Origin of the sequence: Rhizobium sp. TAL182 (assembly GCF_002117725.1) — a bacterium.
Taxonomy (GTDB): domain Bacteria; phylum Pseudomonadota; class Alphaproteobacteria; order Rhizobiales; family Rhizobiaceae; genus Rhizobium; species Rhizobium esperanzae.
Window position 1 is genome coordinate 3430111 of the sequence record NZ_CP021024.1, and the last position, 115343, is coordinate 3545453.

At 59.0% G+C, this 115343-nt stretch carries 106 protein-coding genes, 1 tRNA gene and 3 pseudogenes (2 of these 110 only partly in view); 65 read left to right on the forward strand and 45 right to left on the reverse strand.

Annotation, left to right across the window (positions count from 1 at the left end):
- The 3 genes from Tal182_RS17330 to Tal182_RS17340 all read left to right on the forward strand — a co-directional run.
- A protein-coding gene (locus Tal182_RS17330) for a LysR family transcriptional regulator (RefSeq protein ID WP_064804301.1) crosses the window boundary here: on the forward strand, positions 1–741 show its 3' portion. 267 nt of this gene lie to the left of the window's left edge; only the last 741 of its 1008 coding nucleotides appear in the window; its start codon lies off the left edge, out of view; its stop codon occupies positions 739–741.
- Between the two features lie 97 nt (positions 742–838).
- The gene (locus Tal182_RS17335; protein ID WP_064804303.1) at positions 839–1300 is read left to right on the forward strand and encodes a hypothetical protein; all 462 of its coding nucleotides are present in this window, start codon (positions 839–841) and stop codon (positions 1298–1300) included.
- A gap of 304 nt (positions 1301–1604) precedes the next feature.
- Complete coding sequence (locus tag Tal182_RS17340) at positions 1605–2474, forward strand: Hint domain-containing protein (RefSeq protein ID WP_085860219.1); 870 nt, start codon at positions 1605–1607, stop codon at positions 2472–2474.
- A 187-nt stretch (positions 2475–2661) separates the two neighbouring features.
- Here the strand turns inward: Tal182_RS17340 and Tal182_RS17345 are convergent, their stop codons facing one another.
- Positions 2662–2937, reverse strand: a complete 276-nt coding sequence (locus Tal182_RS17345; RefSeq protein ID WP_085860220.1) for a hypothetical protein — start codon at positions 2935–2937, stop codon at positions 2662–2664.
- Between the two features lie 157 nt (positions 2938–3094).
- On the opposite strand from Tal182_RS17345, the gene iolG reads away from it, so the two are divergent.
- The gene (gene iolG, locus Tal182_RS17350; protein ID WP_064811052.1) at positions 3095–4087 is read left to right on the forward strand and encodes an inositol 2-dehydrogenase; all 993 of its coding nucleotides are present in this window, start codon (positions 3095–3097) and stop codon (positions 4085–4087) included.
- A 326-nt stretch (positions 4088–4413) separates the two neighbouring features.
- Here iolG and Tal182_RS17355 read toward each other — a convergent pair whose 3' ends face one another.
- Positions 4414–5637, reverse strand: a complete 1224-nt coding sequence (locus Tal182_RS17355) for an ROK family protein (protein WP_085860221.1) — start codon at positions 5635–5637, stop codon at positions 4414–4416.
- Between the two features lie 271 nt (positions 5638–5908).
- On the opposite strand from Tal182_RS17355, the gene xylF reads away from it, so the two are divergent.
- From xylF to Tal182_RS17405, 10 genes are all read left to right on the forward strand, one after another.
- Positions 5909–6949 carry a D-xylose ABC transporter substrate-binding protein gene (gene xylF / locus Tal182_RS17360; protein ID WP_085860222.1) on the forward strand — a complete coding sequence of 347 codons (1041 nt, stop codon included), beginning with the start codon at positions 5909–5911 and terminating at the stop codon, positions 6947–6949.
- A gap of 260 nt (positions 6950–7209) precedes the next feature.
- Entirely contained in the window at positions 7210–8523 is a 1314-nt protein-coding gene (locus tag Tal182_RS17365; RefSeq protein ID WP_085860223.1) for a sugar ABC transporter permease, read from the forward strand.
- A 14-nt stretch (positions 8524–8537) separates the two neighbouring features.
- The gene (locus tag Tal182_RS17370) at positions 8538–9320 is read left to right on the forward strand and encodes an ATP-binding cassette domain-containing protein (RefSeq protein ID WP_064804315.1); all 783 of its coding nucleotides are present in this window, start codon (positions 8538–8540) and stop codon (positions 9318–9320) included.
- A 201-nt stretch (positions 9321–9521) separates the two neighbouring features.
- Positions 9522–9598, forward strand: a tRNA-Arg gene (locus Tal182_RS17375).
- A 227-nt stretch (positions 9599–9825) separates the two neighbouring features.
- Positions 9826–10086 carry a thermonuclease family protein gene (locus Tal182_RS17380; RefSeq protein ID WP_245344788.1) on the forward strand — a complete coding sequence of 87 codons (261 nt, stop codon included), beginning with the start codon at positions 9826–9828 and terminating at the stop codon, positions 10084–10086.
- 570 nt (positions 10087–10656) lie between these two features.
- A complete protein-coding gene (locus Tal182_RS17385; RefSeq protein WP_085860224.1) occupies positions 10657–11724 on the forward strand; it encodes a cyclic nucleotide-binding domain-containing protein in 1068 nt (355 codons plus the stop codon).
- Positions 11725–12921: 1197 nt separating this feature from the next.
- Positions 12922–14904, forward strand: a complete 1983-nt coding sequence (locus Tal182_RS17390) for an acyltransferase family protein (protein WP_085860225.1) — start codon at positions 12922–12924, stop codon at positions 14902–14904.
- 303 nt (positions 14905–15207) lie between these two features.
- On the forward strand, positions 15208–17061 hold the full coding sequence (locus Tal182_RS17395; protein WP_085860226.1) for an adenylate/guanylate cyclase domain-containing protein: 1854 nt from the start codon (positions 15208–15210) through the stop codon (positions 17059–17061).
- A gap of 134 nt (positions 17062–17195) precedes the next feature.
- The gene (locus Tal182_RS17400) at positions 17196–18713 is read left to right on the forward strand and encodes an FAD-dependent oxidoreductase (protein ID WP_085860975.1); all 1518 of its coding nucleotides are present in this window, start codon (positions 17196–17198) and stop codon (positions 18711–18713) included.
- Positions 18714–19051: 338 nt separating this feature from the next.
- Entirely contained in the window at positions 19052–20413 is a 1362-nt protein-coding gene (locus Tal182_RS17405) for a DUF882 domain-containing protein (protein ID WP_085860976.1), read from the forward strand.
- 620 nt (positions 20414–21033) lie between these two features.
- Here Tal182_RS17405 and Tal182_RS17410 read toward each other — a convergent pair.
- Positions 21034–21315: a DUF982 domain-containing protein gene (locus Tal182_RS17410; protein WP_085860227.1), complete on the reverse strand. Its 282-nt coding sequence runs from the start codon at positions 21313–21315 to the stop codon at positions 21034–21036.
- 280 nt (positions 21316–21595) lie between these two features.
- On the opposite strand from Tal182_RS17410, the gene Tal182_RS17415 reads away from it, so the two are divergent.
- A complete protein-coding gene (locus tag Tal182_RS17415) occupies positions 21596–21865 on the forward strand; it encodes a BON domain-containing protein (RefSeq protein WP_085860228.1) in 270 nt (89 codons plus the stop codon).
- A gap of 60 nt (positions 21866–21925) precedes the next feature.
- Here the strand turns inward: Tal182_RS17415 and Tal182_RS17420 are convergent, their stop codons facing one another.
- Positions 21926–22468: a GNAT family N-acetyltransferase gene (locus Tal182_RS17420; RefSeq protein ID WP_085860229.1), complete on the reverse strand. Its 543-nt coding sequence runs from the start codon at positions 22466–22468 to the stop codon at positions 21926–21928.
- Positions 22469–22740: 272 nt separating this feature from the next.
- Between Tal182_RS17420 and Tal182_RS17425 the strand changes: the two genes are divergently transcribed.
- Positions 22741–23067: a GYD domain-containing protein gene (locus tag Tal182_RS17425; RefSeq protein ID WP_064811104.1), complete on the forward strand. Its 327-nt coding sequence runs from the start codon at positions 22741–22743 to the stop codon at positions 23065–23067.
- Here the strand turns inward: Tal182_RS17425 and Tal182_RS17430 are convergent.
- From Tal182_RS17430 to Tal182_RS17440, 3 genes are all read right to left on the reverse strand, one after another.
- Complete coding sequence (locus Tal182_RS17430) at positions 22976–24160, reverse strand: adenylate/guanylate cyclase domain-containing protein (protein ID WP_085860230.1); 1185 nt, start codon at positions 24158–24160, stop codon at positions 22976–22978. The two genes, Tal182_RS17425 and Tal182_RS17430, sit on opposite strands and share 92 nt — an antisense overlap.
- A gap of 63 nt (positions 24161–24223) precedes the next feature.
- Positions 24224–25222 carry an ABC transporter permease gene (locus Tal182_RS17435; protein ID WP_064811107.1) on the reverse strand — a complete coding sequence of 333 codons (999 nt, stop codon included), beginning with the start codon at positions 25220–25222 and terminating at the stop codon, positions 24224–24226.
- 33 nt (positions 25223–25255) lie between these two features.
- Complete coding sequence (locus Tal182_RS17440; RefSeq protein WP_170965850.1) at positions 25256–26050, reverse strand: ATP-binding cassette domain-containing protein; 795 nt, start codon at positions 26048–26050, stop codon at positions 25256–25258.
- A gap of 187 nt (positions 26051–26237) precedes the next feature.
- Between Tal182_RS17440 and Tal182_RS17445 the strand changes: the two genes are divergently transcribed.
- Positions 26238–27218 (forward strand): NAD(P)-dependent oxidoreductase, encoded by a 981-nt coding sequence (locus Tal182_RS17445; protein WP_085860232.1) that lies wholly within the window; start codon positions 26238–26240, stop codon positions 27216–27218.
- A 47-nt stretch (positions 27219–27265) separates the two neighbouring features.
- Positions 27266–28258, forward strand: a complete 993-nt coding sequence (locus Tal182_RS17450; RefSeq protein WP_064804344.1) for a sugar-binding protein — start codon at positions 27266–27268, stop codon at positions 28256–28258.
- 42 nt (positions 28259–28300) lie between these two features.
- On the opposite strand, the gene Tal182_RS17455 is transcribed toward Tal182_RS17450, so the two are convergent.
- Entirely contained in the window at positions 28301–29176 is an 876-nt protein-coding gene (locus tag Tal182_RS17455) for a LysR family transcriptional regulator (RefSeq protein ID WP_064804346.1), read from the reverse strand.
- 123 nt (positions 29177–29299) lie between these two features.
- Between Tal182_RS17455 and ampC the strand changes: the two genes are divergently transcribed.
- The 8 genes from ampC to Tal182_RS17495 all read left to right on the forward strand — a co-directional run bounded on the left by ampC (position 29300) and on the right by Tal182_RS17495 (position 41467).
- Positions 29300–30454, forward strand: coding sequence for a class C beta-lactamase (gene ampC / locus Tal182_RS17460; protein ID WP_085860233.1), 1155 nt, complete (start codon positions 29300–29302; stop codon positions 30452–30454).
- 374 nt (positions 30455–30828) lie between these two features.
- Positions 30829–31809, forward strand: a complete 981-nt coding sequence (locus tag Tal182_RS17465; protein ID WP_064804350.1) for an NAD-dependent epimerase/dehydratase family protein — start codon at positions 30829–30831, stop codon at positions 31807–31809.
- Between the two features lie 139 nt (positions 31810–31948).
- Complete coding sequence (locus Tal182_RS17470) at positions 31949–33127, forward strand: glycosyltransferase (protein ID WP_085860234.1); 1179 nt, start codon at positions 31949–31951, stop codon at positions 33125–33127.
- Positions 33121–36123 (forward strand): glycosyltransferase, encoded by a 3003-nt coding sequence (locus Tal182_RS17475; RefSeq protein WP_085860235.1) that lies wholly within the window; start codon positions 33121–33123, stop codon positions 36121–36123. The genes Tal182_RS17470 and Tal182_RS17475 overlap by 7 nt, the downstream gene beginning before the upstream one ends.
- A gap of 4 nt (positions 36124–36127) precedes the next feature.
- Complete coding sequence (locus Tal182_RS17480) at positions 36128–37204, forward strand: glycosyltransferase family 2 protein (RefSeq protein WP_085860236.1); 1077 nt, start codon at positions 36128–36130, stop codon at positions 37202–37204.
- Positions 37204–38964 carry an ABC transporter ATP-binding protein gene (locus Tal182_RS17485; protein ID WP_094299112.1) on the forward strand — a complete coding sequence of 587 codons (1761 nt, stop codon included), beginning with the start codon at positions 37204–37206 and terminating at the stop codon, positions 38962–38964. Before Tal182_RS17480 ends, Tal182_RS17485 begins: the two co-directional genes overlap by 1 nt.
- The gene (locus Tal182_RS17490; RefSeq protein WP_085860238.1) at positions 38954–40063 is read left to right on the forward strand and encodes a glycosyltransferase family A protein; all 1110 of its coding nucleotides are present in this window, start codon (positions 38954–38956) and stop codon (positions 40061–40063) included. Before Tal182_RS17485 ends, Tal182_RS17490 begins: the two co-directional genes overlap by 11 nt.
- 1197 nt (positions 40064–41260) lie before the next feature.
- Positions 41261–41467 (forward strand): hypothetical protein, encoded by a 207-nt coding sequence (locus Tal182_RS17495; RefSeq protein ID WP_004676311.1) that lies wholly within the window; start codon positions 41261–41263, stop codon positions 41465–41467.
- Positions 41468–41928: 461 nt separating this feature from the next.
- Here Tal182_RS17495 and Tal182_RS17500 read toward each other — a convergent pair whose 3' ends face one another.
- The 7 genes from Tal182_RS17500 to Tal182_RS17530 all read right to left on the reverse strand — a co-directional run bounded on the left by Tal182_RS17500 (position 41929) and on the right by Tal182_RS17530 (position 47523).
- Complete coding sequence (locus Tal182_RS17500; RefSeq protein ID WP_064804362.1) at positions 41929–42177, reverse strand: hypothetical protein; 249 nt, start codon at positions 42175–42177, stop codon at positions 41929–41931.
- A 102-nt stretch (positions 42178–42279) separates the two neighbouring features.
- Positions 42280–42987 (reverse strand): TfuA-like protein, encoded by a 708-nt coding sequence (locus Tal182_RS17505; RefSeq protein ID WP_085860239.1) that lies wholly within the window; start codon positions 42985–42987, stop codon positions 42280–42282.
- Complete coding sequence (locus Tal182_RS17510) at positions 42984–44171, reverse strand: YcaO-like family protein (protein WP_085860240.1); 1188 nt, start codon at positions 44169–44171, stop codon at positions 42984–42986. Before Tal182_RS17510 ends, Tal182_RS17505 begins: the two co-directional genes overlap by 4 nt.
- A gap of 42 nt (positions 44172–44213) precedes the next feature.
- Positions 44214–44426 (reverse strand): hypothetical protein, encoded by a 213-nt coding sequence (locus tag Tal182_RS17515; protein WP_064804367.1) that lies wholly within the window; start codon positions 44424–44426, stop codon positions 44214–44216.
- Positions 44427–44446: 20 nt separating this feature from the next.
- Positions 44447–46291 (reverse strand): hypothetical protein, encoded by a 1845-nt coding sequence (locus Tal182_RS17520; protein ID WP_064804370.1) that lies wholly within the window; start codon positions 46289–46291, stop codon positions 44447–44449.
- Between the two features lie 9 nt (positions 46292–46300).
- Positions 46301–46726, reverse strand: a complete 426-nt coding sequence (locus tag Tal182_RS17525) for a helix-turn-helix transcriptional regulator (RefSeq protein ID WP_085860241.1) — start codon at positions 46724–46726, stop codon at positions 46301–46303.
- Between the two features lie 164 nt (positions 46727–46890).
- Positions 46891–47523 carry a class I SAM-dependent methyltransferase gene (locus Tal182_RS17530; RefSeq protein ID WP_064804374.1) on the reverse strand — a complete coding sequence of 211 codons (633 nt, stop codon included), beginning with the start codon at positions 47521–47523 and terminating at the stop codon, positions 46891–46893.
- Between the two features lie 539 nt (positions 47524–48062).
- Here Tal182_RS17530 and Tal182_RS17535 point away from each other — a divergent pair.
- Complete coding sequence (locus Tal182_RS17535) at positions 48063–48920, forward strand: DUF6030 family protein (protein ID WP_085860242.1); 858 nt, start codon at positions 48063–48065, stop codon at positions 48918–48920.
- Between the two features lie 48 nt (positions 48921–48968).
- Here the strand turns inward: Tal182_RS17535 and Tal182_RS17540 are convergent, their stop codons facing one another.
- The gene (locus Tal182_RS17540; RefSeq protein WP_245344789.1) at positions 48969–49265 is read right to left on the reverse strand and encodes a hypothetical protein; all 297 of its coding nucleotides are present in this window, start codon (positions 49263–49265) and stop codon (positions 48969–48971) included.
- A 235-nt stretch (positions 49266–49500) separates the two neighbouring features.
- On the opposite strand from Tal182_RS17540, the gene Tal182_RS17545 reads away from it, so the two are divergent.
- The 11 genes from Tal182_RS17545 (at position 49501) to Tal182_RS17595 (ending at position 60981) form a co-directional block, all read left to right on the forward strand.
- A complete protein-coding gene (locus Tal182_RS17545; protein ID WP_085860243.1) occupies positions 49501–50574 on the forward strand; it encodes an endo-1,4-beta-xylanase in 1074 nt (357 codons plus the stop codon).
- 31 nt (positions 50575–50605) lie between these two features.
- Entirely contained in the window at positions 50606–51757 is a 1152-nt protein-coding gene (locus Tal182_RS17550) for a glycosyltransferase (RefSeq protein ID WP_064804380.1), read from the forward strand.
- Complete coding sequence (locus tag Tal182_RS17555; RefSeq protein WP_085860244.1) at positions 51757–52263, forward strand: acyltransferase; 507 nt, start codon at positions 51757–51759, stop codon at positions 52261–52263. Before Tal182_RS17550 ends, Tal182_RS17555 begins: the two co-directional genes overlap by 1 nt.
- Positions 52260–53162 carry an exopolysaccharide glucosyl ketal-pyruvate-transferase gene (pssM, locus tag Tal182_RS17560; RefSeq protein ID WP_064804384.1) on the forward strand — a complete coding sequence of 301 codons (903 nt, stop codon included), beginning with the start codon at positions 52260–52262 and terminating at the stop codon, positions 53160–53162. Before Tal182_RS17555 ends, pssM begins: the two co-directional genes overlap by 4 nt.
- A gap of 147 nt (positions 53163–53309) precedes the next feature.
- On the forward strand, positions 53310–54812 hold the full coding sequence (locus Tal182_RS17565; RefSeq protein WP_064806277.1) for a lipopolysaccharide biosynthesis protein: 1503 nt from the start codon (positions 53310–53312) through the stop codon (positions 54810–54812).
- Between the two features lie 30 nt (positions 54813–54842).
- Entirely contained in the window at positions 54843–55874 is a 1032-nt protein-coding gene (locus tag Tal182_RS17570) for a polysaccharide pyruvyl transferase family protein (RefSeq protein WP_064804386.1), read from the forward strand.
- Positions 55875–55885: 11 nt separating this feature from the next.
- Complete coding sequence (locus Tal182_RS17575) at positions 55886–56707, forward strand: galactosyl transferase (protein WP_085860245.1); 822 nt, start codon at positions 55886–55888, stop codon at positions 56705–56707.
- Positions 56708–56788: 81 nt separating this feature from the next.
- A complete protein-coding gene (locus Tal182_RS17580; protein WP_064811122.1) occupies positions 56789–57727 on the forward strand; it encodes a glycosyltransferase family A protein in 939 nt (312 codons plus the stop codon).
- A 24-nt stretch (positions 57728–57751) separates the two neighbouring features.
- On the forward strand, positions 57752–58636 hold the full coding sequence (locus Tal182_RS17585; protein WP_064811123.1) for a glycosyltransferase family 2 protein: 885 nt from the start codon (positions 57752–57754) through the stop codon (positions 58634–58636).
- Positions 58633–59616 (forward strand): glycosyltransferase, encoded by a 984-nt coding sequence (locus tag Tal182_RS17590; protein ID WP_085860246.1) that lies wholly within the window; start codon positions 58633–58635, stop codon positions 59614–59616. The genes Tal182_RS17585 and Tal182_RS17590 overlap by 4 nt, the downstream gene beginning before the upstream one ends.
- A 24-nt stretch (positions 59617–59640) precedes the next feature.
- Complete coding sequence (locus Tal182_RS17595; RefSeq protein WP_085860247.1) at positions 59641–60981, forward strand: O-antigen ligase family protein; 1341 nt, start codon at positions 59641–59643, stop codon at positions 60979–60981.
- Between the two features lie 342 nt (positions 60982–61323).
- Here Tal182_RS17595 and Tal182_RS17600 read toward each other — a convergent pair whose 3' ends face one another.
- Complete coding sequence (locus Tal182_RS17600; protein WP_164517805.1) at positions 61324–63420, reverse strand: acyltransferase family protein; 2097 nt, start codon at positions 63418–63420, stop codon at positions 61324–61326.
- 224 nt (positions 63421–63644) lie between these two features.
- Between Tal182_RS17600 and Tal182_RS17605 the strand changes: the two genes are divergently transcribed.
- Together Tal182_RS17605 and Tal182_RS17610 are read left to right on the forward strand one after the other, a co-directional pair.
- Positions 63645–64106 carry a glucuronosyltransferase gene (locus Tal182_RS17605; RefSeq protein WP_064804398.1) on the forward strand — a complete coding sequence of 154 codons (462 nt, stop codon included), beginning with the start codon at positions 63645–63647 and terminating at the stop codon, positions 64104–64106.
- Positions 64103–64579: a glycosyltransferase gene (locus tag Tal182_RS17610; protein ID WP_085860249.1), complete on the forward strand. Its 477-nt coding sequence runs from the start codon at positions 64103–64105 to the stop codon at positions 64577–64579. The genes Tal182_RS17605 and Tal182_RS17610 overlap by 4 nt, the downstream gene beginning before the upstream one ends.
- A 39-nt stretch (positions 64580–64618) precedes the next feature.
- Here the strand turns inward: Tal182_RS17610 and Tal182_RS17615 are convergent, their stop codons facing one another.
- From Tal182_RS17615 to Tal182_RS17630, 4 genes are all read right to left on the reverse strand, one after another.
- Positions 64619–65314, reverse strand: a complete 696-nt coding sequence (locus Tal182_RS17615; protein WP_085860250.1) for an SGNH/GDSL hydrolase family protein — start codon at positions 65312–65314, stop codon at positions 64619–64621.
- A 211-nt stretch (positions 65315–65525) separates the two neighbouring features.
- Positions 65526–66833 (reverse strand): HlyD family type I secretion periplasmic adaptor subunit, encoded by a 1308-nt coding sequence (locus Tal182_RS17620; protein ID WP_064804409.1) that lies wholly within the window; start codon positions 66831–66833, stop codon positions 65526–65528.
- Positions 66834–66848: 15 nt separating this feature from the next.
- On the reverse strand, positions 66849–68612 hold the full coding sequence (locus Tal182_RS17625; protein ID WP_064806281.1) for a type I secretion system permease/ATPase: 1764 nt from the start codon (positions 68610–68612) through the stop codon (positions 66849–66851).
- 480 nt (positions 68613–69092) lie between these two features.
- On the reverse strand, positions 69093–70664 hold the full coding sequence (locus Tal182_RS17630) for a right-handed parallel beta-helix repeat-containing protein (RefSeq protein WP_085860251.1): 1572 nt from the start codon (positions 70662–70664) through the stop codon (positions 69093–69095).
- Between the two features lie 690 nt (positions 70665–71354).
- Between Tal182_RS17630 and Tal182_RS17635 the strand changes: the two genes are divergently transcribed.
- A complete protein-coding gene (locus Tal182_RS17635) occupies positions 71355–72062 on the forward strand; it encodes an Ig-like domain-containing protein (RefSeq protein ID WP_085860252.1) in 708 nt (235 codons plus the stop codon).
- A 324-nt stretch (positions 72063–72386) separates the two neighbouring features.
- On the opposite strand, the gene Tal182_RS17640 is transcribed toward Tal182_RS17635, so the two are convergent.
- The 5 genes from Tal182_RS17640 to Tal182_RS17660 form a co-directional block, all read right to left on the reverse strand.
- Positions 72387–73091, reverse strand: a complete 705-nt coding sequence (locus tag Tal182_RS17640; protein WP_085860253.1) for a hypothetical protein — start codon at positions 73089–73091, stop codon at positions 72387–72389.
- On the reverse strand, positions 73091–75367 hold the full coding sequence (locus Tal182_RS17645) for a polysaccharide biosynthesis tyrosine autokinase (protein ID WP_064804415.1): 2277 nt from the start codon (positions 75365–75367) through the stop codon (positions 73091–73093). Before Tal182_RS17645 ends, Tal182_RS17640 begins: the two co-directional genes overlap by 1 nt.
- Before the next feature lie 51 nt (positions 75368–75418).
- On the reverse strand, positions 75419–76138 hold the full coding sequence (locus tag Tal182_RS17650; protein ID WP_085860254.1) for a sugar transporter: 720 nt from the start codon (positions 76136–76138) through the stop codon (positions 75419–75421).
- A gap of 82 nt (positions 76139–76220) precedes the next feature.
- Positions 76221–77432 carry a polysaccharide biosynthesis/export family protein gene (locus tag Tal182_RS17655; RefSeq protein ID WP_064804417.1) on the reverse strand — a complete coding sequence of 404 codons (1212 nt, stop codon included), beginning with the start codon at positions 77430–77432 and terminating at the stop codon, positions 76221–76223.
- A gap of 302 nt (positions 77433–77734) precedes the next feature.
- A complete protein-coding gene (locus Tal182_RS17660) occupies positions 77735–79144 on the reverse strand; it encodes an O-antigen ligase family protein (RefSeq protein WP_085860255.1) in 1410 nt (469 codons plus the stop codon).
- Positions 79145–79446: 302 nt separating this feature from the next.
- Here Tal182_RS17660 and Tal182_RS17665 point away from each other — a divergent pair, with 302 nt between their 5' ends.
- Positions 79447–80046: a transglutaminase-like cysteine peptidase gene (locus tag Tal182_RS17665; protein WP_085860256.1), complete on the forward strand. Its 600-nt coding sequence runs from the start codon at positions 79447–79449 to the stop codon at positions 80044–80046.
- 268 nt (positions 80047–80314) lie between these two features.
- A complete protein-coding gene (locus tag Tal182_RS17670; protein ID WP_064804423.1) occupies positions 80315–81634 on the forward strand; it encodes a UDP-glucose/GDP-mannose dehydrogenase family protein in 1320 nt (439 codons plus the stop codon).
- Positions 81635–81813: 179 nt separating this feature from the next.
- On the opposite strand, the gene Tal182_RS17675 is transcribed toward Tal182_RS17670, so the two are convergent.
- Entirely contained in the window at positions 81814–82605 is a 792-nt protein-coding gene (locus tag Tal182_RS17675) for a metallophosphoesterase family protein (protein ID WP_085860257.1), read from the reverse strand.
- Between the two features lie 106 nt (positions 82606–82711).
- A pseudogene (locus Tal182_RS32780) lies at positions 82712–82912 on the reverse strand (hypothetical protein); the annotation flags it as partial.
- Positions 82913–83264: 352 nt separating this feature from the next.
- Here Tal182_RS32780 and Tal182_RS17690 point away from each other — a divergent pair.
- Positions 83265–83507: a KTSC domain-containing protein gene (locus Tal182_RS17690; RefSeq protein WP_064804427.1), complete on the forward strand. Its 243-nt coding sequence runs from the start codon at positions 83265–83267 to the stop codon at positions 83505–83507.
- A gap of 161 nt (positions 83508–83668) precedes the next feature.
- Here the strand turns inward: Tal182_RS17690 and Tal182_RS17695 are convergent, their stop codons facing one another.
- The 3 genes from Tal182_RS17695 to ung form a co-directional block, all read right to left on the reverse strand.
- Entirely contained in the window at positions 83669–84274 is a 606-nt protein-coding gene (locus tag Tal182_RS17695; RefSeq protein ID WP_085860259.1) for an alpha/beta hydrolase, read from the reverse strand.
- A 9-nt stretch (positions 84275–84283) separates the two neighbouring features.
- Positions 84284–85216: a VOC family protein gene (locus Tal182_RS17700; RefSeq protein ID WP_085860260.1), complete on the reverse strand. Its 933-nt coding sequence runs from the start codon at positions 85214–85216 to the stop codon at positions 84284–84286.
- 137 nt (positions 85217–85353) lie between these two features.
- A complete protein-coding gene (gene ung, locus Tal182_RS17705; protein WP_085860977.1) occupies positions 85354–86055 on the reverse strand; it encodes a uracil-DNA glycosylase in 702 nt (233 codons plus the stop codon).
- Positions 86056–86286: 231 nt separating this feature from the next.
- Here ung and Tal182_RS17710 point away from each other — a divergent pair, with 231 nt between their 5' ends.
- The 3 genes from Tal182_RS17710 to Tal182_RS17720 all read left to right on the forward strand — a co-directional run bounded on the left by Tal182_RS17710 (position 86287) and on the right by Tal182_RS17720 (position 89614).
- Entirely contained in the window at positions 86287–87711 is a 1425-nt protein-coding gene (locus Tal182_RS17710; RefSeq protein WP_085860261.1) for a phosphomannomutase, read from the forward strand.
- A 40-nt stretch (positions 87712–87751) separates the two neighbouring features.
- Complete coding sequence (locus Tal182_RS17715; RefSeq protein ID WP_085860262.1) at positions 87752–89179, forward strand: mannose-1-phosphate guanylyltransferase/mannose-6-phosphate isomerase; 1428 nt, start codon at positions 87752–87754, stop codon at positions 89177–89179.
- Between the two features lie 129 nt (positions 89180–89308).
- Positions 89309–89614: a hypothetical protein gene (locus Tal182_RS17720; RefSeq protein ID WP_085860263.1), complete on the forward strand. Its 306-nt coding sequence runs from the start codon at positions 89309–89311 to the stop codon at positions 89612–89614.
- Between the two features lie 25 nt (positions 89615–89639).
- Here the strand turns inward: Tal182_RS17720 and Tal182_RS17725 are convergent, their stop codons facing one another.
- The gene (locus tag Tal182_RS17725; RefSeq protein WP_085860264.1) at positions 89640–90596 is read right to left on the reverse strand and encodes an endonuclease/exonuclease/phosphatase family protein; all 957 of its coding nucleotides are present in this window, start codon (positions 90594–90596) and stop codon (positions 89640–89642) included.
- 262 nt (positions 90597–90858) lie between these two features.
- Here Tal182_RS17725 and Tal182_RS17730 point away from each other — a divergent pair, with 262 nt between their 5' ends.
- Positions 90859–91875, forward strand: coding sequence for an NAD-dependent epimerase/dehydratase family protein (locus tag Tal182_RS17730; RefSeq protein ID WP_064811135.1), 1017 nt, complete (start codon positions 90859–90861; stop codon positions 91873–91875).
- Between the two features lie 11 nt (positions 91876–91886).
- Here the strand turns inward: Tal182_RS17730 and Tal182_RS17735 are convergent, their stop codons facing one another.
- Entirely contained in the window at positions 91887–92201 is a 315-nt protein-coding gene (locus tag Tal182_RS17735; RefSeq protein ID WP_064804439.1) for a hypothetical protein, read from the reverse strand.
- Between the two features lie 255 nt (positions 92202–92456).
- Positions 92457–92609, reverse strand: coding sequence for a hypothetical protein (locus Tal182_RS32325; protein WP_009988813.1), 153 nt, complete (start codon positions 92607–92609; stop codon positions 92457–92459).
- Between the two features lie 234 nt (positions 92610–92843).
- On the opposite strand from Tal182_RS32325, the gene Tal182_RS17740 reads away from it, so the two are divergent.
- The 6 genes from Tal182_RS17740 (at position 92844) to Tal182_RS17765 (ending at position 99065) form a co-directional block, all read left to right on the forward strand.
- Entirely contained in the window at positions 92844–93548 is a 705-nt protein-coding gene (locus Tal182_RS17740) for a CerR family C-terminal domain-containing protein (protein ID WP_085860265.1), read from the forward strand.
- Positions 93545–94558 carry a secretion protein HlyD gene (gene hlyD, locus Tal182_RS17745; protein WP_085860266.1) on the forward strand — a complete coding sequence of 338 codons (1014 nt, stop codon included), beginning with the start codon at positions 93545–93547 and terminating at the stop codon, positions 94556–94558. Before Tal182_RS17740 ends, hlyD begins: the two co-directional genes overlap by 4 nt.
- A complete protein-coding gene (locus tag Tal182_RS17750; RefSeq protein WP_085860267.1) occupies positions 94555–96300 on the forward strand; it encodes an ATP-binding cassette domain-containing protein in 1746 nt (581 codons plus the stop codon). The genes hlyD and Tal182_RS17750 overlap by 4 nt, the downstream gene beginning before the upstream one ends.
- Positions 96297–97424 (forward strand): ABC transporter permease, encoded by a 1128-nt coding sequence (locus Tal182_RS17755; protein ID WP_085860268.1) that lies wholly within the window; start codon positions 96297–96299, stop codon positions 97422–97424. Before Tal182_RS17750 ends, Tal182_RS17755 begins: the two co-directional genes overlap by 4 nt.
- 1 nt (position 97425) lies before the next feature.
- On the forward strand, positions 97426–98538 hold the full coding sequence (locus Tal182_RS17760) for an ABC transporter permease (protein WP_064804448.1): 1113 nt from the start codon (positions 97426–97428) through the stop codon (positions 98536–98538).
- A gap of 131 nt (positions 98539–98669) precedes the next feature.
- Positions 98670–99065, forward strand: a complete 396-nt coding sequence (locus tag Tal182_RS17765; protein ID WP_085860269.1) for a DUF1236 domain-containing protein — start codon at positions 98670–98672, stop codon at positions 99063–99065.
- Positions 99066–99206: 141 nt separating this feature from the next.
- On the opposite strand, the gene Tal182_RS17770 is transcribed toward Tal182_RS17765, so the two are convergent.
- From Tal182_RS17770 to Tal182_RS17785, 4 genes are all read right to left on the reverse strand, one after another.
- Complete coding sequence (locus Tal182_RS17770; RefSeq protein ID WP_085860270.1) at positions 99207–100250, reverse strand: Gfo/Idh/MocA family oxidoreductase; 1044 nt, start codon at positions 100248–100250, stop codon at positions 99207–99209.
- Positions 100251–100259: 9 nt separating this feature from the next.
- Positions 100260–101045: a ThuA domain-containing protein gene (locus tag Tal182_RS17775; RefSeq protein WP_064811139.1), complete on the reverse strand. Its 786-nt coding sequence runs from the start codon at positions 101043–101045 to the stop codon at positions 100260–100262.
- A 191-nt stretch (positions 101046–101236) separates the two neighbouring features.
- Positions 101237–101578, reverse strand: coding sequence for an SMR family transporter (locus Tal182_RS17780; RefSeq protein WP_085860271.1), 342 nt, complete (start codon positions 101576–101578; stop codon positions 101237–101239).
- An 18-nt stretch (positions 101579–101596) separates the two neighbouring features.
- Positions 101597–102160 carry a TetR/AcrR family transcriptional regulator gene (locus Tal182_RS17785; RefSeq protein ID WP_085860272.1) on the reverse strand — a complete coding sequence of 188 codons (564 nt, stop codon included), beginning with the start codon at positions 102158–102160 and terminating at the stop codon, positions 101597–101599.
- Between the two features lie 166 nt (positions 102161–102326).
- Here Tal182_RS17785 and Tal182_RS17790 point away from each other — a divergent pair, with 166 nt between their 5' ends.
- Both Tal182_RS17790 and Tal182_RS17795 read left to right on the forward strand, forming a co-directional pair.
- Positions 102327–102722, forward strand: a complete 396-nt coding sequence (locus Tal182_RS17790) for a group II truncated hemoglobin (protein ID WP_064811142.1) — start codon at positions 102327–102329, stop codon at positions 102720–102722.
- Positions 102719–103090 (forward strand): DUF423 domain-containing protein, encoded by a 372-nt coding sequence (locus Tal182_RS17795; protein WP_085860273.1) that lies wholly within the window; start codon positions 102719–102721, stop codon positions 103088–103090. Before Tal182_RS17790 ends, Tal182_RS17795 begins: the two co-directional genes overlap by 4 nt.
- A 78-nt stretch (positions 103091–103168) precedes the next feature.
- Here the strand turns inward: Tal182_RS17795 and Tal182_RS17800 are convergent, their stop codons facing one another.
- The 5 genes from Tal182_RS17800 to Tal182_RS17820 form a co-directional block, all read right to left on the reverse strand.
- Entirely contained in the window at positions 103169–103483 is a 315-nt protein-coding gene (locus tag Tal182_RS17800; protein WP_085860274.1) for an antibiotic biosynthesis monooxygenase, read from the reverse strand.
- 9 nt (positions 103484–103492) lie between these two features.
- Positions 103493–103765, reverse strand: coding sequence for a hypothetical protein (locus tag Tal182_RS17805; RefSeq protein ID WP_064804459.1), 273 nt, complete (start codon positions 103763–103765; stop codon positions 103493–103495).
- The gene (locus Tal182_RS17810) at positions 103762–104169 is read right to left on the reverse strand and encodes a DUF2325 domain-containing protein (RefSeq protein WP_085860275.1); all 408 of its coding nucleotides are present in this window, start codon (positions 104167–104169) and stop codon (positions 103762–103764) included. The genes Tal182_RS17805 and Tal182_RS17810 overlap by 4 nt, the downstream gene beginning before the upstream one ends.
- 107 nt (positions 104170–104276) lie before the next feature.
- Positions 104277–105602 carry an energy transducer TonB gene (locus Tal182_RS17815; RefSeq protein WP_085860276.1) on the reverse strand — a complete coding sequence of 442 codons (1326 nt, stop codon included), beginning with the start codon at positions 105600–105602 and terminating at the stop codon, positions 104277–104279.
- A 57-nt stretch (positions 105603–105659) separates the two neighbouring features.
- Positions 105660–106082 (reverse strand): hypothetical protein, encoded by a 423-nt coding sequence (locus Tal182_RS17820; RefSeq protein WP_085860277.1) that lies wholly within the window; start codon positions 106080–106082, stop codon positions 105660–105662.
- A gap of 177 nt (positions 106083–106259) precedes the next feature.
- On the opposite strand from Tal182_RS17820, the pseudogene Tal182_RS17825 reads away from it, so the two are divergent.
- From Tal182_RS17825 to Tal182_RS17840, 4 genes and pseudogenes are all read left to right on the forward strand, one after another.
- A pseudogene (locus Tal182_RS17825) lies at positions 106260–106441 on the forward strand (hemin uptake protein HemP).
- An 8-nt stretch (positions 106442–106449) separates the two neighbouring features.
- A pseudogene (locus tag Tal182_RS31785) lies at positions 106450–106572 on the forward strand (hemin-degrading factor); the annotation flags it as partial.
- Positions 106573–106780: 208 nt separating this feature from the next.
- Positions 106781–107125, forward strand: coding sequence for a DUF883 family protein (locus tag Tal182_RS17835; protein ID WP_085860279.1), 345 nt, complete (start codon positions 106781–106783; stop codon positions 107123–107125).
- Between the two features lie 9 nt (positions 107126–107134).
- Complete coding sequence (locus tag Tal182_RS17840; protein WP_064811149.1) at positions 107135–107533, forward strand: hypothetical protein; 399 nt, start codon at positions 107135–107137, stop codon at positions 107531–107533.
- A 193-nt stretch (positions 107534–107726) separates the two neighbouring features.
- On the opposite strand, the gene Tal182_RS17845 is transcribed toward Tal182_RS17840, so the two are convergent.
- Positions 107727–108284, reverse strand: a complete 558-nt coding sequence (locus tag Tal182_RS17845) for an RNA polymerase sigma factor (protein WP_011426507.1) — start codon at positions 108282–108284, stop codon at positions 107727–107729.
- 9 nt (positions 108285–108293) lie between these two features.
- Complete coding sequence (locus tag Tal182_RS17850; protein WP_064804471.1) at positions 108294–108500, reverse strand: NepR family anti-sigma factor; 207 nt, start codon at positions 108498–108500, stop codon at positions 108294–108296.
- 249 nt (positions 108501–108749) lie between these two features.
- On the opposite strand from Tal182_RS17850, the gene Tal182_RS17855 reads away from it, so the two are divergent.
- The 5 genes from Tal182_RS17855 to treZ form a co-directional block, all read left to right on the forward strand.
- Positions 108750–109544: a response regulator gene (locus Tal182_RS17855; protein ID WP_064804473.1), complete on the forward strand. Its 795-nt coding sequence runs from the start codon at positions 108750–108752 to the stop codon at positions 109542–109544.
- 193 nt (positions 109545–109737) lie between these two features.
- Positions 109738–110733: a sensor histidine kinase gene (locus Tal182_RS17860; RefSeq protein ID WP_170965849.1), complete on the forward strand. Its 996-nt coding sequence runs from the start codon at positions 109738–109740 to the stop codon at positions 110731–110733.
- Between the two features lie 396 nt (positions 110734–111129).
- Positions 111130–112491: an NAD(P)-dependent oxidoreductase gene (locus Tal182_RS17865; protein WP_085860280.1), complete on the forward strand. Its 1362-nt coding sequence runs from the start codon at positions 111130–111132 to the stop codon at positions 112489–112491.
- A gap of 15 nt (positions 112492–112506) precedes the next feature.
- A complete protein-coding gene (gene preA, locus Tal182_RS17870; RefSeq protein ID WP_085860281.1) occupies positions 112507–113820 on the forward strand; it encodes an NAD-dependent dihydropyrimidine dehydrogenase subunit PreA in 1314 nt (437 codons plus the stop codon).
- A 159-nt stretch (positions 113821–113979) separates the two neighbouring features.
- A protein-coding gene (gene treZ / locus Tal182_RS17875) for a malto-oligosyltrehalose trehalohydrolase (RefSeq protein WP_085860282.1) crosses the window boundary here: on the forward strand, positions 113980–115343 show its 5' portion. It continues 622 nt past the right edge of the window; 1364 of the gene's 1986 nt are visible here — the first part of the coding sequence; it begins with the start codon at positions 113980–113982; its stop codon lies beyond the right edge, outside the window.

Sequence of the window (115343 nt, forward strand, 5' to 3'; positions counted from 1 at the left end):
GGCGCGGCGCTCGCCAGACGTGCCCGCAAGATCCTGTTGGAGCTGCGCGAGGCGAGCCGCGAGATCGGCGAATTGAAGAGCGGCAAGGGCGGCTCGGTGTTCATCGGCGCGGTGACGGCGCCGGCCATGAGCCTCGTCGTGCCGGCGATTAACAGGGTGCGCAAGGCCTATCCCGGCATCGAGATCAACATCCAGGTGGAGACGAGCAACGTGCTCGCCCGCGAGCTGCTTGCCGCCCGCCATGACTTCATCATCGGCCGCATTCCCGACGACCTGAACCCGCGCCTGTTCGAGGTGAAAGAGATCGGCATCGAACGGGCCTGCCTGATCGTGCGCAACCGCCATCCGCTCCTCAAAAGAAAGAAGACGAGCAGTCTTTCCGACGTCAGGGATTACGACTGGGTGTTCCAGCCGCCGGGCACGCTGCTGCGCCGCACGATCGAAGACATCTTCCTGTCGCGCGGCGTGGCGCTGCCGGAGAACATCGTCAACACCTCCTCGCTGCTGCTCACCTGCGCCATCGTCTGCGAAACCGATGCGATCGCCCCCGTCGCCGTCGACGTCGCCCATTTCCTCGCAAGCCAAGGTGCCAAGGCGTCCGACGTGCGCATGCTGCCGATCGATTTCGACATCAACGTCAAGCCCTACAGCCTGATCACGGCGAGAGAACGGGCGCTGCCGCCGAGCGCCAAGCTGCTCTACGACATCATCCTCGAGGAGAGCCGCAAGCAGGGCGGATAGAGCGCGACGCGGTTTTCGGGCGAGATCATGCTCCATCGATTTAACCGCAAGCTCTGCGCCATCTTGCCCAGATCTTATGTCGTCGAGAGGAAGGCGCATGCTGTTCGGACAATCGGTATTTCAATCAGTGCTCGAGCGGCTGAAGGCGGAGGAAGAACCGGCCGAACAGACGCACGCGCCGGCTGCCCACCGCGTATCCGGCCTTGCCACCGGCCTCGCATTCGATGTCATGGAAGGCATCTCGGTCGCCTCGCAGCGGATCGGCGACGCTTATTTCGACAATCTCGGCAGCGAGCCTGCGGCCGAGGAGGCTCTTCCGCCGGAGCCGGAACCCGTCATGCCGGACCATCTCGCCCGCATTGCTCCGGAAGAGATCGCCGTCGAACTGGCGATCGCCGCCGCCGATACCCAACAGACGCTGAACGAGAAGCGGCGCACCTTTGCCAAAGCCAATCATCCTGACGGCGTCGCAGAGCCTTTCCGCGACAATGCCAACAGGCGCATGATGATCGCCAATCTGCTGATCGACGAGGCGATGCGCCGCCTGCCACATAGCTGAAGCTATCTCGAGCGCGGGTAAACACTCCGAAGCCATGGAGGAGCCGCCATCCGGCTCGGTACGCGCACGCTATATGTGCTGTTTTCCTGCGATTCAACCGGCCACGACAGTACTCAGTTCGATTCTTTCGCGCTTTGGTAGCATATAAACCTCCCGCTTTTTGGTATCTGACATAGCGTATTTCGCGACCTCATAACTCCTGCCTACGCCCTTTTCAGTAGGGCACAGCGCTAACTGGCGAAATTGAATGCGATACAACACGTTGTAGCATCGAGCGGTTTAATGTTTTCAGGAGACCGCCCGCATGTCATCTACGGAAGATCCGAAGCAGCCGCGCAACACTGCGCGCAGACATTTTCTAGGCGTAGCGGCAGCCGCCGGCGCTCGTCTCGCCGGCGTGGCGGCCATGGCCACGGCAATTTCCACCTCTCCGGCCAAAGCGATGGGTCGGCGTTGGGGACGGGGCGGCTCCGGTGGACACGGAGGTTCCGGCGGGAGCGGTGGCCCAGGCGGAAGAGGTGGCCATGGCGGCAGCGGCGCAAATTGCTTCCTGCGGGGAACGGCGATCCTGACGGATGGCGGTGAGAAGCCCGTCGAGGATCTCAGCGTCGGCGATCGCGTTGCCCTTCCGGACGGCAGCAGCCGTGCGGTCAAGTGGGTCGGCCGCCAAAGCTTCAAGAAGAGCGGCGCACGCTGGCAAAAAGACGTCGTGCCGATCCGGGTTTGCCGCCACGCACTGGACGGGCGCACCCCACATTCGGATCTCTATCTGTCGCCTGGCCATGCGCTATACCTGAACGGCATTCTGATCCAGGTGAAGGAGCTCGTGAACGGCACGACGATCGCACCGGTCGCTCCCGCCGCCGACGGCTCAATCGACTACTATGCCGTCATGCTCGATACGCACGAAGTTATCCTAGCCGAAGGTGCTGCGGCCGAGTCCTTCCATCTGAAGAACAGCAATCACGAAAACTTCTGCAATTTTGCAGAGTACCAGCGTCTCTATGAAGAGGAACGCAGCGTGATGACACCCTTTGCGCCGTTGCTCGGAGGTGGCTGGTCGCATTTGAAAGCGCTTCTCCTTCTCGGCGTCTCGCCGCTCGTATCGATACGCGATCCCTTCGGCAATGCCTGCGAAAAGATCGACGCGCAAGCTAGGGAATTGTCACTCTGACAGGACGGGAATGCGCGGAGACCGGGCTCGCTGCACGCGGAACGTGCGCCAGTCTTGCGATAATATCGAACAAAGATGTCAAGCGCGGCGCGCATCGGAACGAGCGCGGCGCGCTTCGATTATTGGGCTGAGACCAAGCGGATGATGCTAGCCGATCGCCTACGCGCTGCGGCGAATTGCCCGCTGATTATTCCGCCTGCCCGCCTTTCGAAGGCCTTTCCGCGGATGTCTCGGGCTCTTCCTCTCCCTCGGCATCAGGCAGCACAACCGGCTCGGCCGCCTGCGACTTGAAGGTCCAGAACAGCATATAGAAGGCATAGGCGCCGGCCGCCGCGGAGATCACCGCCCAGAAGGGATCGCCGCCGATAATCTCGACCGCGGCCCAGCCGAAGCAGACGGCAACGATGCCGACACGCACCCAGAGGCGCTGGTATGCCGGATGGTTCGGATCGATCAGTTGCATGTCTGTCCCCGCGGTCGCATTTTGTCGCACTGTCCTTTAGTTTGAATCTTGCAAATGTGAAAGAGTCGCGGGCTTGACGCGACGCAAAGATGATGGAATGAAAATTTCAGATTTTTGGCAATTCGGTTTATTTGTTCCGAATTCAAGGGAGATTGGAATGACTGTAAGATTTGGTCTTCTCGGCGCCGGCCGCATCGGCAAGGTTCACGCCAAGGCCGTCAGCGGCGACGCCAATGCGACTCTGGTCGCCGTCGCGGACGCCTTTCCGCAGGCGGCTGAGGCGATCGCTTCGGCCTATGGCTGCGATGTCCGCACCATCGAGGCAATCGAAGCCGCCAAAGACATCGACGCCGTCGTTATCTGCACGCCGACGGACACCCATGCCGACCTGATCGAGCGCTTCGCCCGCGCCGGCAAGGCGATCTTCTGCGAAAAGCCGATCGATCTCGACGTCGCCCGTGTCAAGGCCTGCATCAAGGTGGTGGAAGAGACCGGCGCCAAGCTGATGGTCGGCTTCAACCGCCGCTTCGACCCGCATTTCATGGCCGTGCGCAAGGTGATCGACGACGGCAAGATCGGCGATGTCGAAATGGTGACGATCACCTCGCGCGACCCAGGCGCCCCGCCGGTCGATTACATCAAGCGCTCGGGCGGCATCTTCCGCGACATGACGATCCACGATTTCGACATGGCTCGCTTCCTGCTCGGCGAAGAGCCGGTCTCCGTGCTGGCGACCGCTGCCGTGCTGGTTGATAAGGCGATCGGCGAAGCCGGCGACTATGACAGCGTCTCGGTGATCCTGCAGACCAAATCCGGCAAGCAGGCCGTCATCTCCAACTCCCGCCGCGCCACCTATGGCTACGACCAGCGCATCGAAGTGCACGGTTCCAAGGGCATGGCGGCAGCCGAAAACCAGCGCCCGGTCTCGATCGAAGTGGCGAACGGCGACGGCTACACCCGCCCGCCGCTGCATGATTTCTTCATGACCCGCTACACCGAAGCCTATGCCAACGAGATCGCCGCCTTCATCGCCGCGATCGAAAAGGGCACGAAGATCTCGCCATCGGGCGCCGACGGTCTGGCAGCGCTGGCGCTCGCCGACGCCGCCGTCCAGTCGGTCAAGGAAGGCAAGCTCATCAAGATCGGCTGACGGTCCTCTCCCGACCGGAAGTCGTGCATGAGATGGCCGGGCTCTGCCCGGCCGTTTTGCGTTTGTGGGATAGGCTCAAAAAGGCACCTCCTCACAGCGAAAAGGGAGAGTTCGACGGAGCCTGGCCCCTTCGCCCCAGCGGGGAGAAGGTGGCCCGAAGGGTCGGATCAGGGGGCCGCGGACGCAAGGCCGGCCGGTCCAAGCTACCAGCTGCTCCAAGGCCTAAAACAGTATTGACGGAGACTTAAAGAAATCTCTGTCGGCGGTTGTGGCCCCCTCATCCGCCCTTCGGGCACCTTCTCCCCGCTGGGGCGAAGGGGGAACCACTACTCCCCGCCCGGAATACCCGAGACCACAATATCCTGGTCGATCACCGAGAGCGCCCGGTTGAGATGACCTTCGAAGACGAGGATGGGTTCTTCAGGGACGATGCGGATCTCAGGCATGCCTTCCATGCGCACGATATGCGACTGGCCGAGGCCCTCTTCGATGCCCTGGCGCAGCAGGTCGTAGTAGCGGGTGCCAGGGCCGGTGATGGCGATGGGCATGCGTTCGGTGAGGCTCAGCATGCGCGACACGCCGTTGCCGAGCGCCAGCCCCGCCTGGCGGAAAGCGAAGGTGGAGGTGCGGTGGCCCTGGCGGGCGCGGGCGGCGATCTTGTCGAGCTCGGCGACGGGGACGAATTTCGCCGGGATCGTATCGAGCGGCACTTCGAAGGCGCTGCGCAGGATGGCGTAGAAGCCGGCATACGCCTCGATGCAGCCGCGGGTGCCGCAGCGACAGAGACCGCCACCCGCCATGTGCAGCATATGGCCGAAATTAGGAGCCGAGATCTCCTGGCCGGTCTGGCCGCCGCGCCGGACGATTCCGAGCCCGATGCTGTGGCCGAGCGAAAGTGCGGCGAGCGAACGGAAATCGGCGCCCTTGGCGATCTCCTCGCGGGCACCGAGCGCGGCGGCAACGAGCAGCGTCTCGTTGTCGAGAATGACCTTGGCCTGCCAGTCCGGCCGCAGCGCCGATTCGAAATCGATCTGGTCGCTGCCGAAGATCGGCGACCACAGAAGGACCGGCTCGGCGGAATGGACGAGGCCCTTGGAACTGATCGAGATCAGCAGCACCTTGTCCTGGGAGATCCGGGAACGATCGAGAATGCGCGAAAGCCCGGCCTGCACCGCGGCGACGAAGCGGGTGGCACCCGCCGGATCATGCGAGCGCTCCTCGCTGAAACGGTCGATCAGCTTGCCGGCATAATCCACAAGCGAATATTGCACCGCATCCGAAGAGATGATGACGACGATTAGATAGCCGCAATCGCGCCGCTGGCGCAAAAGCACGCGCGGCCGGCCGCGGCCGCTTGCCGCCTGCTGCTCGGATTTTTCGATGATGTGGGCGCGTTCCAGATCGGCGGTGATCGCCGAAATGGTGGCCGAGGACAGGCCGGTGAAATCGGATATTTCGGTATGGGCGAGCGCGCCGTGGCGCCGCAGCACGGACAGCACGAGCACGCTGTTTCTCTGCCGGACCAGCTCCGTGCTCGACTTGGTCAGCATGGATGCCGCCCTCTCCTCCTGCTTTGTGAGACCATGATGCCGCCCGAAAACCGTTCACGGTTTTCGGCATCATGCTCTTCATCGCCCTCACCTTCCCCTGCATCTCCGGTCGCTTTTGCGCAAGCCAATTAAGCCGGCGATGCAGAGTTGACAGTTGAAAAAATCTCTGACAGTTAATTTCTCGACTGTCGAGAAAAAAATCTCGGCAGCTTTCGCGGTGGCCGGAGGAAGCGTGGGCTGGGCCGGTCGCAACTCACTCGGGAGGACAATTATGAAGTCTATTATGAAACTGATGGCAGGGGCTGCCATTCTCGTTTCCGTGCATACTGCCGCCATGGCTGCCGATCTCGTCGTCGGCGTTTCCTGGTCGAATTTCCAGGAAGAGCGCTGGAAGACGGACGAAGCCGCCATCAAGAAGGCTCTCGAAGCCAAGGGCGCCAAATATATTTCCGCTGACGCGCAGTCCTCGGCCGCTAAGCAGCTGACCGACGTCGAATCGCTGATCTCGCAGGGCGCCAACGCGCTGATCATCCTTGCCCAGGATTCCGACGCCATCGGCCCGGCGATCGAAAAGGCCGCTGCCGAAGGCATTCCGGTCGTCGGCTACGACCGTCTGATCGAAAACCCGGCCGCCTTCTACATCACCTTCGACAACAAGGAAGTCGGCCGCCTGCAGGCCGAGGGCGTCTTCAAAGCCAAGCCGGAAGGCAACTACGTCTTCATCAAGGGCTCGTCTTCCGACCCGAACGCCGATTTCCTGTTCTCCGGCCAACAGGAAGTGCTGAAGGCTGCGATCGACGCCGGCAAGATCAAGAATGTCGGCGAAGCCTATACCGACGGCTGGCTGCCGGAGAACGCCCAGCGCAACATGGAGCAGTTCCTGACCGCCAACAACAACAAGGTTGACGCCGTCGTCGCCTCCAACGACGGCACGGCCGGCGGCGCAATCGCAGCGCTCGACGCCCAGGGCCTCGCCGGCTCCGTTCCGGTTTCCGGCCAGGACGGCGACAAGGCGGCGCTGAACCGCATCGCTCTCGGCACGCAGACAGTTTCCGTCTGGAAGGACAGCCGCGAACTCGGCAAGCGCGCTGCTGAAATCGCTCTCGACCTCGCCGGCGGCAAGGACATGAGCAAGATCGATGGCGCACAGGCCTTCAAGGGCGGCCCGAAGGGCGTGGAAATGCAGTCGGTCTTCCTGAAGCCGCTGGCGATCACCAAGGACAATCTGAACGTCGTCATCGACGCCGGCTGGATTTCCAAGGCTGAAGCCTGCCAGGGTGTGAAGGCCGGCACGGTTGCTGCCTGCAAATAAGCGAGCTTTGAACTAGAATAGCCGGCGCCGCAGCGGAAACCGCTGCGGCGCCGGATGCGGACGGGAATTCCAACGACGAAGTTTTCTCCGCCTCGCCGCACCATCGCGGATTTGCATTCCCTGCCGGAAGGATGTCGCGTCGCCACGCCACGGTTTCCGGAAGCATCGCGATGGTCAGTTGAAGAACAGACGATGACGCCGCCCACAATTTCAGGCACGCCGGCGCAGCCGTCCAAACACAATGGGGGAACGGCAAACCCATGGCCGAAATGGTAAAATCAACGACATCAAGCGGGCCGCGAACGGCGGAAGCCAATCCGGTGACCCGCTTCTTCCGCGCGACCGAGATCGACACGCGCCTGCTCGGCATGATCGGCGCGCTCATCATCATCTGGATCGGTTTCCACATCATCACCGGCGGCCTGTTCCTGACCCCGCGCAATCTCTGGAACCTCTCGGTCCAAACGACCGACATCGCAATCATGACGACGGGCATGGTGCTGATCATCGTCACCCGCAACATCGACCTGTCGGTCGGTTCCGTGCTCGGCCTCTGCGGCATGATCATGGGCGTGACGCAGGCCAAGATCCTGCCGGAATATATCGGCTTCGACAGCCCCTTCACCTGGGTGATCACGCTGCTGATCGGCATCATCGCCGGCGGCCTGATCGGCACCTTCCAGGGCATGATCATCGCCTTCCTGAACGTTCCCTCCTTCATCGTCACCCTCGGCGGCCTGCTCGTCTGGCGCGGCGCGACCTGGCTCGTCACCAGCGGCCAGACGGTTGCCCCCATGGACCAGACCTTCCGCATCATGGGCGGCGGCGCGGAGGGCTCGATCGGCGCCACCTGGAGCTGGATCGTCGGCATCGCCGCCTGCCTCTTCGTCATCGCCAGCATCATCGGCTCGCGCCATCAGCGCCGCCGCTTCGGCTTTCCGCGCCGGCCGATCTGGGCGGAATATTTTCTCGCGATCCTCAGCTGCTTCCTGATCCTCGGCGCCGTCTCGATCGCCAACAGCTATTACTGGCCGATCAACATCGCCAAGAAATATGCCGAGACCAACAATATCCCCTGGCCCGAGACCGGCCTCGATATTCCCTACGGCATCGCCGTACCGGTGCTGATCGCCATCGTCGTCGGCATCATCATGACCTTCATTGCCACCCGCCTGCGCTTCGGCCGCTATGTCTTTGCCATCGGCGGCAACCCCGAGGCGGCCGAACTCGCCGGCATCAAGACCCGCTGGGTGACGGTGCGCATCTTCGCGCTGATGGGCGTGCTCGCAGCCATTGCGGCGGCGATTTCCACCGCCCGTCTCAACGCCGCAACCAACTCGCAGGGCACGCTCGACGAGCTCTACACCATCGCCGCCGCCGTGATCGGCGGAACGTCGCTGGCGGGCGGCACCGGCACGATCGCCGGCGCCATGCTCGGCGCGCTCGTCATGCAATCGCTGCAATCCGGCATGGTTCTCGCCCATGTCGACACGCCGCTGCAGAGCGTCGTCGTCGGCACCGTCCTCGTCGTGGCGGTCTGGCTCGACACCGTCTACCGCGCCCGTGCCAAGTGAGAGGAGCTCCAGATATGGCTGATCAACGCACTCCCCTCGTGGAACTGAAAAACATCTCGATCTCCTTCGGCGGCATCCACGCCGTGGACAATGCCTCGGTCGATCTCTACCCCGGCGAAGTCGTCGCCCTTCTCGGCCACAACGGCGCCGGCAAATCGACGCTGATCAAGATCCTCTCCGGCGCCTACAAGCGCGACTCGGGCGAAATCCTGATCAATGGCGAGCCGGCCGACATCCGCAACCCGCGTGACGCCAAAAAATACGGGATTGAGACGATCTACCAGACGCTTGCAGTTGCCGACAATGTCGACGCCGCCGCCAACCTCTATCTCGGCCGCGAGCTGAAGACCCGCTGGGGCACGCTCGACGACGTGGCGATGGAAGCCTCGGCGCGCCAGGTGATGGGGCGGCTCAACCCCAACTTCAAGCGCTTCAAGGAGCCGGTGAAGGCGCTTTCGGGCGGCCAGCGGCAATCGGTGGCGATTGCCCGTGCCATCCTCTTCAACGCCCGCATCCTGATCATGGACGAGCCGACGGCGGCCCTCGGCCCCCAGGAGACGGCGCAGGTGGGCGAGCTGATCAAACAGCTGAAGAAGGAAGGCATCGGCATCTTCCTCATCAGCCACGACATCCACGATGTCTTCGACCTCGCCGACCGCGTCTCGGTGATGAAGAACGGCCAGGTGGTGGGCCACGCCCGCACCGAGGACGTGACCAAGGACGAGGTGCTCGGCATGATCATCCTCGGCAAGGTGCCGCCGAAAGCCATCCCCGGCCCCGGCGCCATGCAGATCTGACGCCACCGGGGCCCTGCCAGACAACCAAGCTCCGCCGCCCGCAAGGCCGGCGGAGTTTTTTATGCGTTCTCGGAGGCCGACAGATAAAAACACGTGCCAAACCGCAAGCATCGGTAATTCTGAGAAATTCGCGATTGAAGCCGGCCGCAAGCTAGGCTAAGAACCACCCATCGGACAGGCGATTCAAACCGCCTTCGGCATGCACCCGTAGCTCAGCTGGATAGAGTGTTGGATTCCGATTCCAAAGGTCACAGGTTCGAATCCTGTCGGGTGCGCCATACAAATCAACAGTTTAGTGAAAAATCCGTGGTTTGTTTCGAGGTGCCAGGAAGCACATAGGAAGCGGGCCGTTGGTGCAGTTGCCTACAGCTTTCGCAGACAGTCGTGATCTGTCGCGCCAGACGTCAATGGATGCTGCGCAGCGCCGATCACCGACCGATCCCGTCGAAGCGTCTGACGCCGAGCCTATCGAGCGCCGGTTCGAATAGCGACCGGCGCCCGGAATATGCGGCTGCTTGGGGAAGGTGTTCCGTTCGTCTCGGGCATCGATACGCCGGAGATAGGATCGCATGCAAAGTGCATCAAGGAACGGAAACTAGCGCTGATCGCCAAGCGAAGGCTGAAAGAGCTTTTGGCTGAAAAGGGATTGCGGATCGAATGGAGCAGCGCGGTGGACAAAACACAAACGCACCGGCCGCTCGTCAACATCTACCGGACGAATGGTGAAGAAATCGGCAAGAAGCTGCTGCGGAAGGCCTTGCTCTGACGTGGAGCCCGAAGCAGCGGAATGACTGGTGCACTTAGCACCGTTGCGCTTCCAAAGGCTTTGCTGACGAATTCGAGCGCCCACCGAAGTGCGCTCCACACCGCCAGCATAAGCTTTCAACTTTCCCGGGACACGGCCTCGCGTTGACTAGACGCTGGGTCTGGGCGGCCGTTTTCGGCCAACTCCTGGAACCGCCGTTCCGCTGAGACGAGCCGACTGGTTGACGCCAGCAACTCGTATGATCGTTGGATGAGAGCGCGGGAGGATTTCAACGGGTCGTAGGGGGGCTTGCCCATAGGTGCACACCGCTGTTTTGCAGGCGGGAGCACAGAATAACCCTCAGCCGTCAGCGCCTACGTTTTCGGTTGCCGACGATAGAGCGGATGTAGGGCCTTTTTCCGAAAAGTCCACCTTATCGACTTTCACAGGTGGGCGGCTCCGTGAAATGTTGCAACGCGATTCCGGCTGCCAAATTCTTTGGTGCGAAGACACATTGCATCAGTCCCCGTTCCCTTGTGTGTGGCCCGAAGGTATCTATTGTCCACGAATGCCGGGCGTGGGGAGTATGTAATGTCGGCAGTGCCTTTCTCAAAGATTTCGACGCCGCTCAACGCGCTGTTCGCTACAATCGGTCTCCTGGTCGTTGCCGCACTGACGACGCAGGGCCTTACTGGACAGGAGAGGCTTGTCTTTGAGCTGCTACTTGCGGCAATTTGGCTGGTCTATGTTCTCCAACTGGGCGGCACATTGCTTTCACGACGGCGCCGCTTGTCGGGGGATATGACGGCCCTCGTGATCGATTTGCTCGCGGTTCTGGTTCCGGCTGCTGCATTCTTGTTGGTTGGGTCCCGTGATCGAGACCTCTATTGCGCCATTTGGCTTCTCAAGCCGTTGCGCGACTCGACCTTCTTCAGGCTGCTGGCAAAGGTGGTCGCGAATGAATCGCGCAATCTGCTTGGCGTGACATCGGTGTTCGGCATCGTTCTTTTTGGCGCTGCGTTGGCCGGTTATATCATCGAGCGAGACGTCCAGCCCGATAAGTTCGGCAGCATTCCGCAGGCGATGTGGTGGGCGGTCGTGACGCTGTCGACGACCGGCTACGGTGACGAGATCCCGCAGAGTCTTGCAGGTCGAGTTCTGGCCGGATTGGTGATGATGAGCGGGATCGGTATTTTTGCTCTTTGGGCCGGCATCCTCGCCACCGGCTTCTACGAAGAGGTTCGCCGCCAAGACTTCGTTCGCAACTGGCAATTGGTCGCTGCCGTACCCCTGTTCCAGAAGCTTGGCTCCGCTGCACTGATCGAGATCGTTCGGGCGTTGCGACCGCGCATTGTCCCCGCAGGTGCCGTGATCTGCCGCAAGGGCGATGTTGGCGATCAGATGTTCTTCATTGTCGAGGGGCGGGTTACCGTGGCGACACCCGACCATCCAGTGGAACTCGGCGCCGGAAACTTCTTTGGCGAGATGGCGCTGATCAGTGGCGATCCTCGCTCAGCGACGGTCAGCGCAGCAACCGAGGTATCGCTGCTGTCGCTCTACGCCGTGGATTTCCAGATATTGTCGAGCAGTAGTCCGGAGATCGCGGAGACCATCCGCAAGACGGCGCTGGAGCGGCGGGGCGGGCCGCCGAGGGAATAACCGAAGCCTGATGGCTGCGGCATTGCCGCGGCCGGTGGAGGCGGCGCCTTGACCGGCTCATAGCGCAAGATAGCTGCGCCGGCCGCGGTGTCGTGCTGTCGAGTAGCTTCAGTGGAAGCTGTCGGCCCGCCGGTTTGAAGGCTTCGCTCGCAGCTGGAGCCCCAAGCAGCGCAACGATTGGTGTGGCTGATTGTGAGAGCGAGAGTGGCCGCCCAACGTACAGGAGATACAATGCTTGGGGTGAGCAAGTGATCGCTGAGCAGCCCGCCCCAATGATACGAAATATCACTGCAAGTAGAAGTCAATTTGTGTTTTCGTGCGAAATCCAAAAATAGATCCATTAGTTGAAAAACACATTTGTGGACGCAGAATTGTTAAAAGTAATATTATTGAAAAATCTCCAGCTTGTGCAAAGTAGTCGTTGCAGCGCCCCGACGCGTTGTGCCCACAAACACCCCCATTCCTTGATCCCCGCTCTTGCGGGGTTTCTTTGGTGCAAACGGAACCCGTTGCATCGAGAGCAAATAATCTGTCCAAAATCGCACAGGAACCAGGATGGCCGCCAATCGTTATCGCATTGAGACCGCGCAAGATGCCTGCGCTCGCAAGCCTCTGACTTCCGACGCGCGGTTTCGTCCTCAACTTATTGCCCCGTCTCGGCGGGGCTTTTTTTATCCAGCGCGCACGACACGGCTCAGGTGATCTTTGGCCAGCGCCGCACCCAAGTCACCGCCCGTCACTCATATAAGCGACAATGCCGCCGATTGTGAGGCCGGCGAAGGCGATCAGCCCTGAAATCCCGAGCCAATCGCCTTCATGCTTTTCCACTCCTCGAAAGCGGGCTGGACCGCCTTACGGTCTCGATCACCCCGGTCTTCGTAGCTGCGACTGTTGTTGGCAGCCTGTCTCCGGCGATGAACGCCTCAGGGGCGAGCGCCCTCAGTGACACGTCAGAAATCAAGGCAGCCTGTTGCGAAGGTAACTGCGGTTGCATCGCTCCTTCCGATTGCCCATCGAGGGTTCCGGAATGCTGATTTACAACAGCACAGAAAATAAAGATTGAAATCGGTCCCGCCCCCAAAGCTTTTATCAGGCCGTACTGTTCTCCCTCGAAGATCTCTGTGTTAGGTCAGCCCAAAAGCGCCACCCCTGCGCGCGACCAAACTACGCTCTCGATATCCAAGGCAGGCGTTAGCATTGAAGGTTTACCGACCAGAGATTGACGGCCTAAGGGCCATATCGGTGATCGCGGTTATTCTCTATCACGCCGAGTTCACGGTTGCCGGCCACACCTTGCTTCAGGGTGGATACATTGGCGTCGACCTATTTTTTGTGATCAGCGGCTTCCTGATTTCCCAGATTTTGCTGACGGAAATCGAAGCGACGGGGCGTATCGATTTCCTGAAATTCTATGCCCGGCGCGCCCGGCGAATTCTGCCTGCATTGTTCGCAGTCATTTTCGCGACGATGCCCTTCGCCTATTATTTTTTGTTGCCATTGGAACTCACGGATTACGCGAACTCCGTAGGTTCGTCGCTGCTGTTTGGATCGAATATCTATTTTTATTTCACTGCGGCCCAGTACGGCGAGCCCAATACCCTTCTCAAGCCTTTTCTTCACACTTGGTCATTGAGCGTCGAAGAGCAGTTTTATATCGCCTTTCCGGTCTTGTTGCTGATCGTGCGCCGATACCTGAAATCAAAGTTTTTGCCATGCGTGTTGATGGCGGCCGCCCTCAGCTTTGTATTCTGTTTCCTCACGGTACGGCACGATCCGCAACAGGCCTTCTATTCGCCGCTCACCCGGGCCTGGGAACTGCTGGCCGGAACACTTCTCGCCTATTACGAGCTGAGGCGTGGGCGCCCTCGCCCCCAGCCGTTGCTCGCAGCGGCCGGGCTTGTCCTCGTTCTGGGTTCGCTCATCCTGTTTAAAAAGGGCACGGTTCATCCTGGCCTGGTCACTGTCATCCCGGTCTTTGGGACCTGTCTGGTGCTGGCATTCGCCAGCCGTGAGAACGCGGTCGGGCGCCTGTTGGCTTCTCGGCCTGCGGCGCTCACCGGACTGGTGTCCTACTCCTTATATTTGTGGCACTATCCGGTCTTCGCCTTCTCGCGGCTGACAAGCTTGCATTTCGATAATGGTGACAAGCTTCTCGCCGTCGCAGTGACGGTGTTGGTCTCGGTCGTCAGCTTCGTCGTCATCGAAAAGCCCCTGCGCCACACCAGGAGAAGCCGCGCTCTCTGGATCACCCTCAGCTCCTCGGTTGTCACCATCGCGGCTGCTGTCCTGTCAGCAATCACTATGGCCGGCTTTCCCAACAGATTGGATGACGTCTATTCACCTGTCGCGCAGGCGAACGAGGCGCGGCTCGAAAGCACTTTTCTGAGCTTGAACGATAACATTCAGGCTGGGAAACCGATTATCTTCATCATTGGGGACTCGCACGCCAGAAACTGGTCGATCGCGCTCAAAAATTACATCGATACCGACCGATATCAGATCGTCGCAGTCAGCTACTTGAACTGCATGGTGGAGATCAAGAACGACATTGTTAAGGCCCCCTCTCGCGCCAGCATTTACGACAAATACTGCATTCCCTTTGAAAAATATATCAACGACAAATCATTGCTCAGCCGAACCAAAGCAATCTTCCTCACAAGCCTTCGGCCTTTCGAATACACCGTCAACCCGTTCAGGTTCGAGCTTATTTCCTGGATGAAAAGCCATTCAGATAACGCGCGCGTTTTCGTTTTCGGAAATTATTTCCAGCTCGACGAATTGCACTCGTGCCTGGGGCTGATGTTTCAGAGAAAATCCGATGCCTCCATATGCCTGCGGGAAGCGAGCTATCCGCCGCCCAACCAGCCTTTGGAGCAACTGCCATTTTTCCCGTCCGGTCTTCCCTTCACCTACATCGATATCGTCAAGCTTCACTGCGATTATGACAAGGAGAAATGCCTGACCAGCAGCAGGGGTGTTCCGTTCATCATAGACTGGAACCATATGACGGCAGAATTTCTGACGACCTTGATTGGCGACATTCTGGAAAAGAGAACCGCCGATCTGCGCAGCGACGGTCTGCTCGATTTCCTGGTACCGCCGCACGCCACGCAAGCCGAACGAACGGCGAGTTCTCAGCCGAACGCTGGCGCCACGTCTGCCGCTCCTCCATCAAATTAGATCCGGATTTAGGCATGCCCATCGCCTCGATGAGTTGGTTCTCGTCGCGCATGACATGGAAGCAGACGATGAGCGTCCTCCGCTTTCCATTCCTATAGCGGAAGTCGCTGCAGCCGATCGACGCGGCATGCATTCCGGTGATCTTCGATCCGATACCGTGCCGTTCCATTCCCGGTTTTAGAGCCGCAGCGGCATCGGGCACCACCGGCCGAATGCTCCGACGGATGTTTATTAGCCATCGCCGAAACATGCGGCAAAATGGTGTATAATGTCTGGGGAGAATTCATGTCGGGGGATTGAGACATGGAGCGCAGGTTATCTGCAATTCTAGCCGCCGACGTGGTCGGATACTCCGCACTGATGGAACAAGACGAAGCGGGCACATTTGACCGTCTTCGAGCGCGCCGCACCGAGCTTTTCGAGCCCGAGATCGCGCGGCATCATGGGCGCATCTTCAAGCTCATGGGCGACGGCCTCCTCGCGGAGTTCGGCAGCGTGGTCGACGCCGTCGAATGTGCCGTGTCTTTGCAGCGCGGGATGACCGAGCGCAACGCCGCTGTTCCTGAGGAGGACAGGTTCAACGTTCGCATTGGTATCAACATCGGCGAAGTGATCGTGGACGGTGACGACCGCTATGGCGAAGGCGTGAACGTCGCGGCCAGGCTGGAGCAACTCGCGCCACCGGCCGGGATCTGCGTTTCCGGCAAGGTGGCGAAGGAGGTCGAGAACAAACTTGCATTTACCTTCGATTCCGTTGGGCGGCAGAAGGTCAAGAACATCGAAGAGCTTGTCGATGTCTACCAAGTGCGCATCGACGCCGCGCCACGCCGACGCATTCGACACAAGCGCGGGAAGGGCCGAGGATGGTGGGCCATTGGGGCCGCGGCAACCATCGTCGCCTTGGTGGCCGCATGGATGGCGTTACAGAATCCGCTGACCATGGTCTCTCCTGCGGGCCCTCGTACGATTCCTTCTGTCGCCGTATTGCCCTTCGCTGATCTCAGTGCCGACAAGAGCCTTGGGTACATGGGAGAAGGGCTGGCGAACGACGTCATCGCGATCCTCTCGCGCTTTTCTGACATTGCGGTCGTCTCGCGAACTTCGTCGTTTGCGTATGAGGGCAAGCAAGGCGACATCCGCCAGATCGGCAAGGAACTGGGCGTCGGCTATGTCGTCGAGGGCAGCGTGCGTAAGGAAAGCGATAGAGTGCGCATCGTTGCACAGCTTATCAACACCAAAACCGGAGACCATGTCTGGGCGGACCGCTTCGATAAGGCGGGAACTGACCCATGGGCGCTTCAGGATGAGTTGACCGGCAAGATCGTGGGCGCGATGACGGGCGAGTTCGGAGCCATTCGCAAAGCGGACTACAGTCAGGCCTGGGGTAAGGATAGCACCAATCTTGCTGAATACGACTACTACTTGCGCGCGGAAAGCCAATTGAACCTCTACACGAAGGAAGGTATCGAACGATCCGGTGAGATTTCACGACAGGGCCTGCAGACATTCCCTGGCTCCCCTCTTTTGACCGTCGAATGGGGGTGGTCTCACTGGTTGAACGCTGCGCTGCTCTACAGTTCTGACCCGCAGGACGATCTTCGGGAGGCGGAGCGACTGGTTAATCAGGTCCTCGCAGACAAGAATCTGAGCCCGCAAGTGGTGCGACTGGCAAATTGGCTCAACGCTTGGCTCCTGACCCTCAAAAGGGACCATGATGGCGCTGTTGCGGCAATGAACAAAGCCATTGCGGTGGCACCCTACAATGCGTTCACGCTTACCGACGCAGGGAGTATCTTTCTACAAGCCGGTCAAACCGAAAAGGCGCTGGAACTGACCGACGCTGCGGCCGCGCGGGACCCTGCGCTATCTTGGTTTTTCAACTATGTGCGAGGTTTTATCTACATCGTGCTTGGCAAGAACGAAGATGCAGTTGCGGTTTTGAAGACAACGGATTTCGCCGACGCACCATTGCAACTAGCCATCGCCTATGTGCGTCTTGGACGCGAGGCAGACGCCCGAGCTGCCGTCGAGAAGATGCTCAAGTCAGCTCCGACTGCGACGATCCAGTCGTGGCGGCAGACCTGGAACTTCCGAGATCCTTCTATTATGGATCACGCCGCAGCAGACCTTGCGCGCGCCGGCCTTCCGCCGCAATAGGCTGTCGATGGTATTCGGCCTTCGTGGCGGATTCCATTCGCCGCCGTCTGCCAATGGGCAGGTTTGGCAGAGTCCCGGCGGAACTTTTGCGTGCCTTCTTCAATTTAGGAAATACTTGTTCGGAGATGTGCGCCATGAATGTGAGCGACGAAAGAACTGTCTCCTTGTGGGCCTCGCTCAGGGTTATGCCCGACGCCACTCCACTCACTGGGAATGATGAGGCCGATGTCGTTGTCATCGGCTCCGGAATTGCCGGCTTGTCGGTAGCCTACGAACTCGCCCTTGCAGGACAGAAGGTTGATGTCATCGATCGCGGCCAGATAGGCAGCGGCATGACGGCCCGCACGACCGCGCATCTGTCATCCATATGCGACGACTATTTCTCCAAGTTGATTGATCTTCGAGGGCGCGACCTGGCTCGCCGGTTCTATGAGAGCCAATCGGCGGCGATCGACCGTATAGAGGCGATCCGGGGGACCGAAGGTATCGACTGTGATTTCAGACGTGTCGACGGGTTCCTGTTTCCATCGTCCCAAGGAGAGGAAACCGATCTCAAACGCGAATTCGACGCCGCACTGCGAATCGGCGCCGCGGTCGAAAAAGTCACAGGCCTGCCATTTGCGGGGTGCGCTGCGACACCCGCGCTTCGTTATGCCAGTCAGGCGACATTCCATCCGCTCAAATATCTCCGTGGGCTGACGGCGGGCATTCGCGCTCGCGGCGGCAAACTCTTCTGCGACACAGTGGTCGAGCAGGTCGAGGAGACCGAAGGCGGTGTTCGTGTGTCGACGGACTCCGGCTTCAGCATTACCGGCAAATGGGCAGTGGTCGCCACCAACTCGCCGATCAATGACCGTGTCGCCATTCACACCAAGCAAGCGCCGTATCGGACCTATGCGATGGCCTTCGAGATCGAACGCGGGGCGATCGCAGATGGGCTCTATTGGGACATGGAAGATCCCTATCATTACGTGCGTCTGCAACCCGGTGACGGCGCGACGGACTTTCTCATCGTCGGCGGTGAAGACCACAAAACAGGCGCCGTCGACGATGCCGGAGAGCGCTTCGCCGCCTTGACGGTATGGACCAGGCGTCTGATGCCGGATATTGGAGCCGAGACCCATCGCTGGTCTGGGCAGGTGATGGAGACGATCGACTACGCCGCCTTCATCGGCCGCAATCCCGGCAATCAACGCGTGTTCGTCATCACCGGCGATTCAGGCGAAGGCATGACCCATGGCGTGGTCGCTTCACTGTTGATCCGCGATCTCATGCTCAATGGCGACAGTCCGTGGCGGGAAATTTACGAGCCCTCGCGGAAGACGCCCCGGGCGATCGGCGATTACCTGATGGAGAATGCGACGGCGATCAAGAATTTCGCAGAGTATGTCGCGCCTGGCGAACTCGATTCCGTCGACAAGTTGCAGCCCGGTGAAGGCGCCATTGTCCGGGAGGGGCTGACCAAGATCGCCGCCTTCCGAACAGAGGCTGGGGTGCTCTACAAACAATCGGCATCTTGCACACACATAGGCTGCCACGTGCACTGGAATTCCCTTGAGCGCTGCTGGGATTGTCCTTGCCATGGCTCACATTTCGCCGTCGACGGCACCGCTTTGAATGGCCCGGCTGTTTCGCCGTTGGCCGGCATTTGATAGTCCCTTTTGTTGCTCATTCAGGTCCCGCAGGCGGGTAAGATGATCAGACGGCGACGGCCAGCCTGAGCGGAAGGTCGTGCCCTGAAACTGTTCTTCACGCATACGGGCGAGAGGGGCGCGACGGAAGGTTCGATCCAAACCGCCTCACCCAGATCAAGCTTAAAATGGTGCGCACATTCACGAGCTTGACGCCTCGGGCGGCCCACATCTTCAATTCGCCAAACCTCCACATGCGCTCGTTAGCATTTTGTTGACCATAAGCTGGCTTTACTAGGCCTGATGGATGCGGAGGTTTCCGCCCGTCGTCGAATGTTTGGTGTGGGACGGGATTGTTCGTGTTGGAGTATTCACAGGGTTTATCGGGTGAAGCCTTGGGCGGAATTGCCGCGCTCCTGTCGCGTGCTAAACGCTTCGCGGCGCACACCGTTCTGCCGGCTCTGTTTGCGCTGCCGGCGCTTGCCGGTTCTGCATCCCTCGCCTCGGCGGAAGATCGGGCGCTGAAGCTGTTCTTTACCCACACGGGCGAAAGGGCGACGATTACCTACAAGCGGGATGGAAAGTTCGATTCAAGAGGCCTCGCCCAGATCAATCGCTTTCTGCGCGACTGGCGAAGGAACGAGCCGACCCGGATGGATCCGCGGCTGCTCGATCTGGTCTGGGAGGTGTATAAGAAGAGCGGCGGCAGGGATTATATCCACGTCGTCTCCGCCTATCGTTCCCCTGCCACCAACAACATGCTGCGCAACCGCTCGCGCAGCACTGGCGTCGCCAAGAAGAGCCAGCACATGCTGGGCAAGGCGATGGATTTCTACATTCCCGGCGTGAAGCTTGCGACACTGCGTGCCATTGCCATGCAGATGCAGGTCGGCGGTGTCGGATATTATCCAACCTCGGGATCGCCCTTCGTGCATCTCGACGTCGGCAATGTCCGGGCCTGGCCCCGCATGTCCCGGCAGGAACTCGCGCGCATATTCCCGAATGGGAAGACGATGCATCTTCCGGCCGATGGCCGGCCCCTGCCGGGATATAATCAGGCGGTTGCGAACTACAGGAAGCGCGTCAGTTCCAGCTCGATCGAGATCGCCAGCACCGCCGGAGAAGACGAAGACACGGGAGCCTCCGCCACCCCGAGCGGCGGCACAACAGACAACAAGCTGGTGACGGCGCTGCTGCCGACGTCGAGAAGCCGGGTCTTGAATGCGCTAGCGCAGCAGACCGGCGCGGTCGAGCGGGATGACAAAGGCTCCGCTCCCGACCTTTTATCTCTCCCGATTCCGATCCCGGCGATGCGCCCCCTCGCCCTGAACGCGGGCGCGGACGACAAACTGGTGACTGCCTCGATCGGCCCGATTGCAGCACTTCCGGAGAGACGGCCGCCCGCATTGCCGGCTCACGCTCGTTTCCACCCCGTCGTTGCCGCACAGCAGACCTCCAGGCAGGGCGCCGACATGATCGCCTCCCTGCCGATGACCGCGTCCTGGGAAGAAGCAGATTTCCTTGGATCGACGTCCGAAGCGGCGCTGATGCAATGGGCGCTGCATTCTCCCGGTGCGGCGATTGGCTTGAGCGCGCCTCGCCTTTCCCCACGCATGGTCCATCGCGAGGCGAATGTCGCGGCTTCAGACGAGAATCCCGTTCCGGTCGCCGCCACAGGTCCGTTCGACGCCAGCCGGTTTTCGTCGCTCCCGGAGGGGTGACCACAGGAAAACGACAGGTGCATAGGGGCCGGAAGGCGTTTCTAAGCTTGCGCCAGAGAATTGCTCAGTTGCTGTGGGGACAAGGGCGGAGAGCCAATGGTGACACCGAAATAACAGAGATGCTCTTCTCTCCGTTCGCGATCAGATCAACGGAGCGATTAGAGTGTCTCAACGCAAGGTTATAAATATACCATCACTCGCCCATCGCCTCTGAGCCGTATCAACAAGATCATAAGTCGCAGGAACTTCTTTCAATACCGGCGCGTTAGCAGTGCGGATGTGATCGTCGCTCAGTCGACTTCGCATTTGTCCTTTCCGACTCTTCGCAGCCCCGCGATCCAGCGGGGCTTTTTTTGCGGAAGTACTTTGCTCTGTACGGCACCGTACGGCAACTCTCGCGACGCGCGGGCGTTCATTGCTTCGGATCGCGCAGAGGGAGCATCTCCTGTCTCCGCGCGCACCCCTAGGCCCTGTGCGATCCACAATACCCTTGAGACAACCTTCCGAGATCCGATTGCGAGCAGCGGCAAGGCAGCTGGTAAGCCGCGATCGCCGGCCGGCCAACGATTTCGTACGGCCCGAACGGGGCTGCGCATATGCCGCTGGGTTCTTTCACTGTCTCAGTGAACAACCGCGATCACCGGTATCCCGGCTTCCTCCGCGGCGCGAATGAGGGCGGCGCGCGCCTCATTGGGCGAAATATTGCCCTGGATCGCATCCAGGCAGGTCTTTACAGCTGCTATATATTCCCGGCCGTCGTCCGTCGGCCAGGCGGCGATAAGCGCGCCGGCGACCTCGCCGAGCGACCGGACCAGCCTGTGCTTTTCCTGACGGTCCATCACAAGCATCAGAGGCGCGAAGTCTTCGCTCGTGTGCCAGTCCACAATATCGACCGTCTGCATTGCCATTCTTTCCTTTACCCTCACAAGAAGCCTCCCGCATCCGCTGAAACGCGGACCGCGGGATCGGCAGGTTGGCGCTTCGCCAGGAGGTCTCTGCGGTGTTTCACGACAACGACCAGGAACGTCCTGAGGCGTCCCTTCAATCGGACGGGAAGCATCTAAGGCAGGTGATGCCGGGGAAAAGCCGGACCTAAGTCGGACTGGAAGGGCGGCACCTGCGGTTCATATAACAGATGCATGTAACCTGCAGGTCCGTGGAGGGGCGGAACGGGAGGAGGAGATGAAGTTCGGCCCCGACAACAACCACGAAGAGCGCTTTTCGCAAGGCCACAGTTCGGCAGCAACCATCGCAACAATCGAGGCGGCCCTTTCCGCTGATCCCGACATCGACAGCAGCGCTATCGAGGTCAGGATGCTCGGCCCTGTCGTGCTGCTCGAAGGCTATATAACAAAGCCCGCCGACCGCGAAAAAGCCATAGCACTTGCCGCGATGATCGTCGGTGAGGAGAATGTCCACGACCGGATGCTGAGCCGTTTCTCCACGCAGTAAAGAGACGACGGAAGCAGTCGACCGGCCACAATGCGACGACGGCAAAAAGAGCGTTCTCGCCTAGGCTTCGAGCGGCCTTCGCATTCTGATCAGGGGAACGCTTGCGCCGCCGCGTGCGTCTTCCACGCGTTCAATGGCGCGATATCCGCACGTGCGATAGAGCGGTTCACCCGATAACGTCGCCATCAATTCGATTTCCCGGAAGCCTTCCTTGTGCGCCGCCGCCTCGCAGAGCGCCATGATCAGTCGGCCGATGCCGCGTCGTGTAAAGTTCGGGTGCGTGTACATCGCCCTGATGCGGGCCGGGTCTCTGGCAGGATCGAGGAGAGCGGCATCGCGACCGGGCGTGCGATCGCCGCCATAGAGCGTTGCGCGTCGGCTCCACCCACCACACCCCACCAGAACCCCGTCGATCTCGACGACAAAATAGGTGCCGTCCGCAACCAGCTGGCTATCCAGGCCCATGATGGCGCGGCTCGAAGAAATCTGTTCGGCCGTCAGAAAGGGTTTCTGGTTCTCCGCGATAGCCGCATCCATCAGCAATTTGAGGTCGTCCAGATCGCTGTCGCGGGCCAGTCGATGACTGAGTTGCTGTTGTTCCATCTCCGCCGCCTTTGACGGTTCGGCCAGTCTGCGCATCCGGGCGGGCAGCCGCGCCGTTGGCCATTCTAACAAGCGCGACCGGTGAATTGAAGCGGGATCTCGCGGTCAAGCCACGCCCGCGATCAAGCCCAGATCTCTTTTCATAGCCCTGCCCCTCTGATGCAACAGCAGCTGGCGGTGCGGACGCAGGAGAGCCGGATAGCCACATTGAGTGACTCGCCTTCCTCTTGGCTTGGGCGTTTACTCTATCGCTCTGGCGGAGGAAGCAGACCATGGCCATGTATCTCACGCGCTTCAGCTACACGCCCGAGACCTGGGCGCGCATGATCGAAAATCCTGAGGATCGCCGAGAGGCGGCACGCAGCTATATCGAATCCGTGGGCGGCAAACTCCATGGATTCTGGTACGCCTTCGGGGAGCATGACGGATGGAATTTGTGGGAGGCGCCTGACAACGTATCGATGGCGGCCGTCACGCTTGCGATCGGCGCCGGCGGCGCGCTCAGCTCTATTGAGACCACCGTGCTCCTTGAAGTCGAGGATACGATCCAGGCCTTGGGAAGAGCGAAGTCGATCCGGTACCGCCCACCGGCAGCGTAGGCTGCGGTACACCCACCTTCCGGACTCCGTATGAGTCACGCTCATAGGTGGCTGGGGCAGAACCGGCATGACTGCTCTCGGCGGAGCACACCGGCGCTTCATCGTGGTTGTCCGACACGGACCGAGGATCAGACGATAGGTGTCTTTTCCTGCCAAACTCATCCCTTTGGGCGACCATCGCAACGATGCTTCGCGCAATCTCCTCCTGAACAACGAAGATATCTTCGAGCAACCGGTCGTGACGATCCGCCCAAAGGTGGGTGCCGTCCTCCGTTTCAACGAGTTGCACCGCGATCCGCACGCGATCTCCGGCTCGCCTAACGCTACCTTCAACAATATAGCCCGCGCCCAGGCGCCGTCCGATTTCACGCGGATCAGCTGTGCGCCCACGCAGAGCAAAAGATGAACTTCTGGCAATCACCATCAGCTCCGAGAACCTGGCCAGTTCAGTGATGATATCTTCGGTCATGCCGTCGCTGAAATAGGCTTGTCCCGGATCGCCGGAGATATTCTCGAAGGGGAGAACTGCTATGGCCGGTCCGTTCAAACTGGATCTCTTGTGCGATATGAATTGAGATCCGCTTAGCGGCAGATGATAGGCTTTGATAGGCCGTGAAATGTTTTTGAGATGCTGCTCTCCAACGTATTCGACCGTTGCGTCAATCTTGCCGGCGAGGTGCTCGTACGCGGAGCCCGACATCAGGACGTCGCCCGGTGGGCACAATTGTTCCAGGCGCGCGGCGATGTTGACCGCATCCCCTAGAAGGTCGTCCCCCTCAACGACGACATCCCTGAGGTTTATCCCCATTCGGTAGACAATGCTGCTGTCAGGGTCGGACGATCTCCGATGCTCTGCTGCCGTATTCTGCATGGCAATCGCGCAGGACACAGCTTCGACCACCGAGGAAAACTCCGCGATAAATCCGTCGCCTGTCAGTTTCACCAGCCGTCCCGAATGTGCGATGATGAGCGGCTGAAACGTCGTGGCCTGCAGCTCGCCAAGGGCAGTAAGCGTCTTACCCTCATCCTTCTCCACAAGCCTTGAATAGCCGACGACGTCGGCGATCAGAATAGCTGCCAGCCTTCGCTGCAACGCATACCCCTCCGTCAAAGATGGCCGATCGGGTCAGACCCTGCCCGAGGCAGAAGAGGACTTCTACTCGCTCTGCCTGAAATTGCGGATCCGGTCGAACAGCACCGCCAGCACGATCGCGCCGCCGATAAAGGTCCCCTGCCAGAAGGCGTTGATGCCGAGCAGGCCGAGGCTGTTGCGGATCACCTCGATCAGCGCCGCACCGACCAGGGCGCCGAAGGCGGTGCCGACGCCACCGGCCAAATTGGCGCCGCCGATGACGGCGGCGGCGATGACCTGGAGCTCCATGCCGGCGCCGATATTGGTGGTGACGGCGCCGAGCCAGCCGGTCTGGACGATGCCGGCAATGCCGGCAGACAGCGCCGAGATCATGTAGACGGCGACCTTGATACGGCGCACGGGAACGCCGGTCAGTGTTGCGGCGTGTTCATTGCCGCCGATGGCGAAGATATAGCGGCCGAAGCGCGTCCAGCGCAGCACGAAGCCGGTCAGAAGCGCCAGAATGATCATGTAGAGGACCGGATTGGCGATGCCGAGGAACCAGGCGCCGCCGCCGAGCGCCAGGAGCTTGTCGTGGTCGGGACCGAACTGGAAAACGACGGTGTTGTTGGAGGCGACCATGGCCAGGCTGCGCGCCACCGACAGCATGCCGAGCGTCACCACGAAGGGCGGGAAATCGAGATAGGCGATCATCACGCCATTGAAGGCGCCGACGACAAGCGCCGTGCCGATCGCGGCCGCTATGCCGATTTCGATGCCATAACCGGCATGCATGGTGACAGCCAGCACCATGCTGCAGAGGCAGAGCACCGAGCCCACTGACAGGTCGATGCCGCCGGTGATGATCACAAGCGTCATGCCGAGCGCAATGATGGCGACGAAGGTGACGTTGCGGGTGATGTTATAGAGGTTCTTCGCCGTCGCGAAGGAATCGGTGGCGAAGGACAGGAAAAGGCAGGCGAGAATGACGGCGACCAGCACCCAGAAGGTCTGGCTGCCGACAAACTCCGAAAGCCGGCTTCGCTCTCTCTGCGCAATCGTCTGGTCAAGGGTAACTGCCATTGCTGACCTTCTTTTCTGCCCGTGTCGCGCCGCTCAAACCTGTTCGATGGCGCCTGTTATCAGACCAGTCACTTCCTCCGGCGAACTCGACGCGATCGATTTGTCGGCGACTTTCCGGCCGCGGCGCATGACGATCACCCGATCGGCGACGGTAAAGACGTCCGGCATGCGGTGGCTGATCAGCACGACCGCGATGCCGCGGTCGCGCAATTCGCGGATCAGGTTCAAGACCTCGGCCACCTGGCGGACCGAAATCGCAGCGGTCGGCTCGTCCATCAGCACGATCTTCGCTTCCGACAGCATGGTGCGGCCGATCGCCACCGCCTGCCGCTGGCCGCCCGACATCTGCTTGACGAGGTCGCGTGGGCGGGTTTCCGATTTCAATTCCTTGAAGATCTCGCCGGCGCGCCGGTACATCGTCTTGTAATCGAGCACGCGGAACGGGCCGACACCGCGGCGGAGCTCCCGGCCGAGGAAGACATTGGCCGCGGCCGTCAGATTGTTGCAGAGCGCCAGATCCTGATGGACGATCTCGATGCCGTGCTGGCGCGCCTCGACCGGCCGGTGCATGACGATTTCCTTGCCGTCGAGCCGCATCGTGCCCTCGCTCGGCCGGAAGTTGCCGGCGATCATCTTGACCAGCGTGCTCTTTCCCGCGCCGTTATCGCCCATCAGACCGACGACCTGGCCGGCTTCGAGCGTAAACGACACGTCGTTCACCGCCTGGATGGCACCAAAATGCTTGGAAATATTGGTAAGTTCGAGAACCGCTGCCAGCCGACCACCCTCCCCGGAACCCGCAGGCTGCCGTCGCGCACCGGACGCCAGCCCCCTGCAATCTCGCTCTCCCGATCTCCTCCCGAAAAAGCGATCAGGATCATTTACGCAAATGGCCGAGGAATGGTCAATAAAATCTCGGCCTAACCGGCCCGCTCAAGCAAAAATCTACTTCGCCGCGCAAATACAGATTGACGCCGGAAACGCTGGGATATTAGCTGTTGCTGGGAGAGAGACCATGCTGATCCTTGTCACCGGGGCTACGGGCAAGGTCGGGCGGCGCTTCATATCTGGGCTGCTTGACGAGCCGAAGTTTTCCAATGCACGCATTCGCGCGCTTTGCCACAACCGCGTGATCGAAGAGTCCGACCGCATCGAGGTCATCAAGGGTTCGATCGCCGACAGCGCCGTTGTGACAGCGGCGATGGCGGGCGTCACCCATATGCTGCATCTCGCCACCTGCAAGGAAACGCCTGACGATGTGATGGATGTTACCGTCAAGGGGCTGTTCTGGCTGCTCGAGGCCTTTCGCCTAAACCCGACAGCGCGCCAGTTCATCCTCATCGGCGGCGATGCCGGCATCGGCCATTTCTTCTATCGTCACGACGGGCCGGTGACCGAAAAGACGCCGCATCGGGCATATCCCGGCTGCTACGCGCTCTCCAAGGTGCTGGAAGAGGTGATGCTGGAGCAGTTCGCCATCCAATACGGCATCAACAGCTGCTGTCTGCGCGCGCCCTGGATCATGGAGAAGGACGATTTCAAGTTTACCCTCTCTTTCGGCGACGACGTGTTCGGCGGGCCGGATTGGAAGAGCCTGGTGCCGCCGGCCGATGCGGAACGTTATGCGCGCGACGGCACGGTGCCGCTGCTGCGCGATGCCGACGGGCGGCCGCTGAAGCGCAATTTCGTCCATGTGGACGATCTCGTCTCCGCGATCCTGGCGGCGATCGACAATCCGCGTGCCGTGGGCCAGCTCTTCAACATCGCGATGGATCGGCCGGTCGATTACGGCGAAGTCGCCGCTCATCTCGCCCGCACGCGCGGGCTCGGCTCCGTCGACATCCCGAGTGAATACCACTCGAACTGGATGGATAACAGCAAGGCGAAGTTCCTCCTGGACTGGCGCCCCGTCTACGATCTGGAAAAGCTCATCGATTCAGCCTGGGAATACCGGCGTTCAAGGGAGGAGCCTCGTATCGTCTGGTATCCCGGTTGATAACAGGGCGGACGAAGGCGTCCGCCTTTTCAAAAAGGGAGGAAGCTATGAGGAAGGCATTATTGCTGGCTGCTGCTGCAGTCCTGGCATTCACGGCCGGTGAGGCCATGGCCGCCAAGAAGCAGCTGGTCATCGTCGTCAAGGGCCTCGACAACCCGTTCTTCGAGGCGATCAACCAGGGTTGCCAGAAATGGAACAAGGAAAACGCCTCGGCCGAATATGAATGCTTCTATACCGGCCCGGCATCGACCTCGGACGAGGCCGGCGAAGCGCAGATCGTCCAGGATATGCTCGGCAAGGCCGATACGGCGGCGATCGCCATCTCGCCGTCGAACGCCAAGCTGATCGCCCAGACGCTCAAGACCGCCAATCCGAGCGTACCCGTCATGACGCTCGATGCCGATCTGGCGGCCGAAGATTCGGCTTTGCGCAAGACCTATCTCGGCACCGACAACTACCTGATGGGCGCCAAGATCGGCGAATATATCAAGAAGGCCAAGCCGAAGGGCGGCAAGATCTGCACGATCGAAGGCAATCCCGGCGCCGACAACATCCTGCGCCGCGCCCAGGGTATGCGTGACACGTTGAGCGGCAAGAAGGGACTCGACGCCCTTAAGGGCGAAGGCGGCTGGACCGAGGTGGCGGGCTGCCCGGTCTTTACAAATGACGACGGCGCCAAGGGCGTGCAGGCGATGACCGACATCCTCGCCGCCAATCCCGACCTCGACGCCTTCGGCATTATGGGCGGCTGGCCGCTGTTCGGCGCCCCGCAGCCCTACCGCGACCTGTTCAAGCCGATGGCCGACAAGATCGGCAAGAACGAGTTCGTCATCGGCGCCGCCGACACGATTGGCGATGAAGTGGCGATCGCCAAGGAAGGCCTGGTAACCGCGCTCGTCGGCCAGCGGCCGTTCGAAATGGGCTACAAGGCGCCGACCGTGATGATGGACCTGATCTCGGGCAAGAAGGTCGATGATCCGGTCTTTACCGGGCTGGACGAGTGCACCAAGGATACGGTCGACACTTGCATCCAGAAATGACGCCTCAATCGGAGCGCCCATTCCGGTGGGCGCTCCCCTGGATTACCTTTCGATTTCCGAAAAGATCCAGTCGGAAAAAGCGCGCATGGCCGCCGTGACCGGCCGCGACTGCAGGCGCGTCAGCCAATAGCTTCCGAGCGAGATGACGGTGGCGAAGGGCTGCACGATCGCACCCGAGCAGAGGTGCCTTGAAAACATCGAGGGCGGGGCGAGTGCCACGCCGAGCCCCTGCAGAGCCGCCTCCATCATGCCGACGGAGGAATCGAAGACGATGCCGGCATTGACCTGGGCGGCCGGCGGCACGCCCGTGGCCTGGAACCAGGTGCTCCACTCATCCGTGCGATAGCTGCGAAGCAATGTCGCCCCGGCAAGGTCTGCCGGCGATCGGAGTTCGTCGGCCAGTTTCGGGATGCAGAGAGGCGAAAGCGGCGCTTCGAACAGGCGCTCAGCCTGCGTGCCGTGCCATGAGCCGCTGCCGAAGCGGATGGCGAAATCGAGCCCTTCCGCCGCCGGATCGACGCGGTTGTTGTTGGTGGAAATGCGCAGATCAATGAAGGGATGCCGGCGCTGGAAATCCGCAAGCCGCGGCAGGAGCCAGCCGACGGCGAAGGTTCCGACGACACCGAGGAACATGAGCTCGCGCACCTGCCCGGCCTCGATCCTGTCGAGCGTCTTCGCCATCTGGTCGAAGGAGGCGGTGACCGTCGGCAGCAGCGCCTCGCCTTCCGCGGTGATCTTCAAGCCGCGGGGAAGGCGCTGGAACAGCGCCACGCCCAGCCGCTTCTCCAGTCCCTTGACCTGCTGGCTGACGGCCGCCTGGGTGACACAGAGCTCGATTGCAGCGCGGGTGAAGCTCAGATGTCTGGCGGAGGCTTCGAAGGCGCGGAGACTGTTCAGCGGGAGGAATGGACGAACCATGTAAGCCCTAGATTTTCTTTTATCTCCCGCGAGATATCATCGTTTGTGATCGGAAAACAGCGCCTTTAAACGCGGTCTGAGTGCGCTTCAAGCTCTGTGGCCGACCTTTGGAGGATGACTGATATGAAGATTATTGGGATAGGAACTTTATCGGCCGCTTTGATCTCAGTATGTGCTTGCGCAAGCGGCTTTGCCGCCGATGCCGCGAAAGTGCGGACGATCGTCGACGCCGCGATCAAGCCGGTCATGGAGAAAAACGCCATCCCGGGCGTTGCCGTCGGCATCACCGTCGATGGAGAGCAGCATGTCTTCACTTATGGCGTCGAATCGAAGGAGACCGGCCGGCCGGTGGCGCCGACGACGCTGTTCGAACTCGGATCGATCAGCAAGACTTTCACTGCGACGCTGGCATCTTACGCTGACGCGAAGGACGAATTTTCGCTCGACGGCAAGGTGAGCACATATCTGCCGGCGATGAAGGGCAAGCCGTTCGGCGATGTCGCGCTGATCAATCTTGCCACCCATACCGCCGGCGGATTTCCGCTGCAGCTGCCCGATGACGTCAAGACCGAAAAGCAGCTGCTTTCCTATTTCGCCGCCTGGCAGCCCTCCTACGCGACGGGGACGCAGAGAAGTTACGCCAATCCGAGCATCGGCATGCTCGGCTACATCACGGCGAAGGCCATGGGCGGCGATTTCGCCGCCCTGATGGAAGGCAAACTGTTTGCCGCTCTCGAATTGAAGAGCACCTTTATCAAGGTGCCGAAGTCGCGGCTGGCCGATTATGCTCAAGGCTATAAGCGCAGCGGCGAGCCGGCGCGGCTGACGCCGGCCCTGCTTTCCTCCGAAGCCTATGGCGTGAGATCGACGGCCGGCGACATGATCCGCTTCGTCGGCGCCAATATGGGCCTGGTCAAACTCGACGAAACGCTGCAGCAGGCGATTGCCAGGACCCATACCGGATATTTCAGCGTCGGGGCTATGACCCAGGATCTGATCTGGGAGCAATATGCCTATCCCGCCACGTTGGCGAGCCTGCTCGAGGGCAATTCGGCCGCTATGCTGAAGACAATTCCGGTCTCTGAGCTCAGGCCACCGATAAAACCGCGTGACGACGTCTGGATCAACAAGACAGGCTCGACCAACGGCTTCGGCGCCTATGTCGCCTTCATTCCCAAGGAGCGCCTCGGCATCGTCATCCTGGCCAATAAAAATTATCCCAACCAGGATCGGGTCGCCGCCGCCTATCAGATATTGACCGCGCTTGCGGCCGACTGATCGGAAATGGGCGCAATCGGCGTGACGGACGCCGGAGCGGACTGTTTACGCGTCGGCCTTGAAGCACACCGACGGCAATGCTCTGAATCAAGTGATCGTCTCGAGTCGGACCTTAGCCCGATGCGCGACTGCACCCTTATGATAGAGAGCGCTTGGCGACTGACGGACATGCTGTAGTCGAGCCGGCTACAGCAGGTGTCCAACAGTCCGCAACTTCGCCCCGCAGTACACAGCGCAATACTACCTTAAGTACTGCAAATTAATAATTAAGATTAACGCGCGAGTATTTCTTAGAATTTCTCTAAGCAATTGCCAGTCCTTATAGGGAATGCTAATAGACAGTTACCTTTTTGAAGCCATCAGGGGCAATGCAAATGAAAACTGTATTGATTTCGGGCGGAGCTGGTTTCATCGGATCGCATCTGTGCGACCGACTTCTGCTTCGGACTGACCTTCAGAAACTCGTCGTTGTAGACAATCTTTGGACCGGACTTTTCGAAAACATCGAGCACATCAAGGACCCGCGTTTCCACTTCGTGAAATCGGATGTCGAAACCCTGCAGACCTCCGATAAATTCGACGAAATCTATCATCTTGCCTCTCCTGCATCGCCGCCCTGGTATATGAAGGAGCCGAAGCGGACGATTTCCGCCAATCTTCTCGGGGCAATGCGGCTTCTCGATCTTCTGAAGAAGGGCGGTCGTTTCGGCTTTACCTCGTCTTCCGAAGTCTATGGCGATCCGCTCGTCTCGCCGCAGCCTGAATCCTACAAGGGCCAGGTCGACTGTACCGGCCCACGCTCGTCCTACGACGAGAGCAAGCGCTGCACGGAATCGCTGCTGTTCGAGATGCAGCGCACCCAGGGGCTCGACGTCAAGGTCATCCGTCCCTTCAACATTTATGGCCCCCGCACCCGCGCCGACGATGGGCGCGCGGTCTCCAACTTCATCACCCAGGCGCTCTCGGGCCGCCCGATCACCGTATTCGGCGACGGTCTGCAGTCCCGCAGCTGGGGTTATGTCGACGATATCGTCGACGGCTTCGCCCGTTATTTCTGGATAAACCAAACCGACTATAAGGGGCCGCTGAATATCGGCAACGATCGCGAGATTTCGGTTCTCGAGGTCGCGCAATATGTCTCCCGCCTCGTCGGCGGCGTGCCGATCGTCTTCGAGCCCTCCCCCCCGCAGGATCCCACCAACCGGCGGCCGGACCTCAGCAATGCGAACTACGTCATGCCCGAGTGGTCGTGTAAGATCAGTTACGAGCAAGGCGTGGCCCTGACGCTCGAATGGTTCAGGGAAAAAATGAAGGCCGAGAAGCAATCATCACAGCTGCGCAGCGCACATCGTTGATGCTGACGGTTTGCGGCGACGCGCGGCCTTTCGGACGCGCGAAGGGTGCCGATATTCTGAACCGGCGCATCGTGCCCGTCAGATCAGCCCGATCTAGGGCCGATGCGCAAGGTTCAAGGGTGCGATCGAGAGAGCGTTGATGCGAGAACCAATTCCGGCTGATCTGAAGGACATCCGCTTTCCCGTACCAATTCGCTATCTGGATCTCGCCTCGGCCGAGGTCGATACCGGCTCATCCGCCCTTTCCGAGGGGTTGGTGATCTTTCTGTCGGATGGCCTTCCCGTAGGACAGGCCTATGTCGACAAGCCAGAGAACACGGCCGCACTCGCCTTGCGCGTCGTGCAGCCCGAGACGGTCGAGCATGCGCATCAGGTCGCGCAAATCCCGCTCAAAAATAACGACGTCAGTATTCTGATCTGCACCAAGGACCGGCCCGACGAGCTGGCTCGCTGCTTGGCATCCATCCCCAGACAATCTCTTCCGCCGGTCGAGATCGTCGTTGTCGACAACGCATCGGCCGGCGATGGCACGCGTCGTGTCGCAGAGGCAGCCGGCGCCACCTATGTCCGTGAGGATAGGATCGGCCTCGACTATGCCCGAAACGCTGCCGTGCGCGCGGCAACGACGGAATTCGTCGCCTTCACGGACGACGATGTGGTGCTTCACGAACGATGGCTCGAGAACCTGATGAAGGGGTTCGATCAGCCCGAAATCGGGTGCGTCACCGGCCTCGTCCTTCCCGGAGAGCTTTCCACGCCCGCGCAGCTGATATTCGAAAGACACTGGGGGTTCGGCCGAGGCTATCGGCGCAGGGACTTCGATCGGCACTTCTATCGCCGGCATAAGCGGCATAAAAATCCCATGTCGATGGTCGGCGCAGGAGCAAGCCAAGCGTTTCGTCGCAAAGTGTTCGATGAATGCGGATTATTCGACGTCCGACTCGGTGCGGGGGCGGCTGGGTGTTCGGACGACTCCGAATTCTGGGATCGGCTTCTCCATCATGGCCATACTTGCCGCTACGAGCCGACCGCGGTTTCGTGGCATTTTCACCGCAAGGACATGGAAGGGCTGGCAAAACAGATTCATCAATATATGAAAGGCCATGTCGCTGCGCTGCTGATCCAGTACCAGAACACCGGCAAGCTGGGCAATCTGCGCCGCATGCTGATGTCGCTCCCCTGGTATCATCTCAAAAGGTTCGCGAAGCGGCTCGAACGCGGAGCGACTTCGGAAAACTTCTTTCTGAAGGAAGAGGTTCTGGGGAGCCTGCAGGGCGCATTTTATCTTCTCGGCCGCTGGAAAATGCAGCCATGGTGACGGCGTCGAGACCTGCGATCTCCTTTCTCATCCCGGCCTATAATGCCGCCGGTACGCTGTCGGATTGTCTGGGCAGCCTGCAAAATCAGACGATATCGAACTGGCAGGCGGTCGTGGTGGATGACGGCTCGACCGACGGGACTTGGGAGGTCCTTGAAAGCCTTGCCAACGCGGACGGGCGGATTACGCTTTACCGTCAACCGAATGCCGGTGCCGCCGCCGCACGCAATGCAGCCGCTCAGCTTGCCGCTGCGCCTCTCCTCTGCATGCTCGATGCCGACGACTGGCTGGATCCCGCCTTCAACGAAAGCATGCTGCCGATCGCCAGCAACCAGTCTCAGCCACTGATCGCCCATTGCAGCTATCGCCGCGTCACCGCCGACGGCCGGATGCAGAAGATCGAGCAGGCGCATGATCTTACCGGAGATCGTGCAATCCAACAATTTTCGTCAATTTGCGCTCTGGCCATTCATACGGCAGTCTTTCCCAAGCGCCTTTTTACGGAACTGGGCGGCATGGATGTCACATTACAAACCTGCGAGGACTGGGATCTCTGGCTTCGCATGGCGTTCGCCGGGGCTCGATTCCAGCGGGTGGACAAATGCCTGGCCTTCTATCGCATGAAGGCCGGCTCTCTGTCGTCCGATCCGATCAGGATGATGCGAGACGCGATTGTCGTGACGGAAAGGGCGCGGGCCTTGCAAGTTGAGCGGAGCTTGCCGACGCAGGGCGAGGACGACGCTTGGCCCAAGCCGGCCCTTAGCCAGCTTCGCGTCTTCATTTGGATCGCGTCGATGCATCTTTGTGCGGAAACCGATCCCAAGGACCTGGCCGAGCTTCTGCCGGAATTTCCCGATGGCTCGGGCCACGAAGACATGATGGCGGTGGCCATCCTTCATGGGTTGCAGACGGGCCAATCGGTTGAGAATACTGCCGCCCTGATCGACTTGATGGACTCGTGGGCACCGGCAGTCGCGCGGCTCCTCGCCCTCATCGAAAGCCATTCGCTGGCCGGAACCGCACGAAAGACAGAGCAGCTTCTTGCCTGGCGGCTTTCATCAGAAGCCGTCTCGCGTTCTTTTAAGCTCGGGCGCGTCCAGGCTGTGGCCGTCGACGTCAACAAGCTCGCGAAGATTACCAAGGCCGTCGACGCCGATACGCTGGTACTGCAGCTTTCGTCCGGACAGAAACATATCGGTGCCCACGTGGGGCCGCTATGGGGAGATCTGTCGGTCGGCGCATTGGTTCGCCTGATCGTCCGGGACATGCATGCAGGCGGTCGGCTGCCCACGCCCAGGACCTTCGCCTATGCGCGCCACCGGTTATTCGAAACCTTGCGTAACTATAGAGGCTTCCTTGGGATTCTTCGTCGGGGAGGACGACGGCGGGGACGCCTCGGCCGCCTTGTCCAGTCAACGCGCGACGCAGCTCTTATAAAATCTCTGGCAGGCGACGGGGAAACGGATGACCAGCGCCTTTCGAAGGCAGATTGGCAGAATGAGCGCTTGCATGGCGCGGTGTTAGCCGAGCGCCGCGGAAAAAAAACGGGAAAGGAAGCCCTTTTGTCAGAGGCCGCTTCCAAAGAGGAATATTGGGAACGGGTCTTTGAGCATCCCGACCCATGGAACTACGTGTCGATCTACGAACAGGTCAAATACGAGCAGACGCTGGGCCTTGTCCCGGAAGGGATAGGCAAGGCACTGGAACTTGCCTGTGCGGAGGGGATATTCTCCGCCAAGCTTGCGCAAAAGGTCGGGACGCTGACGGCAACGGACATCTCGCGTCGTGCGATCGAAAGAGCATCCGAGCGGTGCCGAGAGTGGGGGAATGCCGAGTTTCGTGTCCTGGACTTCGCAGGCGACGAGATTCCTGGCGGACAGGACCTGATTGTCTGCTCGGAAGTCCTCTATTACATGGATGACGAACAGGTCTTGGAGCGGGTCTGCCGAAAGATTGCCGCAGCACTGAAGCCAGGCGGCTGTCTGATTACCGCTCACGCCCATCTCCGGCGAGACGAGCCCGAAAGGACCGGTTTCGATTGGGACAATCCGTTCGGTGTCGGCACCATCAGGAAAGTCTTTTCGAACCTGCCGGACCTTACCCTGGAAGAAACGATCGAGACCGAGCTTTACGCCATTCATCGGTTCCGCAAGCGTGAAACGTCCGTACACACAATGCGGATTGAACGGCACGGTGTCCCATTGGACACGGAGGTGGCCAAAAACATCATCTGGGGACCGGCCGGTGTCGAACGAGCGGCGGCGTGGTCGAACGAAGTGACGACCTCGATCCCGGTGTTGATGTATCACAGAATCGCGCGCGAAGGTCCCGATCGGCTGCGGCGTTTCCGGATCGCGCCGGAGATGTTCCGCCAGCAGATGCAGTTTCTCCGGCGGCAGGGCTACTATGGGCTGACGGCCGATGCGCTGGCCCATCTGCTTCAGGTGGGAAAGCCGATACAGGGGCGGCCGGTCGTCCTGACCTTCGATGATGCCTATCTCGATTTTTTTACCGAAGCCTATCCCATCCTTGTAGAGAACGGCTTCAGCGCCGACGTCTTCGTCGTGACGGACAAAGTGGGCGGCCGATCGGATTGGGATGCCGCTTACGGTGAGCCAGCCCCCCTGATGTCTTGGAACGACATTGAGGATCTCCATCGAAAGGGCATCCGATTTGGGTCTCATCTGGAAACCCACACGCCGGCGAGTGCGCTGGATAACGCCACGCTACTGGCCGAAGCGGTTCATTCTCGCAAGACGCTGGAGAACCGGCTCGGCGCGGCCACGACATCTATCGCTCTCCCCTTCGGCTGCACCGATTTCCGTGTTCCCGGAATTCTGGCCGAGGCGGGATATCAAATTGGCTTCACCACCAGGCCTGCAAAAGCGGGCTTTTCGGACAAGCTGCTGTCACTCCCGCGCCTTGAGGTACGCGGTGATTTACCCATCACGGCGTTTGCCGAACTGATGGGTCATCCCAACGCCTTTATCGGATAATGCCATGATCATTGACCCTCCTTTGGTGACCGTCATCATTCCCGCGTACAATGCGGAAGCGACGCTCGTGCAAACGCTGCGAAGCGTCTCGGCCCAAACCTATGAACACCTCGAGATACTCGTCGTGGACGATGGATCGCGGGACGAAACATTCGAACTGGCGACACAATATCGCCTTTCTGACCCGCGCGTTCGTGTCCTTCGCCAGCAAAACGGCGGCGTCGCCCTTGCCCGCAACTACGGTATAGAAGAGGCCCGCGGCAGCTACATCGCACCGATCGATGCCGATGACCTCTGGCACCCTCTAAAAATCGAGATGCAAGTCCGCGCGCTCGGGAAATTGTCGACAGGCCACGGCGTCGCCTACAACTGGTACGCGGCAATCGACGAGAACGACGTGATTTTCAGCCATTCGGGTCCCGTGCTCTATGAGGGCGATGTCTTCGAAATATTGGTCGGGGAAAATTTCATCGGCAACGGCAGCACCCCCCTCATGCCGCGGGCGGAAGTCCTGGCATGCGGGGGTTATGATTCTGCCCTGCGTGATAAGGGAGCCGAGGGATGCGAGGACCTGAAGCTCTATCTCGCATTGGCTGAAAGACTACCCTTTGCAGTGGCTCCCGATTTCCTGACCGGTTATCGTTTTACCGCAGGCAACATGTCGAGCAACGCCTCGCGCATGCTGAAATCCCACGCTCTGGTGATGGCAGACGTGAAGCGGCGCCATCCCGATCTTGCCGCCGCCGCCACCCGGGCGGAATTCCATACGGCGTGCTGGTATTTCAAGAAGGCGTTTGCCGGCGGCAACTACGGGCAGGTCAGGAAAGTGGCGTCTCTCCTTGTCAGGAGATTCCCGTCAAGGCTTGTCGGCCAGGCTGTCAGGCATCTGTGGGGCCAAGCGAAGCGGCAGCGCAGGAAACTGTTGAAACGGATACGTCGTAGGTCGCACGCGTGGCCGAAAGGGGCGGCTCCGAAAAGCGTGGCGCTCCCCATCAGCGGCACGTCGTTTTACGACCTTGTCGCAGCCACGCCGACAATAAGGACAGGCGAGCTCATCAAGTCCCGGATGGATCATTTATGATGACGCTACGGAAACCCGTTCTCCGCAGGTCGTGGGGCGCCTTCAACGTTATTGTCGCAGCGCGTTTCCGCGAACTTCTGGAGCTCGTTCCCTCGCTCCGGTTGAAAACCTCCGTCCTGATCGTCATCGGTATCCTGACCGGGCTATCGGAAATGGTGGGGATAACCTTGCTGGTCAGCCTCGTTTTTGCCCTCAGCCAACAAAGCCCTGCTTCCGGGTCCGTCGCCTGGCTACCGGCATACTTTGGCGGATTGGAATCTTCCATCACGAAGTCGATGCTAGTCGCCGTGCTGATCTGCGCGATCATCCTGAGGATCATCCTGGGCTTCGTCAACGACATCATCGCAAGCACCGTAAGCCATCAGATCAGCGAGAGTATTCGTCACCGGCTTTATGCAAAGATTCTGACGATCCCCTTCCAGCGATTTCAACGCTATGAGCGCAGCGATCTGATCAATGTCATCGCCACCGAATCCTATTCCGTGGCCTCAGCTCATACCGGCCTTGTGCGCCTGGGAATCAGTCTCGGGACCATCATCATCTTCGGGGTCGGAATGCTCGTAATGGCATGGCCGATTGCTGTGCTCGCGGTGATGTTCGGCGTCGTCCATAACCTCAGCCTCGGCTTGTTTGCAGCTGCCTATCGCCGTCTTGGCGCCGCCAGTCTTTCAGCTCTGGAAGAATTGACCCATCTGAGCTGGACCACATTGCAGACGTTAAAGGCGGTGAAGAGCTTCGGTCTGGAAGACGACCACAAAGGTATTTTCGAAACCTTGTCCAAGACAGTGGGGGAAACCTGGCGCCGTTCGGATCGGATGGGGGCAGCAACGTCGCTTCTGAGCGAAACGTTGACATTCGGGGTGATCCTGACGATCATCCTGTCCTCGCAGGTCCTGCCGGTCGATTTTCGGGCCGCCCTGTCTGCCACGATACTTCTTTACAGGCTCCAGCCACATATCAAGCAATTCGATTCCCAGCTGCTGCGCTTGCATGAAATCGAAGCCTCACTGCAAAACGTGCTCGCGCTGATCGCGGAACAGGACGACGCCAGGAAAACTGCAGGCGGAGAGGAACTGCGACATCTAAAACAGGAGATCGTTTTCCACGATGTATCCTTCTTCTACGAAGAGGCCAGAATGCCTGCCGTGCGTCATGCCAGCTTCTCGATCAGGGCAGGCGAGACCACGGCTCTGACCGGACCCAGCGGCTCCGGCAAAACGACGATCATCAACATGCTCCTCGACCTTATTCAGCCGACCGAAGGCCGGATCACGATCGATGGCAAGGACCTCTCGACTATCGAGCGATCCAGCTGGCTGCGCCTGCTCGCGGTCTCGGGCCAAGACGTCGAGCTTATGGATGGCTCCGTCCTCGACAATATCCGCTTCCGTCGCGACATCCTTGAGGAGGATGTCCGCTGGGCGGCAGATATGGCCTGCGCCACCGAATTCATCGAGAATCTGCCCTACGGCTTCGACGAATGGCTGGGCGACGAAGCGATCCGGCTTTCGGGTGGGCAACGACAGCGCATCGGTCTGGCGCGGGCGCTGGCCGGCCGGCCCGACATATTGCTCCTTGACGAAGCGACCAGCGCACTCGACGAGGAGACGGAGGGGCGCGTGCTCTCCCTCCTGCTCAGGGAATATGACGGCCGGACCCTGATCGTCGTCAGCCATCGCCCGTCGGTCGCAAGGTTGATGAAGAACCGGATCGACCTGCGTCCGGCCACAACAGCGGATGGGTTGCTCTATGGCGGCTGAGCCTCTATCCGGATTGACGGTGGCAGTCGTCATCCCTGCCTACAATGCCGAAGAGTTCATCGCCGCCACACTTCGATCGGTTGTCGACCAGACCCATTCGGCACTCGAAATCATCGTCGTGGACGACGGCTCCACCGACGATACCGCATCGATCTGTCGCGAGTTCGCCGCAGCTGATCCGAGGATCACGATCCTGTCGACCGAAAATCGCGGTGTAGCCGCGGCGCGCAATGCCGGGATCGAGGCATCCAGGTCCAGCTATATAGCCTTCATCGACGCGGATGACCTATGGCATCCCACTTATGTCGAAAGGATGCTGTCAGCGCTCCATCCCCTGCCGGACGCGTGGGGTGCAGTATATGCCCTTCACCGTTTCGTCGATTCCGAGGGATATTGCACGAAGTCCGGCTCTTCGCTCAACGCTCGGGAATCCATCCTCATTCGCCACCTCGTCTTCCGCTTTGTCGGCAATGGCAGCGGCTTCATGGTGCGCCGCGCCGTCATAGACAAAATCGGCGGCTACGATCCGAGCTATGCCGATCGAGGAATTGGAGGATGCGAAGACTTCGATTTCGAACTCCGCACCGCCGAGCATTTCAAGATCGAGGCGGTGCCACTCGGTCTGGTGGGCTATCGCGTTCATTCCGCAGCCATGTCTGCCGACAGGTCTCGAATGGCGCGGTCGCTTTTGGCAGTGACCGAGCAATGTGTCTCCCGCAACCCGGAACTTCCCGCTTTCGTCGTCAGCTGCGCCCACACCTCGGCTCACCTTTATGCATTCTCAAAATTTGCAGCGTTGAAAGATTGGCACAGCGCCGCCACCTCGCTTAGGCACATCTATCATCATAGCCCCCTGCTTGCTGTGGCCGTCATAATCAAATTGATCTATTCAAAAGCCAACAGAGCCACAAACAGGGCTTTGGCCAAAGTCCGGCCGGTCAGGCAATCAAAGCAGAAGTATTTTAAGAAATTCGAGGAACTAGATCCCCTTATCCCGCTGGTCGGCGGATGGTCACGCTTCCGGACGAAGGCCTTGTTCCGGCGCTTATCGAAGATCGACCGGTGCGGCGGAGAGTCCGTTGCGACCTCGCGAAGGTAGAGCAATCTCCGCCAATCGAGAGAGAACGAAAATGCTTCGGAAGGCCGGCACTTTCCACTCCGCTGGCGACCATCTCATTATTTTGAAGTACAAACTTCAAAAATACAAACGTTGGCATAACGAGAAGACAATAAATTGTGGGAAAAACATAACTATCCAACAATAATCCGTGACAGCATCGACTTTAACAGCAATCATATCTTCGTACTGTGCAGGCAATCTTATCCGAGGACCCGTCACCACCCCGGCGGGTCCTCAAACTTTGCGAAGGTTGGCGCAGGATAAACAGTGAATCCTGCGTCGGACGACGAGAAATCCGCGATATCGACAGGACCAAGGCTCCCGTTTTACAACGCATCGTCTCGGCCAACATTGCAATTAATGCCGAATGCTTCCACTCAGCGACCCCGGCACATAGCAAGAAGTCGTCACGCAGGCGATATTATCATCTATTATAGTCGGTTACATTGTCTCTACTATTTTTCAGTCACTACATCCTACAGTAATTATTAGAAAATCTTCATTCAGCTTATAATAGATATTTAAATACAACTTTTATATGAAATAGATATTTTTACCTTTTGGTAAATTTTTATTAATATTTTACTCATCTATGGGATTGTTGAATTATGTACCCCGCAGCCAACAGGGATGAATTCTTTCAGAAAAGAGTAAAACTGCCGACGTTATTTCCGCTTTGCCTTGTCGGCAGCGGCGTGACCAGCAGGCATTGTAAACGAGGCGGCCACGACCGATTGCCCGATAGTGTCCGGACTGGCCGGTTCCAAAGACCTGGCGACGCAATTCACATCAACGAATGATGATCTGGAGACGAATGAAACTTTAATATGCCGGCAAATCAAAGGACTATCACAGTTCATCACGCCATTGGCCAGACCGGTATAAGGGCAGCCTTCGACTGATCATGACAAGTTCTCCTGATGATCCGAGACCCTCTGAATGACAAGCCGCAGCCTAGGAGACGACCAGCTTCGGTCGAGCGGCTCCCCCGACATGGAACGATGAACCCTCCAGCACGAAAGACCTCACCTCATTCAACGGGGCTGAATGTCCGGTTATGGCCAAACCTGTGTCGAAATGGTCGCACCCGCCGTCGAATTAACCGTTCATAAAGCATTTGCTTGCTCAACTTATAATTTGTGTCATGGTCACTGCAAGTAGTGAGGAGCCGACCTGATGAGTGATATGGCATCGCAGATTCCGGAATTTGGTTATGATGAACGCGTGATGATCTGCCGGAAACAGATTGAGAAGGCGGTTTATCAGTTCATTGCAAACACGAAGGTCGAGGGGTGCGATCCGGCGGAAGTCGCAATGGCCATAGCGGACATTGCCGACGATTACATTTTACTGCTGGCACAGAAGCGCAATTTGACCCATTGAGATCAGGGATCGGCCAGGCTGGCCGGTCGGCAGACGACCGCTGAAACGAGAATCGTCGCCGTCTCCTTGCCCGGAGACAACGTCAACGAAACCGCTTACCATTCATTTGAACCTATCTTGTATGCAGGGCGTCGAATAAGTTCTGAACGAGCGGCAGTCGTCCGGCGGCCCGCGAAATGCCGGGGACCTCTTCGAAGCCAACAATTCAGATGATTGCCGATACATTGGGCCTGCAGGGCAGCTCGTATTCCCCCGGCAGCACCCGTCTTTTGAACCGATCAAGCCCCACTATTCGCGACCCATCACCGGTACAAGGCGCCCATATCCTCGAAGCCCACGTTAATTTTCACGGGTCCGCCCGGCACATCGGCCCGGAACCGCAATCGATTTTCGGAAAGCGCGATTCATAGATCAGAGTGTTGTTAAAGCGTCCTTTGTGCGTCCGATAGGACGCACCCGCTCTAATGACTTTTTATGCTCACCAGGGGAACCGGAGAACTCAATTCGGCCAACTCTCTGGTCAGCCCCTCCCCGACTTCCTGCTTCACCGCCTCAAGAGCAAGGTCGAGGCAATTCGTCGCGAATTGCAGTTTGACATCCTGAGCAACCTGTCGCGCATAGGCGATCATCCGTGCCAGTGCGACCAGTTCGTCCAGAGCGTCTTTCGCCCCTAGATCTCCATCTAGTTTAATAGTCGATGTCACGCCCATGCCCATTTCTCCAACGAATGGAAGGAATGATACGCGGGCTGACGTGGTCGAGCCCGTGAAAAGAGCGTGACACAACTCTCGGTGACGATCGTCGTCTTTGCTTCACAATGCGGACCGTGTGGAGAACCAGGTTTCGCGCAGTTTCCAGCACAAATCGGCATTCACGCGAATATCGGCGGTCGACTGCACCACCTTTAACAATTCCAGTGCATCGATGCGTTTTTGATCAACGGAATGCGACACGAGGGTGGCCAGAAGGTGCGGGCGATCCGGCTCGGCTACGCCAGCGCATTGCTCGACGATTGCCCGCCACGTTCGCCTCTTGAAGAATATTGCACTCGCGGCGTCTTCGATGACCTGGCGCAGCTGATCTGTGAGCAACTCATTCCTTTCCATGGCATCGAGCGTAGCGCAGACATTGACGAGCGGTATCGTCAGCGGCTTGCCGCCCAGCGCGCTCGGCGCGTGCACGAGCGCAACGGCGGCATCGTCGACCAGCCGACCCGTGCGATAGTCTTCGAAAATGCGGCCGATCCCAATCATCCCGAATGAATGACATTCCGCAGCGCGCAGCGCGCCCATGCTTGCCGCCCCGAGGACCGTCACGCCAAGCGAAAGAGCATGGAGAATTTCCTTATGCCAGACCGGTGCAGCGTATTCGAAACCGCCATCGATCAGGCCGATGACATTGGCACCCTGTTCCACCACAGCCAGAACATCGCCCTGCGTGGCGGGCGGCAGGACGCGTATCCCCTCGCCGGCAAGTGAGGCTGCATCGGGAAGACTGGGACCCGCGAAAATGACCTTCAAAAGCCTATCGCTCTCGCGAGCGCCCTTGTTCCAAACTGGCGAGCACGCAGCCCTTCCGGATTTTCGAGTTCGGGTATAACGACCTTGACGACGCCAAAGGGAAGCGTGTCGTCGCTGAGGCGTACGGCGATGACCGAACCGATGCCTTTGTTTTGCAAAGCCTCCAGCACATGCTGCAGCAAATACGCCAGATCCCGATGTCCTGACATTCGGTGGCGGACAGGACCGGCAGCCGGCGAGACGGGAACTGCGTCGAAGGCTCGCCGCATCAGCGGCGGCAAGGATCTCGAGAACGTGGCGGGAGAAATATCGTCCCTGGCTCCGCTGATATAGGTGAGTCTGGATTGCGCGGCTTCCGTTACCGCCCGGATGGCCGCGCGCACGGGAGACGGATGGGCTCCCGTACCGCCGGTCACCTCGACAAGGCGAATGTCCCTGCCGCTGTGGCGATCCCGCTGGCCTGGAACGGAATCACAGGGACCCAGAATGGCGGTGAAACAGGGAATGGCGATGTCGCTTGTGATATCGAAGAGCCTGAGCGCCAATCCTGATTTTTCGATCTTGTCGATCAACCCGGTCAGTGCATCGTCCTGAAAGCCGCGGGGGTCGACGCAGCCGGCATAACGATCCCTTTCCGCGCCAACTTGCCATAGCACATGCGCATCCCGCTCGATCCGCTCGAGCACACCGTGGAAAACGGCCTCCTCGATATTGTTTCCCGATGCCAAGCCGTCAGATGACATCCAGTATCGCGCATCGCGCGTGCGGTCGAGCAGCACCGCTTCAAAAGGGATATGAATCGTCTCGCCGGTGAGGATATTGATGCCGGCCACCCATTCCGTCTCCTCGTCCGGCCCGAGATCGGGTTTATGCATGGCAATCAGGCAGTTCAGCGGATCGATCTTGTGCCCCATCGCCTGCAGACCGAACGAGGTATTGCGGACAAGATCGACGAAAGGGTCGCCGGCAACTGCCCGTTCCACGGCTTCCATGACGGTGGATACTTTGGCGTCGATGTCGGTCAGACCCTTTCCCTGAGCAATCACGATTGAGCGCGAATTCGGAGTATAGGCGCACCAGACGGGAATTCCGACGTCATCAAGCCCGGTATGTCGTGCAACCCTTGTTATGCCGAACCGAGCTAAAAAAGGCTCGACGCGGGAAAGAGTTTCCCGCGGCGATATGATCCTGTCGGGATATGTGGACCGGTCCGTCAGAATGCGGGCTCAGCCGTCGACATGACCGGAAAGCGCGATCTGCGCCGACGAAACGGCAACGGCCAAATCGACGCCCTTCACGAATATGCCGCCAGCTTTGCGCAGGCTGCTCGCAGTCGCCAATTCCCCCGTCGGATTGAGCGGTTTGACGGTGCCTGCATCGAGATCGGCGAGCCAAAGCCCTTCCTCGCCCGGTATTCCTATAATGACAGCTTTCGCCATGGTATGCCCCTCAGCTATTGTTAAAAACCAGCCTTCAACAGGCCCTCCCGATATAGCTCTTTTTGCCAGTGCTCCTTGAAGGGAACGATGGCGAGCCACTTCTCGACGTCGAATACCGGATTGATGCTTTCGGCGCGCTGCCGATGGAACAGTGCCCGTTTTCGATCGCCGATCATTGCGCAACTGGCCGCGGCGATACGATGGGCCGGCGCTTTGTCTTTCATCGCCTCGACATAGGCGATGGCCTCCTCATACTGTTCCAGGAAGAAACTTGCTCCCGCGGCACACCAGAGATAGGCGTCAGGCGCGATCGGATTGAGCGAAATTGCCTTTCTGATCTTGGCGAGCGCGTCGCCGGGGCGGGATGCATGCACAAGCGTGTCGGCATGACTGTAGATGACATCGGCAAAATGCGGACTGAGCTCTTCCGCCAGATGAAGGGCTGCGACGCTAGCATCCACATCACCAAGATAAAGTCTGGTGACCCCGAGCTCGCGATGGCCCGCCGCCGATCCCGGATCTCGCTCGATTGCGCGAAGCGCATGCTGCTCCGCCAGGTGCAGCAGTTCATTGTTTCCCTGCGCCGTCACGAGCCACTCGCTGGTGAAAGTTCTTGCCAGCCCGGTAAATGACGGCGAGAAATCCGACCTATGCGACAGCGACTGCTTGAACGCCTTCCTTGCCCGGCGGATATGCGGCAGTGTCAGCTTGCTCATCAGGCTGGAGCCGACGAGATAGGCGTGATAGGCCTCAGGATTGGCTTCGAAACGTAGCCGTTCCTCCTCGTTTTCAGCCAGCTCACGCGCCACCGACTCGGTCAACTGCTGGGCGATAACCCGCCTGTGACGCGGCAATATATCGGGGTTCATCTTAAAGCGATTGGCCCAGACGATCTCATCCGTGGGGAAATAGATCAGCTGGGCGAACAATCCCTCTTCGGAAAATCGGGTGTCGAGAAGATACGTGATCGAGTGCTTGGCGACCACCGCCGCTTTTTCGGAGTCGCGGCGGATCTGTCCGGCCGTATGCGGAGCGACGATGGAAATATGCCGAAGCGCACAAAGTTCGATTGTGACGTCTTCGATCAGGGCGTTGGCAAGTGCAAGTCCGGCATCGGCGTGCTTCGCCGTCGGGGGAAGCAACACCAGACGGGGAAGGATCCGCGGGATCGGCGATATGCGTTCGATATCGGCCGACTGGCTGCCGGGCTCGGGACGCTTCACCTCCACCCTTGCTTGGCCGCCGCTCTCCGGCAATCTCTCGCCGAACGATGCGCTGCCGGATAGCCGATGCAGCAATGCCCTGACCTGCTCGTCATTCGGATCCCGCTCGAGGATTTGCAGGGCGGCGCTGGAAATGATGCGCGCCGCGCCCGGCTTTTGCACATCAGGCAACGCCTCCAGCAATGCTTGACGCAATTGCAGCGCATGGGCGTCCCGCTGCGCCCTGATCCAAGCATCTATCTGCTTTGTCGCCGGCTTGATATTTCCGATGAAGCCGCGCTGCGTCGTTTCGGCGATCGCCTGTAGTCGATCCAGCGGCGGGCCGCCGGCTCGAAAGACATCCAGATCGCTGGAAACCACCTGCTTGTTGAGGCACACCGTCGTGGCAGTGAAATCGAAAGCTATGTCGGTGCGTCCGCAGTCCATCTCGCGGATGCGGGACAGCATTTTGCGCAAATTGAGCCGCGCCAATTCGGGCTCAACGTCGCTCCATAGAAACTGGGCCAGTTCATAACGGCTGAGTTCATGGCTCGCACCCGCATAGATGTGGGCCATCATCAACAGACCTTTGACCGGATAGCGAACCGGCTCGCCATCCGACTCAGTCAGCCGCAGATCGCCGAATGTCTGCAGATGAAGCACGGTCCATCCTCAGTTGTGTACAACCGGATCCTGCAGGTCGCTATCGACGTCGGGCAATCCCGTCATCGCCAGACTTTTGGCCAAGGCCACCAGCTTCTGCCTGATGTTGGGATCTTCGATGGCGATGAACGCTTTATTGAGCGCGAGCCCTTCCTTCGAGGATAAAAACTTGTTCAATTCGCTCGTCTCACCATCGATCGGTCCGGAACCGCCGTTCTCGAAGAAGAAGCCGACCGGCACGCGAAGGATCTCGGAAATGCGCTGAAGGCGGCTGGCGCCGATCCGGTTCGTTCCTTTTTCGTATTTTTGAATCTGCTGGAAAGTGATGCCAAGAAGTTCGGCCAAACCATGCTGGGTCATGCCGAGCGTCTTTCGCCGAACTCTCACGCGGTTGCCAACATAGACATCGATGGAATTCGGCGATTTGGCCTTCATCTGCTTAAGTCTCCCGCTTCATCAATACGCCCGCTGTATAATGGAGAGTTTAAGCAAGAATGCAACTAAAAGTAAATATTTCATCACGGTTTTTTTCACCACAGCATGCAGTAGAAACAACCTCCGGACTACTGCGGCGAACGGCGCAATGTCGCGCCGACCGGCTAAAGCGGCTTGTCGGCGACGGCGATCATTGATTTGGCAAAGGCAGGAATTCTTCCAACATATTCGAAACGGACGTTATCGAAGCCGGTCTCCAGCAACAGTGTGCGCAATGTGTTTTTCGACCAGAACTTGATATGCCCATGATCCTTCAACGGCATGAAGTGATCATCCATTTTTCCCGTCGCAGCCAGTGCAAGATTCTTCAGATAACCGTGATAGGGCGTCGATATCACCGCGATGCCGCCCGGCTTGACGAGATCGAACATCGTCGAGGTGAAGCTCTTCGGATCGTAGACATGCTCGACGACCTCCAGGCTGATAACGGCACTGAAACTGCCATAATCCCGGGCCAGGTCGTCATAGGCCGAGCCGACGCTCAGCGCCAGTCCGGGATGACGGATATTGGCCTTGCCGATTCCGTCGCTGGAGGGATCGACGCCGACGACATCATATCCTGCTTTCGTAAGAGCCGCGGCGGCCCCGCCGGTGCCGCATCCGAGATCGAAGACGTCATTTTTCGCAGAACCATCGAAATGATCCTCCAGCACATCGAAGATCTTGGGCAAGATGTAGGAATGTGCAGTTGTCGGTTTGGCGTGAACGTAGGTGGTTGCGTCTAGCTCGATGGACATGGTCTCTCCTTTCTGCTGTTGCAGCGCAATCCCTATCGATTAATACGTCGAAAATTTGATCGAACTCGCCGAAAGTCGTCATCCGATAAATATTTTGGAAGCATAATTTCAAATTTCTCACAAAAATTTTAACGCTATGCGCGAGAGAATGGCAGAACTTGAGTGCACTCCCCCCGTAATTACACTGAATATCTTCAGTTTCTCGACCTGTGGATGAAAATACTTATGTCAATTCAACAATCTTTTCAAAAAACTCGAATTTATTTCAATCCAGTTTGGACGACGCCCCTTTGCGTGACCACAGAAGCGGCAAGATCAGCGAATACCCCTCGCCGAATTGCCGAACGCTTTATTGGAAATTCTCGGCTGAAATGCTGCTGAAGCGCTCTCGGCGAACCGATCGCGCGCTTTTCATGAGGGCGCGGATGAAAGGGCCCTGGTTGCAGACACGAAGCCAAAAGATATTTAACCGGATCATGTATACTGACGGGATCCAGACAGACCAACGAAATCCTTCTCGCGTGCCGGAGAAGACAAGCTTGCCCGATAATTCGTCGCCCGCATATGCGAAACAGCCGGCAGGAAAACCGCGGATTCCCGTGACCTTCTGGTTGTTGCTGACGATTTCCCTCTCGCTGGTCATCGGAACGGTGCTTCTGTCCAACGACATGAAACATTTAAAGGCGGTTGGCCATTATTTCGGCTTCGACCTTTTCCCCCCTGAGGTGAAGCCGCCGCCGCCCAAAGCTCTTCCCAGACCGGCGCCGCCGGCGGTCTATAAGCTTCCCCTGCATGCCACCGAACCGCCCGTGGCACAGACCGCGTCGGCCTTTCTGCGCACATGGCGCATATCCGGGCCTGCAATGTGCGCGGCGCTGCGCCAAGCGGGCGTTCAGACCAGCGAATGGGCGGCGGCCAGCTTCAATGCCGACACGTTCGAATGCGTTTACGAGCACAGCGCCAAGCGTGAAAAGGATCAGCTTGCGAATTCCATCTTCGTCATTGTTCGTGGCGATGCCGCCGGCACGATCAGCAGTATGCGCGTGAAGATCGTCAATCCCGAAACGGATCAGAATGGCCAGCTCGATCCGGCTATCCTGCGCATTTTCGAAACCATGCTGCGTCAACCGCAATGGCTCGATTTTCATGAGACCCTGAATGCGATCAAAAACCTGAAGGATGTCAAGGAAGACGGCTTCGGAGCCAACATCGCCTTCACCCACGAAGTGCTCAATCCGCAGCGCTACAATTTTACCCTCTCGCTGGATGCAACGTCGGGGCCCCAAAAAAGGGCGAGGAATTACTTTTCCGGCAGAACATGGTTTCCCGTGCCAGAGCCCACAATTGCGGCCAACCGCACGCAGCCGGAACTTCCCCATCAAGAGCGGCCGCAGTAAATCGCAATTAGAGCCGCATGCGGCGCACTTCAGGCGATGCGACCTGCATCACCGTGATGCCGGGACAGGATCCTGTAAAGCTCCGTCAAGCTGTCTGGACTTGGCCGTTCGGCCCCCGGCCAGACGCCAGAGACGCTCTACATTGAGGTCCTGAATAGCCTGCGCAAGTTCGTCGTTGAGCGAGCGAACGACGCGTGCCGATCGACGCAATCGCAACGAGGTTCTGACGAGCGCGCCGAACAGGATGAGAATGGTGCCGACAACGCCGAGAGCAAACGCCGCGAACTGCCGGTCGTCAAAAAGGGGATACGCCGCTGCGAACAGTCGCCATAAAAAAAGCGGCATAGCTCATCAGATAGTTAAACCAACCTTCCATAACGAGCTCCCCTCCGCAGCGGTTTAATATCTTGGATTACGCAGAGAAGTCTAAAAATTGCCGTCGTCATCCACGCCGCTGAGAATACATCGGAAGTTGTGCCGATGTATTAATTAAGATCGAAGCCGCGACGGATCGTAATCCGCAAGCTTGGCCCTTCGATTCCGCCGAAGACGTTAAACACAGCCAACAGTGAGAGAAAGAATGAATAGAAGACGTTTCCTCGCCTCCGTTCCGCTCGCCCTGTTATATGCCCGCGCGGGGCAGGCTTTGGCGCAGGTGCCGCCGCCCGCGGGGCTGCGCGCCCTGGCCGACAGAAAATCGTTTCGATTCGGTTCGGCGATCGATCCGGAGGATGTAGGCAATCCGATCGCGTCGCAGATCTACATCGACAACGTCAATTCGGTAACGCCGCGAAATCAGCTGAAGTGGAATGCAACGGAAAAGATGCCAGGCGTCTTTTCCTTCGGCCCCGCCGATCAAATCGTTGCGTTTGCACGCAAAAACAACATGAGGGTTTATGGACACACGCTTGTCTGGTATCGCACGCCCGACTGGGTGTCCGCCATCACCGACGCTGCGACCATTCGGGCGGCGATGAACCGTCATATAAAACAGGTTGTCGCTCGTTATAAGAAGTCGATCGATGCGTGGGATGTGGTGAACGAGCCGTTGGAATATGATGTGCCGGATCTGCGGAACTGCGTTTTCCGACGCCTTCTTGGCGACGACTATATCCGCATGAGCTTCGACATGGCACACGAGGCCAATCCCGACGCGATGCTGGTTCTCAACGAGACGCACCTGGAGAAAAAATCCGAGGTGTTCGAACAGAAGCGTGCACGCATCCTGAAGATTGTCGAGAATCTCGTCGCCAGAAAGACGCCGATCGGCGCCGTCGGGCTGCAATCGCATTTCCGCCCCGGTCTCGATCGGATCGATCCGGAGGGAATGGGCCGATTCTGTGCAACACTGAAGGATATGGGTGTCGGGGTTTTTATCACCGAACTCGATGCGTCCTGCCATTTCCTCAACCGCGACAAAAGCTCCACGCCGGTCTCCTATGCCGAGATTTTCGGTGACGTGATCACCATCGCAGCCGAGCGTGGTGACTTGAAAGGCGCCACCGTTTGGGGCATGTCGGAGAAATATGGCGGGCTTGACGAGAAGGACACCAACCCCGGCGCGGCATGCACGAAGCGCGTTAATCTTTACGACGAAAACAACGATCCGAGAAGTTCGATTGACGGCATCAAGCGGGCAATAGAGGCAATGTGATCGCCAAGACAGTGGAGACGCGAACAGATTCATGAGAAAAGCCGTTATTTACGTGGAAAAATTTTTGCCTGCCAGCCAGGCATTTGTTCTCAACCAGGCAGTGGCGTTTCGCTCCTTCGAAGCTGAAATTCTTGCCGGTTCGCGAATCTCTTCCGCCCATACAAAAAAATCGACTGTCCCGGTTCATGACATTCGTCGGTCTCCCGTTGCGCGGGCCGGCGAGTTGCTTCTGAAAATCCCGCAGGTCGGCCTGCCTTTTCTCTTTCCCGCGATCAGCCAAGCCGATCTTGTCCATGCCCATTTCGGCAAGAACGGCTATGTCATCGGTCCGCTCGCGCGCGCCGCCGGCAAGCCGCTCGTCACGACGTTTCATGGCTTCGACGCCACCTATCGCGGCGATCCGAAAAAACCGGGCGGCTTCAATCAGGTGCGTTTCTTCGCCAAGGGCCGGAGCGAGATGGCAGGCTGGAACAGCTGGAACATCGCCGTTTCCGATTTCATCCGAGAGCGGCTGCTGGCGCTCGGCTTCCGCGCCGACCGCGTCTTTCGCCATCACATCGGCATCGATCTCGATCTCTTCAAAATGGAGCCGCGTCCACGAAAAAAGGGGCTGGTGGTTTCCATTGCCCGTTTCGTCGACTATAAGGGCCACCGCTTCATGATCGACGCGCTTTCACGCGTGGCGGCCGCCGGCACCCCGGTTGAATTCGTCATGGTCGGACAGGGACCATTGAAGGAGGAAATCGAAGCCTTGGCGCGCCGTTCCTTGCCAAGCGTCACGATCCATGAAAATCTGTCGCAGACAGAGATAAGGGATCTGCTCGCCAGTGCGGAACTCTATCTTCACGGCAGCGTGACGCTCGACAATGGTCACGCGGAAGCCTTCGGCCTCGCCAATCTGGAGGCCGAAGCCGTCGGTACTCCGGTCGTCGCATTCCGCTCGGGAGGCGTGGGCGAAGCGATCGAAGAGGGGAAAACTGGTTATCTCGTGGAGGAGCGGGATGTCGCGGGCATGGCGGAAGCGGTCGGAAGGCTGCTCAACGACCAATCCCTGTGGACAGCCTTCAGCGCGCGGGCACCGCTTCTGGTGGCCGAGCGCTTCGACATACGTCGTCAAACGGGGATGCTAGAGGACTATTACAGTTCCGTACTAGACCAATTTTCCAGCCGGGGTCGGACTTGATGGTGCAGACAGGAAAGAAGCCGAAGTGGGGACTGAACGTATTTCGGCCGCTGCGGAACGGGATCGTTAAGGCCAAGTGGCTCTATTATACCAAATTCTGGGGTATGGACATCGATCCGACCGCCAGCTTTTCGCTGAGCGTGCGCTTCGACAAGACCAATCCGAAGGGACTGCATATCGGCGCCGAAACCTATGTCGCCTTCGAAGCGGCCATCCTGACCCACGACCTCACACGCGGGCTCTACCTTCACACGAGGATCGGCAAACGCTGCTTCATCGGCGCCCGCAGCATCATCCTGCCCGGCGTGGAGATCGGCGACGAATGCGTCATCGGCTCCGGCTCGGTGGTGACCAAGAGCGTGCCGCCGCGCTCGCTCGTGGCCGGCAACCCGGCTAAGATAATCCGCAGCGACATCAAGATCATTTCGCGTTACGGACGCATGGCCCGCGATGACGAAACGGTCACGCAGATCGTGACGCACTTGCCGACTGGAGAAGCACGATGAAGATGTTTGCCTATCGCGGGAAACACGAGAATTTCGGCGACGAATTGAACCATTGGCTCTGGGAACGTCTGCTGCCCGGCTTCTTCAATGACGACGAGAGCCAGCTCTTTCTCGGCATCGGTTCGATCCTCTACGATAATTTCGACCCGAACATACAGAAGATCGTCTTCGGCTCGGGCTATGGCGGCTACACCAACGCGCCGAAGGTCGACGGCAACTGGACCTTCTACTTCGTGCGCGGAAAGAAGACCGCCGAGGTCCTCGGCATCGATCCGAGCTACGCCATCGGCGATTCGGGCATCCTGACGCGCAGCTGCTGGGATGCCAAGAGCGTTGAGAAGCGCTACCCCGTCTCCTTTATGCCGCACTACGAAAGCGCCATGTACGGCAGCTGGGATAAGGTCTGCGACCTCGCCGGCATCCATTATATCGATCCCCGCTGGTCGGTGGAAAAGGTTCTGACCGAACTCAGCGCATCGCAGAAGGTCGTCTCCGAAGCGATGCATGGCTGCATTATATCAGATGCGCTGCGCGTTCCGTGGCGGGCGATCCGGCCGATCGCGCCGGGCAATCGCGCCAAGTGGCATGACTGGGCGAGTGCGCTCGATCTGGAGATCGATTTCGATCCGATCGGCCCCTCGAACCTCGTCGAAGCAGGCGCATCTTTGGTGCGGAAAAACACATACCTGTTGAAGAACATCACGTTCCGTCACCGCCGCATCCGGCAGCTGACCGGCAACTATGTTTTCGGCTCGACCGTCAAGACGTTGCAGCGGGTGGCTGAGAAGCCGGGACAGCTCAGCTCCGACGAGGCTATCGTAAGAGCCCACGAGAAAATGCTGGTCGAGCTGGATCGGCTGAAGCAGGATTTTTCCAAGAAGACGGCCAGCGCCCTTTGATGTCGCAGACCCCGTGACGAGGCAATAAGGCATGATGCTTTCTAATTCCGCCAATACTCTCCATTCCCGCAAGGGCAAGAAGCACTCCGGATGGGACTGCAGCCCGCTGAAATGGTCAACGTCATCGACCTCGGGAGCCGTTCGCCCATGAGCAGTGTTACCGACCGGCTGATTCAAGGCAGCATGTGGCTGAGTTTGTCCCGCGCCATCGTCAACGGGCTCTCGGCGCTCAGCACCTTCGTACTCGCCTGGTATCTGGTGCCGGCTGACTTCGGTCTCGTCGCCATTGCAACGACGATCCAGGTCATTCTGAGTTCGGTCACCGAACTCTCGCTCAATCAGGCGCTTATCCGACACGAGTCGCCCAGCGAAACGCACTTCAGCGCGGTCTGGACCTTGAGCGTGACGAGAAGCGCGATATTGGCGCTGCTGTTTGCCGCCGCGTCCTATCCGATCGCCGAATTTTATGATGAGCCGCGGCTGACGAGCGTCATGCTCGCCTTGAGTTTCAGCCTGCTCCTGAGCGGTCTTGCCAATCCACGCCGTGTCATGCTCCAGCGCGATCTGATCTTCTGGCAGGAATTCGTCCTCAACGTCTCGCAAAAGCTGGTCGGCTTCATCGTGACGGTGGCGATTGCGGCCATCTATCAGAGTTACTGGGCCCTCGTGATCGGCACCCTCGCCTATCAGGTGACCAATATCATCGTTTCCTACACCGTCCTGCCGTTCTGGCCGCGCATCACCTTTCGGCACGCACGCGAATTGTTTTCGTTCTCGGTGTGGCTGACGGCCGGACAGATCGTCAACACACTGAACTGGCGGATCGAATATCTGCTGATCGGAAAGTTGCTCGGCGCCACGCAGCTCGGCCACTACACGGTCGGCAACACCCTTTCGACGCTGCCGACGCGCGAGGCCACGGCGCCTTTGAACCAGACGATCTATCCGGGCTTCTCCAAGGTCCGCAACGATCCGGTCCGGCTGATCGCAGCCTATCAGCGTGCGCAGGCGCTGTTGGCGGCGGTGGCGCTTCCGGCGGGCATCGGCATGGCCGTGGTGGCCGAGCCTATGATGCGGCTTGCCTTGGGAGAGAAGTGGATTCCCGCCATCTTCATCGTCCAGGCGCTCGCATCGGTCTTTGCCCTGCAGACCCTCGGCTCGCTCGTCCAGCCGCTCGGCATGGCGAAGGGCCATACGAAGATGCTGTTCATCCGCGACACGCAGATGCTGGTGGTCCGCATCCCCATCATCATCGCCGGCCTGATGATGGCCGGGCTTCCGGGCGTCGTTTATGCCCGGGTGTTGACCGGCCTGATTTCCACCGTGGTCAACATGCTTCTCGTCAAGCGCTTGATCAATCTGCCGTTCTTCCAGCAGCTCGCGGCCAACTTCCGCGCGCTTGCCAGCGTCGCCTTGATGGCCGCCGGTGTCTGGGGATTGTCGCACATTCTGAGCATGCCTACAGACAAGCTGCATCTGGCGCTCTATCTCGCCTTCCTCGTCATCACGGGCGGCATCATCTACGCCGGATCGAGCTTTACTCTTTGGGTGGCGATGAAGAAGCCCAATGGCCCGGAAACTGAAGTTCAGCGTATCGTTGTCAAGTTCCTGTCAAAAGCAAAACGTATTGCCGTACCCAAATCGGCGTGAAGTTAAACGAACATCAACAAGAGAGGCAGAATGACCAGCCAATCCAGACCGGAGCTGATCGCAAAACTCAACGGCATGATCCATGATTGCCTGAAGGACTATGTCTCGCGCGATGAACCGCTTGCGATTCTCGACTTTCCCGACATCCGCAATTGCGGCGACTCGGCGATCTGGCTGGGAGAGATGGCCTATCTCAGGGACCGCTTCGGCAAGCGCCCGGACTATGTTTCCAGGCTCTACGACTTCTCCGCCGACGAACTGAAACGTCGCGTGCCCACAGGCCCGATCTTCATTCACGGCGGCGGCAATTTCGGCGATATCTGGGTCGCCCACCAGGACTTCCGCGAAATGATCATGGAACGCTTCCCGGATCGGCAGATCGTCCAGTTCCCGCAATCGATCCACTACAGTTCGCCCGAGCGCATCGAGCAGTCCAAAAAGGCCATCGGACGCCACAAGAATTTCGTACTGCTGGTGCGCGATGAAGAATCGAAGGAGTTTTCCGAGAAGCACTTCGACTGCATCGTGCGGCTGTGCCCGGATATGGCCTTCGCCATCGGTCCGCTGCCGGAAAGGGCAACGCAGATTCCCGTCCTCGCCATGTTGCGGGAGGATGCGGAACGCGTCGGCGGCGGTGATCGCAAGATTCCTTCCGATATTCCTGTGGAAGACTGGATTACGGAATCGAAGAGGAAGGTGGACATCGCCAAGAAGTTGGGCGTAGCCTCGGCTTATCTCGCATTGAAGCCGAGCGAAGTTGCCTTGCGCAGGTTGGATGCTGCGGCTCATAACCGCTTCGAGCGTGGCATCAGTCAGATTTCGCGCGCCCGCGCTATCGTGACCGACCGTCTGCACGTTCATATCTGCTCGCTGCTGCTCGGCCGTCCGCATGCGGTGCTGGACAACAGCTATGGAAAGATCCGTCGCTTCATGAATGCTTTCTCCGGCGGAACCGACCTTTCCTACAAAGCGACATCGCTCGAAGACGGAATCGAGTGGGCGCGCCAGCAGGCTGCCAAGGGGCGCGTCGCTGAGAAAGAAGCTGTGGGCCTGCGGGCTTAAGGGGGAATTCGATGCCACTTGTCACCTTCATCATCCCGGTCCGACATCAGGACAACGCGCGCGATTGGAGCAAGCTGAAGGCAAATCTCAGCCAGACCGTGGCCTCCATTTCCAATCAGACCAATGACGATTGGCGCGGCATCATCGTAGCTAACGAAGGGGCCGATCTGCCTGATCTGCCGGAGAAATTTTCCGCCGTTCGTGTGACGTTTCCGCCGAACGACATGCACGAACTCGGAAAGGGCAGCAAGGAAGACTTCCTCGATGCCTTCCGCGCCGACAAAGGCCGGCGCGTTCTAAGCGGCATGCTGGCCGCAGCCGACAGCCGCTTTTTCATGATTGTCGATGACGACGATTTCGTCAGCTCCCGGATCGTGCAATATGTATCGGAAAACCGGGATGCCAACGGATGGACGATCGACAATGGTTACATCTGGGACGACGGCGGCAATTTTCTGCTCGGCCATGATGACTTCAGCCATCTCTGCGGCACCTCGCTGATCATTCGCGGCGATCTGTATGAACTGCCGCAGCGGTTTGAAGACGCCTCTCTCGACTGGATCAAGTCGATGCTGGGCAGCCACGTCCGCATTGCGGGCATTCTAGCCCAGCGCGGAGCGCCCCTGACCAAACTGCCTTTCCGGGGAGCAGTCTACCGGGTCGCCCATGGCGGATCGCACAGCCGCGCGCCGAGCCTGATGCGGCAGTATTTTCTCAATCGTGGCGTACTTCTGAAGCCGCGACGGTTGTTGCGCAATTTTCGCAAGCTGAGGGTTCTCGGCGGCGGTTATCGGCGCGAATTCTTCGGCGGGGCGCGGTCGAATCCCGCATAGCAAACCGATCCGTCCAATAGGTATAGGCAGTCAAATCATGAGGCTTTCCTCTTTCGACTTCACCAAAAGGGTTGGTAACTGATGTCGGATCTTTTCGTCAGCGTGCTCTTTTCATCCTATAATGGCGCCAGCCGCCGGCTGCGCCATACTTTGGATTCATTGGTGAGCCAGGAGCTTCCCCATGATCGATGGGAATTGATCGCTGTCGACAACAATAGCAAGGACGATACGTTCGACCTTCTGAAATCGTATAGCGAAAAACTTCCGATCACCATCCTGCAGCAGCGCAAGCCGGGAAAGTCCAGCGCGCTGAATCTGGCCTTGGATCGGGTGAAGGGGGATCTCGTTGTTCTTACGGATGACGACATCCGCGCCGAACCAAATTGGCTGAAAGCGATCGTCGACTGTGCCGCAGCCCATCCGAGCTATGGCGTCTTCGGCGGCAGAATCGTTCCAGATTGGGAGGAGGAGCCGAAGGACCGCTTTATCGACTGGATTCCCATGGGATCGACATTCGCGATCGTCGATGAGACACAAAGCGGACCGTGCGATCCGACAAAGGTTTGGGGGCCGAACACGATCGTTCGGCGAGAGTTGCTGGGGACGAGCGTACGCTATCGAGAAGACATCGGCCCTCTTCCGGGAAAGATGTTCGCGATGGGTGAAGATGCTGAAATCATCATCCGCCTGGCCGCGGGTGGAGCCAAATCCTATCGATGCGCCGAAGCCGTGGTTCACCACTGGATCCCGGCGTCGAGCGTGACCGAGAATTGGGTGCAGAAACGCGGCGAGCGGCTTGGCTACGGCATGCCGGCGCTCTTTCCTGATGAGGTGCCGGAAGGCGTGAGGATAAGCGGCGTTCCATTGCCGACCTGGATCGAAAGTGCACAGTGGGCTTTCCGTGCAGCCCTCCTCTATCTCCTGCCGCGGTCGAAGAAGCGTTTCTGGGCGATTTGGAAATACTACTACATGCGCGGCTATCGTGCCGGAATTCGCCGATACGCCCCGCTGGGGCGGTGATCGATTGGCCCAGGAGACGGTAATTTGAAACTTTCGGTGCTGATCAACAATTTCAATTATGGGCAGTTCTTGCGCCCATGCATCGACAGTGTCCTGTCGCAGACTTATCCCGACTACGAGGTGATTGTCGTCGACGATGGCTCCACGGATGATTCCAGGGAGATCCTCGCTTCCTACGGCGAGCAGATCCGATCCGTATTGAAGGAAAACGGTGGCCAGGCCTCGAGCTTCAACGCAGGGTTTGCGGCTGCAAGCGGCGATATCCTCTTTCTCCTCGATGCCGATGATGCGTTTCTGCCTGGCAAACTCGCGCGCATTGTCGAGGTCTATGACCGCAACGAGATCGACTGGTGTTTCGACCGCGTGACGACCAACGAAGACGACCAGCCTCCCGCGAAGTTGCAGGTGACGCTGTTCGACAAACGGGACACCCTGCGCAGGGGCGGCTTTCCCTCGCTTCCGGTGCCGACCTCCGGCTTGAGCTTCCGCCGCGACCTCCTGTCCCAGATCCTGCCGATGTCCGTCGCGAAAGACGTCGTGCTCAGCGACAATTACATCAAGTTTGCAGCCGCCTATCTTGGTCGCGGAGCCATCGTCGAAACGCCGCTGACCTTTCAGCGCATTCATGCCTCGAACCGCTATACGGGCACGAGCAGGGCAAAAACACTGCGCCCACGGATCATGATCGCCACAGGATTGGAGCTGGCGCGCCGCTATGATGGGCTGCATGCTCTGGGTAAGAGCCTGGTCGCCGGAGGCATTGCCGAAACGACATCGCTTTTGAAACTGAGGAGCGAAGCTCGCAACACCGTGGCCGGCGGTCCGTTCGGCGATGATGCCGTCAACGAAGTGGCCCTGATGGCCGCGCGCAAGCGTTTGGGCACTATGCTGCGGAGAGGACAGTCATGAACCAGCAGGACGCTTTTCCGCATTCATCTGCCGGAACTGATCCGTCAGGCGCGTCGCCGTTGAACATCGCCGTCGGCGTGCTGACCTATCGGCGGCTGGACGGGATCGCCAAGCTGCTCGATGTGATGACACGCCAGACCAGGCATCCGGCTCGCCCCTATCATCTGACGATGGTGATCGTCGACAATGATGCCGCCGGCAGCGCAAGAGCCACGGTCGAGGCTTTCGGCCAAACGGGCACCTATGATCTGATCTATGTCGTCGAACCGAACCAGGGCATACCGTTTGCGCGCAATCGCGCGCTAGATTCAGCCCCTGCCGGCACCGATCTCTTCTGCTTTCTCGACGATGACGAATGGCCGGTCGATGGCTGGCTCGATGCGATGCTGGAGACCCGGGAGAAAAATCACGCCGATTGCGTCTACGGTCCGGTCCAGCCGGTCTATCCCGAGAATCCGCCGGAATATTTCATCAAGGCAAGGGTTTTCGAGCGCAAGAAGAACAAGGACGGTCAGCGCATTTCCTATGCGGCTTCGAACAATGTCATGTTCGATTATCCCCTCATCCGCTCATGGAATCTGCGCTTCGAAGAGAAAATGCGCTTCACCGGCGGCACTGACTATCTCTTCTTCAATCAGGCAATTCGTCGTGGCATGCAGGTTTTCTGGGCTGACAAGGCACTGGTCTATGATGTCGTTCCCGCCAGCCGCATGACATGGAAATGGGTGCTGCAGCGACAATACCGGCTTGGCAACACTTTCGCCGTCAGCGAGATCCTGCACGGCAACCTCAAGCGCCGGCTCTATCGCGCGGCCTATGGCGCCACGAGAGTGATGCTTGGGCTGGTCATGCTGCCGGCGATCCTGGTTTCACCCTATTGGGGCATGCGGGCACTCACCCATGTACTGCGCGGTGCCGGCATGGTGAACGGAATTCTCGGACACGCATACCAGGAATACAGGCCCAATGCCGCCTTCTGATACTGTTTGCAGGAGTACCCTCGGATGAGTCTCGGCCATTCTTATCTTTCGGACCAGGAAGTCATCCTGCGGCCAGTCGTCCGACCGCGGCCACGTCGCGGCATCAGAAAGGAAACGCTTATCCGCGTGCTCCTCACCGGAATGTTCTATCTAACACTCTTGCGAACAACCGGGATGTGGTACGGCTATCCCTCGAACTTCAATGAAGATGCATCTGTTGATCCGTTTGCGCAGAAACTGATGCTGTACAGCCTCATTCCGCTGATCGGCCTTTATTTCGTATTGGAACCAAACCGTTTCCTTTCCTATTTTCGTAGGATCCCGGTTCTGGTTTTCGTCGTTATTATACTCTCAATCATTTCTCTAGGGCTTTCCATCAGTTTTAGCGCGTCCATGCGCGGCATTGCCGCCGTCGCCGTGCTGACAGTAGCGCCGTTGCTTTACCGGCATCGCTACGGCAGCGTTGAAACCTTCCGGCTCCTGGCGACCTTTGGTATGTTCGCGGCCTTTGCGAACATCCTGTATACCGTGGCCTTGCCAAGATATGCTGTGATGGGAGGATCCTATGCCGGCATGGTTAAGGGTCTGTTCTACCACAAGAACGGCCTTGGTCAGTTTTGTGCCGTCAGTTTCATAACCATGCTGTCGCTGGGAATGCCGAGAGGACCATTACGCTATAGCCAACTTCTACGCTGGGCGGCGTTGCTGTGTACTCTCCTACTCATCGTTGTTTCCAAATCTTCGACTGCGGTTGTTATGGTGGCTATCGGCGTGGCCACATTGGCCGGCTCACGTATGATGCAAACCGTGAGAAACTCACTGGCGCGCTCCTTCATTGTTTTCTTCTTCTGCATTATTTTGGGAGTGGCGGCATCCTTCGCCTATCTTGGCGTTGCACAAATGATTGCGGACGCATTTGGAAAAGACCTTACCTTTTCCGGACGCACTAACATCTGGGACCAATTGCTGCCTCTGGTATACGACCGCCCTCTTTTTGGTTACGGTTTTGCCGTTTTCCGTCAGCCGGAAATTATGGAGCAATATGTCTCACTGACCTTCGACGCACGCTCCACCCATAACACCTACTTGGAACTTGCCCTCAACATCGGGGTACCGGGCATGATTGCCTGGACAGCCTTTATTCTTCAGCGCCTGGGCGGCCGTCTAGTAACGATCCAACGTTCTACCGAGCTTCGTGCCACACACTCCAAGGAAGTTGCAATCATTCTTCTGATCGTGGTTGGCTCAATGATGGAAGCGGGAATGATGCTGGCGCCAGTCATTCTCTGGCCATACTTGGTTGTCTCGCTTCCGCTAAGCAGAATGAAGAGCGGTGGCTCATCGATGAACACACACAGTGGATAGAAGTTTTGATTATTTTGGGATCGCTGCCGGTGGCGGTGCTTTGATTTATACGTTCATCGAAAAGCCACTGGGGCGCCATCTCAAATCCATCAGCCTCAGAGCTAAGGTTGTTGCGGCTTAGCGCCTTGGCCTGAAAGTTGGAAGCGATCTTTCGGAAGGCACGATGCCTAGCTAGACGCACGGCTCCCAGCGCCCTGGAAGCCGCCCATTTTTCAACTGGTCGATCCCATGGCGTCGAGGCCGCGGATGACAGCGCATTAATTGAATCGGCGCTTGGGCGCATTCGTTGCGGAATGTGAAGAGGTGAAGGTCACCACTGTTCACACAGGAGCTGAAGCGAGTTCAGCGGACCGGCGTATCAATATGCCTCACAATACCAGTCATCCGAGACTGTTTGTCAGAGAAAGACGTCGTCCTCATTTTCTCCTCGTCATCCGCCGGAAGGACTGCCCTGGCGGCAACTTCCGAGCCGACCGTCGATAGATGCTGGTTGTCTATGAACAACGGCGCGCCGTCGGCGGCGGAAAAACTGCACCGAGCTCCCGGGCAAAGCGCGTTGAAAGGATCGACCAGGGCCACGCCAGGCGGTGATTTCTCCGCGACACGCGCGATAATATCCCTGACCGGATCGTTGAAATTCGCGACAGCTTTCATCGGAGCATCATATGGTGTCAGATCACGATCGCCGTCGAGCCATCTTCCAAACGCCGCTCTGAAGGGTATCGCACGCTGGAGCACGGCACGGACAGGGTTAAAGTTGAACAGTGGAACGTCTTGCAGAAGGACCACATCCTTGTTCATGGCCCGCAATTGGGCGACCTGCGATGCAAGTGCCGACTCCAGGGTCGGCCCATTTTGGTTTTCGGCCTGCTCTGCGCCATTGGCGCCCGGGCTGATATAGCGCGAACCGGTCTCTGCCTCACGCATCGGAGCAGACCAGTACCCGGCCAGAATAACTTTCTTGATCGCATCGTTTTCACGCAGCAAACCCAATACTTTGGCGTTATAAGCCGAGCATTCTGCAGCATGGAGCGGATGGTTGGGCATATAGCGCGTGGCGTCTGTCAGCGGCGGGCAGGATGTTTTGGTAAAGACGTAAAGCTGGTAACCCCGCTCTTGCGCGATGGCTCGCAATCCGGGCGCAAGTGCAGCCGCATGGCTGTCGCCGATCAAGGCTATCGCAGGCTCGGTATTGCCTGCAGGTTGGCAGTTGCTGCCGAGAGCTGGAGCGGTTGCACCATAAGATACGAGGCACGCTTCACGCCCGCCTGCGATCTCTTCAATCCTGGCAACCTGTGAACCAAATCTCTGTGGAACGCCAGCCAGTAGCGCGGTCAGCGCGAAAGGAAGCGCGAAAACCGCCAGGGCCGTTGCGTAGCGCCAAAGTGTGCGGCCATTGGAAAGACCCGGGCGCCGAAACGGCTTCTCCACGAGATAATACGTCAGAACCGCCAAGATAAATGAGATCCCAACGATGAGCAAAGCCGTCGATTGCGGCAATGGCCAGACGGATGCGACGCTGGCGAAGCTCAAAAGAGGCCAATGCCACAGATACCAGGAATATGAGACAAGGCCGATAAAAACGAACGGCCGCGAACCGAGTGCAAAAGCCACGATCGAGCTTGGCGTCGCAATCAGCAGCGCCGACCCGAGAACCGGCAAAAGCGCCGCAGCTCCGGGAAAAGGCGTGGAGTCGTTGTAGAACCAGATCGGTACGACAATCAATATCGCGCCGATCAACGCAATGGCATTGACGGCTGCGCTTCCACCCCGATCGAGACGCAAACCCTTTGTCTCCATCACAGCGAGAATGCCGCCCATCCCCAGCTCCCATGCGCGAGTCGGAAGCAGATAAAAGGTGAAACTCGGATTGATCTTCAACGCTGCGACGGAAAATATGAAAGAGAATACGACAATCGTTGCGATCGCGGGAAGCACGGCTCGCTTGAAATAGCGGTTCAGGAACAAAATGATCCAGGGAAAGACCATATAAAACTGTTCCTCCACGCCGAGACTCCAGGTCATCAGCATGGGCAGCTGGTCGGTTGCCGGCGAGAAGTAGTTGCTGGAAAGCCAATAATAGACGTTGGAAAAGCCTAACATGGCGGCAATGGCACTATGCGAAAATTTCCTGAACTCGCCCGGGGACAGGAGGAGAAAACCGATCAGGAACGAAACAGCCAATACGAAAAACAGCGCCGGCAATATGCGCCGTGCCCGTCGCGCATAGAATCTTGTGAATTTGAATTCCGATTTTAGAATGTCGCCATAAATATGTCCTGTAATGAGATACCCGGAGATGACGAAGAAAATATCGACACCAACGAATCCGCCGGAAAATGACCTCAGACCTGCATGAAATAGCACAACGGAAGTGACGGCAACCGAACGAAGACCATCTATATCGGGACGGTAAGCGCGTACGGGGTTGTTGTGCATCCGATTGTCCTTTCGAGGTGATACAAGACGATACACCCTCACTCGCGAAGTCAATGCCGGCCGAGCCACTTGCATTGCATTGCATTCAAAAATGATGCATTGCAATAGGAAATCACACTCTCCAACGCATGGCTCGCAAAATGTGAACAATTCGCAGCGGGCTCTAAATCTGCTGAGACACCATAGCAGCGCGAACCATAAGATAGTGCGAGGATGGATCTAATATGACTGACGGAAAAAAACGGAAAATTCTCGCCGCTTCGTCCGGAGGTGGTCACTGGGAACAGATGATGGCTATGCGTGCCGCCTTCGAGGGTAGCGAGGTATTTTTCGCCACCACGATTCCCGGTCTCTTAAAAAAGTACGATATCAGCAATGGCTTGGTTTTGCCCGATTGCAGCCGCGACTCGATCGTTATGTCGATCAAGTGTTTTTTCAGCGCGTTTTACATTGTCTTCAAGCTGAAGCCCGATATCATCCTGTCGACGGGAGCAGCTCCAGGCCTGTTCTGCCTGTTGGCTGGCAGGCTCATGGGCAAGCGAACGATCTGGATCGATAGCGTCGCCAATGTGGAGAAACTGTCCTTATCGGGAAAATTGGCCGGCCATATTGCAACGCTCTGGCTCACGCAATGGCAACATCTCTCACGGCCGGATGGCCCCCATTACGCAGGAGCTGTCCTTTGATCCTTGTCACCGTCGGAACGCAGCTGCCGTTTGATCGCCTCGTCAAGGCCGTCGATACCTTCGCCAAGGATCTGACCAGACCGGTGCTGGCTCAGATCGGCAAGGGCACCTATACTCCACAGAATATGAAATGGATCAAGAATATCGAGCCCGCGGACTTCGATAGGGTCTTTCGCGATGCGACTGTCATCGTTTCTCACGCGGGAATCGGCACGGTCCTCACGGCGAAGCGTTTCGGCAAACCGATCATTCTTGTTCCGCGGAAGGCGGCTCTTGGCGAGCACCGAAACGATCACCAGCTTGCCACGGTGAGCCAGCTTGTCGGCCGGCCGGGCATCTATGTCGCCCAGAACGATGACGAACTCAAAGACTATCTCCTCCAGGACCTGGACAGCCCCTCTCATCAAGACGTGTCCGATGCCGGCCGGATGTCGCTGGTCAACTATTTGAAGGGTTATCTCGCAGCAGGTTGAACCCGCCGACAGGTGGAGACACCCTCAGGCGGGGGAGATTCATTCTCCGCAATCGCGGCCGGCTATGTGCCGGGCGAGCTGGGGCACGATGATTTTAGAAGCGACTTCAGGCCGCGGATGTGCGCCGTCAGGAATTGCAGCGGCCAGATCGTCAGGGGTCAGACGCTCCCAATCGGCCCGATAGTCGATAAACTCCAGGCCCCGTTTCCGAGCCTCCGCCTGATGAGCCGAAATATAGCTACCGACAAAAGGACGGATCAGCCCCCGCAGTCCTGAAAATGGATTCATCGCCATGAGGATGATCCGCGCCCGCGGCAGGCGTTGATGAAGCTGATCGAGAATGTCGGCAATATTCCTTCGGCTTTGCGCCAGCGACACGAACCGATGCAATGTCGCGTCATTGGCGTAGAGCTCGATCAGAATAATATCCGGCTGCTCGGCAACGACCCGATCCAGTTGGGTCAAAGCCCATGTCGACGTCTCGCCGCTCTTTGCGATGCTCTCGACTTTCACGGATCTCTGCAGACAGGCAGAAAGCCTTGTCTGAAGGCCGGGCTGCCATCCCCCGCGCGCTGTCAGCGATGTTCCGAAAGCCACTATTTTCAGCGGTGGAAGGTTCTCGGCATCACTCTTTCCAGTCATCAAAACCATCACGAGGCAGGCTAAAAGCATAACCAGACCCGATGCCAGTCGCCTCTCGGTCGGCGCCTCTCGCCAAAGCCGCAAACATATCATGACGGAACCATATCTCGGCGAGAGCTATACGTCACCCGGCAGGAGAACCTTGTGGAACGGCCGGCAGGCCCTTGAAGCCAACCTTGCAGCAGGCTTGAGACAATATCATGAAGGACAGATTGTCATGTCCGCTTCAGTGCGCAAATCAGCCTTGCATCCAACCGGGATAGCAGCTGCCTCGAAATGCCGCAACTGCGCCGAGGAGCGCCAATCACTCCTCACGAAATACATGCTGCATCTGATCGGTCAGCGGTTTTGTGAGATAAGAAATGACGGTCCGGTCGCCGATCTTGATAAAGACTTCGGCCGGCATGCCGGGATAGAGCTTTATCGATTTCAGCTTCGCGATACTTTGAGCCTCCGGCTTGACGCGCACCGGATAATAGCTGATCCCCGTCCGCTCATCCTTGACGATATCAGGCGCAATTGAGGTGATCACCGCCTGCACGTCAGGCGTCGTGCGCTGATCAAAAGCGCTGAAACGCACATCGACGGATTGGCCGACATGGACCTGGTCGATATCGCGGGTGGCGACCTTCGCCTGGACGGTCAGATCGTCGTTTTCGGGAACGACGAGTCCCAGCGTCTGACCGGCTTCGATAACGCCATTGACCGTGTGCACCGACAATTCGTGAACGCGCCCGCTGAGCGGCGCGGTGATGTCGAGACGGCGGAGTTGATCGAGCGCAGTGCCGCGGCGCTCCTCATTTTCGGCGATCTGAGCTTCGACATCGGTCAGGTCCTTTGCGATCTCCGAACGACGATCCTCATCCAGCTGAATCGACTGTCGGTCGATTTCGATCGCCTTGCCCTCGGCCTCCGCCTTTGCAGCGATTTCCTGACCGCTGTTACCCTGGAGATCGGCGCGGGCGCGCTTGAGCGTATTCAAACGCTGAAGCGTGACCAGACCCTTTTTGTAGAGAACATCGACGGCTTCGAGCTCCTGTTCGATCAAGCCGAGGGAATCGCCGGTGGCGTTGATCTGAACGACCAAGCCTTTGATCTGCTCGCCCAATTGATCCTTGCGCGACGCCAGCTGACTCTTCATTCCGATCAGCGCCGACCTGCGGCTGTCGAACAACTTCCGCTCGCCGTCGAGCAGCTGCTGCGCCGCGGTGCTGGATGTCAGATCGCTGAGGTTTTCTTCGACTTCGAACGAATCGGCGCCGATCCGCTCCGCCTTCAGGCGGGCGCGGCGCGCATAAAGCTGAGCAAGCGTGCTCTCGACAATCGACAGCTGCGCTCTTGTCGCCGTTCCATCGAGCCGTATCAAAACCTGTCCGGCCGACACATGCTCGTTTTCGGAGACCAGAAGTTCCGAGACGATACCGCCCGTCAGATGCTGGATCTTCTTGACGTCGCCGTCGACGACAACGACGCCTTCGCCGATGACGGCGCTCGAAAGTTCCGTCGTCGCCGCCCAACCGCCGATGCCGCAAACCAACGCAATGGACAGCGCGCCGACAACCGCCACATGGCGATTGAGGGAGCGTTTGGATTCACTAATAACTTTGCTCACGATCTTCCTTCCGGCCTATTCCGCCGCATTGCCGTCGACCACGACCTTAAGCTGAGCTACGCGCTCGGCAATCGGCGTGCGCGCTGCCTCGGTCCGGCTGACCCGCGCCAGAACTTCTTCCTTAGGACCGAATGCGATCATTCTGCCCTCCTGCATCATCAGCACGAAGTCGCACACTGCCAGAACGCCGGAGCGATGCGCGATGACAACGACGATGCCGCCACGTGCACGCACGCTCATGATCGCAGCACTCAGCGCCCGCTCGCCTTCCTCATCGAGATTGGAATTCGGTTCATCGAGCACGACGAGGAATGGTTCGCCGTAGAGCGCTCTTGCAAGCGCGATACGCTGTCTCTGCCCGGCTGAAAGCGCAGCACCGCCTTCGCCGATTTCGGTCTCGTAACCGTTCGGCAGACGCAGAATGAGGTCGTGAACGCGCGCCGCCCTCGCCGCGGTAACCACCGCCTCCGGCGACATCTCTTTAGCGAAGCGGCAGATATTCTGCGCGACGGTGCCGGAGAAGAGCTCGACATCCTGCGGAAGATAACCGATATGCCGGCCGAGTGCGTCGCCGTCCCACTGGTCGAGCGCCGCGCCATCCAGACGAATGGATCCTCTGACCGTCGGCCAGACGCCCATCATCGCCCGCGCCAGCGACGATTTGCCCGAGGCGCTGTAGCCGATGACCCCGAGCGCGCTCCCGGCTTTCAGGCCGAAGCTGATATCGGAGATGACCAGCCGCTGGCCGGCCGGCGGTCCGCTGGCGACGCCTTCAACCGTGACCTGCTTGGAAGGTGCAGCCAGCGCGAGAGGGGCTTGGATCTCCGGAATTGTTTTCAGGAGGTTCGCAAGCCGCGCCCAGCTCTGCTGGGCGGAAACGAAACCGCGCCAATTTCCGATCGCCGCCTCCACAGGCGCCAGAGCGCGGGACGTCAGGATGGAACCGGCGATGATAATACCCGAAGAGGCCTGACCTTGAATGACCAGGATCGCGCCTGTTGCCAGCGTTCCCGATTGCAGGGCGATACGGAAAATCTTCGACAGTGTCGCATAACCATTGCCGACATCCGATGCCTGCCGGGTGATGTTCCGGTATTCGCCGTTCTTGCGGTCCCAGATCTCAGCCATGGTGCCTGCCATGCCCATGGCATGAATGACCTCGGAATTGCGGATCGAGCTCTGCGCAAATCCGTTGCGCATGTTGGCGGCTTCCGATTGCCGCTTGGAGAGCGTACGCGTGCCCTGGTTGGTCAGGAACGTCAGAATGGCGAGAACCAGCGATCCGCCGATCGCGATATATCCAATTGCCGGATGGAACAGGAAACAGATAACGAGATAGAAAGGAAGCCAGGGCAGATCGAACATTGCCGTCGGGCCCATGCCGGACAGGAACGTTCTTATCTGATCGAAATCCCGCAGGGGCTGAAGCCCGTCTCCACCGATCTTGACCTTCAGCGGCGCTTTGATCAACGCCCGAAACACCCGGCCATTCACCATCTCGTCAAGCGCACCGGCGACGCGAACGAGCATTCTGCTCCTGAGAACTTCGAACGCGCCCTGGAAAGCATAAAGTGTCAACGCAAGTATTGCCAAGGCAGCCAGCGTCGGTATGCTTTTGCTGGGAATGACCCGGTCATACACCTCAAGCATAAAAAATGAACTTGTCAGATAAAGTATATTGATAAGCGCGCTAGCTATACCAATGAAGATCAGTCCTCCTTTGCATTTCCGCAAGGCTTTGGACGGTTCATTGACGTCAGCTGCTGAAATTTGAAACACGAAGCAATCCTCTTCTACCGCATCGCGCACCAACGAATGCTGGTCCACAGTGCAGTTACAGGCCCTCAAACCCGATCATTGACATGGCTGCCTTCGGATCCTCGGCACCGTTGCCGATCCCGCTTGCGCGCCATAACGTAGAACATAAATCCCACTGAAAAATGACCGAAAATACAAACTTATCACGAGCAATTTCAGGGGGTCTAACTTTAACACTACGATAAACAAACCAGCCGAAGCAAGTGAATATCGCAAAACCGCCAATAAGGGTTAAAAACGGCGAGCGTGTGGCAGCTTAAATTCGGCCTTTACTGACGAATTTAACTATAAATGCAATCTATAGTTTGTTTTGGCCATAGCAGACGCGAATTTTTTCGATCAAGAGGGTGTCTTTTGCATCGCCCGCTGGCGAAAACTTGGCTGCCTCGCAAATTGAGACCGCCCGCGGCTCGCGGGAATGCGCAAGAATCCCGTCCAACCTCACGCCAGGACGTATGAGGCGTGACTGCCATGGAATGCGTCGACGTTGATCGACACGCTCAAGCTGTCGGTATCGATGTGGGAAGCGCCATCGGAGATTTTGTATTGGAAGAACTCACTGACTTTGCCGCTGAGGCCTGCGAGTTTGGCAGCATCGACCGTATAACTATAATCGCCGTCGCTTTCGACGTGGATGACGCCGTATTTTCCGGTCAGCGTCAGGCCGTGCTTGTCCACCGCGCTGTCACCGAAGCGGCGAAGCAGTATTGTGCCGTTGCTCGCATTGTCGTTCTCAAGAAGATTTCCGTGATAGGCGCTGCCGGTATCAGTCGAAATTTTCAAGCTGTCATGGACGGCGGCGATTTTGGGAACGACGGCGGCAGGCACAGTCGCAGCCGGCGTTTCTACGCTGGGCGCCGGAGAGCTTACCTGCTCATTGCTCGACGACGTGTCGCCGCTCGCGCTGCCCGCTGCGCTGTCAAGCTCGGCCTGCGCTTGTTCGAGCGTCTTGTTTTCGCCGATGGAGAACGTGTTCTGCGCAGCGATTGCGGCGGGCATCGTCAGCGTCGACACCGAACTATCGATGACATTGTCGTAGAAGGAGCCCGATGCAGGCCTGTCGACCTTCAGTGCCGACGCGGTCAGGTCGTCGAAGACATTGTCGTGGACAATGATGTTCTCGCGGAGATAGGCGGGATTGCCGACAGCGCTGACCAGGACGCCGTAGACGCCGTCGTGCAGGTAATTTCCGCTAATGTCGTAGTTTTTCGCATCGCCGGAGTCGCCAAGGCCGATGCCGTACGACCAGCTGTAGCCGCCATATCCTGAGATGTCATTGTCATGGATGGCGATGTTCGTGCCCGCCTGAGCGCTCAGCCCGAAACCGCCGCCGATAAGCGTATTGCCCTCGACCACGGCATCTTGAGCCCGGATCAGCACTAGGACGCCCTTGGCGCTATTGGTTTCCGTCTGCTCGAGATGATTGTCCTTGATCAGGATATTGCTGCTGTTGTTGAGCTGAATGGCGTCGGCCACGCTCCCCTGACTGTTGGTAACGGTATTGTTGACGAGGGTGACGCCCTTGACCTTGTCCATCCAAATGCCATCGCCATGCACACCGGTCAGGGTGCTATTCTCGATCGTGATGTTCTGGCTACTTTGGAAGCTGAGCGAGCCGGCCTTTCCGGCCAGACCGGTATTCGAGACCTCGACGTTGCGGACGATCCAGTTCGATACACTCCCGGCATAGATCGCGTTGGCGCCAGTATCGGCGATCTTGATGTTCTCGACAATGATGTTCGAAGCCTTGGAACCGTGTATCCCGTTATTGCTGCTGTGAATGACGGGCGCATCACCGATGCCATAGCTGCCGATGGTGATCGGAGCGCTGACAGTGCCGGAATATTTCAGGTCGAACTGTTCGTTAAATACGCTTCCGGCAGCAAGCAGCACGCTGTCGCCAGGATTTAATTTTAAGGCTTCAACAGCGGACAACGTCGCAAAGGCTGAACTCTCACCGGTTCCGCTGTTATAGTCGGATCCCGTCACTGAATTCACGTAATAGACGGTCATGCTGCGATCTCCCGAGGTTATGGAAGACCTTCTAACTGCGGACATCTCTCCGGCCGCTAAAATGAAACACTAAAATGCGCGATATCTCGGAATATTCTTACATTCTAAGCATGATTATTCTAGTGTACGCAAAATATTGTATCGCGATAAAGTTGTAGAGCCAGACAAAACGCCCACTCTACCTGGATTCGGCACATCTGCCGCACTGTGATCCGGAGCAAGCTGAAGCCGGCATATACCCGCTCCAGCGCAGCACAACGTTCCCCAACCCAAACTCATATGCAGTTATCGGGAAATTATCTTCGGCGATATGCTACAACCCGAAGGGAGAGGGTCCTGCGATAGTGCAGATCCGCTTAATAACCCGTCGTGACTACACAATAACACTTCGTGGTTACACACCACCTGGCAACCTTACTACATTTGCCATTGAAGAATGATTTTACTAACCCCAAGAACGATCCAACACGAGTGCAACGGCATAGACGATCAATAATTGTTAAAATTATAATATTTAAGACTTTCATCGACTTACGCATGTTGTACGCGCATCGTTATCGATCAATACACTCGCAAGTGCTTATCTGTTGTTAACTACACGCTTGACTCCATGTATTAATATACCATTAATCATGCGGTCCGCTGAAGTCAAAAGTGACCGGCGAAGATCAAATTCAAGGAGAGACACAGATGGCTATTCACGCAACCGACGATATTGCAACATTTCTGGAAACAGACGTCATTTCCGGGAACCTGCTCAGCAACGACACATCCGACGGCAACCTTTTCCTACGCGCCTTCGACCAGCAGAGCGTTGGTGCTAAGCAGGGCAACAATCAGATTACCGCAATCGCAGGCGACTACGGCACGTTCTACGTCAAGCCGGACGGAAGCTATACTTACGTATTGAGTGATGCTGCAAAGGTCGGCTTCACCGCCGGTGAGACGCTCCACGAACGGGTCTCCTACAAGATCTCCGATGGAGCCGGCCATACCGATTTCGGCCTATTCACGTTGAATATCCAGGGTGTCACTCAGGTAAAGCCGATTGCTGTTGACGACCATCTCAGCTTCAACGAGGGCGACGCCATCGGCGGCAATCTGCTGACCAACGACATTCCTGGCGACAATGGCCATCTTTTCCTGCGTCAGTTCGCCAACACCAGCGTAAACGGCGACCCGACCGCAACAACGAACATTGCCGGCACCTATGGAACCTTCCATGTCAAGGCGGACGGCTCGTTTACCTATGATCTAGCTTCGGATATCGCTCCGGGCGACCATATCACCGAAACCATCCAGTACTACAAGATCTCCGATGGTCAGGGCCATACGGACGTCGGCGTTCTAACGCTCAACATCACGGGCACGGACGTCGTCTCCGGCGCCACCGTCTGATCATCGATAAACCGTCTATGATGCAACGCCCGCTGCTTACGCGGTGGACGTTGTCTGCTATCAACCAGTGCCGTCACGAAGTTTGCCGATGGCATCACTGAGTAACGGGCGCCTTATCGGACGCGTAAAGGACACTGTTACGTTCGCTATTCTCGTGTCGCGCTTTCCGAAAATCGAATCCCGATTTTCGGGCTGATACGCTAGCTCTTTATTTCTCACATGTTGTTATCACGACGTGCTTTGTCCGCTCTGGCAATGTTTCATCTCAGATGCGGGTTTAGACAGCTTAAGCTTACTACGTTCTTCAGGAATGGCGGAGAACGATTATCTGCCACAGCGCTGTCGAAACCGCGCTGTCGCCCCCTCTCCTACGCTCGCCCAAGTTCGATCGAAGATCGGGCGGAGCTGCGGGTTGACCTTCTTTATCGCGGCATTGACCATGCAGCGATCCCCGAGTTTCAGTATTGTGGTGAGATCGCTATCAAGCGCAATCTTTGCAGCGGAAAGGGTTGCGCTGGTAAAATCGTTCCAGAAATAAAACCGCGACAAAATCATTCCTTGATCGTGGGGCGCGAGCACGACCGAACGCTTCATCATTTCCGCAATAGAGACCGGCTCTTCTGCGATTTTCGACTGCACGGCCGCAAGTCGAAGCCAAAAGTTGCTGTTCGTCGGCATGCACGAGAGGGCATGCCGCAAATATTGACGCGCATTTGATGCCGCTGCGGCCCAAGCGTCGTAGTTGACATTGACATTCTGTCGATCGAGCTGCGTCAGAATGAGCGTGACACCGGCGGCGACGATGTCAGATCGGCAATAGTGCCCTTCGACCACCTCGACAGTACGCGCCGCATATCTGGCCGTGACGTCGTTCGCGACAGTTTCGCCGCGTTCTATCCTCTCGGCGACGAGCGAAATGCTGGCCGTCCTTATCGAAGCATAGAGTTCTCGGCCGGCCAGCACCGTAAAGACCACGGCGACGATGAGGAAAACGATTCTCGTGCGCGAAACATGCCGAATGCCGAGCATCAGCTTTCGGTATAGTATCGCGAATAGCGCTTATAATAATACTCGCTGGAACCGAACGTCCGGTAGAGCTTCATCTGCGCCGGATCGACCTTGGTCAATATGGCGCCGACGCACTTCGTATAGAGGTCCGGTTCGGACAACAGCGTCGACTGAACCACCTTCCGCGAAGTCTTGCCCCACTCGATCACGAACACGACCGCGTCGAGCTTCGGGTTAATGGCGCGTGCATCCACCACCGGAGCCAGAGGAGGCAAGTCGACGATGATGTAATCGAAACTTTGACGCGCAAACTCGAGAAGCTGATCCATACCGCGCGACGCAAGCAGCTCCGACGAATGCGGAACGCGATACCGCGCCACGGTCGGCAGGAATGCGAGCTTTGTTTTGGGGTCAAGGAGAATGAGATCCTTCAGCGGGCGATTGTCGACGATGGCTTCAAGCAAGCCGGCTTCCGCGTGGCGGCCGATGGCCCGCGTCGCTCCCGGATTGCGCATATCGGCGTCGATAAGCAGGCACCGTGCCCCTTGCATGGCCAAAAGCTTGGCAAAATTGATGGCGGTCGTCGACTTGCCTTCACCGGGCAAGCTCGAAACCACACCGATAACTTTGCAGCGCTGATCGGAGGCACTGATATCGATCGCGATTTTTGCGCTGCGAAGCGTCTCAGCGAATGCCGACAGCGGATGCTCCTCGACATAGGTCGTGGTCTTGCCGCCTCTGGCGATGCTCCGCGGGTTCCCCGGATCGACGAGCGTCGGATCATCGACGTTGTTCTCAATCAGCGGCATCACGCCAAGAGATTCGACGTCGAGCATATCCTTGACATCATCACCGGTGCGGAAGAAGCGATCGCGGAATTCACGGAAAGCTCCAATGCCGCTACCGAACGCGCATCCCAGGAACATGGCGAAAGCGATGACGAGGCTTCTTTTCGGCGCGCTCGGCTTCGTCGGCGTCTCCGCAGTCGTGATGATACGTGCGGCGGTGATTGGGAAGCTCTGCTGCTGGATCGCTTCTTGATAACGCGCCAGGAAGCTTTGATAGAGGTTCTTATAAGTATCCCGCGTCCGCTCGAGCTCGCGGAGCTGCACCTGCGTCTCGCCCGCCGTTGCGGCCACACCCGTTGCCTTATCAACGCTGTCACGCAGCGATTTTTCGCGGGATTGCGCAACCGTGAGCTCGCTCTGATAGCTCTCGGCGATACGATTCAGCTCGTCGAACATAAGCCGTTCGTATTCGGCCATCTCCGCACGGAGCCGGACTGCCTGAACGTGGTCGGGACCAAGCCGCGCCTCGATCTCAGCCTCGAGCTTCGAAGCTTCCAGATATTTCTTGCGAAGGTCGTTTGAAATCGAGCTGTCGAGCACATCGGTCACGATCGCATCGGTCTGCTTGGCTTCGATGATCGACTTGATGCGGGTATATTTCGCCTCCGCCTGCGCCGTTTCGGCCTGAGCCTTGATCAACTGGCTGTTCAGCTCGGAAAGCTGCTGCTCACTGAGCAAGGTGCCCGATCCTGCCTCGACAAGCCCATGCTCGCTGCGGAATTTCTGCACTGCGAGGTCGGTGTCCAGCGCCTGCTGCCGGAGTTCTTCGATCCGCTCCTGCAGCCACTCGCCGGCCCGGCGTGTCGCCTCATATTTCGAATTGAGCTTATCGACCAGATAAACATCGGCGATGGCGGCGGCGATTTCTCGCGCCAGATCCGGCGACTGCGAGGTATAGCTGAGGTCGAGGACGTAGGATTTGCCGACACGCTCGACGTCGATATTTCCAGCGACCGTTTCCGCAGCCCATCGCCGCTTCATTTCCGCATCGGGAGCAACGGCCCCGTCGTCGGCAAACCAGGAGCGAAAATTCAGCAGAGATTTCAGCGTTGCGACAGAAAAAAGTGAGTTCTTCTGTGCCGTGAACACCGGATCATCGACAAGTTTCAGCTTGTCGACAACCGCATAGGCGATCGCATCGGACTTCAACAGCTCGACTTGGCTGAGGACCGTGCCCTCGTCATCGTCCAGCTGGCCGAAAGCCGCCAATTGGTTGATCATCTGATTGTCACTGCGGTCGATCAGCACTTTGGTCTCGGCTGTGTAGACCGGCACCGCAGTCAGGACATAGACGACACCAAGAATGGCAAAGGCGAAAGCGCACACCGCTACGATCCGCCACTGCCGGCGAACAATTGCGATAAGCTTGTCGAAATCGATGAAATCAGCTTCGTTTCCCGTATCGCGGGAAGCGTCGATACGCGGCGTAAGTTTATCTGGTGACAGCAATTTCGATCTCCAACAAAGGCGTCAAGCGCTAAGATCTACAGGCAATTCCAGCTATTGTGTGACGGGGATGCTCTGACTGGTCGACTCCGTCGTATCAGAGGACGACTGCCCCGCTCCTCCCGCGCTGACGACTATCGTCGTCGAGGTCGTCGAACTCGTGGACGAGCTGTCCTCATCGTTCGTATCCGAAACCCTCAGCGTGCCGGCAGTCGTGGTGCTGCCGTCAAACGGCGTACCGTCATCCGACCCCGGACCTGTCTGCCCGATTGAACCAGTGTTGCCGATACCGGATGCTGCGGCTGGCGCACCTGTGCCCGGACCGAGCGCCGCCGTCCCGCCTTCAGCCAGAACCTTTGCAAAGGCTGTCAGCAGCGGCGCAAGATTGGGATCGGCGCTGGCCGCCTCGGCAACAGCTTTTTCGATCGCCAGTTTGAACTGCGGATCCGAGACTTGGCAACTGTTTGCGGCTCGCCCGAGGCCGGATCCGATCGCCGCCATCTGTGCGGCATTGGCCTTCTTGGCCTGCTCGAGTACCGGCAATAGAGCGTCGTTACTGCTCCCTACCAGCGCTCGAACACGCGATGACAGAACCAGGGGATCGGACACGTCGAGCAGAACGGCGGGATTGGCGGTAAATCCGCCGACGTCTGCGGGTGTGAGATTTGCAGGACCCAGGCAAGCAGCCGCAAAGGCGCTCGAAGTCATGCCGACAAAAATTGCCGCGGCAATTCCGCTATATGCAAGTTTACGATGAACACTAAACCTTGCCATAAAAGTGGCTTCCTTCATCAAATCCGCTATCGGAAACAGGCCAGCGTCGATCGTTTGCGATCGGCGCCGGCCATTTCCTCAATTAACGCCCGAGCTCTCGCACCGCACTACGGGTATCGCGTGCGTCGTCCGTCACGCCGGCAACAGTGGACGATACCGAGTTTACGATGTCAAGGAACTTGACCAATTCGATAGAGTCCGAATTGGAAACATAGATAATATCCTTGTCTTCCATCTTGAATTGCTGAGCGGCAAACAGGGTTGCCGGATCACGAAGATTGACGCGGATAATCACCGGAACCGTATCGCCCGCAAACCGCGTCGTATCTACATGCATCGCCGCAAGCGTCTTCCTCGGGACAAGGCGATAGAGCAGGACCTGGGCCGGATCCGCACGGTCGTCGCGCAGGCCACCCGCCTTGGCGATGGCCTCCCCGAGGGTCAGATCCGACTCTTCGAAATCGAACCGGCCGCTGGTGCCGGCGGCGCCGAGCGCCAAGAACGTACGGCGCTCGTGATCGACCGAAATCGTATCATCCGGCGCGACATAGATATTCTCCGCCGGGTTTTTCAACAGCGTATTGTAGGCGACGGTCGCCGTTCTGCCGCGGCGCTGCAGCGTCACATTCGTTTCGATGTTATTGGTCGTCAAACCACCCGCGGCGGAAATGACGTCGAGAATGCGCTCACCGGCCGGACTGATCTGAACGCGCTGAGGATTGTTGACATCACCGAGCACGGCTACCTGACTGGAGCGGTTGGTCGTCGTGGTGATAACAACCTGCGGCTCGATTGCGCGGCTGGCCAGACGATCTTCGACATCCTGCTCGACGGTCTCCTTCAGGCGACCGGCAGCCGGAACACGACCCGCATAAGGGATCGTGATCGTCCCGTTTCTATCGATGGTCTGCGCCGGCAGAGAGATATAATTGCCGGGCCGGCTACCGGCGTCGGAGGGAATGAAGAGACCGCCGGACTGCGCTTCGAAAATCGCAACCTCGACGACATCGCCATAACCGAGCGGAATTTCAGGCGCACCGCCACGACCACCGCCAAAACCCTTGAAGGAGGTCGGCTGCGGAGAGGTGAAATAGGACAGGACGTTCTTGCTGAGATCAACCAGGGCGTAGTCGATACCGACGCGACGCTCCTTCGTTGTTACCTTTACCGCCGCCCCTCGATCGACATCTTTGTGATCTGGACCGGATCTTGGCAAGGACGTGCAGCTTGCCAATATACTCGTTAGCGCTACAACAATGGCGACGCGTGTACTACCGACAGGAAAACAACCCATAGAATAACCCGTGTTGACGCCCTTGAAGCTACTGCTCCGCAATCGGACAAATTACAAGACAATCCCTGATCAATAATTACCGAATGCCGTTTATCATTCTCTAACTGTGGCAGCCCGGCAACGCCGAGCACTTCAGCAAACGAACGGCCTCAGCCCGGCTCTCTGACGCCGGCAATAATCTAAAGGCTGCGTCCGCTATAAAATTTCTTGCGTTTAAGAGTCAACCCGCAGCCCTCAATCAATCGGTATTTTCGAAAAACCTTCATAAATTCCATTCATTTAAACCTTTGTGTGCTGACCGGTCACACATATTGGCGATCCGTTTCGCCGTGACTGCGGCCGAGGCTGATCGCAACAACGGCGCTCAGGAATGCGGAGAAAAATACCGCGAAACCAGGGATTTGCAGCGAAAAATCGACCGCGGCATGAAGGGCGACCAGAACCGTCGCCGCTATTCCGAGCAGAACATAGTGCCTCAGGCGCCGCCGCTCGGAGAGCCCGCGCCAGAAAACCTTCGCAAGCACTGCGAAAGTAAGAAACGTCGCAACCGGAAACGTAACCCCCAGCCCCAGAAATCCTTCCAGATAGAAATTATGTGCGCGGTCAAAGATCCCGAAGATGCCGCAGGCCGGATCGCGGTAGGCAGAAAACACGGTGCGGAAGGTTCCAAGGCCCGTTCCGGTTAACCAATGATCCGAAATGGCACGCCATATGCCCGGCAGAATACAGAAACGATCATCATCCTCGAGCCGCCGCTCCTGCGCGCGCAAAATCGCCTGCCCTGCAAACATGCTCAGCAACAGGACGATGAAAATGACCGCCGAGAGAAGCTTCAATACCGAGCGCCATTTCGGCGCCGGTGTTAAATATCGCCTCGAGCTGTTCCAATTGATGACAAGCCAGGGAAAATAGATGAGCGCGGCAATAAAGGTCGCGAATATTCCGGCGCGTGATCGGCTCAGCATCAAAGCGGTGAAACATGCGCACAGGAGCAGAACATAGATCCACGTTCTCAAGAGCAGAAGGTTTCGGCCTGGCTCGCCGGGCGGGTGAATTGAATAGGAACGGGCAATGTCCCTGACCAGCGTCAGCATGAGCAACGTTCCCAACCCGAGGAAGGTCGCAGCGGTATTGCGGTTGACGAAGACGGCTGTCAGGCTGTCGAGGTAGGCGTGTTTTTCTATGACGATCAGAATGTTGGGAAACATCGAAAATTGCAGCAGGCCGAAAACGGCGATGCCCCCCGCCGCGAGCCCCAGGCTGGTCAGCACTTTCCGCGCTCGTTGATCGGTATCGCACAAGATAAGTCCGGTCAGAAAGGTCACGAAAGGCAGGGCCACCCACAGTATCGAGGCAAGCGTGTCCGCCGGTTCGACGGAGATCGCCGCATATTGGACGCCCGCCAGATCGCGCGCAGCGCCCCAGGCGGGGTTTGCCAGCCAATTGTCCGGCAGTTCGATCGTTTGAATAAATGTCCAGCTCGTCAGCATGACGAGCAAAAGCAAGGCGATCTTGAACACCCACCTGCTTTGTCTTGGCTCCGCAAACAGCAATACCGAAACGATGGCGAGAGCAAACATTCCGATTGCGGCGAAGGCGAAGGGCAAAGGTGTGACACTTCCAAAAGGAATGAGCGTCAATATCACCAGGCCGATGAAGGCAACGAGAATCGCCTCCCGCAAGACCTGCCTGTTGATGAGGCTGGATAACATTTGACTTCACTCACCAGCAGCCAAAACGAGGCAATCACAACCATTACGGTTAATATACTCGTACTAACATAAGTTGCAGATCAAGCGCTTGCGTGTTAAAGTGCAACAGAATTCCACATCGTTAAAATTGTCGCGAATGGCTTAAGCCAATCGAGACAGGACCCCGCTTATGCTCCTTCAAGCAGCAGAAACGGGACAGACGTTCTGTGCCCAATACTTGGCAGATCACTAAGTCGCCATGCCATTGACTGAGCCAAAAGGCAAGCCTGATCTCAATCGCTTGCCCTGACGGGGATTAAGAGATGAAGAAAACCTTCGTTACACTTCTGGCACTGGCATTTACAGCGGGGAATGCCTGCTCTGCATTCGCGGCCGGCCCCGCAGGTTTCGCCCGCGGCCTGACCAGCGATTCGGAGGTCAGCTATATCGCCGAAAAAGGAAAGATCGTTCCGCCCTTTGCCCAGGTGCTGTTCTGCGCCCAGAACCCTGCCGAATGCCGCGACAACAACGGACTGTCGGTCATCGCACTGACGGACAAGGAAATGCTGCAGCTGAAGAATGTGAACAACACCGTCAATCATACTATGATCGGCCGCAACGATTCCCGCAACGAACTGAATGGCGATGTCTGGAAGGTGAATGTGCGCAGCGGCGACTGCGAAGATTTTGCATTGACCAAGCGCAGCCGGCTGATCGCGATGGGCTGGTCATCGCGCGCCTTGCGGATCGCAACGGCCTATACACCCTCCGGCGAAGGGCACGCCGTCCTCGTGGTCAGAACCGACAAGGGCGACCTGGTGCTCGACAACAGGCAAAGCAGCATCAAGAACTGGCGCGATACAGATCTGCGCTGGGACAAGATCCAATCGGGAACGGACCCGTACGTCTGGTACCGGCTGTAGCAGCCGAAGCAGCCGATAGAGCAATCCGTCTCATTCCAGGATTGAAGTCGAGCCGGCTCTCACGAACGGCTCGGCTTGTCATATTGCCCACATAAACCTATGTTTTTGCTGTCGAGCGGGTGCCCGGCAGCAAACAGCGGCACCCTCAATGCGACTTCCGATGTGGGTATTAAGCGATCTTCGATATTGTCTTTTGGCCCAGATTCAGTATGACGAGCGTCATGCTGCGACGCAGCATGACGTTCTACTCTAATGATTTGAGGGAAATATGCGCATCACGATGATTGGATCAGGCTATGTCGGCCTCGTTTCAGGCGTTTGCTTTGCGGATTTCGGCCACGACGTCATCTGCGTCGACAAGGATCTGAGCAAGATCGAGGCCCTTCGCGAGGGCCGTATTCCGATCTACGAGCCGGGTCTCGATCAATTGGTTGCTGAAAACACCAGCACCGGCCGCTTGTCGTTTTCGACGGATGTCGGCGAAAGCGTTCGTGGCGCCGACGTCGTGTTCATCGCGGTCGGCACGCCGTCCCGTCGCGGCGACGGCCATGCCGATCTCTCCTACGTCTATGCCGCTGCGCGCGAGATTGCCACCTATGTGGAAGGCTTCACCGTCATCGTCACCAAGTCGACGGTGCCGGTCGGCACCGGCGATGAGGTTGAGCGCATCGTGCGGGAAACCAATCCTTCGGCTGACGTCGCCGTCGTCTCCAATCCCGAATTCCTGCGCGAGGGCGCGGCGATCGAGGATTTCAAGCGTCCTGATCGGATCGTCGTCGGACTGAATGACGACCGGGCACGCGAGACCATGACCGAAGTCTATCGTCCGCTCTACCTCAACCAGGCTCCCCTGGTCTTCACGAGCCGCCGCACCTCCGAGCTCATCAAATATGCGGCCAACGCCTTCCTGGCCATGAAGATCACCTTCATCAACGAGATCGCCGATCTCTGCGAAAGGGTCGACGCAAACGTCCAGGACGTTTCGCGCGGCATCGGCCTCGACGGCCGTATCGGCTCCAAGTTCCTGCACGCCGGTCCGGGGTACGGCGGTTCGTGCTTCCCCAAGGATACGCTTGCCCTTGCCAAGACGGCGCAGGATTATGACGCACCGGTCCGTCTGATCGAAACGACGATCTCGATCAACGACAACCGCAAGCGGGCGATGGGCCGCAAGGTCATTTCGGCCGTCGGCGGAGACATTCGCGGCAAGAAAGTCGCCATCCTCGGACTGACCTTCAAGCCGAACACCGACGACATGCGCGACAGCCCGGCCATCGCCATTATCCAGACGCTGCAGGACGCCGGCGCCCAGGTCGTTGGCTATGATCCCGAGGGTATGGACAATGCCCGCAAGGTCATCGAGAACATCGAATATGCGAACGGCCCTTACGAAGCCGCTGCCCACGCCGATGCCCTCGTCATCGTCACCGAATGGAACCAGTTCCGCGCCCTCGATTTCAATCGCCTGAAGCAGTCGATGCGCGCTCCGGTCCTGGTCGATCTGCGTAACATCTACCGCAGCGACGAGATCCGCAAACACGGCTTTACCTATACCGGTATCGGCACCAATCTTTATCAGGACGCCTGATAGCGCCTGGCAACTCTGTGAATCTTCTGACGCCGCGGGCACAATCCCGCGGCGTTTATCTTTGGAGCATGCGCCACGCTCTCTTCGCCCAGCGCATCGGCTTGAGGGCCGGAATCGATTTTCGGAAAGCACGACACGGAGTTTCAGAGGTCAGCGCGTCCTTTTTGCATCCGAAGGCTCTAAAGCAGCCCTACCCGCGTCCCCTTGATCGTCAGTACGGTCAGCCGTCCCGTCGCCGAAACGGCGGTGTCGATGCCGATGCGTTGCGGACCGAATGTCGGGGCTCGCCCCGGAGTATGTCCGTGGATCACGAGAACAGGAAGCTGCGGCCCGTCGTCCAGGAAGGGCTGCCGGATCCACATGAGGTCGCTGTCTTTTTGTTTCTTGAGATCGACGCCGGGTCTGACGCCTGCATGCACAAACACCACCCTGCCTATCCGCAGCATGATCGGCAGCGATTCCAGGAACTGGATATGCCGCTCGGGTATCATATTGCGAATGACGCGGGCGATCGTTTCGTTTCCCGCCGCCGACTGCAGGAGATGCTCGATATCGATGCCGTAGGAGTGCAGCGTCTCCGTCCCGGCGAAACCCAGCCATTCGAGAATGCCCGCCGGTTTGCGATAGAGCTTCACCAGCTCGGCATCGTGATTGCCGCAAAGAACCAAGCGCTGAAACCCTGGCGGCGGGTTCTTGCTCAGGAACTCCAGAACTGCGCTCGAATCGGGTCCACGATCGACATAATCGCCGAGCATGACGATGAGTTTCGGTCCCTGAATGCCTGCTGCGTCCTCCTCGATGCGGCGATGCACCTCGACGAGCTCGTCGTAACATCCGTGAACATCGCTCATCGCGTAGACCGCAGCGAAGTCGCCTTCGGCAAAGCTCAGCCGAGCGCGCTGCTTACGGTTGCCGGCCAATATCGGTATCTGTTGTCGCCACCGTCCTAGATAATTAGACATGTAACCCATTTATGAGACCCGGCCGCGTGGCGGGTTGATCGATTTCCCATCTATCGCTGCAACGGCACGAATCACAGTGTTCATAAGAAGTTGGCCTGATCGCGGCGTCGACAATGTAGCCGCAACCTGTTGCCATATTCAGAACGACATGATCCTTCACCGTTTGCTGAACCGCCTGCACCAGGCTCGCCTGGGCGGCCGCGACAGAACGCTGCGCGTCCAACACATCAAGCGATGAGGATTGGCCATCCTTGTCGCTCCCGATTGAAAGCGCAAGGGTCTCCGGCGTGATCTTCACCTGGGTGCGAAGCGCCGCAGCTCGCCAGCGATAGCAAAACGGCTGCCGCGGAGAACGGCGTTGTGTACTTATCCATAGTTGAGAAGACATCGCGATTAATATTAGGTTGTATTTTAGTACATGACGGTTAACTGCCGGTTAAGCTTATGTCTATTGGATCGATTCTTTCACCTTCAGCTGTGTCATCCAACATTTCCAAAGCTGGGAGAACTCGAAACCGCCGGGTTTCCACAGGCGAAGCCCTCGAAAAAGCTGTATAAATCAACTATAGCGAGAGGCGTTGGGAAAAAATGAACGTTAAAGCAGATCACGCTTGACGACCCTGCGACGCCGCTTAAATATGGTGCGCTGCGAGCGTGAATGACAATTCTTGATCAGGAATCTCAGATCCAAAACTGCGGGGTGCAAAGTGGAAACTGCGGTTGATTCGAAACTTATCGAGGCGATCAGCTACGACGAAGACAGCCGGCATCTACGGGTCTATCTGACCAACGGCCAGAGACGAGAATATGAAGGTGTTCCCAAAGGCGTCGTCGTCGGTTTGACGATGGCAGAATCACCGGGGAATTTTTACATGAAGGCAATAAGAGGCAAATATCCTCATCGCCCCTAAGCATGTCGCGGCAACGACATGCGCAAGGAGCGGATCTGAAAGATCGCGGCGCGCTTCAGATAATTTGTCGATCAACGACGACATGATCGTCGTTTCAGCAACGATGCGGGGCCGGCATTCGCCGGTCCCGCTCAATGTCTTGGCCACTGTGCTGGCACAGATCAATAGCCGCCGAGGAAGTCGCCAACCGCATTGATCTCCGATGGCGCGATCTCGTGCCCACCGGCATGCCAGACCGTCCTGACCTCCGCGCCCCGGCCCTCCAGGTGCGCAGACAGTGCCTGGGTCATCGCGACCGGAGCGATGGGATCCCGCTGCCCGGCTGTCACCAGCACCTTTCTTCCCGCGAGCGTCGACCGGGCCTCGGGCTGAAACGGAATGAGCGGATGCATCAAAACCGCCGCGTCGAATATGCCCTTTTCGATCAGCACATTGGCCAGAATATTTGCGCCGTTCGAAAAACCCAGGCCGAGAATCTGGGAAGCGCCGTATTCATCGGCAAACGCCTTGACGTAGGCCGCCATCTTCTCCGTCGCACGTGAGAGGTCGGACATGTCGTAGACCCCTTCCCCGGTGCGGCGGAAAAACCGCGCCGCGCCATATTCGGAAACATCGCCGCGCGGCGAAAGAATCGTTGCTTCGGGCAACAGCCGTCGGCCGAAATCGAAGAATTGGTTTTCGTCGCCGCCGGTGCCATGCAGCACGAGCAGAATAGGTTTGTCAGGTGCACCGGCATGCAGCCGGTGCACATATCCGGTTTCGGTCATATCGCCCTCCTACGCTTCGAGCGGCTGCAGATGCTGCTCGAGCAAGGCGCGAAGATGAGCGTGCTGCTGCGGCAGCTTCAGCGCTTCGCCGAGATGAGCCGTGTCCTCGTCACGGTCGAAGCCGGGCTCGTTGGTCGCGACCTCGAACAAAACACCGCCCGGCGTGCGGAAATAGATCGCCCAGAAATAATCCCGGTCGATCACCGGCGTGACCTGATAGCCCGTATCCATCAGCGCCTTGCGCACTTCGAGCTGCTTTTCGCGATTTTCGACGGCAAAGGCGACATGGTGGACGGAGCCGGCGCCGGGAAGCGCGCGGGCAATGTTCGGCATGGTTTCAAGGTCGATAAGGTGCGCGCCGTTGCCGCCGGGCCTGATCAGCCGTTTGACCCCGTCCCTTTCCTCGGCGACTTCGTAGCCCATGAACTTCAGCAGTTCGGCGGTGGCGCCTTCATCCCTCAGCCGCAAGGCAACGGAGTGAAAGCCGCGAATAGCGTGATCCTCGCCGATCCCGCCATGCGTCCACGGCTCGCGGTCATCGTCCTTGACCTCGACGAGCGCGAAGCCGTCGCCATCCGGCCCGGAGAAGTTCAGACGCTTTTCGCCGAAGCTTTCCTCAGCCTTCAGGCCGCCGAGACCAAGCGTGGCGAAGCGGTCGCTCCAGAAGCCGAGCGAGTCTTGCGGGACAGAAAATACCGTCGTGCCGACCTCCCCGGTTCCGGGCCGGCCCTGCGCCATCTTCGGGAACGGGAAATAGGTCATGATCGTGCCGGGCGCACCGGTCTCATCACCGTAGTAGAGGTGGTAGACATCAGGCGCGTCGAAATTGACAGTCTTCTTGACGCGACGCAGGCCGAGCGCATGGGTGAAAAACTGGTTGTTGGTGCGGGCGTCCTCCGCCATCGACGTGACGTGGTGCAGACCCTTGATCTGATCGAGCATGTGAGACCCCTTTCTTGCCCGCCGTTCGCGGGGGCTTTTGATGGATCATAAATGCGCCTCACCCGGCCTCCGGAACAGACCCCGAGATCAAAACGCATTGTCTATTATTAGTGAACGAAGAACGGGGCGCGTTCACTTCAGGCGCCGTGAGGATCTGCCGGCAATTGCCAGTCGACCGGCGCCCGCCCGCGGGACTGGAGGAAGGCATTCGCCTTGGAAAAATGTTTGCAGCCAAAGAAGCCGTTATGGGCCGAAAGCGGCGAGGGATGCGGCGCCTTGAGCACCAGATGCCGCGCCGTATCGACAAAGGCGGCCTTGCGCTGGGCATAGGAGCCCCAGAGCATGAAGACGACGGATTCGCATTCATCATTGACTTTGCCGATAATGGCATCGGTGAAGCGCTCCCACCCCTTGCCCTGATGGGCCGCCGCTTGGCCCTCCTCGACTGTCAGCACGCTGTTCAGCAGGAGCACGCCCTGCCTTGCCCAATGTTCGAGAAAGCCATGGCGCGCTGGGGTTATGCCGAGATCCGTCTCCATCTCCTTGTAGATATTGACGAGCGAGGGCGGTATGCGCACGCCGGGTCGGACGCTGAAGCATAGTCCATGAGCCTGCCCAAGTCCGTGATAGGGATCCTGTCCGAGGATGACGGCCTTGACGTTGGCAATCGGCGTCAGATCAAGAGCGCGGAAATATTCGCTGCCCTTCGGGAAGATCCGCTTGCCCACTTGTTTCTGCGCAGTGAGGAAGGATTTAAGTTGTTGCATATAGGGGCTTGAAAACTCCCCTGCCAACGCGGCCTTCCAGCTCTCATCGAGACTGACGGATGTATCGCTCATCAGGAACCCTTCGGCATAGGACGAAACAACGGACATACGGTTCTAACAAAATAGGCTGATGTCGCAATGCCTGCGCTCTCGCGGCGGCTTCAGCCCATCGAAAGTCGGCAGCGGGCTGCAGAGCTTCTTCGAGACGTCATCGTCGGTGTTTACTATTATGCCCGCTTCGGTATTTACGCCGACTGGCGGGGTGAGTAGAACCTATTGTGACAATCGGGGGCATGTCTTCACATGAAATTCGGCACGAGCGGCCTTCGCGGACTTTCAGTAGATCTCAAGGGACGCGCTTCCGCCCTTTACGCTGCCGCGTTCGGCAAATATCTGCTGCGGACCGGCAGGGCGCAGGCGGGCGACGTTATTCTGATCGGCCGCGACTTTCGCGATTCAAGCCCTGAGATCTCGGCGAATTGCGCAGGCGCGCTGACAGCGCTCGGCTTCCGGATCTTCGATTGCGGCAATGTGCCGACACCGGCCCTTGCCCTTTATGGCCTCGAACGCAAGGCTGCGTGCCTGATGGTTACGGGCTCGCACATCCCGGCGGACCGCAACGGCATCAAATTTTATCGCCCGGACGGCGAAATCGACAAATCGGACGAGGCAGCCATTACTGCCGAGGCAGCCGAAATCGAGCGGAGCGGCCAAGCGCCGGTCGTGGGACCGGCCAAGATGGAAGAGCATGAAGCGATCTGCCGCCAGCTCTTTTTCGAACGCAATGCCATGCTGCTTCCAAAAGGCGCGCTGTCGGGCTTGAAGATCGGCATCTATCAGCACAGCACCGTCGCGCGCGACCTGATGGTCGACGTTCTCACCCATTACGGCGCCGAGATCATCGCTCTCGGACGGTCGGAGAGTTTCATTCCCGTCGACACCGAAGCCGTGTCCGACGAGACGATCACGCTGATGAAACGCTGGGTGTCCGAGCACCAGCTCGATGCGATCGTTTCGACCGATGGCGACGGCGACCGCCCCCTTGTCGCGGATGAAACCGGTGCGCCGCTGCGCGGCGACCTCCTCGGCCTTATAGCAGCCAATTTCTTGGGAGCTCTCACAGTGGTGACGCCCGTCACCTCCAATTCCGGCATCGATGCCGCAGGCTCCTTCGCCGTCAAGCGCACCCGTGTCGGCTCTCCCTTCGTCATAACAGGCATGGAAGAGGCCGTGGCCGCTGGCAATGACCGCGTCATGGGCTTCGAAGCCAATGGCGGCTTGCTGACCGCCAGCCCTTTCGATGTCAACGGGCAGAACGTCCGCGCCCTGCCGACGCGCGATTGTTTTATTCCCATGCTCGCAGTCCTGTCGCTTGCGGCCGCTCGCAGGCAGCCGCTCTCTGCCATTGCGACCTCCTATAAGCTGCCCTTCGCCGCTGCCGATCGTCTGGAGAATTTCCCGGTGGAGACGAGCGCCGCGCTGATGCAATACTTGCGCGCCTCGGATGAAAATCTCCGTTCTTTCCTGCAGCCGATCGGCGCAGTAGCGGCAAAATCCGATATTGACGGGCTTCGGGTGACGCTGACGGACGGCCGGATCATCCATTTCCGCCCATCCGGCAATGCGCCGGAAATGCGCTGCTACGTGGAAGCCGGCAGCGAGCCTGCAGCTCTCGACCTGCTGCACGCCGGCCTCAACAGAATAAGAGGCTGGGCAGCAGCCCGCTGACATGCAACCATTAAGGTCGTCTATCTCAAGGAACCCGCCTATGACGCAGAAAATCGTTCCCGTGATCATGGCCGGCGGCAAAGGCACGCGGCTCTGGCCGCTTTCCCGTGCGACCGCGCCGAAACAATTCATCCAGTTCGTCGGCAATAAGACGCTGTTTCAGGAAACGCTCGAACGCGTTTCCGATGCCGAGCTCTATGAAGCTCCGATCGTCGTCACCAATGAGGAGTTCCGCTTTCTGGTCGCCGAGCAGGCGCGCGAGCTTGCCATCCCGCTCGCCGCCGTCTTGCTCGAACCGGTCGCCCGCAACACCGCCGCCGCGGTCGCTGCCGCCGCGACGCTTGCCGCTGACCTCTTTGGTAAGGGCACTATCATCCAGATGCTCGCCTCAGACCATGAAATCCTCGCCGACAAGAGCTATTTCGACTGTATCCGCATCGCTCGCGAGGCGGCGGCCGACGGCAGGCTCGTCACCTTCGGCATCAACCCGACCGAGCCGGCGACGGGTTATGGCTATATCGAGATCGGCGATGCACTTGATAATGGCGCTCACAAGGTGAGCCGCTTCGTCGAGAAGCCGATATTGGACGAAGCCCAGCGGATGCTCGCCGACGGCGGCTTCTACTGGAACTCGGGCATCTTCATGTTCCCGGTGACGGAACTTCTTGCCGAGTTGCAGGAATATGCGCCCGAGGTGCTGAAGGCTGCAAGCAAGGCTGTTTCCAAGGCAAGCCGCGATCTCGACTTCACCCGCCTCGATGCCGACCATTTCGCCAAGAGCCCGGATATATCGATCGATTATGCGGTCATGGAAAAGACCTCGAAGGCCGCGGTCGTCCCCTCGCCATTTCGGTGGTCGGACATGGGAAGCTGGGATGCCGTTTGGAAATCGGGCAAACGCGACGATAACGGCAATGTCGCCGCTGCCAACACGACCGTCGTCAACACCCGCAACTCGCTGGTCATGACGCATGGCGTGCACCTTGCCGTCCAAGGCATGGAGGATGTCGCCGTCATCGCCAGCGAAGATGCCGTCTATGTCGGACCGCTCAAGGACAGCCAGAATGTCGGGCAGTTGGTCAAGATGCTGGCCTCCTCCTCGGCGACGGCAAAATTCGCCGAAACGCATCCGACATCGTACCGACCGTGGGGCGGCTATACCTCTATCTTCAACGGCGACCGCTTTCAGGTGAAGCGCATCTTCGTCACGCCGGGCAAGAAGCTTTCGCTGCAAAAACACCACCATCGCTCTGAGCACTGGGTCGTCGTAAAGGGAACGGCCGAGGTGACGATCGGTGACAATGTGCAGATGCTGCGCGAGAACGAAAGCGTCTACATCCCACTCGGGGAAGTCCATCGTCTCGCCAACCCCGGCAAGATCGTCCTCGAACTCATCGAAGTTCAGACGGGCTCCTATCTCGGCGAGGACGATATCATCCGCATCGTCGACGAATTCGGAAGAACGTAAGCCAAGCGCCGGCCGGCGGGCCAGATTTGCCCGCCGGCGCTTCCGGCGTGCCCACCATCCCTGTTGAATTCCCTTGCGGGATTCTCGTAGAATGAATGAGCCGACAGACCTGACGGGAGATGTCCTCTGATGCGTACCCTGCCCGCCCTCGCCGGATTTCTTTCAATCCTGCTGCCGGCAATTTCCTTTGCCCAAACGGCGAACATGCGCGCCGCAAGCGAGGCGGAAATCCGTCAGCATCTGCCCGGCACGTCGGAGCTGAAAGAAAGCAGCAACGGCTATGAATATCGCGAGGGCAGCAAGAATGGCTACAAGATCAACAATGGCGAGGTCTGTGTCCGGTTTCCCGACAAGTCGACCGACTGCGTCAACGTGAAGACTGACGGCAAGAATTTTCAGATGATCGACCGTAAGGGCGGCCGAACCAGATTCTGATTTCGGCCCGGCTTATCTTGCCTGTTTACCGTGCCGGCGCCGTCTCGCCGCTCTTATCGACGACGAATTCGGCGATCAGGCCTGAATGGTTGGAGCCGAGATTGTCGTCGAGGGATTTCAACGACGTCAGATGAAGCGGCGCGCGCGCGAATATGTGATCGATGGCGATACCGAACCGACCGGCGGCGATCGGCCATGTCGCCGGTTCGGGCGCCATGGTCTTCAGTTTCTGCTTGCGCAGGAGAGCCTGAATGCTGGGGGCGATCGACGACGAATTGAAATCGCCGGACAGCACCAGAGGACCTGAGATCGCATCAAGCGCTTTGCTGAGATCTTCCAACTCTTCTATCTGGTAATCGTCGAAATAGGGTTTGGTCAGATGGGCCGATACGAGATTGACGGTTTGCCCGCCGAAATCGACGCTCGCTGCGACCAGCCTGTCTTTCCGCAAGCTGCCGATGCTCGCGACCTGGCGGATCACGAACGGGCGTTTGGACAGCACCAGCGTATCGCAGCTGTCTTTGCCGTTGTCGCAGCCGATATGATACGGATAGACCTTGAACAATCGCTGCAGATGGAACGTCAGCGGCTTGGCTTCGAGCAGATTGACGACATCAGCATTCGAGGCGATCACCATATCCGCGATGGCGGTCGAATTTTTCCAGTTATCGATCGCAACGTTGAACGACATCAGCCGGAAAAGCGGCACCGTTCCCGTTCCCCTGTCGTCCTCCGCAAATTCACGTAGCATGATAGCGCCGTGCGCCGTTAGGAGCAGCGAGACAAGCAGAAGGGCAAAGCCGTAAGCATGTCTTCTGACAGCCAAGATGACGAGGCTGACGGCGGCGAATGTGAGGCCGAGATGGATCTGAAAACTGTAGATGAAGGAGAGCAGCCAGAAATTCGTGAGATAGCGCAGCGACACGACCGCAATGGCCAGGGTCAGAAACGCAGAGAGAATCCAATAAACTATGTTTCTCATCAATCCCTGGTTCCGCCTGAACAGGATGTCGCCCGAAAACCGCTCAACCTTTTTCGGCATCATGCTCAAGACGACCCGCCGCCCATAACATGCAAGCTGTTATGGTGCAATGCAGCATAATGTCCGGAGACGACGACAGCGGCCTCACATCAAGTGCTATCTTTCAAACGCCTATCGACTCGGCCTCTTTTTATCCTGTAAGTGGGTGCCATTTTACGGAATCGGCTTTTGCCGTCGGCAGGGAGCCGAGAAAAAGGTGGGAATGCGCTACTTCATTACAGGCACTGCCGGCTTTATCGGTTTTCATCTGGCCAGGCGCCTGCTGCAGGAAGGGCATGAGGTGACGGGCTTCGACGGCCTCACGCCTTATTACAATGTCAAGCTCAAAGAGATGCGTCATGCGGCACTCTCCCAGTTTCCGGCCTTCCGACCTGTCATCTCAATGCTTGAGGACCGGCCGGCACTGGAGGCGGCAGTCTCCGCGGCCGCGCCTGACATCCTGATCCATCTCGCCGCGCAAGCCGGAGTCCGCTACAGCCTGGAAAATCCCGAAGCCTATATACATTCGAACGTCGAAGGCTCCTGGAATATCATGGAAATCGCCCGGCGGGTTGAAGTTCGCCATCTGATGCTGGCCTCGACATCCTCGATCTATGGCGCCAACGCGACTGTCCCTTTCCGCGAGACCGATCGCGCCGACGAACCGCTGACTATCTATGCCGCGACGAAGAAATCGATGGAGCTGATGGCGCACAGCTATGCCCATCTGCATAAGATTCCGACGACCGCCTTCCGTTTCTTCACCGTTTATGGCCCATGGGGCCGGCCCGATATGGCGCTGTTCAAATTCGCCAAGAACATGCTCGAAGGCCAGCCGATCGAGATCTACGGCGAAGGCAATATGAGCCGCGACTTCACCTATATCGATGACCTCGTCGAAGCGATCGTCAGGTTGTCGGCAATTGCCCCGAGCGAGGAAAATCGGCTCGGTGACCCTGGGATCGAAACGCTTTCGCGCCAGGCGCCCTTCCGCGTCGTCAATATCGGCGGCGGTCAGCCCGTCAGCCTGATGGATTTCGTCGAGACGGTGGAAAAAGCGCTCGGCCGTCCTGCCATCCGCAAGATGCTGGCGATGCAGAAGGGCGACGTGCCGCGCACCTTCGCTGCCCCCGATCTGCTCGTGGCACTGACGGGATACAAGCCCGACACGACATTGGAGGTCGGCGTCAAGGCCTTCGTCGACTGGTATATCGACGTGCATCGCGAACTGAATGCCTGAAGCGCGTTGCTTTAACGGAGAAGCGTGACTGCTTCCACAGCACCGACCGCCGTCGAGAATACATAGCCGATGGCAACGCTCAGGCTCTGCGAATAGGCCTTGAGCTGAGAACCCCTACCCTCGACGGCAGCCGGGCCGCGCAGAACGAGAGGAACGCTCGGCCGCACGAAACCGGCGCGCGTCGTCAAAGGAATTTCAGGCGAATGGCCGATGGCGGAAGTGTAGATCAGGTCGCGCGCGAGGCTCGCAGGCCCGATGGCGAAGGCCGGACCGGCGGCCGCGGCAATGCCCAAAGTCAGGGTGATGGCGGCAAGAGTTTTCTGCATCTCGAAGTCCCCGTTTTCGGATCGCGGGCTTTTGTTTCGCCCGGCTCCAAGCGATCGACGCGTCTGTCCACGCTTCGGCCGCCTTCATGAGAACACTCTACACGTCAGTATTTGCAGGGCTTTTAAGCAGATCGATCAAATTTTAGGAAATTTGATTTTCTGTTTGGAAGGCCTCCAGATAGGCACGAAAATGCCTTGGCCGGCGGCTGGACGGCGGCATCCGCAAATCGTCCATGATGGGACACTGATCGCAGTCTAGAGAATGCGATCCAGCTTCTTGTTGATATGCAGGTTCGGCATCAATCCCGCACTTTGGGCGGCATGATAGGATTCTCGCGCCGCATCGAACGAGATCGACCACATAATGGCGCTCAACAAGAGCGCGATAATATAGATCTGAATACGCATGGATCTGCCGATACGGAAAGAGCAAGGCAGTTTTGTGTCAAAAAATGAGCGTATAACGCGAAACAATATGCTTTCAGAGCCGCTGAGAATGGCACCTGGCATCTTAGAGCGCGTGCGTGGAATTCATCCTGATCCAGGGTAGGGCAAAGTCGCAGCTTGCGTCCTCGACCGGAAGGGTCGCCGCGGAAATAATCAATCGATTGACTTATTTCATTAGCGGCGCTATAAAATATCATGATCCGAGAACGCGACAATCCAAATCAGCCGGCTTCAGCCCGTGCCGAGATCACGCGCCAGAAGATGCTGAGCGCCGCGCTCGACGTGTTCGGGCGCTACGGTTTCGATGGCGCCTCGACACGCCAGCTGACCGAAGCCGCCGGCGTCAACCTGCAGGCGATCCCCTATTATTTCGGCAGCAAGGAAGGCCTCTACATCGCCACCGCCGAATATCTGATGATGAGGATCGATGCGCATGTCAGCGGCATGAGGGCGCGCATCGGCGCGCATCTGATGGCGCTCGACGCAGCCGGCGAGCCGCTCGGTGAAGCCGACGCCCGCCTCTTCCTGACCGAAGTTCTCCAGACCATGGTGACGCTCTTCGTCGCCAAGGAATCGGAACCCTGGGCCCGCTTCCTCATCCGCGAGCAGATGGAGCCGACAGAGGCTTTCAAGCGGGTCTATCGGGGCATCATGAGGCCGATGATCGAAATGGGTCGGCGCCTGGTCGGCGCCATTCTTGGCGAAGATCCGGCGTCCGAACATGTGCGCCTGCGCACTTTCAACCTCGTCGGCAGCATCCTCATCTTCCGCTTCGCCCATGCTGCCGTACTCGCCCAGATGGAATGGGGCGCCTTCGGCCCGGAACAGGTGGAAATCTTGCGGGGCCTTGCTGCCGAACTGGTCGATGTCATCGGCCCGCCGAAAGGAGGCGCAGCATGAAACGCATCCTTCCTATCGCGATCCTTCTCCTCCTTGCGGCAGGTGCCGCCGCCTGGTGGTACGGCCTGCCCGAGCGGTTCGGCTGGCTGTCCGAGGCGCGGCGCGAATTCGTCCTTTACGGTAATGTCGACATCCGTCAGGTCTCGCTCGGCTTCCGCGTCAGCGGCCGCCTCTCCGAACTGCGCGTCGACGAGGGCGATGTCGTCAAGAGCGGCACGGTCCTGGCGAAGCTCGACGCTGCGCCCTATGAATTTGCCGTCCGCTCCGGCGAGGCCAATGCCGCGGCCCTTCGCGCGACGCTCGACAAGCTGAAGGCTGGCCCGCGGCCGACCGAGATCGCCCAGGCGCGAGCTGCCTACGACGAAAGCCTGGCGGATCTGCAGAATGCCAACCTCGCTTACGACCGCGCCCGCCAGCTTCGCCCGCAGGGCACGATTTCCGAAGCGAACCTCGACCAGGCGACCGCCGCAAAGGCAATGGCCGCCGCCCGCTCGCAATCGGCCAGCGAGGCACTGAAGCTGCTGCAGGAAGGCTCGCGCGTCGAGGATATCGCCGCCGCCGACGCCCAGCTGAAGGCCGCTGAGGCCACACTCGCCTCGGCCCGAACCTCGCTCGCAGACACCGAACTGCGTGCTCCGAACGACGGCGTCATCCTCTCGCGGGTGCGGGAGAACGGCGCGATCGTCTCGCCGTCCGATACCGTCTTCGTGCTCTCCCTGACAGAGCCGGTCTGGGTGCGCAGCTATGTCGCCGAGCCCGATCTCGGCCGCATCCACCCCGGCATGAAAGTATCCGTCGCCTCCGATACTGCGCCCGACAAGCCCTATGAAGGCACCATCGGCTTCATCTCGCCGGTCGCCGAATTCACGCCGAAGTCGGTGGAAACGCCTGAACTGAGGACGGATCTCGTCTATCGCCTGAGGATCGTCATCGACAGACCCGGCCCGGACCTGCGGCAGGGCATGCCGGTCACCGTGCGGCTGTCCGCGCCGCCGGCAGGCGGACAATGACTGCCCCCGAATCCAGTCGGGACGCCAGGCCGCTCGTTCGGATCGACGGCGTCACCAAACGCTTCGGCGGTGCGCCTGCAGCCCTTAACGCCGTCTCCGGCGTCATCGGCGGCGGCGCGATCACCGGCCTCGTTGGCCCCGACGGCGCCGGCAAGACGACGCTGATCCGGCTGATGACCGGCCTGATGCTGCCCGACACCGGAACGATGGAAGTTTTGGGCTTCGACACCAGAAAGAACGCCGCCGGCATTCAGACCGCGATCGGCTACATGCCGCAGCGCTTCGGTCTTTATGAGGATCTCTCGGTGCAGGAAAACCTCGACCTCTATGCCGATTTGCGCGGCCTGCCGAGGAGCGAACGCACCGGCGCCTTCGACGAGCTGCTGACCTTCACCGACCTCAAGCGCTTCACCGGCAGGCTCGCCGGAAAGCTCTCCGGCGGCATGAAACAGAAGCTCGGCCTTGCCTGCGCGCTTCTAAAAAAGCCGCGTCTGCTGCTGCTCGACGAACCGGGCGTCGGCGTCGATCCGATCTCGCGCCGCGACCTCTGGAAGATGGTCGAGAACCTGACCAGGGAAGGCATCGGCGTGGTCTGGTCGACCGCCTATCTCGACGAGGCCGAAGCCTGCGACCACGTGCTGCTCTTGAATCAGGGAAAACTGCTCTTCTCGGGAAAACCAGATGAAATGACCGAGCGCGTCAGCGACCGCGTCTTCCGGGTCTCCAATGTGACTGGCCGCCGTCGGCAGGTTCTCGCCGAACTCCTGCAGGCCGATGGGGTCATCGACGGCGTGATTCAGGGCGAGGCGATCCGCCTCGTCGCGGCCAGTGGCAAGACGCCCGATATCGGCAAGGCCGGCGACGGCGCATCGCTTTCCCCTGCCCCACCGCGTTTCGAGGACGCCTTCGTCGATATGCTCGGCGGCGGCCCCGGCGGCCGCTCCCGGCTCGCCGAAGCGCAAGAGCCGCTGAAAGCCGAGGGCGACCGCCCGGTGATCGAGGCCAGGGGCCTGACCAAGCGCTTCGGCGATTTCACCGCCGCCGACGACATCAGCTTCGATATCCGCCGCGGCGAGATCTTCGGCCTGCTTGGGCCAAACGGCGCCGGCAAGTCCACCACCTTCAAGATGCTCTGCGGCCTGTTGAAACCGACCGGCGGCGAAGGCCGCGTCGCCGGTTTCGATCTTCGCCGCGACGCTGCCGAAGCACGCAATCAGCTCGGCTATATGGCGCAGAAATTCTCGCTCTACGGCGATCTTACAGTCATGCAGAACCTGGAATTCTTCGCCGGCGTCTATGGCCTTCGCGGGCAGCGAAGGCGCGAGCGCATAGAGCTGATGGCCGATATATTCGATTTCGGCCGCCACGCCCACGAACCCGCCAAGGATCTGCCGCTCGGGCTCAAGCAACGCCTGGCGCTTGCCTGCGCCGTCATGCACGAACCGCGCGCCCTCTTCCTCGATGAACCGACCTCCGGCGTCGATCCGATCACTCGCCGCGAGTTCTGGACGCATATCAACGGCTTGGTCGAAAAGGGTGTCACCGTGCTCGTCACCACCCATTTCATGGACGAGGCGGAATATTGCGACCGCATTTCGCTGATCTACCGCGGCCGTTCGATCGCGCTCGGTTCTCCCGATGAGTTGAAGGCACGTGTCGCGACAAAGGATGCGCCGGACCCGACGATGGAGGACGCCTTCATCGCGCTGGTGCAGCAATCGGAAGCGGAGGATGCAGCATGAGGATTTCCTCCGGCCGGCTCCGGCGTCTTGCAGCTCTGGTGCGCAAGGAAAGCTTCCAGGCGATCCGCGACCCGAGCAGCATCCTCATCGCCTTCGTGTTGCCGCTGATTCTGCTCTTCCTCTTCGGCTACGGCGTCTCGCTGGATACAACGCGCACCCGCATCGGCCTCGTGACCGAGGAGATGACGCCGCTGACCCAGGACCTCGCGGCCAGCTTCCGCGCCTCGCGCTATTTCGACGTGGTGATCGGCCGTGACCGCCGCCTGTTCGAGGAAGATCTCGTGATCGGAAAGGTGCGTGGCATCGTCGTCATTCCGGCCGATTTCACCACCCGCAACACCGCCGGCAACCGCCCGGAGGTCCAGGTGATTGTCGACGGCTCCGATCCGAACACGGCGAATTTTGTACAAAACTACGCGCAAGGCGCCATTGCCAACTGGGAACAGCAGAGACAGGCGGACGTCGCCTCCCATAGCCCCGCCATCGCGGTCGAGCAGCGCTTCTGGTTCAATCCGGAGCTGACCAGTCGCAACTTCCTCGTGCCGGGCTCGATCGCCATCGTCATGACGCTGGTCGGCACATTGCTGACCTCGCTCGTCGTCGCTCGCGAATGGGAGCGCGGGACGATGGAAGCAATGATGGCGACGCCGGTGACGGCCGTCGAGCTGCTTGCCGGCAAGATCCTGCCCTATTTTCTACTCGGCCTCACCTCGATGACGCTCTGTGTACTGCTTGCGGTCTTTCTCTTCGGCGTGCCGTTCCGCGGCTCCGTCGCCGGCCTTTATGCCCTGTCGGCCGCCTTCCTGATCCCGGCGCTCGGGCAAGGCCTGTTGATCTCGACGGCAACCAAGAACCAGTTTCTCGCCTCGCAGCTGGCGCTGATCTCCGCCTTCCTGCCGGCCTTCCTGCTCTCGGGCTTCCTGTTCGAGATCAACTCCATGCCCAAGATCATCCAGTGGATCACCCTGATCGTGCCGGCCCGCTACCTGATCCCTAGCCTGCAGACGGTGTTTCTCGCCGGCGACATCTGGCCAATGTTCGGTCGAGCAATCTCGGTCATGCTGACGATCGGCGGCGTCATGTTCGTGCTCGCCGCACGCAGCACCAGAAAGAGGATCGGCTGAGATGGGATGGACCAGGCTCTACGCCCTCATCGTCAAGGAATTGCTCGCCGTGCTGCGCGACCCCAAGGGCCGCGCCATCCTGATCGGCCCGCCGATCGTCCAGCTCCTCGTCTTTTCCTATGCGGCGACGCTCGAAGTGCGCAATGTCGACGTCATGATCCTCAACCGCGACAGCGGCCATTGGGGCCAGGAGCTGATCGAGCGCATCGATGGCTCGCCGACCTTCCGCAATATCGAGATCGCCGCCGAACAGGCGCAGGTCCAGGTGGCGATCGACAATCAGACGGTCATCGCCGCGGTCGAAATCGGCCCGGATTTCTCCCGCAATATCGAAGCAGGGACGCCGACCGACCTGCAGGTGGTGCTCGACGGCCGCCGCTCCAACGCCTCGCAGATCGTTGCGGGCTACCTCTTGCAGATCGGCGCGGCGCTTGCTGCCGATACGCCGGCCGGCAAACGCGCCGGCGCCAGTATCGTCTCATCCGTGCCGCGCAACTGGTTCAACCCGAATCTCACCTATCAATGGTTCATGGTGCCGAACCTGATCGCCAGCATCGCGCTCCTCATCGGCCTGATCGTCACGGCGCTGTCGATCGCCCGCGAGCGCGAGCTCGGCACCTTCGATCAGCTGATGGTCTCGCCGTTGCGCCTGCACGAGATCCTGATCGGCAAGCTCATCCCGCCGATGATGATCGGCCTCTTTCACATCACCGTCTATATTCTCGCCGCCGTCTTCCTCTTCGAGGTGCCGCTGCGTGGCTCGCTCTTCCTGCTTTACGGCAGTGCGATCTTCTATCTCGGCTCGGTCGCCGGCCTCGGTCTTTTCATTTCGGCGCTGTCGATGACGCAGCAGCAGGCGATCCTCGGCGCTTTCCTGTTCATGGTCCCGGCCATGCTGCTTTCGGGCTTCGCGACCCCGATCGAAAACATGCCGGGCTGGCTGCAGCCGATAACCTACGTCAATCCGCTGCGCTATTTCCTGGTGATCGTCAAAGGCGTTTTCCTCAAGGATATCCCGTTGAGCGAGGTGGTGAACCAGACCATCCCGCTGGCGCTGATCGCCACGGTGACGCTCAGCGCCGCCGCTTGGCTCTTCCGCCGGCGCCTGGAATAATCCCGGTCCCACAAATGCTGCGACCGTCTCACAGAATGTAAACCGGCCTTCCAAAGCGTGACTCTTTGCTGCTGGAACCTCGATTTGGCATCGTCGTTACCCAAACGCAACCCCAGCAAAGGAGAAGCAAAATGTACAAGATTCTACTTGTCTCCAGCGCCCTTGCGCTGTCGTCGCTTGCCACCAACGCTCTGGCTGACGGAGCCGTGACCGGCGCTGCCGGCGGCGCCATCACCGGCGCGATCGTCGGTGGCCCCGTAGGCGCTGCCGTGGGCGGCATAGCCGGCGGTGTTGCCGGCGCCGTGGTTGATCCGCCGCCGCGTGAGGTCGTCACCTACGTTCAGCAGCAGCCGGCCCCGACCGCCCGCGTGGTCGTCGAGCAGCCGATCGTCGTCGGCAAGCCGCTTCCGGCTGATGTCGTCGTGACGCCAGTGCCTGACAACCCGAAATATGCCTATACGGTCGTCAACGACCGTCGTGTGATCGTTGAACCCCGCACGCATCGCGTCGTGCAGGTCATCGAGTAATCAAGCGGTTGAGACCGCCTGCTGCGGCTCGACTACCTCGGGCCCCGCTTCGGTGGGGCCCTTTTTCTACGTTTGCACCAACGGCGCGCCATAGCACGGCAAACCGCCGTCTGACCGGCGGCTTCCATATCCCAACATGTATCAGACCTTGAGCTCTCGCCGCTCGCGCTCGGTCGTCATGGCAAGGTCGAGCACCTTCTGCAGGTTGGCGGCGTGGCGGAAGTTCGGGTCGGGCTGGGTACCGCTTGCTACGGCCTCGGCGAACCGCTGGTAGTTGGTCGGCACCGGCGTCACCTCGATCTCCCTCCAGGTGGCGGTCTCGGCATCCTCGCCGAGGCACCCGCGCAATTCGGAACCGCCGGGGCGATGAATGACCTCGAGGCTGCCCTTCTCGCCATAGATGCGCAGCTTCAGCTCGTTCAGGTGGCCCGTCGCCCAGCGGCTGGCATGGATGACGCCGAGCGCGCCGTTGGCGAAATCGACCGACATGGTGAAACTGTCATTGGCGTCGAGCATATATTCGCCGATCTGACCGCCGGGCGCCTTATTGAAGGTCTTCAGCCGCGCAAAGACATGGTCGATGTCGGTCGCGGCGCCATAGGCGGCGAAATCGAGGATGTGGATGCCGACATCGCCGAGCACCCCGTTCGAGCCGTGGCCGGTGGAAAGCCGCCACAGCCAGGTCGATTCGGTACGCCAGTCGCCCCAGGCGCGCGAGACGAGCCAGCTCTGGAGATAGGAGGCCTCCACATGCTTGATCGTACCGAGTTCGCCGGCGAGCACCATCTCGCGGGCGCGCTGCAGCGGCGCGACGTTGCGATAGGTGAGGTTCACCATGTTGATGACACCGGCCTTTTCGGCCGCTTCCGTCATCTCCAGCGCCTTCGGATAGTTTTCCGCCAACGGCTTCTCGCAGAGCACATGTTTGCCGACCGCAATCAGCGCCATGGTGGTCGGGTGATGGATGCGATCGGGTGTGATGTTCGTCGCCGCATCGAACTCGCCCCAGGCGATCGCCTCATCCAATGAATGAAACCGCTTTTCGATATTGAACTTGTCGGCAAAGGCGGAAAGCCGGTCGGGATCGGTGTCGACGGCCCCAACCACCGTCACCCCGTCGATTTTGCTGAAGTGGGTGAGCTGGTTTTTCGCCATCACGCCCGTGCCAAGAACGAGTAGTCGCATGAATGCTCCTCAGCGGTAACCGGCTTCGCCGGCTTGGTGCAGTTTCGGGCCGCGCTCGACGATCGGCTCCAGTGCCTTCTCTACCGGCACATTTGGAGCGTCGGTAATGGCAGTCAACGCGCCCTCGGGGTTGTAGGCCCACTTGACGCCGTTGATCAGCACCTTCTGCACCGTAGCGTCGTGATAGGTCGGATAGGTCTCATGGCCCGGGCGGAAATAGAAGATGTTGCCGGCGCCGCGGCGCCAGGTCAGGCCCGAGCGGAACACCTCCCCGCCCTGGAACCAGGAGATGAACACCGTTTCCAGCGGCTCCGGCACCGAGAACTGCTCGCCATACATTTCCTCGTTCTCAAGCTCGAAATGCTCGCCGATGCCGGCGGCGATCGGATGGCGCGGGTTGATCGTCCACAGCCGCTCGCGTTCGCCCGCCTCGCGCCATTTCAGCGCGCAGGGCGTGCCCATCAGCCGCTTGAAAATCTTCGAGAAATGGCCGGAATGTAAGACGAGAAGGCCCATGCCCTCCCAGACGCGCTTGGCGACGCGCTCGACGACGACGTCTGACACCGCGCCGTGATCCTTGTGGCCCCACCAGGTCAGCACATCGGTTTCGGCAAGCCGGGCCTCGCTCAGCCCATGTTCCGGCTCCTGCAGCGTCGCCGTCGTCGCCGAAATGCCGGGATCGGTATTCAGCGCATTGGCGATCGTCGTATGCATGCCTTCGGGGTAGATGCCCCGGACGACCGCATTGGTATTCTCGTGGATGTTCTCTCCCCACACGACGGTGCGTATGGCCATGCTGTGCTCCTCTGGAAGCTGGAAGGATCGTCAGGCGGAAAGGCAGAATTCAAAGCGCTTTGGAAAGGGCGCCGGGTGCGCCTCGATCTCCACAACGTCCGAGCAACACATAGCCCTTTGTCAGGAGTTTGACAAAGGGGAAATTTTCTCTCGTGAGACTCCGGAGGAACCTCCGAGATACAACAATGAAATCAATGAGAAACGGATTTCGAGAACAGATTGACGACGATGACGCCCGATATGATCAGTCCGAGGCCGACGATGGCCGGAAGGTCGAGGCGCTGCTTGAAAAAGATCAGGCCGACCGAAGAAATCAGCACAATTCCCAAAGCGCTCCAAATCGCATAGGCGACACCGACGGGAATGCTCTTCAGCGTCAAGGATAGGCAATAGAAGGCCGCCGCATAACAGGCGACGACAAGCGCCGTCGGCCCGATGCGGGTAAACTGCTGCGACAATTGCAGCGCCGTAGTGCCGATGACTTCGAGCACGATGGCTGCAAAGAGCAGCCCGTAGATGGCGGCCTGGCTCATGACGAATTCCTTTTTGGATTACTTTCCCGTGAGCTCGACAAGACGGCTGATGAGATTCAGCCTCAGAGCACTGCTGATGTCGTGGCTCTCCAACGTGTCGGCGAACCACAGCCCGTCGGCGGCGAACCGCACGATCTGTGCATCGAGCGAGGAGTCGGTGCCTATATATTCTTCAGCCCGCGCCTGCACCCATTGGCGCCAACGAAGGCGCAGCCTGGGTTCGGCGAGAAGTGCGATCGTCACCTGCGTCCAGCTCCTGGAATCGTCCGGGCGATCCTTGAGACCGGACACCGCCCTGAGATAGGCCCGGGTGAAGCGCCCCTGCGGCACGGGATCGCCCCGCATCAGTTCCTCGATATCCGCATCGAACCTTTCGAGCAGGCTCTCGAAAAGCGCGTCGAGCAACGCATTCTTCGTCGGAAAATGGTGCAGCAGCCCGCCCTTGCTGACACTGGAGGCGGCGGAGACCGCATCGAGTGTCACGGCCGCCATGCCTTCGCTGGCGGCAAGACGCGCTGCGACCTCCAGCAATTCCTGGCGCACGAGAGCTGGTTGTTTCTTGCGATGATGAGCGCTTGACATGTAAAACAAAGATACCGTCCAGACGGTTTTGTCAAGTTAATTCGGTGCAAAGCCCTGCCCCACGGGCATTATGCGCGAAATGCCGCGGCACCTTGATGACAGTTGCGATCGTTTTCCATCAGGTGCATGAAGGGTCGGGGAATGGAATGATATCGGGGATGGTTTCGTGACGGAGAAGGTCACCACTCTATACGAAGCGATCGGCGGCGATCCCGCCGTGCGGGCGCTGACCAACCGCTTCTATGCGCTGATGGATACGCTGCCGGAGGCAAGCAACGTGCGTGCCGTGCACCCGCCGAGCCTCGAAGGCAGCGAACAGAAATTCTACGAATATATGACCGGCTATCTCGGCGGCCCGCCGCTTTATACCGACAAGCGCGGCCACCCGCGCCTGCGCAGCCGCCATTTCGTCGCCGAGATCGGGCCTGTCGAACGCGACGAATGGCTGCTCTGCTTCCGCCGCGCGCTCGACGAGACGATCGAGAGCCAGACGCTGCGCGATCTCATCTGGGCGCCGGTCGAACGCCTCGCCCATCACATGCAAAACAAGGAAGAGTCATGAGCCTGAACGCGCGCCTGGAGCCGGTGCTCTATCTCTTTGCCGGCCTGTTTGGCGTCGCCGGCGTGGCGCTCGCCGCCCTTGCCGCCCATGGCGGCGGCGAAGCCAACCTTGCAGCATCCGCCTCCGCCATGTGCCTTGCCCACGCCCCCGCCCTGCTGGCCTTGGCTCTCGGCACCGCCAAGCTCAAAACCGCCTGGCTGGCCGGTTTTCTGATGATCGTGGGAACGCTGCTCTTTGCCGGCGATCTCGTCACGCTGCGCTTTTCCGGTTCCGGCCTCTTCCCCTATGCCGCGCCGACCGGCGGCTGGGCGATGATGCTCGGCTGGCTGGCTGTGGCGGCGGGTCCTCTGTTTCGGGTCAGAGCTTAGAGTCACCCCTTCTCCCCAGCGGCCCCCAAAGGGGAGAAGAGGGAGGAGGCGGCACCGGCATTCCGTAAGGGCCAAGCCTTAAATCCCGTCGACCACATTAAAACCCTCAAAAACCGGCGGCCCCTTGTACATCGCCTTGCGGTCTCCGGCATTGCGGTGTGCCGCGCGAAAGTTCTCCGACTTCGTCCAGTTCTGAAAATCCGCTTCGCTCTGCCAGACCGTATGCGAGGAATAGAGCGTATAGCCCTCCTCTTCATTGACCCTGCCGCGCAGCAGGCGGAATTCGACGAAACCGGGCACTTCGGCCAGGTTGGAATCGCGATTGCGCCAGACCGTCTCGAAATCGCCCTCGCTCCCGGTTACGACCTTGAAGCGGTTCGTTGCGATATACATGGAATCTCCTCAGGCTTTCCGTTTGCCCGCCCTTACCGCAGGCGAGGGAAAGGCGAGAATATTATTGCCGTTTGCCGCCGCCGCGCCAAGCGGTCTTGTCGCCGCTTCCCCAGGCATGCGCGCCTCCCAGGTCGGGAACAGCGTCACATTCTGATAGATCTGCTGGCGCGCGGTGTGCTGCTGCAACAGTTCGTAGAGTTCGGGCACGAGGCCATCACCGCTCTGTGCGGCGAGCTTGTGCAGGCCGATCATGGTGAAGCCGTCAGGGTGCTGGTCGTTCATCGGGAATTGTCTCGTTCGTTCATCGTCTGCAGCGCACGTTCAAGGCTGGACTTGCTGCCGTTTCGAAGCGGGATGAAGGCCTTGCTGAACTTCTTGCAGCCGGTCTTCACGCGCAGGCAGGCATCGTGGCTGATACAGTCGATGGGGCAGAACACGCAGTCGACAGAGGGAAGCAACGTGTCGATGCGGGAAACCGCCTCGCGCAGGCCGCCATCGTGATGAATGAGCTCGGCGCCGAAATTGCTCGCGATCTGGCGCAGATGCGCCACCTGGCAGTCACGCCCGCCGACATAGAGGAAACTGCGGCCACCCAGTTTGGATCGTCCGTTGGATGCCTGGCCGACCTCCTCGCCCGCACTGTCGCGGACTTCCCGGTTCGATCCCTTCTTGCCCTTGCGAGCCATATGCCACCCGTTCGCTCGTTGATCGTCACACGATTCCTGCGTGTGCCGGTGGACCTTATTAAACATGAGTTTTAGAGTAAAGTATAAAGTGGATGAGTTTTATCATATTATCGTGGAGTGACCTCGACGGGGAAGGTATAGGTACGCGAGGATGCCGCGATCGTGTCTGGCATCGCCGGCAGGTTGCACGAGGCTACCCTGGCAAGAGCCGCGCTATCAACCTCGGGGAGCCTCGAGCCACGGACAACGCTCGATGCGGTGATCTCGCCGATGCGATTGACAGTGATGCGAACGGTCAAGGTGGCCGGAGCGGTACGATACCGAGACTCCATCCGGTCTACGCAACGGAACAACCGCGCGACAAGCTTGCCTCTGTAATTGGCTTCCGACGCACCGCCCGCTCCATTCCGTCCACCGGATGTGCGCGAATTATCGTTCGAATTGGCGTCTGCCTGTCCGTCTGCAGCACCCCGGCGCGACTCCTGCTTGGCATCGCCCTCCGAACCCTGTGCTTTCTTCGGTGGCTGCTTTCTTTCCACCGTCTTCTTTTCTACAGGCTTTTCCAGCTTCGGCTTCGGCTGCGGACTGACCACCTCAGTCGGCGGCTCCGGTTCGGGAGAAACGGGAGGTACCTCGACAGGTTTGACCTCTTCGGGTTCGGACTGCATTGCGGCTGCCGTTGGGGGTTCGCTAGACATTACCGGCTGCTCCGGCACCACCGTCGACATCGGCTGCACGACGGAAGTTTCGGCAGGGGTTTCGGATACCAGGACTTCAGGTTCCGAAGCCGCAATTATCTCCGCTGATTGACGTGTAACCTCCTGCACAGGCTGGACGGTTTCGATCGGCTCTGCGTCAGCGGGCTGCAGGGTTTCGGGCTGAACGACGTCCGGCTGAACCTCGGCTGTCTCGACTGGCTTAACTGTATCGGGTTCAACAGCCTCTGGGACCACTTCTTCCTGAATGGTCACCTCAGTGTCGCCGGCTGCGCTCTGATCGGCGTCGGAACCGCCGAGCATGACCACGCTGATCGCCTCGCCCGCCTCCATTAGCGTTTCATCTGAGGGCGCAGGCATCACAATAAGCAGCGTGGCGGCCAACGCAGCATGGAAAAAGGCTGAGCCGACGCAACTCAGCGCCACCCGCCGTCGCACCGGTGTCTTCTCGTCGTCCTGTTTTTCCACCGCGGCATCCATCGGCGGCGGCGGAATGATAGCTGCCGGCATGCTTTCCGGATGGTCGGGAAAGGAGGAGATCTGCGCGAAACGCGTATAATGGATCACCGTTTCGCCGGCCGGCTGCCGCTGCGCGTTGTGCAGTTCCGGAAGCTCGTGGCCGGGGTGCATGCCGGGCATATTGTCGTTCAGGCTGTCGCCGGCGTCGGCCTCCCCGATGAGCACCTGTCTCGATCTGGACTTCGCTGAAATCGCCATTGTCTACGCCTCGGACAGCCTGAAACATGTCCGCCGGGGTCCATCCCCGGCGATATCTTAGCCCTCGAAAGGAACAGAAATCTGCGAGCGGGTGACGAGACCCTTCATGCATTCGCCGGCCGCCGGCCCGTCGCAGACCGGCGTGTCGTTGATCAGGATGCGGGCCACGCTCTCGCATTTGACATTCGGCATGTCGAACTGGCGCACGCGCTTCTTGCCCTGGGGCAGATCGCGGAAGTCGAGAACGGTAATGCGGTCGACGGCATTTTTATCATTGAAGAAGGCGAGTTCGAAGGAGACCTTGTTGATGGCGGCGGGCAGCAGGTTGAGCGCAACGAAGGTCATCATGCAGCCCTTTTGCGATGGCGCCAGAGCGTTGAGTTCGACATTCAGCTTGGCGCCTGCCGCATCCTGCGCTTGGGCTACGTTTGAAACCGCCATCATCACGCCAGCCGCTACAGCCGCAAACCTCACCGTCATCATCTTCTCCGCTATTGTCGCGAACCGCCTCGAGGCGGCCTCAAATCAGCAATCTCAAAAACTTGACTGTATTAGTCTCCTATTGTGTCTTTAGAAAACTATGAGTAGTAAAGTCAACATAATTGTCATCACAACCGGGAACCCTGATCCCCGGCCCCACGGAATTGCCAAACCGAAATGATGGTTGAAAAGCCAGATAACTTTAAGCACGCGCCGCTGCAGAGCGAGCCTGCGGCCCAGCACGGATCGTCGAAAGCGCGGATCTTTTCCGCGGCACGAACGAGATCATGATCAGACACGGCGGCTTGCACTATCGCCTGAAGATCACCCGTCAGTGCAAGCTCATTCTCAATAAGTAGGGTAAGATATGACCAAGCAGACAACACTGGCGTCAGCCGAAATCCGCGCGTTTCGCGCCGAGAATCCGAAGATGCGCGAGCGCAACCTCGCCGCCCAGCTGAAGATCTCAGAGGCAGCCCTCGTCGCCGCTGCCAAATCCCGGCCGACGGCACGGCTTTCGTGCTCGCCCACAGCGCCCTCTCCCGTGCCTGAGCCTGCGCAGGCGGAACTTTTGCCCCTTCAACACGTTGTCGGCAATGATCTGGGTCAATGCCGGGCGACATCATTCATGCAACGGACGGTGGTGACCCTCGTGCGAAACAGGCGGGCTTGCGCGCGCCCAGCCAACGGAGACAGCCATGAGCTATTCTATCTTCCAGTCCGGCCGCAGCCGCCGCAACGGCACCTTCCACCATCTTGAATCCGGCATCGAAGAACAGATCGAGGCATTGCGCGACGAGCTCGCCGAACTCACGCGCCTCGTCGGCAAGAACTCACGCCATCAGAGCGAGAAGCTTCGCAGCCAGGCAAGCGCTGGCTTTGAGGAACTGCTCGACCGCAGCGAGGATCTGCTGCGCGAGTTGCAGCACGGTTATGAGCGCGGCGCGACTGAAATGCGCGAGACGGTGCGCAATCATCCGCTGGCAACCATCGGCGCCGCTGCCGCTTTGGGCTTGGCCATCGCCTTCCTCGCTCGTCGCTGAGGAAGCGCGATGCTCTCGATCCTCAGCCTGCTGACGGGCGCAAGCGTGCATCGGACCGTTGCGCGCGTCAAACGCAACAGCATCTTCATCGCGCTTGCCGCGCTCTTCCTCCTCACAGCCTATGCGCTGGCGGTGGCCGCCGGCGCCATTTGGCTCGCCGGCATCTACGGTCCGCTTGCCGCCGTCCTCTTCCTGGCCGTCGGCGCGCTGCTGATCGCAATCATCGTCCTGGTGGTGATGTCGATCATCAACGCCCGCGAGGCACGCCGCGCCCGCGATCGCCGTGCGGCGCTGGAATCTCTGGCGACGGTCGGCATCGGCCTCGTCCGCGCCCAACCGCTGCTCACCGCCGGCGTCCTGGCCGCCATCGTCGCGGCCAACCTTATGGGTTCGAAGCGGGAGGATTGAGGGAGAACGACAAAGCGTGGGCGGCCGGTTACTGATAGCGGCACCATGCTAAACCGCCCTCATTCCTGTGCTTGTCACAGGAATAGGGTGGAGAGGCGGCGCCTCAAGCAACCTTTACGCGAATGCGCCCATTCCCCCGGCCCCACCGAGGCAGAAGCCGGCGCTCCGAGCAGATCGGCTCCACGTACACCTCTCAGAACGCAAAGGCCTTCGACGTCAACGGCGCCGAGGTCGCATCCGGGCCGAAATCGGCCTCGCCTGAAATTTGCAGCAGTTCCTGCAGGCGCTGCCGCGCGCGGTTAACGCGGCTTTTGATGGTGCCGACAGCGCAGCCGCAGATTTCGGCCGCCTCTTCGTACGAAAATCCCGAGGCGCCGACGAGGATGATCGCCTCGCGCTGGTCCGGCGGCAACTGATCGAGCGCCTTCTTGAAATCCTGCAGATCGAGCGCGCCATACTGCGAGGGATGCATGGCCATCGATTCCGTGAACAGCCCGTCGCTGTCCTGCACCTCGCGACCGCTCTTGCGCATCTGGCTGTAGAGTTCGTTGCGCAGGATTGTGAAGAGCCAGGCCTTCATATTGGTGCCCATCTCGAAATGGTCCTGCTTTGCCCAGGCCTTCATGATGGTGTCCTGGACGAGATCGTCGGCGCGATCGTGCCGTCCGATCAGCGAAATGGCAAAAGCGCGAAGGCTAGGGAGGGCCGCCAGCAATTCCCGCTTGAAGCTGGGTTGCAGTTTCTCTTCCATGCGACGATCCTATTCGGCGATCTTGGCAGAAGCCATCATTTCAGCATGGTCGAGCTTTTCGAGAAGATCGAGAAAACGATCGGGGATCGCCTCTTCCTGTGCCGCGGCATAGAGCGACCGCAGCTTGACGCCGATCTGATTGTTCGGGTCCAGAATATCGCTTGCGCGCAGCTCCAGCTTCCGCTGATCCGCCGCCTCTTTATTGCGTGTAGTCATCAACTCGTCTTCTCACCGTTAGCCGTTCGAGAGGCGTGCAAATCACGAAGTCCACCACCGACACCGACCGTTCCACTATCGATGTCGCTGGTATTTGCCGCAGCATGGGTCAAAATGCTACGCCCTTTCTTTTGTCGGGTGGAATAATGCGGCGCGACAAAAAAAGTTCCTGCCGTTCCGGAACTTTTTTACCAAGGCAGCGTTAACCGCCCATTGAACCTACGACCGGCCTGCATACGGGAGCCCTTGATGACACTTTCTACTCGAATTGCGCCGCACCTTCCTTATCTGCGTCGCTATTCCCGCGCCCTTACCGGCACCCAGACTTCAGGTGACGCTTACGTCGCCGCCGTTCTCGAAGCAATTATAGCCGACCTGTCTATCTTCCCGGATACGCCAAATGACCGGGTCGCGCTTTACAAACTGTTCACGCAACTGTTTGGTTCCACTGCGATCCAGATTCCAGAGCCGACCTCGCCTTATGCATGGGAACAGCGCGCCACGCTCAACCTGTCCAAGGTATCGCCGGGCGCCCGTCAGGCCTTCCTACTCGCCTCGGTTGAGAATTTCCGCGTTGCAGAAATTGCGGAAATTCTCGAACTCGACGAACAGGATGTCATGAAGTTGCTCGACAAGGCCTCGCAGGAAATCTCCCGTCAGGTCGCAACCGACATCATGATTATCGAGGATGAACCGCTGATCGCCATGGATATAGAGCAGATGGTCGAAAGCCTCGGCCATCGCGTCACCGGCATTGCCCGCACGCATGCCGAAGCCGTCGCGCTCTACAACAAGACGAAGCCGAGCATGGTGCTCGCCGACATCCAGCTTGCCGACGGCAGTTCCGGCATAGACGCGGTCAACGACATCCTAAAGACGTCGAGCGTACCGGTGATCTTCATCACCGCATTCCCGGAACGGCTTTTGACGGGCGAACGCCCCGAACCCACTTTCCTTGTCACCAAACCGTTCAATCCCGACATGGTCAAAGCCCTGATCAGTCAAGCGCTTTTCTTCAATGAATCGACCAAGGTAGCCGCCTGAGACGCAATTTTCCGGTTCTCGGAACCAAACCGCCGAGACAGGCGTTCCGGTGCTACCGGGGCGCCCCGATGACTTTAACGGTTTTTGCAGCGCTTTATTCTAGAGTTGGCAGGCGGTTTCTGGCGGGGCGTTCCGTTCAGCGACGCTCCGAGATGTCACAGGGAAAGGCGGCCGAGTGAATACGACTGAACCATTGTCGGGCACGCCTTTCACCTTCGAAGGCAAAGCCGCAATGATGGAGCGGGCGCTCGGCAGCGCAGGGATTTCGATCCTCTGCCAGGACGCCCGGCTTTCAATCTTCTACGCCGAAAATCTGCCGCCGCATTTCGCAGCGCTTTTTATGCCCGGCGGCAGTGATGCCACTCTTTTCGGTGACGTCCACGGGCAATATCTGACGGTACTGAAACGCAAGGTGCTGGAGACTGGCATTCCCAACAATGCCGAGGTCGAGATCGATGTCGACGGCGAAATGCGCACATATGAATTGAAGATCCAGCGCACGGGCGACCGCGGCACGCTTGGACTTCTGTCCGTAATGACGGAGGTCACTGAAAGCCGGCATCGTGAAAAAGTGCTGAAATCGCTGCTGCGTGAGCTCTCGCACCGTTCGAAGAACCTCCTCGCCATCATTCAGGGCATTGCGACGCAAACAGCGCGCAACACGCTCTCGCTCGACAGCTTCCTCCTCAAGTTCCGCGGCAGGCTGCAATCGCTTTCCAATTCCCAGGACCTCGTCACGGATTCGAGCTGGCGGGGCGCCTATCTCTTCGAGCTCGCCGAAAAACAGTTCGCTCCCTACTGGCCGGAGACATCAGGCTCCATGCCGATCTACGGCATCAATGCCCATCTGACGCCGAATGCCGCCGTGCATCTCGGCCTCGCCCTGCACGAGCTCATTGTCAACTCCGCTTCCTACGGGGCAATATCAGGCGGTGCCGCCTCGATCACGTTGAACTGCCGCGAATCGATGATCAACGACAGAAAGGCGATCGAGATCGCCTGGGCCGAAGTGCTGCAGGACCAGTCGGAAGTCCATGAGTTCAGCGACAACAGCTTCGGCCGCACCGTGCTGGAGCGTGTCGTTCCCTCGTCTGTCAACGGCAAAGCGGAGTTGAGCCTTGTGCCCGGCCGCATCGAATATCGTCTGACTATTCCGGAAACCGAATTCGAAATCTTCAAGCGTGTGTGAAGCCCGACACCGCCGATAACGAAAAACAGCCGGTGCGAGGGCGGCGCACCGGCTGTCTTCACTCACCGGGAGGGGACCGTGAGTACGTCCGGATAGTGGGTTGGGGGCGCGCATGTTGGGTCGATGCGATCACCATCCGGATACCGCAATAACGAAGACGTCCAAGTTTGGTTCCCTGCGATCCTAAAAAAATTCCAGTTTTTTGAATCTTTTTTCGGAGGCGCTTTCTGGGCCGAACGCGCAAATATTTCGCGGACCCAAGGCGAGTCACGCGAAAACAGTGACTTGCGCGGACACTCGAAAGAGCGGTCCGTCAAAATTTTACCGTTTGATAAATTTTTAAACCTGAGTTACGCTTTCCCTCACAGGCCGTTTACCAATAATGAGGGAACTTCAATGGAACGACTGGAAACTGGGATTCATGCCGGCCGGCTTTCGCCCGCCGAGTATGAAGCTAATTTTTCCGATCTTCATCCGCGCCTCGACAATCACGAGGCGCTGGTCGCCGCCGATCGCTGCTATTTCTGTTATGACGCGCCGTGCATGACGGCCTGTCCGACATCGATCGACATTCCGCTGTTCATCCGGCAGATTTCGACCGGCAATCCGCTCGGCTCGGCGAAGACGATTTTCGACCAGAACATTCTCGGCGGCATGTGCGCCCGCGTCTGTCCTACCGAAGAGCTGTGCGAACAGGCCTGCGTGCGCAACACGGCCGAGGAACGGCCCGTCGAAATCGGCCGCCTGCAGCGTTATGCGACCGATGCCGCCATGCAGGTCGGCAAGCAGTTCTATGTCCGAGCCGAGGCGAGCGGCAAAAGGATCGCCGTCATCGGCGCCGGCCCGGCAGGTCTTGCTGCCGCCCATCGTCTCGCCGTGAAGGGTCATTCCGTCACGATTTACGACGGCAGGGAAAAATCCGGCGGCCTCAACGAATACGGCATCGCCACCTATAAGACGGTGGACGATTTCGCCCAGCAGGAAGTCGATTACATCATCTCGGTCGGCGGCATCGACGTCCGCCACGGCGCCCTCCTTGGCCGCGATTTCTCGCTCGCCGATCTGCAGTCGCAATATGACGCCGTCTTTCTCGGTATCGGTCTTGCCGGCGTCAATGCGCTGCGTATCGAGGGCGAAAATCTAACCGGCGTCGACGACGCCGTCGATTTCATCGCAGCGCTCCGCCAGGCTGAACACAAAAGCGAAATCGCGATCGGCCGCCGCGTCGTCGTGCTCGGCGGCGGCATGACGGCGATCGACGCTGCCGTGCAGGCAAAGCTGCTCGGCGCCGAGGAAGTGACGATCTGCTACCGCCGCGGCAAGGAGCATATGAACGCCTCCGAATTCGAGCAGGATCTCGCAAGCTCCAAGGGCGTCATCATCCGCCACTGGCTGGCGCCGAAATCGATCCTCGCTCAGGACGGCAAGGTCGCCGCGATCGAAGTTGAGTACACCAAGCTTGTCGACGGCCGCCTCGTCGGCACCGGCGAAACCGGCGTCATCGCCGCCGACCAGATCTTCAAGGCGATCGGCCAGACCTTTGATGCCGCGGGCCTTGGTTCGCTGCGCATGGAGTCCGGCCGCATCGCGGTCGACGTCGAAGGCCGCACCTCGCTCGACGGCGTCTGGGCCGGCGGCGACTGCGTCTTCGGCGGCAAGGACCTCACGGTTTCCGCCGTCGCCCATGGCCGCGACGCGGCTGAATCCATCCATCGCGCCCTCTCCGCAACAGCCGCTCCGGCTGTCGCGGTTGCTTGAAGGGGAGAATGAACAATGGCTGATCTCCGCAACAACTTCGTCGGCATCAAATCCCCGAACCCATTCTGGCTGGCGTCCGCGCCACCGACCGATAAGGCCTATAACGTCGAGCGCGCCTTCAAGGCCGGCTGGGGCGGCGTGGTCTGGAAGACGCTCGGCGAGGAAGGCCCGCCCGTCGTCAATGTCAACGGTCCGCGCTACGGCGCGATCTTCGGCGCCGACCGCCGCCTGCTGGGCCTCAACAATATCGAGCTCATCACCGACCGTGACCTCTACACCAACCTGCGCGAAATGAAGCAGGTGAAGATGAACTGGCCGGATCGGGCGCTGATCGCCTCGATCATGGTGCCCTGCGAGGAACAGGCCTGGAAGTCGATCCTGCCTCTCGTCGAAGAGACCGGCGCCGACGGCATCGAACTCAATTTCGGCTGTCCGCACGGCATGTCGGAGCGCGGCATGGGCTCCGCCGTCGGCCAGGTCCCGGAATATATCGAAATGGTGGTTCGCTGGTGCAAGCAGTACACCCGCATGCCCGTCATCACCAAGCTGACGCCCAACATCACCGACATCCGCCGCCCTGCCCGCGCCGCCAAGGCCGGCGGCACCGATGCCGTCTCGCTGATCAACACGATCAACTCGATCGTGTCGGTCGATCTCGACAACTTCGCCCCCAACCCGACGGTCGGCGGCAAGGGCAGCCATGGCGGCTATTGCGGCCCGGCGGTCAAGCCGATCGCTCTCAACATGGTCGCCGAGATCGCTCGTGATCCCGAGACCTACGGCCTGCCGATCTCCGGTATCGGCGGCATCACTACCTGGCGGGACGCAGCCGAATTCCTCGTTCTCGGCGCCGGCAACGTCCAGGTCTGCACGGCGGCGATGACCTATGGCTTCAAGATCGTGCAGGAGATGATAACGGGGCTCTCCGACTGGATGGACGAAAAGGGCCATCGCAGCCTCGACGACATAACCGGCCGCGCCGTCTCCAACGTAACCGACTGGCAGTATCTGAACCTGAACTACGTCGCCAAGGCGAAGATCGACCAGGACGCTTGCATCAAATGCGGCCGCTGCCACATCGCCTGCGAGGACACCTCGCACCAGGCGATCACCAACGTCGTCAATGGCCTGCGCCATTTCGAGGTGATCGAAGAGGAATGCGTCGGCTGCAATCTCTGCGTCAACGTCTGCCCGGTCGAGAACTGCATCACCATGGAGCCGCTTGCCGCCGGCATCATCGACAAGCGCACCGGCCGCGTCGTCGATCCGAACTATGCCAACTGGACGACCCATCCAAACAATCCGATGGCCCGCCAAGCGGCGGAGTGACGGCTTCGCAACGCCGCGGACAAACTCGCTCTGCGGCGTTGCGTTGTACCACAAATGCGGACTTCAGGCGTGATGGGCGGCCGGAAAGGTGGCGAAAGGCGATTCCGGGAACATCATGAGGCTGCCGAAGTTAGCGCAGGCGATCTCCACGAGAGAGCCATGCACGACCACTCAAGCGAAAAGTCGAAACCGGTGCCCCCCAGTTCGAACCGACGCCTCCCGATCGGAGCGGAGGTTGATGCCGGCGGCGTTTCGTTCCGACTATGGGCCCCTGCCAGAGAGCGCTGTTTCCTCGTCATCGAGGAAAATTCCGAATACGAGATGACGGCGGAGGACGGCGGCTACTTCTGCCTCTATCTGCCCGGCCTGGCTGCAGGGACGCGATACCGGTTTCACTTTGGAGACGCAGGTGATCTTCTTGCCGATCCCGCCTCGCGTTTTCAGCCGCATGGTCCATCGGGGCCGTCAGTTGTCGTCGATCCGGCGCGGTATCAGTGGAATGATCAAGATTGGCGAGGAATCCGCGCCTTCGGAGCTGCTCTCTATGAGATGCACATCGGCACCTTCACAAGGGAGGGCACCTTTGCGGCAGCCCGGGAGAAGCTGGCAAAACTTCGGTCGATTGGCATCAACTGCCTCGAAGTAATGCCGATCAACGAGTTTGAAGGCGAGTTCGGCTGGGGTTATGACGGCACGTTGCTCTATGCTCCGACCCGGCTCTATGGACCACCGGATGATGTGCGCGCCTTCGTCGACGAAGCCCACCGGATCGGCATCGGGGTGGTCCTCGACGTCGTCTACAATCACTTCGGTAAAGGCGAACGTTTTTGCGAATTCACGCCAGACTATTTTACCGAGCGTTACTCGAACGAGTGGGGCAAGTCGATCAACTTCGATGGTCCGAACAGCCGTGGCGTTCGCGAATATGTCGCAAAGAACGCGGCTTATTGGATCGACGAATTTCACTTTGATGGATTGCGCATCGATGCAACGCAGGCCTTGTTCGACACAAACCGCGAACACATCGTCACGGTCATCGCCAGGGAAGCTCGCGCAGCAGCGAGAAAGCGTCAAATCTATCTCGTCAGCGAAAATGAGCCGCAACAAACCAATATGGTGCGGCCAACTGAGGTGGGAGGACACGGGCTGGACGCCCTGTGGAATGAGGATTTCCACCGCTCCGCGACAGTGGCGCTGACTGGCCGCAATGAAGCCTATTATCATGATCATCGCGGTACGGCTCAGGAGTTCGTTTCCGCCGCCAAATATGGCTGCCTGTTTCAGGGACAAAGATATGATTGGCAGGACAAACCACGGGGCACTGCGGGGCTCGATCTCAAGCCGTGGAATTTCGTACACTTTCTCCAAAATCACGATCAGGTCGCCAACTCCGGCACAGGAGCCAGGATCGGCCACATAACATCGCCGGCTCGCCTTCGAGCCCTGACGGCGCTCCAGCTGCTGGGGCCGCAGACGCCCATGCTCTTTCAGGGGCAGGAGTTTGGTTCCTCTTCTCCGTTCTA

Excerpts from the sequence above, each read along its gene's own strand:
- Tal182_RS17735 (WP_064804439.1), bottom strand. The coding sequence starts at position 92,201 with ATGCAGAAAACTCTTGCCGCCATCACCCTGACTTTGGGCATTGCCGCG.
- Tal182_RS17820 (WP_085860277.1), bottom strand. The coding sequence starts at position 106,082 with ATGACGGTGAGGTTTGCGGCTGTAGCGGCTGGCGTGATGATGGCGGTT.
- Tal182_RS17355 (WP_085860221.1), bottom strand. The coding sequence starts at position 5,637 with ATGCTGACCAAGTCGAGCACGGAGCTGGTCCGGCAGAGAAACAGCGTG.
- Tal182_RS17840 (WP_064811149.1), top strand. The coding sequence starts at position 107,135 with ATGCTCTCGATCCTCAGCCTGCTGACGGGCGCAAGCGTGCATCGGACC.
- Tal182_RS17380 (WP_245344788.1), top strand. The coding sequence starts at position 9,826 with ATGCGGCTGCTTGGGGAAGGTGTTCCGTTCGTCTCGGGCATCGATACG.
- Tal182_RS17630 (WP_085860251.1), bottom strand. The coding sequence starts at position 70,664 with ATGACCGTCTATTACGTGAATTCAGTGACGGGATCCGACTATAACAGC.
- Tal182_RS17755 (WP_085860268.1), top strand. The coding sequence starts at position 96,297 with ATGAGGATTTCCTCCGGCCGGCTCCGGCGTCTTGCAGCTCTGGTGCGC.
- Tal182_RS17715 (WP_085860262.1), top strand. The coding sequence starts at position 87,752 with ATGACGCAGAAAATCGTTCCCGTGATCATGGCCGGCGGCAAAGGCACG.
- Tal182_RS17640 (WP_085860253.1), bottom strand. The coding sequence starts at position 73,091 with ATGCTCGGCATTCGGCATGTTTCGCGCACGAGAATCGTTTTCCTCATC.
- Tal182_RS17555 (WP_085860244.1), top strand. The coding sequence starts at position 51,757 with ATGGTGCAGACAGGAAAGAAGCCGAAGTGGGGACTGAACGTATTTCGG.
- Tal182_RS17515 (WP_064804367.1), bottom strand. The coding sequence starts at position 44,426 with ATGGCGAAAGCTGTCATTATAGGAATACCGGGCGAGGAAGGGCTTTGG.
- Tal182_RS17365 (WP_085860223.1), top strand. The coding sequence starts at position 7,210 with ATGGCCGAAATGGTAAAATCAACGACATCAAGCGGGCCGCGAACGGCG.
- Tal182_RS32325 (WP_009988813.1), bottom strand. The coding sequence starts at position 92,609 with ATGCGTATTCAGATCTATATTATCGCGCTCTTGTTGAGCGCCATTATG.
- Tal182_RS17525 (WP_085860241.1), bottom strand. The coding sequence starts at position 46,726 with ATGAAGGCCAAATCGCCGAATTCCATCGATGTCTATGTTGGCAACCGC.
- Tal182_RS17545 (WP_085860243.1), top strand. The coding sequence starts at position 49,501 with ATGAATAGAAGACGTTTCCTCGCCTCCGTTCCGCTCGCCCTGTTATAT.
- Tal182_RS17660 (WP_085860255.1), bottom strand. The coding sequence starts at position 79,144 with ATGTTATCCAGCCTCATCAACAGGCAGGTCTTGCGGGAGGCGATTCTC.
- Tal182_RS17470 (WP_085860234.1), top strand. The coding sequence starts at position 31,949 with ATGCGAGAACCAATTCCGGCTGATCTGAAGGACATCCGCTTTCCCGTA.
- Tal182_RS17550 (WP_064804380.1), top strand. The coding sequence starts at position 50,606 with ATGAGAAAAGCCGTTATTTACGTGGAAAAATTTTTGCCTGCCAGCCAG.
- Tal182_RS17670 (WP_064804423.1), top strand. The coding sequence starts at position 80,315 with ATGCGCATCACGATGATTGGATCAGGCTATGTCGGCCTCGTTTCAGGC.
- Tal182_RS17740 (WP_085860265.1), top strand. The coding sequence starts at position 92,844 with ATGATCCGAGAACGCGACAATCCAAATCAGCCGGCTTCAGCCCGTGCC.
- Tal182_RS17675 (WP_085860257.1), bottom strand. The coding sequence starts at position 82,605 with ATGGGTTACATGTCTAATTATCTAGGACGGTGGCGACAACAGATACCG.
- Tal182_RS17420 (WP_085860229.1), bottom strand. The coding sequence starts at position 22,468 with ATGGAACAACAGCAACTCAGTCATCGACTGGCCCGCGACAGCGATCTG.
- Tal182_RS17465 (WP_064804350.1), top strand. The coding sequence starts at position 30,829 with ATGAAAACTGTATTGATTTCGGGCGGAGCTGGTTTCATCGGATCGCAT.
- Tal182_RS17770 (WP_085860270.1), bottom strand. The coding sequence starts at position 100,250 with ATGCGACTACTCGTTCTTGGCACGGGCGTGATGGCGAAAAACCAGCTC.
- Tal182_RS17565 (WP_064806277.1), top strand. The coding sequence starts at position 53,310 with ATGAGCAGTGTTACCGACCGGCTGATTCAAGGCAGCATGTGGCTGAGT.
- Tal182_RS17540 (WP_245344789.1), bottom strand. The coding sequence starts at position 49,265 with ATGCCGCTTTTTTTATGGCGACTGTTCGCAGCGGCGTATCCCCTTTTT.
- Tal182_RS17410 (WP_085860227.1), bottom strand. The coding sequence starts at position 21,315 with ATGCAGACGGTCGATATTGTGGACTGGCACACGAGCGAAGACTTCGCG.
- Tal182_RS17425 (WP_064811104.1), top strand. The coding sequence starts at position 22,741 with ATGGCCATGTATCTCACGCGCTTCAGCTACACGCCCGAGACCTGGGCG.
- Tal182_RS17400 (WP_085860975.1), top strand. The coding sequence starts at position 17,196 with ATGAATGTGAGCGACGAAAGAACTGTCTCCTTGTGGGCCTCGCTCAGG.
- Tal182_RS17650 (WP_085860254.1), bottom strand. The coding sequence starts at position 76,138 with ATGGCAAGGTTTAGTGTTCATCGTAAACTTGCATATAGCGGAATTGCC.
- Tal182_RS17595 (WP_085860247.1), top strand. The coding sequence starts at position 59,641 with ATGAGTCTCGGCCATTCTTATCTTTCGGACCAGGAAGTCATCCTGCGG.
- iolG (WP_064811052.1), top strand. The coding sequence starts at position 3,095 with ATGACTGTAAGATTTGGTCTTCTCGGCGCCGGCCGCATCGGCAAGGTT.
- ung (WP_085860977.1), bottom strand. The coding sequence starts at position 86,055 with ATGAGCGATACATCCGTCAGTCTCGATGAGAGCTGGAAGGCCGCGTTG.
- Tal182_RS17395 (WP_085860226.1), top strand. The coding sequence starts at position 15,208 with ATGGAGCGCAGGTTATCTGCAATTCTAGCCGCCGACGTGGTCGGATAC.
- Tal182_RS17435 (WP_064811107.1), bottom strand. The coding sequence starts at position 25,222 with ATGGCAGTTACCCTTGACCAGACGATTGCGCAGAGAGAGCGAAGCCGG.
- Tal182_RS17485 (WP_094299112.1), top strand. The coding sequence starts at position 37,204 with ATGACGCTACGGAAACCCGTTCTCCGCAGGTCGTGGGGCGCCTTCAAC.
- Tal182_RS17600 (WP_164517805.1), bottom strand. The coding sequence starts at position 63,420 with ATGCACAACAACCCCGTACGCGCTTACCGTCCCGATATAGATGGTCTT.
- Tal182_RS17335 (WP_064804303.1), top strand. The coding sequence starts at position 839 with ATGCTGTTCGGACAATCGGTATTTCAATCAGTGCTCGAGCGGCTGAAG.
- Tal182_RS17665 (WP_085860256.1), top strand. The coding sequence starts at position 79,447 with ATGAAGAAAACCTTCGTTACACTTCTGGCACTGGCATTTACAGCGGGG.
- Tal182_RS17455 (WP_064804346.1), bottom strand. The coding sequence starts at position 29,176 with ATGGTTCGTCCATTCCTCCCGCTGAACAGTCTCCGCGCCTTCGAAGCC.
- Tal182_RS17475 (WP_085860235.1), top strand. The coding sequence starts at position 33,121 with ATGGTGACGGCGTCGAGACCTGCGATCTCCTTTCTCATCCCGGCCTAT.
- Tal182_RS17780 (WP_085860271.1), bottom strand. The coding sequence starts at position 101,578 with ATGAGCCAGGCCGCCATCTACGGGCTGCTCTTTGCAGCCATCGTGCTC.
- Tal182_RS17765 (WP_085860269.1), top strand. The coding sequence starts at position 98,670 with ATGTACAAGATTCTACTTGTCTCCAGCGCCCTTGCGCTGTCGTCGCTT.
- Tal182_RS17495 (WP_004676311.1), top strand. The coding sequence starts at position 41,261 with ATGAGTGATATGGCATCGCAGATTCCGGAATTTGGTTATGATGAACGC.
- Tal182_RS17590 (WP_085860246.1), top strand. The coding sequence starts at position 58,633 with ATGAACCAGCAGGACGCTTTTCCGCATTCATCTGCCGGAACTGATCCG.
- Tal182_RS17725 (WP_085860264.1), bottom strand. The coding sequence starts at position 90,596 with ATGAGAAACATAGTTTATTGGATTCTCTCTGCGTTTCTGACCCTGGCC.
- Tal182_RS17835 (WP_085860279.1), top strand. The coding sequence starts at position 106,781 with ATGAGCTATTCTATCTTCCAGTCCGGCCGCAGCCGCCGCAACGGCACC.
- Tal182_RS17415 (WP_085860228.1), top strand. The coding sequence starts at position 21,596 with ATGAAGTTCGGCCCCGACAACAACCACGAAGAGCGCTTTTCGCAAGGC.
- Tal182_RS17855 (WP_064804473.1), top strand. The coding sequence starts at position 108,750 with ATGACACTTTCTACTCGAATTGCGCCGCACCTTCCTTATCTGCGTCGC.
- Tal182_RS17760 (WP_064804448.1), top strand. The coding sequence starts at position 97,426 with ATGGGATGGACCAGGCTCTACGCCCTCATCGTCAAGGAATTGCTCGCC.
- Tal182_RS17570 (WP_064804386.1), top strand. The coding sequence starts at position 54,843 with ATGACCAGCCAATCCAGACCGGAGCTGATCGCAAAACTCAACGGCATG.
- Tal182_RS17530 (WP_064804374.1), bottom strand. The coding sequence starts at position 47,523 with ATGTCCATCGAGCTAGACGCAACCACCTACGTTCACGCCAAACCGACA.
- preA (WP_085860281.1), top strand. The coding sequence starts at position 112,507 with ATGGCTGATCTCCGCAACAACTTCGTCGGCATCAAATCCCCGAACCCA.
- hlyD (WP_085860266.1), top strand. The coding sequence starts at position 93,545 with ATGAAACGCATCCTTCCTATCGCGATCCTTCTCCTCCTTGCGGCAGGT.
- Tal182_RS17490 (WP_085860238.1), top strand. The coding sequence starts at position 38,954 with ATGGCGGCTGAGCCTCTATCCGGATTGACGGTGGCAGTCGTCATCCCT.
- Tal182_RS17710 (WP_085860261.1), top strand. The coding sequence starts at position 86,287 with ATGAAATTCGGCACGAGCGGCCTTCGCGGACTTTCAGTAGATCTCAAG.
- Tal182_RS17730 (WP_064811135.1), top strand. The coding sequence starts at position 90,859 with ATGCGCTACTTCATTACAGGCACTGCCGGCTTTATCGGTTTTCATCTG.
- pssM (WP_064804384.1), top strand. The coding sequence starts at position 52,260 with ATGAAGATGTTTGCCTATCGCGGGAAACACGAGAATTTCGGCGACGAA.
- Tal182_RS17615 (WP_085860250.1), bottom strand. The coding sequence starts at position 65,314 with ATGATATGTTTGCGGCTTTGGCGAGAGGCGCCGACCGAGAGGCGACTG.
- Tal182_RS17850 (WP_064804471.1), bottom strand. The coding sequence starts at position 108,500 with ATGACTACACGCAATAAAGAGGCGGCGGATCAGCGGAAGCTGGAGCTG.
- Tal182_RS17810 (WP_085860275.1), bottom strand. The coding sequence starts at position 104,169 with ATGGCTCGCAAGGGCAAGAAGGGATCGAACCGGGAAGTCCGCGACAGT.
- Tal182_RS17750 (WP_085860267.1), top strand. The coding sequence starts at position 94,555 with ATGACTGCCCCCGAATCCAGTCGGGACGCCAGGCCGCTCGTTCGGATC.
- Tal182_RS17775 (WP_064811139.1), bottom strand. The coding sequence starts at position 101,045 with ATGGCCATACGCACCGTCGTGTGGGGAGAGAACATCCACGAGAATACC.
- Tal182_RS17445 (WP_085860232.1), top strand. The coding sequence starts at position 26,238 with ATGCTGATCCTTGTCACCGGGGCTACGGGCAAGGTCGGGCGGCGCTTC.
- Tal182_RS17695 (WP_085860259.1), bottom strand. The coding sequence starts at position 84,274 with ATGACCGAAACCGGATATGTGCACCGGCTGCATGCCGGTGCACCTGAC.
- Tal182_RS17700 (WP_085860260.1), bottom strand. The coding sequence starts at position 85,216 with ATGCTCGATCAGATCAAGGGTCTGCACCACGTCACGTCGATGGCGGAG.
- Tal182_RS17865 (WP_085860280.1), top strand. The coding sequence starts at position 111,130 with ATGGAACGACTGGAAACTGGGATTCATGCCGGCCGGCTTTCGCCCGCC.
- Tal182_RS17385 (WP_085860224.1), top strand. The coding sequence starts at position 10,657 with ATGTCGGCAGTGCCTTTCTCAAAGATTTCGACGCCGCTCAACGCGCTG.
- Tal182_RS17580 (WP_064811122.1), top strand. The coding sequence starts at position 56,789 with ATGTCGGATCTTTTCGTCAGCGTGCTCTTTTCATCCTATAATGGCGCC.
- Tal182_RS17720 (WP_085860263.1), top strand. The coding sequence starts at position 89,309 with ATGCGTACCCTGCCCGCCCTCGCCGGATTTCTTTCAATCCTGCTGCCG.
- Tal182_RS17785 (WP_085860272.1), bottom strand. The coding sequence starts at position 102,160 with ATGTCAAGCGCTCATCATCGCAAGAAACAACCAGCTCTCGTGCGCCAG.
- Tal182_RS17845 (WP_011426507.1), bottom strand. The coding sequence starts at position 108,284 with ATGGAAGAGAAACTGCAACCCAGCTTCAAGCGGGAATTGCTGGCGGCC.
- Tal182_RS17795 (WP_085860273.1), top strand. The coding sequence starts at position 102,719 with ATGAGCCTGAACGCGCGCCTGGAGCCGGTGCTCTATCTCTTTGCCGGC.
- xylF (WP_085860222.1), top strand. The coding sequence starts at position 5,909 with ATGAAGTCTATTATGAAACTGATGGCAGGGGCTGCCATTCTCGTTTCC.
- Tal182_RS17800 (WP_085860274.1), bottom strand. The coding sequence starts at position 103,483 with ATGTATATCGCAACGAACCGCTTCAAGGTCGTAACCGGGAGCGAGGGC.
- Tal182_RS17655 (WP_064804417.1), bottom strand. The coding sequence starts at position 77,432 with ATGGGTTGTTTTCCTGTCGGTAGTACACGCGTCGCCATTGTTGTAGCG.
- Tal182_RS17500 (WP_064804362.1), bottom strand. The coding sequence starts at position 42,177 with ATGGGCGTGACATCGACTATTAAACTAGATGGAGATCTAGGGGCGAAA.
- ampC (WP_085860233.1), top strand. The coding sequence starts at position 29,300 with ATGAAGATTATTGGGATAGGAACTTTATCGGCCGCTTTGATCTCAGTA.
- Tal182_RS17370 (WP_064804315.1), top strand. The coding sequence starts at position 8,538 with ATGGCTGATCAACGCACTCCCCTCGTGGAACTGAAAAACATCTCGATC.
- Tal182_RS17480 (WP_085860236.1), top strand. The coding sequence starts at position 36,128 with ATGATCATTGACCCTCCTTTGGTGACCGTCATCATTCCCGCGTACAAT.
- Tal182_RS17605 (WP_064804398.1), top strand. The coding sequence starts at position 63,645 with ATGACTGACGGAAAAAAACGGAAAATTCTCGCCGCTTCGTCCGGAGGT.
- Tal182_RS17575 (WP_085860245.1), top strand. The coding sequence starts at position 55,886 with ATGCCACTTGTCACCTTCATCATCCCGGTCCGACATCAGGACAACGCG.
- Tal182_RS17345 (WP_085860220.1), bottom strand. The coding sequence starts at position 2,937 with ATGCAACTGATCGATCCGAACCATCCGGCATACCAGCGCCTCTGGGTG.
- Tal182_RS17635 (WP_085860252.1), top strand. The coding sequence starts at position 71,355 with ATGGCTATTCACGCAACCGACGATATTGCAACATTTCTGGAAACAGAC.
- Tal182_RS17815 (WP_085860276.1), bottom strand. The coding sequence starts at position 105,602 with ATGGCGATTTCAGCGAAGTCCAGATCGAGACAGGTGCTCATCGGGGAG.
- Tal182_RS17805 (WP_064804459.1), bottom strand. The coding sequence starts at position 103,765 with ATGAACGACCAGCACCCTGACGGCTTCACCATGATCGGCCTGCACAAG.
- Tal182_RS17340 (WP_085860219.1), top strand. The coding sequence starts at position 1,605 with ATGTCATCTACGGAAGATCCGAAGCAGCCGCGCAACACTGCGCGCAGA.
- Tal182_RS17450 (WP_064804344.1), top strand. The coding sequence starts at position 27,266 with ATGAGGAAGGCATTATTGCTGGCTGCTGCTGCAGTCCTGGCATTCACG.